At 72.4% G+C, this 97,556-nt stretch carries 70 protein-coding genes; 46 read left to right on the plus strand and 24 right to left on the minus strand.

Annotated elements, in window-relative coordinates:
- Positions 1-71: 71 nt before the first annotated feature.
- Entirely contained in the window at positions 72-626 is a 555-nt protein-coding gene (locus ACFW6B_RS16715) for a hypothetical protein (protein WP_386596540.1), read from the minus strand.
- Positions 627-1,380: 754 nt separating this feature from the next.
- Positions 1,381-2,244, minus strand: coding sequence for a LysR family transcriptional regulator (locus ACFW6B_RS16720; RefSeq protein ID WP_386596542.1), 864 nt, complete (start codon positions 2,242-2,244; stop codon positions 1,381-1,383).
- Positions 2,245-2,336: 92 nt separating this feature from the next.
- Here ACFW6B_RS16720 and ACFW6B_RS16725 point away from each other — a divergent pair, with 92 nt between their 5' ends.
- The 5 genes from ACFW6B_RS16725 (at position 2,337) to ACFW6B_RS16745 (ending at position 10,391) form a co-directional block, all read left to right on the plus strand.
- Positions 2,337-3,074: an SDR family NAD(P)-dependent oxidoreductase gene (locus tag ACFW6B_RS16725; protein ID WP_386596544.1), complete on the plus strand. Its 738-nt coding sequence runs from the start codon at positions 2,337-2,339 to the stop codon at positions 3,072-3,074.
- Between the two features lie 244 nt (positions 3,075-3,318).
- Positions 3,319-7,857, plus strand: coding sequence for an RHS repeat-associated core domain-containing protein (locus ACFW6B_RS16730; RefSeq protein WP_386596546.1), 4,539 nt, complete (start codon positions 3,319-3,321; stop codon positions 7,855-7,857).
- A gap of 13 nt (positions 7,858-7,870) precedes the next feature.
- On the plus strand, positions 7,871-8,614 hold the full coding sequence (locus ACFW6B_RS16735; RefSeq protein ID WP_386596548.1) for a hypothetical protein: 744 nt from the start codon (positions 7,871-7,873) through the stop codon (positions 8,612-8,614).
- 190 nt (positions 8,615-8,804) lie between these two features.
- On the plus strand, positions 8,805-9,941 hold the full coding sequence (locus ACFW6B_RS16740; protein ID WP_386596550.1) for an FAD-dependent oxidoreductase: 1,137 nt from the start codon (positions 8,805-8,807) through the stop codon (positions 9,939-9,941).
- A 126-nt stretch (positions 9,942-10,067) separates the two neighbouring features.
- Complete coding sequence (locus tag ACFW6B_RS16745) at positions 10,068-10,391, plus strand: hypothetical protein (RefSeq protein ID WP_386596552.1); 324 nt, start codon at positions 10,068-10,070, stop codon at positions 10,389-10,391.
- Positions 10,392-11,053: 662 nt separating this feature from the next.
- Here ACFW6B_RS16745 and ACFW6B_RS16750 read toward each other — a convergent pair.
- Entirely contained in the window at positions 11,054-12,712 is a 1,659-nt protein-coding gene (locus ACFW6B_RS16750; protein ID WP_386596554.1) for an acyl-CoA dehydrogenase family protein, read from the minus strand.
- A 347-nt stretch (positions 12,713-13,059) separates the two neighbouring features.
- The gene (locus ACFW6B_RS16755; protein ID WP_386596556.1) at positions 13,060-13,668 is read right to left on the minus strand and encodes a TetR/AcrR family transcriptional regulator; all 609 of its coding nucleotides are present in this window, start codon (positions 13,666-13,668) and stop codon (positions 13,060-13,062) included.
- Positions 13,669-14,024: 356 nt separating this feature from the next.
- Here ACFW6B_RS16755 and ACFW6B_RS16760 point away from each other — a divergent pair, with 356 nt between their 5' ends.
- The 4 genes from ACFW6B_RS16760 (at position 14,025) to ACFW6B_RS16775 (ending at position 19,668) form a co-directional block, all read left to right on the plus strand.
- Positions 14,025-16,316 (plus strand): tetratricopeptide repeat protein, encoded by a 2,292-nt coding sequence (locus ACFW6B_RS16760; protein WP_386596558.1) that lies wholly within the window; start codon positions 14,025-14,027, stop codon positions 16,314-16,316.
- A gap of 149 nt (positions 16,317-16,465) precedes the next feature.
- Positions 16,466-16,888: a YciI family protein gene (locus tag ACFW6B_RS16765; protein ID WP_386596560.1), complete on the plus strand. Its 423-nt coding sequence runs from the start codon at positions 16,466-16,468 to the stop codon at positions 16,886-16,888.
- Positions 16,881-18,026, plus strand: coding sequence for an RNA polymerase sigma factor (locus ACFW6B_RS16770; RefSeq protein WP_386596562.1), 1,146 nt, complete (start codon positions 16,881-16,883; stop codon positions 18,024-18,026). The genes ACFW6B_RS16765 and ACFW6B_RS16770 overlap by 8 nt, the downstream gene beginning before the upstream one ends.
- A 76-nt stretch (positions 18,027-18,102) precedes the next feature.
- Entirely contained in the window at positions 18,103-19,668 is a 1,566-nt protein-coding gene (locus ACFW6B_RS16775; protein ID WP_386596565.1) for a phytoene desaturase family protein, read from the plus strand.
- A 182-nt stretch (positions 19,669-19,850) separates the two neighbouring features.
- Here the strand turns inward: ACFW6B_RS16775 and ACFW6B_RS16780 are convergent, their stop codons facing one another.
- Complete coding sequence (locus ACFW6B_RS16780; RefSeq protein ID WP_386596567.1) at positions 19,851-21,656, minus strand: serine hydrolase; 1,806 nt, start codon at positions 21,654-21,656, stop codon at positions 19,851-19,853.
- Positions 21,657-21,828: 172 nt separating this feature from the next.
- Between ACFW6B_RS16780 and ACFW6B_RS16785 the strand changes: the two genes are divergently transcribed.
- The 3 genes from ACFW6B_RS16785 to ACFW6B_RS16795 all read left to right on the plus strand — a co-directional run bounded on the left by ACFW6B_RS16785 (position 21,829) and on the right by ACFW6B_RS16795 (position 26,116).
- The gene (locus ACFW6B_RS16785) at positions 21,829-22,941 is read left to right on the plus strand and encodes an NAD(P)H-dependent flavin oxidoreductase (protein WP_386596569.1); all 1,113 of its coding nucleotides are present in this window, start codon (positions 21,829-21,831) and stop codon (positions 22,939-22,941) included.
- On the plus strand, positions 22,938-24,488 hold the full coding sequence (locus ACFW6B_RS16790) for an acyl-CoA synthetase (RefSeq protein ID WP_386596571.1): 1,551 nt from the start codon (positions 22,938-22,940) through the stop codon (positions 24,486-24,488). Before ACFW6B_RS16785 ends, ACFW6B_RS16790 begins: the two co-directional genes overlap by 4 nt.
- A 128-nt stretch (positions 24,489-24,616) precedes the next feature.
- Positions 24,617-26,116: an acyl-CoA synthetase gene (locus tag ACFW6B_RS16795; RefSeq protein ID WP_386596573.1), complete on the plus strand. Its 1,500-nt coding sequence runs from the start codon at positions 24,617-24,619 to the stop codon at positions 26,114-26,116.
- Between the two features lie 50 nt (positions 26,117-26,166).
- On the opposite strand, the gene paaK is transcribed toward ACFW6B_RS16795, so the two are convergent.
- The 5 genes from paaK to ACFW6B_RS16820 form a co-directional block, all read right to left on the minus strand.
- A complete protein-coding gene (gene paaK / locus ACFW6B_RS16800; protein ID WP_386596575.1) occupies positions 26,167-27,498 on the minus strand; it encodes a phenylacetate--CoA ligase PaaK in 1,332 nt (443 codons plus the stop codon).
- Positions 27,499-27,616: 118 nt separating this feature from the next.
- The gene (locus ACFW6B_RS16805; protein ID WP_386596577.1) at positions 27,617-28,951 is read right to left on the minus strand and encodes an enolase C-terminal domain-like protein; all 1,335 of its coding nucleotides are present in this window, start codon (positions 28,949-28,951) and stop codon (positions 27,617-27,619) included.
- A 150-nt stretch (positions 28,952-29,101) separates the two neighbouring features.
- On the minus strand, positions 29,102-30,061 hold the full coding sequence (locus ACFW6B_RS16810) for a 5-dehydro-4-deoxyglucarate dehydratase (protein WP_386596579.1): 960 nt from the start codon (positions 30,059-30,061) through the stop codon (positions 29,102-29,104).
- A gap of 217 nt (positions 30,062-30,278) precedes the next feature.
- Positions 30,279-32,288 (minus strand): sulfatase, encoded by a 2,010-nt coding sequence (locus tag ACFW6B_RS16815; protein ID WP_386596792.1) that lies wholly within the window; start codon positions 32,286-32,288, stop codon positions 30,279-30,281.
- A gap of 485 nt (positions 32,289-32,773) precedes the next feature.
- Positions 32,774-34,429, minus strand: coding sequence for an acyl-CoA synthetase (locus ACFW6B_RS16820; protein WP_386596581.1), 1,656 nt, complete (start codon positions 34,427-34,429; stop codon positions 32,774-32,776).
- A gap of 197 nt (positions 34,430-34,626) precedes the next feature.
- Here ACFW6B_RS16820 and ACFW6B_RS16825 point away from each other — a divergent pair, with 197 nt between their 5' ends.
- The 7 genes from ACFW6B_RS16825 to ACFW6B_RS16855 all read left to right on the plus strand — a co-directional run bounded on the left by ACFW6B_RS16825 (position 34,627) and on the right by ACFW6B_RS16855 (position 42,719).
- Complete coding sequence (locus tag ACFW6B_RS16825; RefSeq protein WP_386596583.1) at positions 34,627-35,427, plus strand: crotonase/enoyl-CoA hydratase family protein; 801 nt, start codon at positions 34,627-34,629, stop codon at positions 35,425-35,427.
- 79 nt (positions 35,428-35,506) lie between these two features.
- Entirely contained in the window at positions 35,507-36,448 is a 942-nt protein-coding gene (locus ACFW6B_RS16830; RefSeq protein WP_386596585.1) for a Zn-ribbon domain-containing OB-fold protein, read from the plus strand.
- The gene (locus ACFW6B_RS16835; protein WP_386596587.1) at positions 36,449-37,504 is read left to right on the plus strand and encodes a thiolase domain-containing protein; all 1,056 of its coding nucleotides are present in this window, start codon (positions 36,449-36,451) and stop codon (positions 37,502-37,504) included.
- Positions 37,501-38,667 (plus strand): thiolase domain-containing protein, encoded by a 1,167-nt coding sequence (locus ACFW6B_RS16840; RefSeq protein ID WP_386596589.1) that lies wholly within the window; start codon positions 37,501-37,503, stop codon positions 38,665-38,667. The genes ACFW6B_RS16835 and ACFW6B_RS16840 overlap by 4 nt, the downstream gene beginning before the upstream one ends.
- Before the next feature lie 82 nt (positions 38,668-38,749).
- Positions 38,750-38,992: a DUF397 domain-containing protein gene (locus ACFW6B_RS16845; RefSeq protein WP_037615767.1), complete on the plus strand. Its 243-nt coding sequence runs from the start codon at positions 38,750-38,752 to the stop codon at positions 38,990-38,992.
- Positions 38,993-39,220: 228 nt separating this feature from the next.
- Positions 39,221-42,112: an ATP-binding protein gene (locus tag ACFW6B_RS16850; RefSeq protein WP_386596591.1), complete on the plus strand. Its 2,892-nt coding sequence runs from the start codon at positions 39,221-39,223 to the stop codon at positions 42,110-42,112.
- Positions 42,113-42,221: 109 nt separating this feature from the next.
- Positions 42,222-42,719 (plus strand): hypothetical protein, encoded by a 498-nt coding sequence (locus ACFW6B_RS16855; RefSeq protein WP_386596593.1) that lies wholly within the window; start codon positions 42,222-42,224, stop codon positions 42,717-42,719.
- A gap of 21 nt (positions 42,720-42,740) precedes the next feature.
- Here ACFW6B_RS16855 and ACFW6B_RS16860 read toward each other — a convergent pair whose 3' ends face one another.
- The 3 genes from ACFW6B_RS16860 to ACFW6B_RS16870 all read right to left on the minus strand — a co-directional run bounded on the left by ACFW6B_RS16860 (position 42,741) and on the right by ACFW6B_RS16870 (position 48,631).
- Positions 42,741-45,059 (minus strand): PAS domain S-box protein, encoded by a 2,319-nt coding sequence (locus ACFW6B_RS16860; protein WP_386596595.1) that lies wholly within the window; start codon positions 45,057-45,059, stop codon positions 42,741-42,743.
- A gap of 207 nt (positions 45,060-45,266) precedes the next feature.
- The gene (locus ACFW6B_RS16865; RefSeq protein ID WP_386596596.1) at positions 45,267-47,237 is read right to left on the minus strand and encodes an N-acetylmuramoyl-L-alanine amidase; all 1,971 of its coding nucleotides are present in this window, start codon (positions 47,235-47,237) and stop codon (positions 45,267-45,269) included.
- Positions 47,238-47,491: 254 nt separating this feature from the next.
- Complete coding sequence (locus ACFW6B_RS16870; protein ID WP_386596598.1) at positions 47,492-48,631, minus strand: aminoglycoside phosphotransferase family protein; 1,140 nt, start codon at positions 48,629-48,631, stop codon at positions 47,492-47,494.
- Between the two features lie 231 nt (positions 48,632-48,862).
- Between ACFW6B_RS16870 and ACFW6B_RS16875 the strand changes: the two genes are divergently transcribed.
- Positions 48,863-50,365, plus strand: a complete 1,503-nt coding sequence (locus ACFW6B_RS16875; protein ID WP_386596600.1) for a hypothetical protein — start codon at positions 48,863-48,865, stop codon at positions 50,363-50,365.
- Positions 50,366-50,492: 127 nt separating this feature from the next.
- Here the strand turns inward: ACFW6B_RS16875 and ACFW6B_RS16880 are convergent, their stop codons facing one another.
- On the minus strand, positions 50,493-51,959 hold the full coding sequence (locus ACFW6B_RS16880) for a PP2C family protein-serine/threonine phosphatase (RefSeq protein WP_386596602.1): 1,467 nt from the start codon (positions 51,957-51,959) through the stop codon (positions 50,493-50,495).
- 318 nt (positions 51,960-52,277) lie between these two features.
- Positions 52,278-53,291, minus strand: coding sequence for a Gfo/Idh/MocA family protein (locus ACFW6B_RS16885; RefSeq protein WP_386596604.1), 1,014 nt, complete (start codon positions 53,289-53,291; stop codon positions 52,278-52,280).
- A 202-nt stretch (positions 53,292-53,493) separates the two neighbouring features.
- Here ACFW6B_RS16885 and ACFW6B_RS16890 point away from each other — a divergent pair, with 202 nt between their 5' ends.
- Together ACFW6B_RS16890 and ACFW6B_RS16895 are read left to right on the plus strand one after the other, a co-directional pair.
- Entirely contained in the window at positions 53,494-54,909 is a 1,416-nt protein-coding gene (locus ACFW6B_RS16890) for a basic amino acid/polyamine antiporter (protein WP_386596606.1), read from the plus strand.
- 52 nt (positions 54,910-54,961) lie between these two features.
- Positions 54,962-56,224: an arginine deiminase gene (locus ACFW6B_RS16895; protein WP_386596609.1), complete on the plus strand. Its 1,263-nt coding sequence runs from the start codon at positions 54,962-54,964 to the stop codon at positions 56,222-56,224.
- Positions 56,225-56,234: 10 nt separating this feature from the next.
- Here the strand turns inward: ACFW6B_RS16895 and ACFW6B_RS16900 are convergent, their stop codons facing one another.
- Both ACFW6B_RS16900 and ACFW6B_RS16905 read right to left on the minus strand, forming a co-directional pair.
- Positions 56,235-57,803: an FMN-binding glutamate synthase family protein gene (locus ACFW6B_RS16900; RefSeq protein WP_386596611.1), complete on the minus strand. Its 1,569-nt coding sequence runs from the start codon at positions 57,801-57,803 to the stop codon at positions 56,235-56,237.
- A gap of 90 nt (positions 57,804-57,893) precedes the next feature.
- Positions 57,894-59,468: an alpha/beta hydrolase gene (locus ACFW6B_RS16905; RefSeq protein ID WP_386596613.1), complete on the minus strand. Its 1,575-nt coding sequence runs from the start codon at positions 59,466-59,468 to the stop codon at positions 57,894-57,896.
- A 264-nt stretch (positions 59,469-59,732) separates the two neighbouring features.
- On the opposite strand from ACFW6B_RS16905, the gene ACFW6B_RS16910 reads away from it, so the two are divergent.
- Both ACFW6B_RS16910 and ACFW6B_RS16915 read left to right on the plus strand, forming a co-directional pair.
- On the plus strand, positions 59,733-60,479 hold the full coding sequence (locus ACFW6B_RS16910) for a chaplin (protein ID WP_386596615.1): 747 nt from the start codon (positions 59,733-59,735) through the stop codon (positions 60,477-60,479).
- Positions 60,480-60,812: 333 nt separating this feature from the next.
- Positions 60,813-61,670 carry a GNAT family N-acetyltransferase gene (locus tag ACFW6B_RS16915; RefSeq protein WP_386596617.1) on the plus strand — a complete coding sequence of 286 codons (858 nt, stop codon included), beginning with the start codon at positions 60,813-60,815 and terminating at the stop codon, positions 61,668-61,670.
- Here the strand turns inward: ACFW6B_RS16915 and ACFW6B_RS16920 are convergent.
- The 3 genes from ACFW6B_RS16920 to ACFW6B_RS16930 form a co-directional block, all read right to left on the minus strand.
- Positions 61,653-62,408, minus strand: a complete 756-nt coding sequence (locus ACFW6B_RS16920; RefSeq protein ID WP_386596620.1) for a class I SAM-dependent methyltransferase — start codon at positions 62,406-62,408, stop codon at positions 61,653-61,655. The genes ACFW6B_RS16915 and ACFW6B_RS16920 overlap by 18 nt on opposite strands.
- Positions 62,392-66,831 carry an aminotransferase class I/II-fold pyridoxal phosphate-dependent enzyme gene (locus ACFW6B_RS16925; protein WP_386596794.1) on the minus strand — a complete coding sequence of 1,480 codons (4,440 nt, stop codon included), beginning with the start codon at positions 66,829-66,831 and terminating at the stop codon, positions 62,392-62,394. The genes ACFW6B_RS16920 and ACFW6B_RS16925 overlap by 17 nt, the downstream gene beginning before the upstream one ends.
- Before the next feature lie 187 nt (positions 66,832-67,018).
- Positions 67,019-67,768, minus strand: a complete 750-nt coding sequence (locus ACFW6B_RS16930; protein WP_386596622.1) for a TetR/AcrR family transcriptional regulator — start codon at positions 67,766-67,768, stop codon at positions 67,019-67,021.
- A 192-nt stretch (positions 67,769-67,960) separates the two neighbouring features.
- Between ACFW6B_RS16930 and ACFW6B_RS16935 the strand changes: the two genes are divergently transcribed.
- From ACFW6B_RS16935 to ACFW6B_RS16950, 4 genes are all read left to right on the plus strand, one after another.
- A complete protein-coding gene (locus ACFW6B_RS16935) occupies positions 67,961-69,232 on the plus strand; it encodes a glycosyltransferase (protein ID WP_386596624.1) in 1,272 nt (423 codons plus the stop codon).
- Positions 69,233-69,303: 71 nt separating this feature from the next.
- Positions 69,304-70,671 (plus strand): UDP-glucose dehydrogenase family protein, encoded by a 1,368-nt coding sequence (locus tag ACFW6B_RS16940; protein ID WP_386596626.1) that lies wholly within the window; start codon positions 69,304-69,306, stop codon positions 70,669-70,671.
- A gap of 14 nt (positions 70,672-70,685) precedes the next feature.
- Positions 70,686-71,663: a UDP-glucuronic acid decarboxylase family protein gene (locus ACFW6B_RS16945; RefSeq protein ID WP_386596628.1), complete on the plus strand. Its 978-nt coding sequence runs from the start codon at positions 70,686-70,688 to the stop codon at positions 71,661-71,663.
- 79 nt (positions 71,664-71,742) lie between these two features.
- Entirely contained in the window at positions 71,743-73,533 is a 1,791-nt protein-coding gene (locus ACFW6B_RS16950; RefSeq protein ID WP_386596630.1) for a glycoside hydrolase family 15 protein, read from the plus strand.
- Positions 73,534-73,635: 102 nt separating this feature from the next.
- Here ACFW6B_RS16950 and galE read toward each other — a convergent pair whose 3' ends face one another.
- Both galE and ACFW6B_RS16960 read right to left on the minus strand, forming a co-directional pair.
- Positions 73,636-74,691: a UDP-glucose 4-epimerase GalE gene (galE, locus tag ACFW6B_RS16955; protein WP_386596632.1), complete on the minus strand. Its 1,056-nt coding sequence runs from the start codon at positions 74,689-74,691 to the stop codon at positions 73,636-73,638.
- Between the two features lie 141 nt (positions 74,692-74,832).
- Positions 74,833-75,582, minus strand: a complete 750-nt coding sequence (locus ACFW6B_RS16960) for an MBL fold metallo-hydrolase (RefSeq protein ID WP_386596634.1) — start codon at positions 75,580-75,582, stop codon at positions 74,833-74,835.
- A 442-nt stretch (positions 75,583-76,024) separates the two neighbouring features.
- On the opposite strand from ACFW6B_RS16960, the gene fusA reads away from it, so the two are divergent.
- Positions 76,025-78,127 (plus strand): elongation factor G, encoded by a 2,103-nt coding sequence (gene fusA, locus ACFW6B_RS16965; RefSeq protein WP_386596636.1) that lies wholly within the window; start codon positions 76,025-76,027, stop codon positions 78,125-78,127.
- A gap of 90 nt (positions 78,128-78,217) precedes the next feature.
- Here fusA and ACFW6B_RS16970 read toward each other — a convergent pair whose 3' ends face one another.
- The gene (locus tag ACFW6B_RS16970; RefSeq protein ID WP_386596637.1) at positions 78,218-78,622 is read right to left on the minus strand and encodes a cupin domain-containing protein; all 405 of its coding nucleotides are present in this window, start codon (positions 78,620-78,622) and stop codon (positions 78,218-78,220) included.
- 214 nt (positions 78,623-78,836) lie between these two features.
- Between ACFW6B_RS16970 and ACFW6B_RS16975 the strand changes: the two genes are divergently transcribed.
- The 12 genes from ACFW6B_RS16975 (at position 78,837) to ACFW6B_RS17030 (ending at position 90,280) form a co-directional block, all read left to right on the plus strand.
- Entirely contained in the window at positions 78,837-79,427 is a 591-nt protein-coding gene (locus ACFW6B_RS16975) for a carboxymuconolactone decarboxylase family protein (protein WP_386596639.1), read from the plus strand.
- Between the two features lie 38 nt (positions 79,428-79,465).
- A complete protein-coding gene (locus ACFW6B_RS16980; RefSeq protein WP_386596640.1) occupies positions 79,466-81,001 on the plus strand; it encodes a sugar ABC transporter ATP-binding protein in 1,536 nt (511 codons plus the stop codon).
- A complete protein-coding gene (locus tag ACFW6B_RS16985) occupies positions 80,998-82,011 on the plus strand; it encodes an ABC transporter permease (RefSeq protein ID WP_386596642.1) in 1,014 nt (337 codons plus the stop codon). Before ACFW6B_RS16980 ends, ACFW6B_RS16985 begins: the two co-directional genes overlap by 4 nt.
- A 116-nt stretch (positions 82,012-82,127) precedes the next feature.
- Positions 82,128-83,093, plus strand: a complete 966-nt coding sequence (locus tag ACFW6B_RS16990; protein WP_386596644.1) for a sugar ABC transporter substrate-binding protein — start codon at positions 82,128-82,130, stop codon at positions 83,091-83,093.
- A gap of 126 nt (positions 83,094-83,219) precedes the next feature.
- Positions 83,220-84,131 (plus strand): LysR family transcriptional regulator, encoded by a 912-nt coding sequence (locus tag ACFW6B_RS16995; protein ID WP_386596646.1) that lies wholly within the window; start codon positions 83,220-83,222, stop codon positions 84,129-84,131.
- A 123-nt stretch (positions 84,132-84,254) separates the two neighbouring features.
- Positions 84,255-85,175: a VOC family protein gene (locus ACFW6B_RS17000; protein WP_386596648.1), complete on the plus strand. Its 921-nt coding sequence runs from the start codon at positions 84,255-84,257 to the stop codon at positions 85,173-85,175.
- A gap of 97 nt (positions 85,176-85,272) precedes the next feature.
- Positions 85,273-86,721 (plus strand): NAD-dependent succinate-semialdehyde dehydrogenase, encoded by a 1,449-nt coding sequence (locus tag ACFW6B_RS17005; RefSeq protein ID WP_386596650.1) that lies wholly within the window; start codon positions 85,273-85,275, stop codon positions 86,719-86,721.
- Positions 86,722-86,726: 5 nt separating this feature from the next.
- Positions 86,727-87,524 (plus strand): fumarylacetoacetate hydrolase family protein, encoded by a 798-nt coding sequence (locus tag ACFW6B_RS17010; RefSeq protein ID WP_386596652.1) that lies wholly within the window; start codon positions 86,727-86,729, stop codon positions 87,522-87,524.
- Positions 87,521-87,892 (plus strand): VOC family protein, encoded by a 372-nt coding sequence (locus ACFW6B_RS17015; RefSeq protein WP_386596653.1) that lies wholly within the window; start codon positions 87,521-87,523, stop codon positions 87,890-87,892. Before ACFW6B_RS17010 ends, ACFW6B_RS17015 begins: the two co-directional genes overlap by 4 nt.
- Positions 87,893-87,941: 49 nt before the next feature.
- On the plus strand, positions 87,942-88,724 hold the full coding sequence (locus ACFW6B_RS17020) for an alpha/beta fold hydrolase (protein WP_386596655.1): 783 nt from the start codon (positions 87,942-87,944) through the stop codon (positions 88,722-88,724).
- Positions 88,721-89,254, plus strand: a complete 534-nt coding sequence (locus ACFW6B_RS17025) for a heme-binding protein (protein ID WP_386596657.1) — start codon at positions 88,721-88,723, stop codon at positions 89,252-89,254. Before ACFW6B_RS17020 ends, ACFW6B_RS17025 begins: the two co-directional genes overlap by 4 nt.
- A gap of 3 nt (positions 89,255-89,257) precedes the next feature.
- A complete protein-coding gene (locus ACFW6B_RS17030) occupies positions 89,258-90,280 on the plus strand; it encodes a methionine synthase II (cobalamin-independent)-like protein (RefSeq protein ID WP_386596660.1) in 1,023 nt (340 codons plus the stop codon).
- Positions 90,281-90,401: 121 nt separating this feature from the next.
- Here the strand turns inward: ACFW6B_RS17030 and ACFW6B_RS17035 are convergent, their stop codons facing one another.
- The gene (locus tag ACFW6B_RS17035; protein WP_386596662.1) at positions 90,402-90,689 is read right to left on the minus strand and encodes a putative quinol monooxygenase; all 288 of its coding nucleotides are present in this window, start codon (positions 90,687-90,689) and stop codon (positions 90,402-90,404) included.
- Between the two features lie 229 nt (positions 90,690-90,918).
- Between ACFW6B_RS17035 and ACFW6B_RS17040 the strand changes: the two genes are divergently transcribed.
- From ACFW6B_RS17040 to ACFW6B_RS17060, 5 genes are all read left to right on the plus strand, one after another.
- A complete protein-coding gene (locus ACFW6B_RS17040; RefSeq protein WP_386596663.1) occupies positions 90,919-92,367 on the plus strand; it encodes an aldehyde dehydrogenase family protein in 1,449 nt (482 codons plus the stop codon).
- A 33-nt stretch (positions 92,368-92,400) separates the two neighbouring features.
- On the plus strand, positions 92,401-93,612 hold the full coding sequence (gene lhgO / locus ACFW6B_RS17045) for an L-2-hydroxyglutarate oxidase (RefSeq protein ID WP_386596665.1): 1,212 nt from the start codon (positions 92,401-92,403) through the stop codon (positions 93,610-93,612).
- Positions 93,613-93,749: 137 nt separating this feature from the next.
- Positions 93,750-94,610 carry an amidohydrolase family protein gene (locus ACFW6B_RS17050; protein ID WP_386596667.1) on the plus strand — a complete coding sequence of 287 codons (861 nt, stop codon included), beginning with the start codon at positions 93,750-93,752 and terminating at the stop codon, positions 94,608-94,610.
- 13 nt (positions 94,611-94,623) lie between these two features.
- Positions 94,624-96,357, plus strand: coding sequence for a thiamine pyrophosphate-dependent enzyme (locus tag ACFW6B_RS17055; RefSeq protein ID WP_386596669.1), 1,734 nt, complete (start codon positions 94,624-94,626; stop codon positions 96,355-96,357).
- Positions 96,358-96,376: 19 nt separating this feature from the next.
- Positions 96,377-97,450: an Ldh family oxidoreductase gene (locus ACFW6B_RS17060; RefSeq protein WP_386596671.1), complete on the plus strand. Its 1,074-nt coding sequence runs from the start codon at positions 96,377-96,379 to the stop codon at positions 97,448-97,450.
- Positions 97,451-97,556 lie beyond the last annotated feature (106 nt).

Consider the following 97,556-nt stretch of genomic DNA (forward strand, 5'->3'; position numbering starts at 1 on the left):
ATCACCGATCGCCTTCGAGAACGCCTTCCACCTCACACCAACTACGCTGACACCAGCCGCATAACCCGTGTTCAGGATCTGGGGTCAAGGCCCGTGTCGATCAGGCTCACTGCATGGTCGTGCCAACCAGCAACCACCGCATAGTTCCACCCGGCAACTAAGGCGACCTCGGCCGCAGCGGCGAACTTGACCTCGTCCTCAGGCTCGATCCGTGCTGAAGGCCGCACGTCGATGAGCCACGGCGTGTCATCGGTCAGCAGAAGATAGTCCGGGGTGTGCTGGACACTCCCGTTGGCGCTGTGGAACCGCAGACGGAACGGCTGAGCAAGAGCCTCCAGTAGAGATCCCGAGAAGTCCGATGCCAGAAGGAGGAGTTCCTCCTCGAAGCTCTCGAAGCCATGGTGACGGTCGGTACTGACCAGGTACCCAAGACCGGGACGATGCCACTGATCGGTACGCCAACTGAAGCGGCGCACAGGAACACTCGAGAGCACGTCGACTTGGTCCAGGTCCCTAACGGCACAGCCGACCAACGTCCGCCCGAAGCGCCACGCCGTAGTCCAACGGGCGGTCCAGTCCGGCGGCATGACCAGTTGACTGATGGCATCAGCTGAGATGGCATGCATTCGGGCGAGATCGTGCAATGTCGAGGTGTCCGACCAGGGGACAGTAGCGCTCGATGCGCCAACTGGTGCGTGATCGAGCAGCGGGGACTGGGGAGCCACGTCTCTGCCTTACATGCCGAGAGTGCGATGGAGAATACGAAGATCATCTTAAGGGTCTTCGGATCTCCGTCGTGCCCATCGCGCCGACTGCCAGCAGGGGCAATGCGGCATCCGTGTTGGAGGGCCTCAGGGAGACGGTTCGACGTGCTGTGTCCCTTTGACCGATCCGGCGAAAGGTGACTGTGCAACTGGGGGCGCCCAGGCCGGACATGCGGCGCCTTGCCGTAGTGGTCTGAGCGGGTCAGAGCGGCAGTTTCCGTGATGCGCTACAGCAGCAGCGTCGTTGACGACCAGGGAACCGGGGACCCGCCTTTGAGGGAATGATCCAGCGGCGCTCTGGGGAGGATCCGGGGTGACGTCGTGGTTGGGGATGTGCTGATGCAGGCAGCCGAGGAGGGAGGGGGCCTTCTTGCGGCGCAGGGTAGGAAGATCTGTGAATCTGTACCGATGTGCCAAGAATCCTCGGCAGAAAGCTCCCCACACTGCTGAAGCTGGTTGGCAAAAGTGCAGGTCAAAGCGATGCTCCGGAGACACCTAGCGGCTGTGGTCACAGCCCTTGTGACCACGGACGTCGGTTGTCACGTACCGAGGACGGTCGGCACCCGGATTCGGTGGGATCGAGTCCCGGGTGCCGACCGACGGGGGCAGGAGCCGGTCATAGCCGCGCGGCCGTGCGGATCAGGCCGGCCAGGGCGAGGGAGCGGCTGTGGGCGGGCCAGACGATGTGGGTCACGACGGGAGGCGCGTCGGTCAGGGGGACGGCCGTGTGCTCGGCCCACAGCCAGGAGCGGGCGGAGTCGGGGACGACCGCCACGGTGCGTCCGAGGGCGATCAGCTGGGCCAGTTGTGTCTGGTTGTGGATCTCGGGGCCCGGGCCGGGGGCGTAGGTGCCGTGGGTGGGCCAGCGGGCGAGCGGCAGATCGGGGACGTCCCTGACATCGGCCAGGGACAGGGTCTCGCGGGCGGCGAGGGGGTGCCCGGCAGGCAGGACGGCGACCTGTCCCTCGGTCGTCAGCGCCTCGCTGTCGAACCCGGCGAGGGAGTTCCACGGCGTGTGCATGAGTGCGACATCGGCGCGTCCGTCGCGCAGCAGCTCTTCCTGCTCGCAGATGCCGCACGGCAGCACCTCGATCTCGGCGCCGTCGGGCTCGGCCGCGTAGGCGTCGAGAAGTTTCCGCAGCAGTTCGTGGGACGCGGCGGCCTTCACCGCGAGGACCAGCCGACCGCGGGGGTCGCCGGGGCCGTCGGCGCCGCCGGCGCGCCGGGTGCGGCGAGCGGCGGCAGCGGTCGCGTCGAGGGCCGCCCGGCCCTCGTGCAACAGCACCTCTCCGGCGCCGGTCAGACGGACACCGCGGCGGTTGCGCTCCAGCAGGCAGACCCCGAGGCGCCGTTCGAGCTGCTGGATCGCCCGCGACAGCGGCGGCTGGGCCATGCCGAGGCGCTCGGCGGCACGCCCGAAGTGCAGTTCCTCGGCGACCGCCACGAAGTACCTCAACTCGCGGGTCTCCAGGGTCTCCACGGCCGCAGCATACGCGGTGATACCCGGCAGGTATGACAGGGCACCGTATCGGTGTTGGCCGCGCCACTCGTCCGCGAGCCAGCATCATCAGCATGAGCGAAACGAGGATCGCGCTGGTGACCGGCGCGAACAAGGGCATCGGGTACGAGATCGCGGCCGGGCTGGGCGGCCTCGGGTACCGCGTGGGCGTGGGAGCCCGCGACGCGGCCCGACGCGAAACCGCCGTCGGGAAGCTGCGCGCCGTCGGCGTGGACGCGTTCGGGGTACCGCTGGACGTGACGGACGACCGGAGCGTCACCGATGCCGCGAAACTGGTCGAACGGCTGGCCGGGCGCCTGGACGCCCTGGTCAACAACGCCGGCGTCTCGGGCGAGATGGGCCCGGGGTGGGTGCAGGACCCGACCGCGCTCGACCTGGAGGTGCTCCGCACGGTCGTGGACACCAACGGCATGGGTGTCGTCCGGGTCACCAACGCGATGCTGCCCCTGCTGCGGCGCTCGGCCTCGCCACGCGTCGTCAACGTCTCCAGCAGCGTCGGCTCCCTGACCCGGCAGGCGGACCCGGACATCGAGATCGGCCCGATCATGGCGGCCTACGCGCCGTCGAAGTCGTTCCTCAACGCCCTCACCGTGCAGTACGCCCGGCAGTTCGCCGGTACGAACATCCTGATCAACGCCGCCTGCCCGGGCCTGGTCGCGACCGACTTCACAGGCTTCCAAGGGCCCCGCACTCCTGAACAGGGCGCGGCGACGGCGATCCGGCTCGCCACGCTGCCCGACGGCGGTCCGACCGGTTCGTTCTTCGAGGACGACGGCGTCGTCCCCTGGTGATCACGAGCGCGCCGTGGATTCCGCGGAAACCGGATGCGCACGGTCACCTCGTCGGACGTTGCGAGCTCGGCCGGGGCCGTCACGCGTGTTTCCCATCGAACGTCAGTACCGAGTAACTTCGCACGTGCGTATGCGTGGTTGAGGGTGTCGGCGTGACGGGGGTTGCGTGGTGGCGGGGTATCGGCCGACGGATTGGCACGTACTGGACCTGGAGCGGGATCCGACGCCGGGGGATCCGGTTCGGGTGAAGTCGCTCGCCAGGAGTCTGCACGGCTTCGCCGATGACGTGCAGGACGTGTTGCGGTTGGTGAAGGGGATGGCGGAGGAAGACGCCGTCCTGACGATGGCGGGCAGGACCGCGGGGGTGTTCCGGGACGAGTTCTCCGGTGTGCCGAAGGATCTGAAGAAGCTGAAGAAGTCGTACGACCTGGCGGGTGACGCGCTGGCGGCGTACTGGCCGAAGCTGGAGCGTGCGCAGGCCCTCGCGGACAAGGCCCTGGCCGACGGTCGGGAGGCCCGGGCCGATCTGTCTTCCGCCAGGTCCCGTCTCTCGTCGGCCGAGTCGTGGGTCACCCACGCCAACAAGGAAGCCGACAAGTACAAGGACGACAAGGGCGCGGGCAAGGACGTGCCGAAGCCGGACGAGGCGAAGGTGCGCGCGGCGACGCGGGACGCGCAGAGCGCCAAGGCCGCGCACATGTCGGCCCAGTCGGACGTGACGTCGGCGCGGAGCGCGTTGGACGCGGCGAAGAAGATGGCCGCGGATGCCCGTCGGATGCGTGAGGAAGCGGCGGGTGAGGCGAAGCGCAAGATCGATGAGGCGTCCGACGCGGGGATCCGGAACCGCAAGTGGTACGAGGAGGTCGGGGACTGGTTCGTCGACAACTGGGACACCATCGTCACCGTCTGCAAAGTGGTCGTCGCCGTCCTGGGGATCATCGCGATGATCATCGGTGGGCCGATTCTCGGGACGATCGTGCTGATCGCCGCGCTGGTCGTCCTCGCGGACACCTTGAACAAGTACGCCAAGGGGCAGGCGTCGCTGTGGGACGTGGCGTTCGCCGCGCTGGACTGCATACCCGGCATGAAGGGCCTGACCACGCTCGGGGGTCTCGCCAAGGGACTCAGGTCGCTGGGCAAGCTGGGGCTCAAAGGCATGGTCAAGGGCCTGAAGACCGGACTGCGCAGGGGCGCGGACGACGCGGTGGCCGCCGGCAAGCCCGCCAAGGGCCGGTGCAAGAACGGCGACCCCGTCGACATGGTCTCCGGTGAGATGCTCATGACCCAGACGGACGTGCTCCTCCAGGGAGTGCTGCGTCTGGGTGTGGCGCGAACTCATGTGTCGACCTACCGCTGTGGGCGCTGGTTCGGGCCCTCGTGGGCATCCACGCTGGACCAGCGCCTGGAACTCGACGACGAGGGAGTGCTGTTCGCGACGGAGGACGGGATGATCCTGGTCTATCCCGTACCGGTCGGCGCGGACGCCGTCATGCCGGCGGAAGGCCCGCGGTGGCCCCTGGCCCGGGACCGCGAACGGCCGGGAGCCATGCACGTCACCGACCCGAGGACGGGTCTGACCCGTCACTTCGCCCCGGTCGGCCGGAACCAGAGGCACGACACCGCGTTCACGCTTCCGATATCGGCCCTCTCGGACCGCAACGGGAACCGTGTCGACTTCGACTACGACTCCTCCGGCACCCCGACCGCCATGCGGCACTCCGGCGGCTACCACGTGATCGTCGAGGCGGACGGCGCGCGCGTGACGGGGCTCGGGCTCCGCCGCTCCGACGGTGGGTCGACCCCCCTGGTGCGGTACGGCTACAAGGACGGACGCCTCACCGAGATCTACGACTCCAGCGGCCTGCCGTACAGGCTGACCTACGACGGCGACGACCGGATCACCTCCTGGACCGACCGCACCGGGGACTGGTACCGCTACGAGTACGACACCTCCGACCGGGTCGTCAGGGGCACCGGCGTGGACTCCGTGCTGAACTGCGTCATCGCCTATGACGAGGAGGAACGCACCACGCGGTACACCGACTCCCTCGGCCGCAGCACGACGTACCGCCACAACGAGCGGCTCCAGCTCGTCTCCACGACGAACGCCCTCGGCGAGTCGGTGACCGCCGAATGGGACCGGTTCGACCGCCTGGTCTCCCAGACCGACCCGCTCGGCGGGACCGTCCGCTACCGGCACGACGCCGCCGGCAACGTCACCGCCGTCGTCCGTCCCGACGGGACCTCGGCCGAGGCGACGTACGACGAACTGCACCGGCTGGTGCGGGCGGTCACCCCGGGCGGAGCGGTCTGGCGGAACGTCTACGAGGGCGCCGACCACGTCGCCACGATCGGCCCGACCGGTCTGGAGACCCGGTACGCCTACGACGAGCACGGCGGCCTGGTCGCCGCCACGGACCCGGCCGGCCGGACGAGCCGGGCCCGCTGCGACGGCGCGGGGCTGCCCGTGGAGTTCACCGACGTCCTGGGCGCGGTGACCACGATCGAACGCGACGACTTCGGCAGGGTGTCCGGCGTCACCGACCCGCTCGGCCGCACCACGCGCCTGGGCACGACGGTCGAGGGCCGGACCGTGTGGCGTCAGGGCCCCGACGGGCACCGGGAGACCTGGGAGTGGGACGCGGAGGGGAATCTGCTCGCCCAGACCGACCGGGCCGGACACGTCACCTCCTTCACGGTCGGACCCTTCGGCCAGGTCGCGGCGCGGACGACGAGCGACGGCACCACCCTCTCGTTCGGCTACGACACCGAGCTGAACCTGCTGAGCGTGACGGATCCGCACGAGCGGTCCTGGCGGTACACGTACGACGCGGCGAACCGGCTGATCGAGGAGAGCGACTTCACCGGCCGGACCCTCACCTACCGGCCGGACGCCATGGGCACGCTCGCGTCCCGGACCAACGGCGCCGGCGAGACGGTGGAGTTCGGCCGTGACGCACTCGGCCGGCTCACCGAGCTGCGGCACGACGGCCTCTCGATCCGCTACACCTACGACGCGGCCGGGCGTGTGGTGCGGGAGAGCGGTCCGGAGGTCACCGTCGAGCGGGAGTACGACGAGCTCGGCCTGCTGCTGTCCGAGACCGTCGACGGCAGGACCACCCGCTACGCGTACGACTCCCTGGGACGCCGAGTCCTGCGGCGCACCCCCACGGGCATCGAGTCCACCTGGACGTACGACGGCGCCGGTCGTCCCACCGCGCTCGACACCGACGGACACCGCATCACGTTCGGGTTCGACGCCTTGGGGCGGGAGACCGAGCGGGGGCTGCCCGGCGGCGTCACGCTCGGCCAGTCCTGGGACACCGCGGGCCGGCTCGGAACCCAGCACCTGGTGCGCGGTTCCGCGGGCACGCTCCTCCAGCGGCGTGAGTACACCTACCGGCCCGACGGCATCCCGACCGGCATCGAGGAGCTCACCGGGGGAGAGATGCGGTTCGGCCTCGATCCGCGCGGCCGCGTCACGACGGTCGACGGACGGGGCTGGACCGAGCGCTACCGGTACGACGAGGCGGGCAACGTCAGCCGCGCCACGCTCCCGGGGACGGACGACACCGACGCGGACCGCACCCACGCCGGCGGCCGGATCACGCACCGCGGCCGCACCCGGTACGAGCGGGACGGCGAGGGACGCGTCGTGCGCTCCGTGCTGCGCCTCCTCAACGGGCAGCGGCGGACGCAGACGTACACGTGGAACAGCCGCAACAGGCTGACCGGGACGACGACCCGGGACGGCGAGCGCTGGACGTACCTGTACGACTCCCTCGGGCGGCGCGTGGCGAAGCAGCGACTCGACGACGGGGGAGCCGTCGCCGACGAGATCCGCTTCTCCTGGGACGGTACGAGGCTCATCGAGCAGGTGACCCGCGCCGGCCGGGCCACGTCGTGGGACTACCGCCCGGGCGGCCACCAGCCGGTGGCCCAGCTCGACCGGCCCGGCGCCGACCTGGACGCGTGCTTCCACGCCGTCGTCACCGACCTGTCGGGCGCTCCGTCCGAACTGGTCTCCGCCGACGGCGAGGTGGCCCGGCAGCCCCGCACGACCCTGTGGGGCGAGCGGCTCCCCGAGCGGTTCCAGGGCGCCGGCACCGGGGAGGTCGAGTGCCTCCTGCGCTTCCCCGGCCAGTACGCCGACCGGGAGACCGGGTGGCACTACAACTACGAGCGCCACTACGACCCCGCGACGGCGCAGTACACCAGCCCGGACCCGCTCGGCCTGGCCGCCGGTCCCAACGACAGCGCCTACGTGCCCAATCCCTACCGGTGGACCGACCCGCTGGGCCTGTCCTGGCAGGACCCGAACAACGGCATGCGGTTCGGGCGGGACCCGGCCCTCCCCGAGGGCGAGCGCGAGTACACGCGCGACAATCAGTACCCTTCCGAATACCGGACGTCCACCCACGACTACATGGTCGAGAACTACACCGACGAGGGCCGGGCGCTCGGAGGAGTACCGCGTGACGCGAACGACGTGAGGATCCCGCGCGACCAGCTCACCTGGCGCAACGGCAACGACGAGCTGATCTGGGACCCGACCGCCGAGAACCCGAAGCCCTTCAACCGGACGGTGACCTACGAGCATCTGGACCCGGTGGTCCAGCACTGGAACCGCGAGGGACGCTTCAGCGACAGGGCGGCGCGCAACGGCTTCTACAACAACACGGATCATCTGGAACCGATGGACTGGAGCGAGAACTCACGCGGCGGCGGCCGTATGACGGACACCTACATCCAGGAAGTCGGCGAGGGCTACTCATGCACCTGATCGTGGAGGAATCATGGACATCCGTGCCGTAGTGAGCGGCTTCCGCAACGTGGAGCCGCTTCCCGGCCCGGCGGACGCCTGGCACTGGTCACCCGCTCCGGGGATCGACTTCGCGGGCGCCCTCTCCGCGGACGGCCGGCGGCTGCTCCAGCTCAGTGCCCGCAATTCGTACGACCAGGAACTGGCCGTCGCCACACTGGAGTTCGCGCGCGAGCACGAGGAGGACATCTTCGCGGGCCATCCCCATCTGGGCACGGCCGGCGGATTCGCGGCGCCCGGGGGAAGGCGGTTCGACGTGGTGGCGGGGGTGGGGCCGCAGGTGCACGGCTTCTACCGGGTCGAGAATCCCGACCTCACTCCGCACGTCCGCCTGACGTTTCCCGCCCATTCCTGCGAGTTCTCCGGGGACGAGACCCTCGAAGAGGCCGTCTCCCGGTACCGCATGCTCAAGATGAACAACTTCGACCGCGAGCCCCTCCCCTTTCTCAAGATGCGCTACGCCAACACGCGCACCCGGGGCCGGAGCGGCAACCCCGGACGCGGCCTGACCGAACCGAAGCGCCTGCTGGAGGAGCTTCGGCTGATGGAGGGCGGTGAGGGCAGCTTCGTCGAGTTCGAGAACCGTCACGGCAAGGTGTGGCGGGTCGAGTGGCACGGAGCGTGGTTCATCGCGGAATGGGAGACACCGGACGGCCGGCCCCGCGAGATCGGGGGCGACGACCTCCTGTCGTTCGCGCGGAGCCGGCTGACCGAGTAGGCCGGGCCGAATCCCCCGGGCCGTCGCTTCCCTTTCCCGCACACCGCTTCCTCGGACGTGCGCTCGCGCGGTTCGGCCGTGGTTCACTCGCAAAGCTGACGGCTCATGGAAAGCTGCAGGTCACACCGGAAAACCTCGGGGCGCCCGGTTGCCCGGCCGGTCCGGATCGTCCACCAAAGGATCGAGCGTCGTGTCTTCTCGTCGAGTCGTCGTCATCGGTGGCGGGGTCATGGGCTCGTCCGCCGCGTGGCGGCTTGCCGCCCGGGGTGACCGCGTCACCCTGCTGGAGCGCTTCCCGCCCGGCCACGACCGGGGCAGCTCGCACGGCACCTCGCGGATCTTCCGGCTGGCCTACGCAGACCCCTTCTACGTCGGTCTCGCCGTGCGGTCGCTGCCGCTGTGGCGACGGCTGGAGGAGGAGACGGGACGGCAGGTGCTCACCCTCACCGGAGCCGTCGACCACGGCCCGGCCGCCACGACCGGGGCACTGTACGAGGTGCTGACCGCCGCCGGACACCCTGCCGAGAGGCTGGCCCCGGAGGAGGTCGCCGAGCGCTGGCCGGGGCTGCGCGCCGACACCGGCGCGGTCTTCCACCCGGAGGCCGGACGCCTGCACGCCGACGAGGCGGTCACCGCCTTCCAGCAGGCGGCGCGGGCGCACGGCGCGGAGATCCGGCACGGCGTCCGGGTGACCGGGCTGTCGGTGCACGGCGACGCCGGGGTCCGGGTGGTCACGGACACGGAGGAGGAACTGCGCGCCGACGCGGTCGTGGTCGCGGTCGGCGGCTGGGCGCCTGCAATGCTGGGCGGCGGCACCGCTCCGCCGGTCGGCGGCGTACCGGCGCTGCGTGTCACCCAGGAGCAGCCCGCGCACTTCCCCGCGGCGGACGCGCTCGCCTGGCCCAGCTACATCCACCACCCGGGTGCCGCGCTGCCCGTGGACGGCCTCACCGCGGACGGGGTGTACGGACTCGGCAGCACCGACGGCGTCAAGGCGGGCTTCCACGGCGTCGGCCCGGTCGTCGACCCCGACCGGCGCGACCGCACCCCGGACGCCGCGGTCCTGAGGGAGCTGGCGGCGTACGCCGAGCGCTGGCTCCCCGGCGTGGACCACACCGCGCCCGAGGCCGTGACCTGCCTGTACACCACCACCCCCGACCACGACTTCGTCGTCGACCGGCAGGGCCCGGTCACCGTGCTGGGAGGGTTCTCCGGGCACGGCTTCAAGTTCGCGTCGGTCATCGGCGAGCTGGCGGCCGCGCTGGTACGCGGAGAGCCCGGACCGAGCCGGTTCGCGCTCGGACGCCCGCGTCCCACGAGCCGCTGAACCGTTCCCGAAGACGGGGCGCCCGGGCGGTGTCGGAGCCTTCGCCACCGAGGGGCGGCAAGCCCGGCCGGCCGCGGGAGAACGGCCACGTTCGGCGTCGGCATCCGCGAATTCTCCGGGGACGCCATGACGGACGAAGCGCAACAACACGCCGGGGGGCCTCTGCTGAACCTGGGCTGCCTGATGCTGCTGGTGGTGCTCGGCGGTCTGGCGACGATGCTGTACGGCCTGGGAGTGCTGGTCTTCGGCGACACCCCGGCCTCGTCCGCCGCCACCGTTCTTCTCGCGGGTCTGGCCCTCACGGTCCTGGGGTCGCCGGCCGACTCCGGGACTTCTTCCACCGCTTCTGTGAAATGGCCCGTTCCACCGGCCGTACGGGACATCGCCGCGGCCGCGCCTGCCGTCAGACGGCCGTGCCAGTCCGGGTTCGGCCGCGGCGAGCCGCCGTGAGAGCCACTTGCCGCTGCCGAGCCGGTGCCCGCCCGCCAGCGGGGCCGGTTCGGAGGCGCGCCGCAGCGGGTCGGCCACGATGTATGTCCGCTCCAACGGGTCGGCGCAGCCGCGAAGGTCGTCCAGGCCGTCGGTGAGCGCGTACCGCCGGTCTTCCAGTTCTGCCGCCGACGCGGGAGGAGGCCCCGCTGCCAGCCGTTCCCGGGATTCCGCCTGCAGTGCGGCTCCGAGCCCGTCGGCCTCGGTCCGGACGAACAGTTCCACCGGCCGGCCCTCGTGCACCAGGCTCTCCCGGAAGGGAGCGGGCGGGCCGGACAGCAGCACCACTATGTCCAGGTCGGAGGTGTGCGTGCGGCGGTGCGCCAGTACGCTGCCGGCCAGGAAGGCGGCCCGGGCCTCGGGGAAACGGTTCCGCACCAGGTCCCTGGCGATCTCCATGTGATCCGTCGCGCCAGTGTGGCGCTGTCCGCCGACACGGGGCACCACGCCCCGGCCGGGCAGGTACGGCCGGGGCGTGGTGCCCCGGACCGTCCCTCCGGTGGAGCGGGGCCGCACGCAGGCGTCGGCAGGCCGGCCCGGAGCCGAACCCCGGCTCCAGCGGCGGCGGTTGCCGGCTGGTGCCGTCGCGGGGCACGTACGGGACGCCCTGGCTCTCGCGGCCGTCAGACCGGAAGCCGTTCCAGCACCCCCGCGAAGTCCGTCCCCGGCGGCAGGGTTCCGAAGGCCAGGCCCCGGTCCCCGGCCAGCCGGGACGCACAGAAGGCGTCGGCCACCGCGGGCGGGGCGTGGCGGACGAGCAGGGACGCCTGGAGGACGAGCGCGGCCCGCTCGGCGACCCGGCGGGCGCGCAGGGGAGCGTCCTCGGTGAGGACGAGTTCGCCGCGCAACTCCCGCCAGGCGGCGTCCAGTCGGTGGTCGGCGCCGGTCGCCGCCCCGATCTCCGCGCGGAACGCCTCCAGCGATTCGGGCTCACGCGTGAGCGCGCGCAGCATGTCGAGGGCGCTGACGTTGCCGGAGCCCTCCCAGATGCTGTTGAGCGGGGCCTCGCGGTACAGCCGGGGCATGCCGGACGCCTCGTCGTAGCCGTTGCCGCCGAGGCATTCGAGGGCTTCGGCGACCGCGGCGGGCTGGCGCTTGCACACCCAGTACTTGCCGACGGCCGTGGCCAGGCGCAGGAAGGCGCGCTCCCGGCCGTCGCCGCGCTGGGCGCGGTCCGCGGCGCCGGCCAGCCGCAGGGCCAGGGTGGTGGCGGCCTCCGACTCCAGGGCCAGGTCGGCGAGGACGTTGCGCATGAGCGGCTGGTCGATCAGCCTGGCGCCGAACGCGGAGCGGTGGCGGGCGTGGTGGGCGGCCTGGGCGAGGGCCGCGCGGGTACCGGCGGCGGAGCCGAGCACGCAGTCCAGGCGGGTCATGGTCACCATCTCGATGATGGTGCGCACACCCTTGCCCTCGGTGCCGACGAGCCAGGCCACGGTGTCGTCGAACTCGGGCTCGCTGCTCGCGTTCGAGCGGTTGCCGAGCTTGTCCTTGAGCCGCTGGACGCGGAAGGTGTTGCGGCTTCCGTCGGGGAGCACGCGCGGGACCAGGAAGCAGGAGAGCCCGCCGGGCGCCTGCGCGAGGACGAGGAACAGGTCGTTCATCGGGGCGCTGGTGAACCACTTGTGGCCGCGCAGCCGCCAGGTGCCGTCGCCCCGCTCGACCGCGGTGGTGGTGTTGGCGCGTACGTCGCTGCCGCCCTGCTTCTCGGTCATGCCCATCCCGGCGAGCAGTCCGGGCTTCTCGGCAGGGGTCCGCAGTCCGGGCTCGTAGACGCGGCTGGTGAGCAGGGGCTCGTAGGTCTCGGCGAGCTCGGGGGAGTGGCGCAGGGCGGGGACCACCGCGTACGTCATGGAGACGGGGCACAGATGGCCGGGCTCCAGCATCGTGGCCAGCATGAAGCCCGCGGCCCGCGCGACATGGGCGCCGGGGCGCTCGTCGGCCCAGGCGGCACCCGCGAGGCCCGCGCTCACCGAGGCGTCCATCAGCGCGTGGTACGCGGGGTGGAACTCGACCTCGTCCACGCGATGGCCGTAGCGGTCGTGGGTGCGCAGTTCGGGCTCGTGGCGGTTGGCCTGGTCCGCCCAGGTCTGCGCCTCCGCGCCGGCGACGTACCGGCCGAAGCGGTGGAGCTCGTCGAGGTGCCAGGAGGCCCCCTCGCGGCTCACCCCCTCCAGCAGCACGGGGTCGGCCGCGGCGTCGTGACCTGTCAACGGCGGCGGCTGGTTGGTCACTTCGTGCGTCACGGCGGTGGGACGGCTGAGCGCCGTGGTGGTCACGGACATGCGGAACCTCCGGTGTGCGGGTCGGCGGGGAAGGGCGGGGAAGGCTGGAAGGCCGGGTATGCGGTGCCGGGGACCGCTCGTCGGTGCCGGCCCGGAACCGGACCCGGCCCCGGTGCCGTCCTCCGGCCGCCGGAGCGCGAAGCCCTAGGGCCTGTCGTCAAATTCCCGTCGTCGCCCGAAGGGCGGCCTCGCGGCGTCTGGTGCGTGCTCTCGGCGTGCCGGGCGGAAGTCCTCGTACTGGACGTACTGGGGCTTTCGCCCGGTGCGGCGAGTGGGGGTCCCCCCTGCTCGAAGAGCTAGGGGGAGTGCCAGGCGTCGCGAGGCAGGCGGGAATTTGACGACAGGTCCTAGGCCGCGGGAGCGCCCGCGCACCGCAGGGCCATGGCGGTGAGCTCCGCGAGGAGTTCGTCGGCGGTGTGCTCGGACGGGGCGCCGAGCGGGTCCACGAGAACCTCGCCGACCGCGCCGGTGAGCGCCGCGGCGGTGATCTCGCCGTTCTGGTCGGGCAGCAGGCCCTCCGCCATGCCCTGGCGCACCACCTCGGCGAACAACGCGCGGTAGCGGCGCCGGAATGCGAGGCGCTCGGCGCCCACCGCGGCCTCGGCCGGGGCGGCGAGCAGGGCGTACGCCAGCCCGCGGTTCTCCAGGGCCCGGCGCGCGAACACCTCGATGCCGCGGGCGAGCCGTTCGACGGGGTCGCCCTCGCCGCCCAGCACCTCGCCGAGCACCTCCACCTCGCGGCCCGCGGCGCGCCGGAACACCTCGACGGCGAGTGCCGCCTTGGACGGGAAGTGCTGGTACACCGAGCCGGCCGAGATCCCGGCGGAGTCGGCGACGGCGGTCACCGACGCCTGGGCCCAGCCCACCTCGGCGACGACCGAGGTGGCGCGGGCGACGAGGTGCTCCCTGGCCGCTTCGAGACGGCGGAGCTCGGAAGGGGTCTTGCGGTAGGCCATGGAAGAAGTGAACCATCATTCAGAGCTTCCGGCCAGAGCCCGTTCCTCCCGGCGCGCACGTCGTGGAGGCGGCGTGCGCGCCGGGAACGCGCGCTTCTCCCTGTCGTGGTGCGCCCACGCGCCGTACCGCGGGGAGCGCGCCGCCGTGATCCGGCGCCACGTGTCATGGGCACCACGGCGCGCTGTGTTCCCGCACGGCCGCGCCGGCACCTCCCGGCCGGAAACAATCTCCCGGACGTGTCACGGCTCGGCCCCGGCTCGCCTCCGACGCCGTACAAAGTCGGCAGATAGCTCGTCATACTGGACGAGGCCGGGGGCGGGCCCGGGGCCGAGCACGACGGGGGCGATCACACGAGATGGCGGAGAGCAGGCTGATCCAGGGCCGGTACCGGCTCCTCGATCCGATCGGGCGCGGCGGCATGGGCGAGGTGTGGCGGGCGCGGGACGAATCGCTGGGCCGCCAGGTGGCCGTCAAGTGCCTCAAGCCGCTCGGCCCGCACCACGACCCGTCCTTCACCCGCGTCCTGCGCGAGCGGTTCCGCCGCGAGGCCAGGGTGGCCGCGGCCCTCCAGCACCGCGGAGTGACCGTCGTCCACGACTTCGGCGAGTCCGACGGCGTGCTGTACCTGGTGATGGAACTGCTGGAAGGGCACAACCTCGGCCAGCTCCTGGAGGAGAACCGGCACCATCCGCTCGCGGTCGACGACGTCGTCGACATCGCCGACCAGGTGACCGCCGCGCTCGCCTACACCCACCGGCAGAGCGTCGTGCACCGCGACCTGAAGCCCGCGAACATCATGCGGCTGACCGACGGCACCGTGAAGATCTGCGACTTCGGCATCGCCCGCCTCGGCCACGACATCGGGTTCACCTCACGGCTCACCAGCACCGGCGTGGCGATGGGCACCCCGCACTACATGTCGCCGGAACAGATCAGCGGCGCGGAGGTCGACCAGCGCAGCGACCTCTACTCCTTCGGGTGCGTGCTCTACGAGATCGCCACCGGAGCCCCGCCGTTCGACCTCGGCGACTCCTGGGCCATCCTCGTCGGCCACCGCGACACCGTGCCCGAGCCGCCCCGCAGCCACCGGGCCGACCTCCCCGAGTACCTGGAGCGGATCATCCTCGACCTGCTCGCCAAACGGCCCGAGCAGCGCCCGCGGGACGCCGGCGAGATCGCCCGCCGCATCACCGCCGGGCGGACCGCGCCGCTGTACGTGCCGACCGTGGTCGCCCCGGCCCCGGCGCACCCAGGCTCCGGACGCCGGCCCGCGACGCCGGCGCCGACGCCGGCATTCCCGTCCGGACCCGGGCGGCCACCCTCCCGGACACCCGGGCTGCCGTCCTGGACCGAGGGCATGACCACCGGCCGCAAGGCCACCGGCACGGGGCGGCGCGGCACCCCTCCCGACGCGTCGGCGGGCCTCACCGGCGAGTGGACCGCCCGTCCCTCCACCGCCGTCCCGCCCCTCCCCGGCCACGGAGGGCGACCCGCTCCCACGGCGCAGGCGATCACCGCCCTGACCGGGCGGCACAACGCAGGGCTGAGCCTCGGACGGCTCGGCCGGTGGGCCGAGGCGGGCGAGGTCCACCGCTCGGTCGCCGCCGAACGGGAGAGGCTGCTCGGCCCCGACCATCCGGACACGCTCGCCAGCCGCTACGAGATCGGCTTCACCCTCAGCCGCACCGGACACCCCGGCGAAGCGCTCGGCGAGTACGCGCGTGTCGCCCAGACCAGAGAGCGGGTGCTCGGCGTCGACCACCCCGACACCCTGGCCGCCCGGCAGGAAATGGCCTACGTGCTGGGCCAGTTGGGCCGTCACCTCGAGGCGCACCAGGCATACACCTCGGTGCTCGCCGCCCGGGAGCGCGCGATGGGCCCCGACCATCCGGACACCCTGCGCTGCCGCCACAACCTCGCCTTCAACCTGAGCAGGCTCGGACGCCTGGAGGACTCGTACCGCATGGCGGCCGAAGTCGCCGCGGCCCGGGCCCGGGTGCTCGGTCCTGCCCACCCGGACACCCTCGTCACCCGCTACGAAGTCGCTTACGCGTTAGGCCAGTTGGGGCGCTGGGCCGAGGCGCTGCACACCTACCAGGAGGTGGCGGGCGCCCGTGCCCGGGCGCTCGGCCCCGACCACCCGGACACGCTCGCCGCGCGCTACGAGGTGGGCATCAGCCTCGGCAGACTCGGCCGCAGCGCACAGGCGCTGGAGCTGTACCGCGCGCTCGTCGGCGACCGCACCCGCGCACAGGGCGCCACCCATCCCGAGACCCTGCGCGCCCGGCACGGCCTCGGCGTCAACCTCGGCCGCCTGGGCCGCTGGGAAGAAGCCCTCGCCGAGTCCCGTGACGTGTGCGCCATCCGTGAGCGCTCCCTCGGCGCCGACCACCCCGACACCCTCGTCAGCCGCCGCGAGGTCGCCGTCGGGCTCGGCTGGCTCGGACGCTGGGCCGACGCCCTCACCGAGTACCGGCGCGTCGCCTCCGCCCGTGAGCGGGTGCTCGGCGTCGACCATCCCGACACCCTCGCCGGCCGCACCGACGAGGCCCACTGCCTGGAACAGCTCGGGCACGGACGGGAAGCGGCGGAGCTGTACCGCAGGGTGGCCGCCCTGCGGCAGCGGCGGGCGGCCCGGGGAGGCTGACCGCCGGGGCCGCCCGCCGTCCAGCGTTGTCCCGCGTTCCTCCACAGGGGCAGAAAAAATTTTCGCCGGTGATGTCGAGAACCCGTGGCCCGCTCCGTCCCGGAGGTGAACGCGACCAGAATGGCCGTATCAGTACGGAGGAGATCACGATGGCCAAGTACCTGCTTCTCAAGCACTACCGGGGCGCCCCGGCCGCGGTCAACGACGTGCCCATGGACCAGTGGAAGCCGGAGGAGATCTCGGCCCACGTGCAGTACATGAACGACTTCGCGGCCCGGCTGGAGAAGACCGGCGAGTTCGTCGACGGCCAGGCGCTCGCCCCCGAGGGACAGTGGGTCCGGTACGACGGTGAGGGGCGCCCGCCGGTCACCGACGGCCCGTTCGCCGAGACCAAGGACCTCATCGCCGGCTGGATGGTGATCGACGTCGACAGTCACGAGCGCGCCGTCGAGCTGGCCGGGGAGCTGTCGGCCGCCCCCGGGGCGGGCGGGAAGCCGATCCACGAATGGCTGGAGGTGCGCCCGTTCCTGACCGCACACCCCACCGTCACGGAGTGCCTCGGCCATGGATGAGGCCCTCCTCAGGAGCCTCACGCCCGGCGTGCTCACCGTCCTCGTCCGCCGCGGAGCCGACTTCGCGGCGGCCGAGGACGCCGTGCAGGAGGCTCTTGTCGAGGCGGTCCGCGCCTGGCCCGCCGACCCGCCGCGGGACCCCAGGGGCTGGCTGATCACCGTGGCCTGGCGCAAGTTCCTCGACGCGACCCGCGCGGATGCCGCCCGCCGCCGGCGCGAGGACCTCGTCGACGAGGAGCCCGCGGCCGGACCCGCGAGCGCGGTGGACGACACGCTCCAGCTCTACTTCCTGTGCGCCCACCCCTCGCTGACCCCGTCGTCCGCGGTCGCGCTCACCCTGCGCGCCGTCGGCGGGCTCACCACCCGCCAGATCGCCCGCGCCTACCTGGTGCCCGAGGCGACCATGGCACAGCGCATCAGCCGGGCCAAGCGCACCGTCTCCGGGGTCCGGCTCGACCGGCACGGTGACGTCGCCACCGTGCTGCGCGTCCTCTACCTGGTCTTCAACGAGGGCTACTCCGGCGACGTCGACCTCGTAGCCGAGGCCATCCGCCTCACCCGGCAGCTCGCCGCTCAGATCGACCACCCCGAGGTGGCGGGGCTGCTCGCCCTGATGCTCCTCCACCACGCCCGGCGTGCCGCCCGGACCGCGCCCGACGGCAGCCTGGTGCCGCTGGCCGAGCAGGACCGCGGCCTGTGGGACACCACGGCGATCACCGAGGGCGTCGCGATCCTCCAGGCGGCCCTCGCCCGCGACCGGCTGGGCGAGTTCCAGGCCCAGGCCGCCGTCGCCGCCCTCCACGCCGACGCCCCCACCGCCGAGGAGACCGACTGGACGCAGATCGTCGAGTGGTACGACGAACTCGTGCGGCTGACCGACAGCCCCGTCGTCCGCCTCAACCGCGCGGTGGCCGTCGGCGAGGCCGACGGGCCGCGCGTCGGCCTCGCCGCGCTCGCGGAACTGGACGACTCGCTGCCCCGCCACACCGCGGTGGCCGCGTACCTGCACGAGCGCGCCGGCGACCTGGCGAAGGCGGCACGGCTGTACGCGGAGGCGGCGCGCAAGGCGCCCGACCTGGCCGAGCGCGACCACCTGACCCGCAGGGCCGCCCGCCTCAACACCCGCCCGGACCGCTGACGGACCGGTCCGTACGGGTGCCGCCGCCTGCCGCGCACCCCTGGCCGACGTAGATCACCACGTGCTACGAAGAGGCATGCCTGTACACGAGGGACATGACGTCGTGATCGTCGGCGGAGGCCACAACGGACTGGTCGCCGCCGCCTATCTGGCGCGGGCCGGCCGGTCGGTGCTGGTGCTGGAACGCCTCGGGAACACCGGCGGCGCAGCCGTCTCCACCCGGCCCTTCACCGGGGTCGACGCACGGCTGTCGCGCTACTCGTACCTGGTCAGCCTGCTGCCCCGGAAGATCGTGCGGGACCTGGGCCTCGACTTCCGGGTCCGGGGCCGGACCGTCTCCTCGTACACGCCCGTGGAGCGCGACGGACGGCCCACCGGCCTGCTCGTCGGCGGCGGCGAGCGGCGCACCCGCGAGGCGTTCGCCCGGCTGACGGGGTCCGAGCGCGAGTACGGGGCGTGGCAGCGCTTCTACGGGATGACCGGCCGCGTCGCCCAGCGGGTGTTCCCGACGCTCACCGAACCGCTGCCCACCCGCGAGGAGCTGAGGGCGCGCGTCGACGACGAGGACGCCTGGCGGATCCTCTTCGAGGAGCCGGTCGGCAGGGCCGTCGAGGAGTACTTCGCCGACGACCTCGTGCGCGGTGTCGTCCTCACCGACGCGCTCATCGGCACCTTCGCCGACGCCCACGATCCCTCACTGCGGCAGAACCGCTGCTTCCTCTACCACGTGATCGGCGGCGGCACCGGAGCCTGGGACGTGCCCGTCGGCGGCATGGGCGCCCTCACCGACGCGATCACCGGCGCGGCGCGCGCGGCGGGCGCCGTGATCGAGACCGGCCACGAGGTGCTGCGGATCGACACGGACGGCCGGTCCGCCGAGATCACCTACCGGACGGCCGACGGCGAGGGCGTGGTCGCCGCCCGTCACGTCCTCGTGAACGCCTCGCCGCAGGAGCTCGCCCACCTCACGGGCGACGAGCCGCCGGCCCCGGCGGAGGGCGCGCAGCTCAAGGTGAACATGCTGCTCAAGCGGCTGCCGAGGCTCCGCGACACCGCCGTCGACCCGCGCGAGGCGTTCTCCGGGACCTTCCACATCGCGGAGGGGTACGAGCAGCTGGCGGCCGCCCACGCCCAGGCCGCGGCCGGTGAGCTGCCCGCGGCGCCGCCCTCCGAGATCTACTGCCACTCGCTCACCGATCCCAGCATCCTCGGCCGGGACCTGGCCGAGCGGGGCTACCAGACGCTCACGCTCTTCGGCCTCCACACGCCCGCCCGGCTCTTCGAGCGGGACAACGACGCCGTGCGCGAGGAACTGTTGAAGTCGACGCTGGCGCAGCTCGACGCGCACCTCGCCGAACCGCTCGCCGACTGTCTGGCCACCGACGCGGACGGAAGGCCCTGCATCGAGGCGAAGACCCCGCTCGACCTGGAGCGGGACCTGCGGCTGCCGGGCGGGAACATCTTCCACCGCGACCTCGCCTTCCCCTACGCCCAGGAGGGCACGGGCCGCTGGGGCGTGGAGACCCGGCACGCCAACGTGATGCTGTGCGGGGCGGGCGCGGTGCGCGGCGGCGGGGTGAGCGGGGTGCCGGGGCACAACGCCGCGAAGGCCGTACTGGAGTCCCTGGCAGGGGAGGGCTAGACCGAAGGCCGCCGTCAGGGCGCGCGCCCCTGCCGGGAGCGGGCGCGCCCTGTGCGTGGGGAAGCGCGTGCTCCCGCCGGGATCGGGCGCGCCCCCGGGAAAGCGGCCGTTCCCGGCAGGAGCGGGTGCATCCCGTCAGGGTCGGGCGCGCCCCGGCCCGGAGGGCACCCGCCACCCCGCGGTCAGTCCTCGGAGGCCACCCAGCCCTCCGCCGCGATCCGCCCGGCGTCCGCGGGTCTCGACCCGTCGAAGAGGACGCGGCCGCCCGACTCGACCCGCGGCGCGTCGACGTACGCGCCGCGGCCGACGTACAGCCGGTCGGTCGTGTACCGCCAGCGCAGGGTGAGCGCCGTGGCGCCCGGCAGGCCGGCGTCCAGCCGGTGCCAGGCGCGCCCCGACCACCCGGTGGCCGTTCCCGCCGGATGATCCAGCGGGTCCTCGGGCCGCCGCCGGGTCGTGAAGGGGACCGGCCGCCAGGTGGCGCCGTCGTCGGCGGACGACTCCAGGGACAGGACGTCCGACCCGGGTTCGGTGTCCCACCACAGCGCGCAGCGGAGCCGGGCGGGACCGGCGGTGGTGTCGAGGGCGGGCAGCGTCAGGGTCGCCGTTGTCGCGCTCGCCATCCCGGAGAACCAGGACGTACGGCCGTGCGCCGGACGCACCGCGACGGCCCGCGCGAGGTTGTTCCCGGCGGCGACCCGGGGAGCGGATCCGGATCGCCAGTTGCGCACCGGGTGGACGGAGTTGCCGAGGACCACCAGGAAGGAGTCGGTCGTCGGGTCCAGGACGAGCGAGGTGCCGGTGAAGCCGGTGTGCCCGGCGGTGCGCGGAGTCGCCAGCGCGCCCATGTACCAGTGCTGGTAGAGCTCGAACCCGAGGCCGTGCTCGTCGCCGGGGAAGGCGGTGTTGAAGTCGGTGAACATCAGGTCCACCGACTCGGGCCGCAGGACGCGCGCCTTGCCGTAGGCGCCGCCGTTCAGCAGCGTGCGCCCGAGGACGGCCAGGTCCCAGGCGCTGGAGAAGACCCCGGCGTGCCCGGCGACCCCGCCCAGGGAGTACGCGTTCTCGTCGTGGACCTCTCCCCACACGAGCCCGCGGTCCAGTCCCGACCACGGCGGCCGGGCGTCCTCGGTGGCGGCGATCAGCGGCTTCCAGGAGGCGGGCGGGTTGTAGCGGGTGCGGTCCATGCCGAGGGGACCGGTGACCTCTTCGCGCAGCAGGGTGTCGAGGGTCCGGCCGGTGATCCTCTCCAGGACGAGCTGGAGCGAGATCAGGTTCAGGTCGGAGTACAGGTACGCGGTGCCGGGCGGGGCGACGGGCTTCTCGTCCCAGAGGAGCTGGAGCTTCCCCTCGCGCGTCGGCGCCTTGTACAGCGGGATCCAGGAGCGGAAACCGGAGGTGTGGGTGAGCAGTTGACGGACGGTCACGTCCTGTTTGCCGCCGCCCGCGAACTCCGGGAGGTACGAGGCGACGGCGGCCTCCAGTTCCAGGGCGCCGCGTTCCAGCTGCTGCACCGCGAGGACGGAGGTGAACAGCTTGGACACGGAGGCGAGGTCGTAGACCGTGTCCCTGGACGCCGGGATCTGCCGCTCGGCGGGGAACTCCACGCCGGTGTCGGTCTTCTCGTCGTACGCCGCGTAGCGCACGGCCGCGCCGATGGGCTCGTGCAGGGCGACGGTGCCGCCCCGGCCGGCCAGCAGGACGGCCCCGGCGTACCAGGGGTGCCGGGGCGAGGGGTCGAGGAACGCCTGCGCGTCCGCGACGAGTCGGCGCAGGTGGCCGGCGAGCAGTCCGGCCTGCCGGGGCGTGCCGTGCCGCAGGGTCCGGTGGCCGTCCCCGGCGGAGGCCGCCGCCGGGCCCGCGGGGAAGGGGGCGAGGGCCACCGCACCGCCCGTCGCCAGTACGGCTCTGCCCCACTGACGGCGGGTCAGCCCGCCGCCGGCCCTGCCCTGTGTGCCTTTCGCGGAGTCCTTGACGCCTTCGGTCATCGGGAAGCCTCTCGCTCGCGTCGCCTGAAAGCATCTTTCCGGGTCTGCCGTGCCGGGTGAAACTTTCCCGTCAGGCGTGGGCGTGTCAACCCCGCCGGAGGGGCGGCGCGATATCTGACGGAGTATCAGAAAAGGCCTTCCCTCGTCCGGACGTCTGCGGCATCCTGCGCCCATGCAGACGGAGCTGAGCAAGGAACTGGGAGTCGAGCACGCCGTCTTCGGCTTCACGCCGTTTCCCGCCGTCGCCGCGGCCATCAGCCGCGCGGGCGGGTTCGGTGTGCTCGGCGCGGTCCGCTACACCGCTCCCGCCGACCTGGAGCGCGACCTCGACTGGATCGAGGCGAACGTCGACGGCAGGCCCTACGGCCTCGACGTCGTCATGCCCGCCAAGAAGGTCGAGGGCGTCAGCGAGGCCGACGTCGAGGCGATGATCCCCGAGGGGCACCGCCGGTTCGTCGAGGACACCCTCGCCAAGTACGGCGTCCCCGGACTCGCCGAGGGGGAGGCGTCCGGCTGGCGCATCACCGGCTGGATGGAACAGGTCGCCCGCGGCCAGCTCGACGTCGCCTTCGACTACCCGATCAAACTGCTGGCCAACGCGCTGGGTTCACCGCCCGCCGACGTCGTCCGGCGCGCCCACGAGAAGGGGGTGCTCGTCGCGGCCCTCGCGGGCAGCGCCCGGCACGCGCGCAAGCACGCCGAGGCCGGCATCGACATCGTCGTCGCCCAGGGCTACGAGGCGGGCGGACACACCGGGGAGATCGCCTCGATGGTGCTCACGCCCGAAGTCGTCGACGCGGTGGGCCCGTTGCCCGTCCTGGCGGCGGGCGGCATCGGCAGCGGACAGCAGGTGGCCGCCGCGCTGAGCCTCGGCGCCCAGGGAGTGTGGCTCGGATCGGTCTGGCTGACCGTGACGGAGGCCGACATGCACTCACCGGCCGTCACCCGCAAACTGCTCGCCGCCGGCTCCGGCGACACCGTCCGCTCCCGCGCCCTGACCGGCAAGCCCGCACGCCAGTTGCGCACCGAGTGGACCGACGCCTGGGACGACCCGGACGGCCCCGGCGCGCTCCCCATGCCGCTCCAGGGACTCCTGGTCGCCGACGCCGTCTCCCGCATCCAGAGGTACGAGGTGGAGCCGCTGCTCGGCACGCCGGTCGGGCAGATCGTCGGCCGGATGAACAGCGAACGCTCCGTCCAGGAGGTCTTCGACGACCTGACCCGGGGCTTCGAGCGCGCCGTCGACCGCATCAACCGCATCGCGGGCAGGGGAGAGCAGGCATGACCACAGCACCCAACGGTTTCTGGGCCCAGGCCACCGCCGATCCCGAGCGGGTCGTCCTGGTCACCCCGGACGGCGAGGAGTGGACCGCGGGGCGGCTGCACGCGGCGGCCAACGGCCTCGTCCACGGACTGCGCGCCGCCGGCCTCGAACGCGGCGACTCCTTCGCGGCCGTGCTGCCCAACGGCGTCGAGTTCCTCGTCTCCTACCTCGCCGCCTCGCAGGCGGGCCTCTACCTCGTCCCCGTCAACCACCACCTCGTCGGGCCCGAGATCGCCTGGATCGTCTCCGATTCGGGAGCCAAGGTCCTCATCGCCCACGAACGGTTCGCCGACGCGGCCCGGCACGCCGCCGACGAGGCGAAGCTCCCCCCGGCACGGCGGTACGCCGTCGGCGAGATCGAGGGCTTCAGGCCGTACGCCGGACTCCTCGACGGACAGCCCGCTTCCGCGCCCGCCGACCGCACCCTCGGCTGGGTCATGAACTACACCTCGGGCACCACCGGCCGCCCGCGCGGCATCAGGCGCCCGCTGCCCGGCAAGCTCCCCGAGGAGTCGTACCTCGGCGGCTTCCTCGCCATCTTCGGCATCAGGCCGTTCGACGACAACGTGCACCTCGTCTGCTCCCCGCTCTACCACACCGCCGTCCTCCAGTTCGCGGGCGCCTCCCTGCACATCGGCCACCGGCTGGTGCTGATGGACAAGTGGACGCCCGAGGAGATGCTGCGCGTCATCGACGCGCACCGGTGCACCCACACCCACATGGTGCCGACCCAGTTCCACCGGCTGCTGGCCCTCCCCGACGAGGTGAAGTCCCGCTACGACGTCACCTCCATGCGGCACGCCATCCACGGCGCCGCCCCCTGCCCCGACCACGTGAAGCGGGCCATGATCGCGTGGTGGGGCGAGTGCGTCGAGGAGTACTACGCGGCCAGCGAGGGCGGCGGCGCCTTCGCCACCGCCGAGGACTGGCTGAAGAAGCCCGGCACCGTCGGCAGGGCCTGGCCCATCAGCGAACTCGCCGTCTTCGACGACGACGGCGACCGGCTGCCGCCCGGTGAACTCGGCACCGTCTACATGAAGATGAGCACCGGCGGATTCTCGTACCACAAGGACGAGGGCAAGACCCGCAAGAACCGCATCGGCGACTTCTTCACCGTCGGGGACCTCGGTCTGCTCGACGAGGACGGCTATCTGTTCCTCCGCGACCGCAAGATCGACATGATCATCTCGGGCGGGGTCAACATCTACCCGGCCGAGATCGAGGCGGCGCTGCTCTCCCACCCCGCCGTCGCCGACGCGGCCGCCTTCGGCATCCCGCACGACGACTGGGGCGAGGAGGTCAAGGCCGTGGTGGAGCCCGCGCCGGGCCACGAGGCCGGACCGGCCCTCGCCGCGGACATCCTCACCCACTGCGAACGGCAGCTCGCCGGCTACAAGCGGCCCAAGAGCGTCGACTTCATCACGGCCATGCCCCGCGACCCCAACGGGAAGCTCTACAAACGACGGCTCCGCGACCCCTACTGGGAGGGCCGCGCCCGGACGATGTGAGACCGGCGGCGCGCGGTGCCCGGAGCGGACCCGGGCACCGCCGCACCGCGGACGTGCCCGTACGGCGCCCGTCCCGCCCGTGTGCGGTGACTTGACCTCCTCCTTCCCTGGACCGAGGATCATGTGACATGACGCCTGGACACGGCAGTACGGTCGACGGGGTGCTGCGGCGCAGTGCCCGGCGCACACCGGCGCGGCGCGCCGTCGACTACCGGGAGCGCTCCTGGACCTACGCGGAACTGGACGAGGCCGTCTCCCGCGCGGCGACCGTCCTCCTCGACGAGGGGCTGTCCCCCGGGGACCGCGTGGGCGCCTACGGCCACAACTCGGACGCCTATCTGATCGCCTTCCTCGCCTGCGCCCGGGCGGGACTGGTCCACGTGCCCGTGAACCAGAACCTGACCGGCGACGACCTCGCCTACATCGTCGGCCAGTCGGGAAGCGCCCTGGTCCTGACCGACCCCGACCTGGCGGACCGGCTCCCGGAAGACGTACGGACCCTGCCGCTGCGCGACGCCGACGGCTCGCTCCTCCTGCGGCTGGAGGCGGCACGCCCGTACGACGGTGAGGAGCCGCGCGGCGACACGCTCGTGCAGCTCCTCTACACCTCGGGCACCACGGCGCTGCCCAAGGGCGCGATGATGACGCACCGCGCCCTGGTGCACGAGTACCTGAGCGCGATCGCCGCGCTCGACCTGAGCGCCGGGGACCTGCCCGTGCACTCGCTGCCGCTCTACCACTCGGCGCAGATGCACGTGTTCCTGCTGCCCTACCTCGCGGTCGGCGCCTCGAACACGATCCTCGACGCGCCGGACGGGGACCGGATCCTCGACCTGATCGAGGCGGGCCGCGCGGACAGCCTGTTCGCCCCGCCCACGGTGTGGATCGGCCTGTCGAACCGCCCCGACTTCGACGGACGCGACCTGAGCGGCCTGCGCAAGGCGTACTACGGCGCGTCGGTCATGCCGGTCCCCGTCCTGGAGAGGCTGCGCGAACGGCTGCCGAAGCTGGCCTTCTACAACTGCTTCGGCCAGAGCGAGATCGGCCCGCTCGCCACCGTCCTCGCACCGGACGAGCACAAGGGCCGGATGGACTCGTGCGGACGCACGGTGCTGTTCGTGGACGCGCGGGTCGTCGACGAGGACGGCGAGGACGTGCCGGACGGGACACCGGGCGAAATCGTCTACCGCTCACCGCAGTTGTGCGAGGGCTACTGGGACAAGCCCGAGGAGACCGCCGAGGCGTTCCGCGACGGCTGGTTCCACTCGGGAGACCTCGCCGTGCGCGACGCCCACGGGTACTTCACCGTGGTGGACCGGGTGAAGGACGTCATCAACTCCGGCGGTGTCCTGGTCGCCTCGCGCCAGGTCGAGGACGTGCTGTACACCCACGAGTCGGTCGCCGAGGTGGCCGTCGTCGGGCTCCCCGACGAGCGCTGGATCGAGGCCGTCACCGCCGTCGTCGTGCCCCGGGGCGAGGTCGGCGAGGACGAACTGATCGCCCACGCACGCGAGAGGCTCGCCCACTTCAAGGCGCCCAAGCGGGTCCTGTTCGTGGACGAACTGCCGCGCAACGCCAGCGGGAAGATCCTCAAGCGGGAACTGCGGGACCGCTTCGGCCGGGCGTAGCGGACGGGGCCGCGGGGATGTCAGGTACCCCGCGGCCCCGCCCGCGTCGGTCAGGCGCGCGGGCGCAGGTCCACGATCCGCTTCAGCTTGCCCACCGACCGTTCCAGGGACTCCGGTTCGACGATCTCCACCGTGACCGAGACGCCGATCCCGTCCTTGACGCCCGCGGTGATCGCCCGCGCCGCGGCCTCGCGCGTCTCGGGGGTGGCACCGGCCCGGGCCTCCGCGCGTACGGTGAGGGCGTCGAGGCGGCCCTCGCGGGTCAGCCGGAGCTGGAAGTGCGGGGCCACGCCCGGTGTCCGCAGCACGATCTCCTCGATCTGCGTCGGGAAGAGATTGACCCCGCGCAGGATGACCATGTCGTCGCTGCGCCCGGTGATCTTCTCCATCCGGCGGAAGACCCGCGCCGTGCCGGGCAGCAGCCGCGTAAGGTCCCGGGTCCGGTAACGGACCACGGGCATGGCCTCCTTGGTGAGCGAGGTGAAGACGAGTTCGCCCTCCTCGCCGTCCGGCAGCACCTCGCCCGTGAAGGGGTCGACGACCTCCGGGTAGAAGTGGTCCTCCCAGACGTGCAGACCGTCCTTGGTCTCCACGCACTCCTGGGCGACACCGGGGCCGATGACCTCCGAGAGCCCGTATATGTCGACCGCGTCGATCGCGAACCGCTCCTCGATCTCGCGGCGCATCGCCTCGGTCCACGGCTCGGCCCCGAACACGCCGACCCGCAGCGAGGTGCTGCGCGGGTCCACGCCCTGGCGCTCGAACTCGTCGAGCAGGGTCAGCATGTACGAGGGGGTCACCATGATGATCTCGGGCTTCAGGTCCTGGATCAGCTGGACCTGACGTGCCGTCATGCCGCCGGACGCGGGGATCACCGTACAGCCGAGGCGTTCCGCCCCGTAGTGGGCGCCGAGCCCGCCCGTGAACAGCCCGTAGCCGTAGGCGATGTGGACCTTGTCGCCGGGCCGGCCGCCCGCCGCGCGGATCGAACGGGCCACCATGTCGGCCCACATGGACAGGTCGTTCTCCGTGTAGCCGACGACCGTGGGGCGGCCGGTCGTCCCGCTCGACGCGTGGATGCGCCGGATGCGGTCCTGCGGCACGGCGAACATCCCGTACGGGTAGTTCTCCCGCAGGTCCGCCTTCGTCGTGAAGGGGAACCGGGCCAGGTCGGCGAGCGAGCGGCAGTCGTCGGGGCGCAGCCCGGCCTTGTCGAAGGATTCCCGGTAGAAGGGGACGTTCTCGTACGCGTGGCGCAGCGAGGCGCGCAGCCGTTCCAGCTGGAGCGTCCGCAGTTCCCCGGTGTCCAGCCGCTCGCCCGTGTCGAGCAGGCCCTTCGAGTCCGTCGAGCCCGCCATCGCGCCCTCTCCCTCGCCGAGCATGTCATTCCGGACGACCGATCATTCGGTCGTCCTGTTCGAACAGTAATTCAGGTGCCCACCGTCGACGCAAGGGTTCAGCGGTGCTTTTCGCGGAGCGGGAACGGGGACGGTCCGCAGCTCAGCGCACCAGGGCGGGCCGTTTGGGGTCGAACTCCCATCCGGGAACCAGCCGGCGCATGGCGACGGCGTCGTCCCGGTCGCCGAGCGCCTCCTTCAGGTACAGCTCGTGCGCTGCCAGCAGCCGGTCCACGTCCAGCTCGACGCCGAGGCCGGGGGCGTCCGGCAGCGCGATCTCGCCGTCGACGATGCGCGGCGGGTCGACCGTGAGCCGCTCCAGGCCCTCCTGCCAGATCCAGTGGGTGTCGAGGGCGTTGTACGGGCCCGGCGCCGCGGCCCCGCAGTGGGTGACCATGGCGAGCGAGATGTCGAAGTGGTTGTTCGAGTGGCAGCCCCAGGTCAGGCCCATCGCGTTGCAGAGCTGGGCCACCCGCACCGAGCCCCGCATGGTCCAGAAGTGCGGGTCGGCCAGCGGGATCGAGACCGACTGGAGCGCCAGGGCGTGGGTGAGCTGCCGCCAGTCCGTGGCGATCATGTTGGTCGCCGTCGGCAGTCCCGTCGCCCGGCGGAACTCGGCCAGGACCTCCCGTCCCGAGTACCCGTCCTCGGCGCCGCAGGGGTCCTCGGCGTAGGCGAGCGTGCCGGTCAGGGGCCCGCACAGCTCGATCGCCTCCCGCAGCGACCACGCGCCGTTGGGATCGAGCGTGACGCGCGCCTCGGGGAAGCGGTCCTTGAGCGCGCGTACGGCCCGGACCTCCTCGGCGCCTTCCAGGACTCCGCCCTTGAGCTTGAAGTCCCGGAACCCGTACAGCTCGTGGGCGGCCTCGGCCTGCCGGACGATCGCGCCGGGTGTCAGCGCCTCCTCGTGCCGCAGGCGGTACCAGTCCACGTCCGCGTCGCGCTCGCGGACGTACGGCAGGTCCGTGCGGTCGGGGTCGCCGACGAAGAAGAGGTAGCCGAGCACCCGCACCCGGTCCCGCTGCCGCCCGTCCCCGAGGAGGGCGGCGACGGGCACGTCGAGGTGTTTGCCGAGCAGGTCGAGGAGGGCCGACTCGACGGCGGTGGCGGCGTGGACGGCCGTGCGCAGGTCGAAGGTCTGGGCGCCGCGGCCGCCCGCGTCGCGGTCGCCGAAACGGTTCCCGATCTCGCGCAGGACGCGCTGGTGGTCGCCCAGCTTCGAACCGAGGACGAGGGGTGCGGCCTCGCGCAGCGTCCGGGTGATCTTCTCCCCGCCCGGCACCTCGCCGAGCCCGGTCCGCCCCTCGGAGTCCTTGAGGACCACGACGTTGCGGGTGAACCAGGGTCCGTGGGCGCCCGACAGGTTCAGCTCCATGCAGTCCCGTCCGGCGACGGGGTAGACCGAGAACTCGGTGATCGTCGGTTGCCGGCTCTTCATCGGACTCCTTGTGTACGACCTGCACGGGGTGGGCGGGGGTGTGCGCGGTGGGCGGGGGCGGCCGGTCGCGGGGTGGCCCCGGGGCGGCGGCGACGGGCCGGGGAGCGGCCCGCCCCGGGCCCCGCGAGGCCGCCCCCCCCCGTGTACCCCTCAGGAGGGCCGGCGCACGGCGTCGGCCAGGGTCAGTCCGGTGTCGAGGATCCGCTCCAGGGCCGCCAGGTCGGCCGGTCCGGGATCGGTGAGCGGCGCGCGCACCGGGCCGACGGGAAGGCCTCGCAGCCGGGCGGCGGCCTTGACCAGGGACACGGCGTAGCCGGGCACCGTGTCGCGCAGCTCGACGAGCGGTACGTAGAAGTCGCGCAGCAGCGTGTGCACGGTCGCCTCGTCGTCGGCGCGCAGGGCGGTGAAGAACGCGTCGGCGATCTCGGGGGCGAAGGCGTGGACGGCCGACGAGTAGGCGGGGACGCCCACGGCGGCGTACGCGCGGGCCTGGATCTCGGCGGTGGCGGCCCCGTTGAAGAACAGGAAGCCGTCGGGGGCGGCGAGGGTGAGGCGCTGGAGCCGGTCGAGGTCGCCGTGCCCGTCCTTGAGCCCGATGACCCCGGGGATCGCCGCGACGGCCCGCAGCCCCTCGGGGGTGAACGTGACCGGGCCGCGCTGGTAGGCGACGAGCGGCAGCCGGGTGCCGGCGGCGATCCGGCGCAGCTGCTCGACCAGGCCCGCCTCGGGGGCCTCGACGAGGTAGTGGGGCAGTACGAGGAGGGCGTCCGCGCCGGCCTCCTCGGCGATCCGCGCGAACCGCAGCGCCTGCGCCCATCCGTAACCGGTGCCCGCGACCACGGGCATGCGGCCGTCCGCGATCTCGACGGCGGCGGTGACGACGGCGCGGTACTCGGCCTCGTCCAGCGCGCTGAACTCGCCGGTCCCGCAGGCGGGGAACACCGCGCCCGGCCCCGTGGCCAGCCGGGCGGCCAGATAGGTCCGGAAGGAGTCCGGGTCGAGGGCGCCGTCCACCGTGAAGCTCGTGAGCGGGAAGGACAGGACCCCGCTCGTCATACCGTCCCGCAGTCGCTGGGCCACGCCGTCCGGATCCGCGCCGAACCCTGCCATGAGCCTCACCCCGTATGCAGACGCTGTCTATGTATGAGAACTCAGGTTAGATTCATGAACCTCGGGGGTCAAGGTGCCACCCTGCCGAGGTGCGGTCCCCGACGTGCGGCACCCGGCTGTGCGGCCCTCGGCCCGGCCGGGGCGGTCGCCGACGCAGAACGGCGGGCCCGCAGCCGGGGAGGCTGCGGGCCCGCCGTGTCGTCGGCCGTGGGGCCGGTCAGCGCGTGGTCGTGGCCGCCGTGCCCGGATTCGGGCCGTACGCCGTCATGAAGCGGTCGCGGAACTTGTTCATCGGCCATTCCGGAGCGTCGGCCGCAGGCTTGAGGCCGTCCGTCCAGCCCCAGTCGGAGATGCGGTCCAGCACCTTCGGGTCGCGGGCGACGATGGTGACGGGCACGTCCCTGTTGGAGCTGTTCCCGGTGACCGTCGGGACGGGCTGGTGGTCGCCGAGGAAGACGAGGACGGTGTCGTCGTCGCCGTAGCGCTGGACCCACTGGGTCAGGCTGTCCAGCGAGTACTGGACGGCCTTGCGGTACTCGGTCCGCACGCGCTTCGAGCTCTTCCAGACCTCCGTGGGGTTGGTCCCCTCCTCCTTGATCTTGTAGAAGACCTTGCCGTCCCCGAGGTCGTCCCAGTCGATCATGTGGGCGATGGGGGACCAGGGGTTGTGGCTGGAGGCGAGGATGATCTCCGCCATGATCGGGTCGCGGTTCTTCTTCCCGTGCTCCAGCTTCTGGAAGGACTCCAGGCTGAACTGGTCCGGCACCGGCGTCCAGCTGAAGTACGGGCCCTGGTAGCCGAGGTGCGTCGAGTCGTAGATGTGGTCGAGGCCGAAGTACGTGCCCTCGGGCCAGGACTTGCGCACGCCCGGGACGATGCCGACCGTGCGCCAGGCGCCCGTCTTCTGGAAGTAGCTGGTGAGGGTCGCCCGGTCGCTGGTGGTCAGGGACCGGTACCGCTGCTGGTTCTTCACCCACGTACCGGACAGGAACGTCGAGTGGGCGAGCCAGCTCCCGGCGCCCGCCACGGGTGACTTGAGCCAGCCGCTGCGCGCCTGGAAGCCCGCCGACTCGAGCCTCGCACGGCCCTCCGCGAGCGTCGCGTCGACCTCGGGTCCCATCGACGGATCGTCGATGGCCACACGGCCGTAGCTCTCGATGAAGGTGAACATCACGTCCTTGCCGCGCAGTCCGGTCAGCAACTGGTCGGACGGGGTGTCGGCGAACGCGTCGGCGGCCATCTGCTTCTTGTAGACGTCGGCGTCGCCGAGGCCGTCGCGGACGTACTGCACACGGTTGGAGAGGAACTGGGAGAAGCCCTTGGTGGCGATCGTGACCCCGCCGGACTGCACGCCCAGGGTGAAGCAGACGACCCACGCGACGCCGAGGACGAGCGTGGAGCGCACGGCCCCGGTGCGGTGCCGGGCCAGCACGTCCGCCAGCCGCGTCATCGCGAGCACGCTCAGGGTGAGCACGGCGATGACCAGGACGATCGCCCCGACGATCGCCAGCAGCTCGCCCGAGCGCCCGAACGAGTCCTTCACCCAGTCCGCCCCGTCTCTCAGCAGGGCCCAGTCGAAGACCAGGTCGAACGGCCGGGCCAGGGTCTGGCGGAAGCCCATGTCGAGGCACTTCAGGATGGCGGACAGCCCGAGGAGCACTCCCAGGGCCCTGGCCGTGATCCGCCGTGCCCTGGAGGGCAGCGCGAGCAGGACGGCGGAGAGGTAGACCGCCTCGACCGGGAGGCGGAAGAACGCCTGGACGCTCATCCAGTCGAGGCGGTTGGGCACGATGAGGACGGTGACGACCAGCGCGCCGGCCAGGACGGTGGTGCCCACCCGCACGGCACGCGCGGTCCGGGGGTAGCGGCGCCGCCAGCCGAACCACCCGGGGCGGACGGCGGGGGCGGCGCTCGCGACGGGTCCGGCCTCGTCCCCGGCCGCGGACCCGGCGGGGTCCTGACCGGCGGCTTCGGAGGCGGCTTCGTCGGTCGCCGGCCGAGGATCGACGGGTTCCGCGTCGACGGGGTGCGGGGCGGCGGGCTCGCCGGTGGGCTCGTCGGCCGGGTGCGTGTCGGTGGAAACGGCGGTGGCCTCCGGGTCCGTCCCGGCAGGTCCGTCGGTGACCGGGCGCGCGTCGGCGGGTTCCGCGTCGGTCGCCGGGTCCGTCCCGGTGGGTTCGGCGTCGTCCGTCGGTTCCGTGTCGGTGGGTTCGACAGCGGTCACCAGGTCCGTGTCGGCGGGTTCGGTGTCGGTCGTCCGGTCCGTGTCGGTGGGCTCGTCGTCGGCCGCCGGGCGTGAGCCGGCGGGCTCGTGGCCGTCGGCGGGGTGCCGGCCGACGGGCTCACCGTCGGCGGGGTGGGGGACGGCGGGCCCGGCCGCGGCCTCACCGCGCTCTTCGCCGCCGTTCACCCCCTTTGTCCGCTCCTCGGTCCCGGCACTCGCGTGCGCGTCGGTCCGGTCGTCCGTCCCGGAGTCCTCGCGGGTCCCGTCCGCCGCCGTCGCGTCGGGGTCCGGACCCGTGTCGGCGTCCGGCAGTTGACGAGGAGGCGTGTGGTGCGACACCCGAAGTCCTTCCGTGCGTAACCCGGTGCTGGTGGACGGAGGCTGTTCCGTCATCCCCCATACGGCTGTCCGTCACCTCCGGTTCAAAGGAGGGAGGAGGCCGCGCACAGAGTACGTCGCCGGAATCACCCGGATGACACCGCCGACGGCTACCGGTCCGCCGCCACCGCCACCTCCCGCGCCCACCGGTAGTCGGCCTTGCCGCTCGGCGACCGCTGGACGGAGTCCGTGATCACCAGCTGGCGCGGGACCTTGTACCCGGCCAGCCGGGTGCGGCAGTGCGTCTGGATGTCGTCGAGCGACGGCCGCGGCGCGCCCTCCCGGAGCTGGACGACGGCCGCCACGTGACTGCCCCACTTCGGGTCGGGCACTCCGGCCACCAGGGCGTCGTACACGTCCGGGTGCGACTTCAGGGCCTGCTCGACCTCCTCGGGGTACACCTTCTCGCCGCCGGTGTTGATGCACTGCGAGCCGCGGCCGAGGACGACGACGACGCCCTCCTCGTCGACCGTGGCCATGTCGCCGAGGAGCACCCAGCGTTCGCCGTCCTTGCGGAAGAACGTCTCGGCGGTCTTCTCGGGGTCGTTGTAGTAGCCGAGGGGCACGTGGCCGCGCTGCGCGACCCGCCCCGGCTCGCCGGCCGCGACCGGCTCGTGCGTCACCGGGTCCACCACCCGCGTACGGGCGTTGACACGGATCCGGAAGCCGCGCCCGGGGCCGGAGTCGGCCGTCGCGGTGCCGTTGAAGCCGGACTCCGAGGAACCGAAGTTGTTGAGCAGCATCACGTTCGGGACGAGCGCCTGGAACTGTTCGCGCACGGTGTCCGACATGATCGCGCCGGACGAGGACACGCTGAACAGGGCGGAACAGTCCGTGCCCTTCAAGGGGCCGTTCAGCGCGTCGATCAGAGGCCGCAGCATCGCGTCGCCGACCAGCGACACGCTGGTCACCCTCTCCCTCTCGATCGTCCGCAGGACGTCCTCGGGCGAGAACCTGCGGTGCAGCACGACCCGTTGGCCGAAGTTGAAGGCGATGAACGCGGTGAGCGTCGAGGTGCCGTGCATCAGCGGGGGAGTGGGGAAGAAGGTGATCCCCGCGCCGCCGGCCGCGACGCGCTCGGCGAGCTCCTCGGGCCTCGTCACCGGATCGCCGGTCGGCGCGCCGCCGCCGAGCCCGGCGAAGAAGAGGTCCTCCTGCCGCCACATCACGCCCTTGGGCATCCCCGTCGTGCCGCCGGTGTAGATGATGAACTGGTCGTCCGCGGAGCGCGGGGCGAAGCCGCGCAGCGGTGAACCGGCGGCCTCGGCGTCCCCGAAGTCCACGGCGTCCGCCACGCCCCCGGCGCCCGCCGGGCCCTTCGCGTCCGCGGCGCCCGCCGTATGTGCGGCGGCGCCCACCCGCACGAGATGCCGCAGCCGCGGGGCCCGCGGCCGGGCGGCCGCCACCCGGCCGCCGAACTCCGCGTCGAAGACCAGCGCCACCAGGTCCGCGTCCTGGTACAGATAGGCCAGCTCGTCCTCCACGTAGCGGTAGTTGACGTTGACCGGCACGATCCGCGCCTTCAGGCAGGCCAGCACCGTCTGGAGGTACTCGACGCCGTTGTACAGATGGAGGCCGAGGTGCTCGCCGGGACGGATCCCGCTGTCGGTCAGATGGTGCGCGACACGGTTCGCGGCCGCGTCCAACTGCGCGTACGTCAGGCGGCGTTCCGCCCCCGTGCCCGGGTGGTCGAGGTAGACGAGGGCCTCGCGGTCCGGGACCACGTCGACGACCGACTCGAACAGGTCGGCAAGGTTGTACTCCACCGCTCCTCCTGACCGTGCACGTCCGTGGCCGTGTTCCCCCGGAGCGTGTCCGCCCCGGACCCGACGGTCATCAGAGCAAAGCCCGACCCAAGTGGGAAGGGTCCCCGCACAAGAAATCTGACTGACTGTCAGAAAACTCTTGTACTGGCTCGACGGCTCCTGCAACCTGTTCTCGCATCCGAGACGGGAGGACACCCATGGGTGGGACCGAACACCTCACCGTGCAGCGCGAAGGCGCCACACTGGTGCTCACGCTCAACAGGCCCGAGGCCAGGAACGCGCTCTCGCTGCCGATGCTCGTCGGCCTGTACGACGGCTGGGTCGAGGCCGACGCGGACGACACGGTCCGCTCGATCGTGCTCACCGGCGCAGGCGGTGCCTTCTGCGCCGGGATGGACCTCAAGGCGCTGGCGGGCAGGGGCATGGAGGGCGAGCAGTACCGGGACCGGCTCAAGGCCGACCCCGATCTGCACTGGAAGGCCATGCTGCGCCACCACCGCCCCCGCAAACCGGTGATCGCGGCCGTCGAGGGGCACTGCGTCGCGGGCGGCACCGAGATCCTCCAGGGCACCGACATCCGGGTCGCGGGCGCCTCCGCGACCTTCGGGCTCTTCGAGGTCAGGCGCGGACTCTTCCCGATCGGCGGTTCGACGGTGCGGCTGCAGCGCCAGATCCCGCGCACCCACGCCCTCGAAATGCTGCTCACGGGACGCCCCTACACCGCCCAGGAGGCCGCGGGCATCGGGCTGATCGGTCATGTGGTGCCCGACGGGACGGCACTGGAGAAGGCGCTCGCCGTCGCCGAGCAGGTCAACGCCTGCGGTCCGCTCGCCGTCGAGGCCGTCAAGGCGTCCGTGTACGAGACCGCCGAGCTGACCGAGACCGACGGCCTGGCCGCCGAACTGCGGCGCGGCTGGCCGGTGTTCGACACGGCCGACGCCAAGGAAGGATCCCGCGCCTTCGCCGAGAAGCGGCCGCCCGTCTACCGGCGCGCCTGACCCGCAAGCCCCGTCCCGGACGCGTCCCGTCCGCCCCGCGGACACGTCGCGTCCGGCCGCCGGAAGGAGAGATCCGCCGATGCCCGAAGTCCTCAAAGCCCCCCTCGTCGTCGAGTTCCCCTTCACCCGTTCGCTCGGACCCGTGCAGAGCGCCTTCCTCACGGGCCTGCGCGAACAGGTCGTCCTCGGCGTCAGGACCGCCGACGGACACACCCTCGTCCCGCCCGTCGAGTACGACCCCGTCACCGCCGAGGAACTGCGCGACCTCGTCGAGGTCGCCCCCACCGGCACCGTCACCACCTGGGCCTGGAACCACGAACCCCGCCGCGGCCAGCCCCTCGCCACCCCCTTCGCCTGGGTCCTGGTCAGGCTCGACGGCGCCGACACCGCCCTGCTGCACGCCCTCGACGCCCCCGGCCCCGACGCCGTGCGCACCGGCATGCGCGTGCGCGTCCGCTGGGCCGCCGAGCGCTCCGGTGCCATCACCGACATCGCCTGCTTCGAGCCGTACGACGGGGAACCGGGCGAACCCGCGGGCCACGACGGCCGGTTCGAGGACATGGTCACCGGGATCGTCGCCCCCGCGCGGCTCGACTACGTCTACTCCCCGGGCCGGGCCCAGACCGCCTACATCGCGGGCCTCGCCGAGCGGCGGACCGTCGGCGAACGCTGCCCCTCCTGCCGAAAGGTGTACGTCCCGTCCAGGGGTGCCTGTCCCACCTGCGGGGTGGCCACCTCCGAACGGGTCGAGGTCGGCCCCCGCGGCACCGTCACCACCTACTGCATCGTCAACATCAAGGCCAAGAACCTCGACATCGAAGTCCCGTACGTCTACGCGCACATCGCCCTCGACGGCGCGGACCTCGCGCTGCACGGCCGGATCGGCGGCATCCCCTACGACGAGGTCCGGATGGGCCTGCGCGTGGAACCCGTGTGGTCGAAGGACGGCCGCTACCCCGACCACTACCGGCCCACCGGGGAACCCGACGCGGACTACGAGACGTACAAGGAGATGCTGTAGATGCGGACCGTCAGGGACATCGCAGTCGTCGCCTTCGCGCAGAGCGACCACCGGCGCACCTCCGACGAGCTCTCCGAGGTGGAGATGCTCCTCCCGGTCCTGCACGAGGTCCAGGGCCGGACGGGCCTGAAGGCCGGTGACATCGGCTTCACCTGCTCCGGCTCCAGCGACTACCTCGCGGGCCGCGCCTTCTCCTTCACGATGGCGCTCGACGGAGTGGGTGCCTGGCCCCCGATCTCCGAGTCGCACGTCGAGACGGACGGCGCCTGGGCGCTGTACGAGGCCTGGACCAAACTGCTCACCGGCGACGCCGACACCGCGCTCGTCTACTCCTACGGCAAGTCCTCGCCCGGCTCCGTGCGCGACGTCCTGACACGGCAGCTGGACCCGTACTACCTGGCCCCGCTGTGGCCCGACTCGGTCGCCCTCGCCGCGCTCCAGGCCCGGGCGCTCATCGACGCGGGCGAGACCGACGAACGGGAGCTCGCCTCGGTCGCCGCCCGGAGCAGGGCCGACGCGACCGCCAACTCCCACGCCCAGCTGCGCGGTCCGGTGCCCCAGGGCGACTACCTCGTACGACCCCTGCGCACCGGTGACTGCCCGCCCGTCGGCGACGGCGCCGCCGCCGTGATCCTCGCGGCGGGGGACCGCGCCCGTGAGCTGTGCGAGCGGCCCGCCTGGATCCGGGGCATCGACCACCGCATCGAGGCACACTCCCTCGGGGTGCGCGACCTGACCGACTCGCCCTCCACCCGGCTGGCCGCCGAACGGGCCGGAGCCTTCGAAAGGCCGGTCGACACAGCCGAGTTGCACGCCCCCTTCAGCTCCCAGGAAGTCGTCCTGCGCAAGGCGCTGCGGCTCGACGACGGCGTGCGCGTCAACCCCTCGGGAGGAGCCCTCGCCGCCAACCCGGTCATGGCGGCGGGGCTCATCCGCATCGGCGAGGCCGCCGCGCGCGTCCACAGCGGGGAGTCCGACCGGGCGCTCGCCCACGCCACCTCCGGCCCCTGCCTCCAACAGAATCTGGTCGCCGTACTCGAAGGGGACGCCCGATGAGCAAGGAGCCCGTGGCCGTCGTAGGCATCGGCCAGACCAAGCACGTGGCGGCACGCCGGGACGTGTCCATCGCGGGACTCGTCCGCGAGGCCGCGCAACGCGCGCTGACCGACGCCGAGTTGACGTGGGCCGACATCGACGCCGTCGTCATCGGCAAGGCGCCCGACTTCTTCGAGGGCGTCATGATGCCCGAGCTGTACCTCGCGGACGCGCTCGGCGCGACCGGCAAACCGATGCTCCGGGTGCACACGGCGGGCTCCGTCGGCGGATCGACGGCCCTGGTCGCCGCCAACCTCGTCGCGGGCCGCGTCCACGGCACGGTCCTGACCCTCGCCTACGAAAAACAGTCCGAATCCAACGCCATGTGGGGCCTGTCCCTGCCGGTCCCCTTCCAACAGCCGCTGCTCGCCGGCGCGGGCGGCTTCTTCGCACCGCACGTGCGCGCCTACATGCGGCGCACCGGCGCACCCGACACCGTCGGCTCGCTCGTCGCCTACAAAGACCGCCGCAACGCCCTGAAGAACCCGTACGCGCACCTCCACGAGCACGACATCACCCTGGAGAAGGTCCAGGCCTCGCCCATGCTCTGGGACCCGATCCGCTACTCGGAGACCTGCCCCTCCAGCGACGGGGCCTGCGCGATGGTCCTCACCGACCGCGCGGGCGCGGCCCGTTCACCACGCCCGCCCGCCTGGATGCACGGCGGCGCGATGCGCAGCGAACCGACCCTCTTCGCCGGCAAGGACTTCGTCTCCCCGCAGGCCGGCAAGGACTGCGCCGCCGACGTGTACCGCCAGGCCGGCATCGCGGACCCCCGGCGCGACATCGACGCCGTCGAGATGTACGTCCCGTTCTCCTGGTACGAGCCCATGTGGCTGGAGAACCTCGGCTTCGCCGACGAGGGCGAGGGCTGGAAACTCACCGAGTCGGGCGTGACCGAACTGGAGGGCGACCTGCCCGTCAACATGTCGGGCGGCGTCCTCTCCACCAATCCGATCGGCGCCTCCGGCATGATCCGCTTCGCCGAGGCGGCCCTCCAGGTGCGCGGCCAGGCCGGAGAACACCAGGTCGACGGGGCTCGCAGGGTGCTCGGCCACGCCTACGGCGGCGGATCCCAGTTCTTCTCGATGTGGCTGGTCGGCGCCGCGCCGCCCGTCTCCTGAACCCCTCCCCCTCACATGGCCTGTGCGCGGCACGGACCGATCGCTAGGCTGGCCGCGGACGACGAACCGGGAGGAGCAGGACGTGGCCGAGAGCACCATCGAGCAGCACCCGCTCGCGGGCTGGGACAAGCCGGAGCTGGACCTCAGCAACGCCGACTGGCAGTCCAGCAGCCGAGGGCGCGGAGATGTCCAGATCGCCTTCGTCGAGGGCTTCATCGCGATGCGCAACAGTGGCCGCCCCCAGAGCCCTTCCCTGATCTTCACGCCCGCGGAATGGGGGGCGTTCGTATCGGGGGCCCGTGAAGGGGAGTTCGACCTGACCTGAACCGACGGCCGCCGGGCCCGCCCCGCCCCCTCCGGAGCGAGAGGGGCGGCGGTCCGGCCCCCGCACCCGCCCGGCCACCCCCGGGCCCCCGCCGCCGGGCGCGAGGTTCCGACCAGGAGCGACCGAACGGGCTGCCCCGCGGATGATCGGGGCGTACGCTGAGGTGCCTGAACGTCACGGTGCGCATCCGCTCCCCGCGCGGACGCGCGATCGTGGCAGGGGGTGATCATGGGGCAACGCAGCCTTCGCAGCCGTCGTACGCTCTTCGAGCGCGAGAGCGAACTCTCCGCCGCCGACGAGGCGTTGAGCGACCTCGTCGGTCTGCGCCGGGAACCCGGCGAGCCCCCGGGCCGCCCCCGCGGCGCGCTCCTGGCCTTCGCCGGACGCGCCGGGATCGGCAAGACGACCCTCCTCGGCGAGGTCCGCAGGCGCTCCGCCGCCAAGGGCTGCACCGTGCTGAGCGCGCGCGGCGGAGAACAGGAACAGCGCGTCGCCTTCCACGTCGCCCGACAGCTCCTGCAACCGCAGCTCGCCGGATACACCGAGGCCGAACTCCGCGCCTCCCTGGGGAGCTGGTACGCCATCGTCGGCCCCGCGCTCGGCCTGTGCGCGCCCTCCGAGGGCGCCCCGCCCGACCAGCAGGGCCTGCGCGCCGGACTCGACTGGGTGCTCACCCACCTCGCCGTCCAGCGCTCGCCCATGGTGCTCCTCCTGGACGACGCGCACTGGGCCGACGCCGAATCGCTGAGCTGGCTGGCCGCGTTCGCGCCCCGCGCCGAACAGCTCCCCCTGCTCCTCGTCGTCGCCTACCGGCCCGACGAACTCCCCGAACACGCCGAGGCGTTCAGAGGACTGCCCGGCCGCGCCGGACAGCGCCCCATCGGCCTCGAACCGCTCAGCGCCCCGGCCGTCGCCCGGCTCGTGCGGGAGGACCTCGGCACCCGGGCCGACGACGCGTTCTGCCGCGAGTGCTGGGCGGTCACCGCGGGCAACCCCTTCGAGACCGTCGAACTGACCGCCAAGGTCCGCGACCGCGGGCTCACCCCGACCGAGGACGGGGCGCACCTCCTGCGCGACCTCGCCGCCGCCGTCAAGGGCAACGGCATCGTCGCCCGCCTCGACCGCCTGGGCACCGCGACCGTCCGCTTCGCCTGGGCCTGCGCCGTCCTCGGCACCGAGATCCGCCCCTCGCTCGCCGCGGCCGTCGCGGGCCTCGGCACCGAGGAGGCCGCCGACGCGGCGGACGCCCTGCGCACCGCCCGCATCCTGACCGGTGCCGACCCCCTGGAATTCGTCCACCCGCTCATCGCCACCGCCGTCTACCGGGACATCCCCGGGAGCGTCCGCACCGCCCTGCACGGACAGGCCGCCTGGTGCGTGATCGACGAAGGCCTCGGCCCGGCCGCCGCCGCCCGCCACCTCATGGAGACCCACCCGGACGGCGACACCTGGATCGTCCAGCAACTGCGCGCCGCCGCCCGTGAGACCCAGCGCGCCGGAGCCCCCGACGCCGCCCGCCGCTACCTCGCGCGCGCCCTGCGCGAACCGCCGCCCCTCGGGGACCGCGCCGCCGTCCTGTACGAACTGGGCTGCGCCTCCCTGCTCACCGAGCCGGGAACCACGGTCAACCACCTGCGCGCCGCCCTCGAGGAACCGATCACCGACCCCGACCTGCGCCACAACATCGTCTACCGCCTGTCCCAGGTGCTCGCGCACAGCGACCGCCTCGCCGAGGCGTCCGAGACCCTCGCCCGCGAGATCCCGGTCACCGGCGACGCCCGGGTACGCCTGCGCATGCAGTCCGAGCAGTTCATGTGGGACGCCTTCCGCGCCGACGAACCCGACTCGCCCGCCCGCTCCCGCCGGCTGGCCCGCCTCGCCGACCGGCTCACCGGACACGACCTCACCGAGCGCTACGTGATCGGCCTGCGCGCCTGGGACGCCACCCTGCGCGGCGAACCCGCGCCCGTCGCCCTCCGGCACGCCGAGCGCGCCCTCGCCGGCGGCCTCGGCTGGGCCGAGGCCGACCGCGGCTTCGAGGTCCCCGTCCTGGTCGCCATGACCTTCATGTACGCCGACCGGCCCGGCCGCACCGAAGAACTCTTCGCCGCCGGGATCGCCGACTTCGAGTCCCAGGGCTGGCACGGCGCCCACCTGTCCTTCGGCTACACGATCCTCGGGTACGTCCGCTTCCGCCGCGGCCGTCTCGCCGAGGCCGAGGACTTCGTCCGCGCGGGCCTCAGGCTCGCCGAACGCGTCGGACCCGGCACCCCCGTCCACTGGTACGCGGTGGGCACCCTCATCCAGGTCCTGCTCGCCCGCGGCCAGGTCGAGGAGGCCGCGCGCACCGGCGAGGCCTACGCCTTCCACGCGCCCTTCCCGGCCGCCGTGACCTTCCCCGACGCCCAGACCGTGTACGGCGAACTCCTGCTCGCCCGAGGTCTCACCGAGGACGCCGCCGCCGAGCTCGCGTCCGCCGGCCGCCGCCTCGACCCGCGCGGCATGCGCAACCCCGCCTGGTGCCCCTGGCAGCTCCACCTCGCCCGCGCCGAGAGCCACGAAGCCCCGGAGCGCGCCGTGGCCACGGCCCTCGAAGCGGTGAACCGCGCCCGCCAGTACGGCGCGCCCTCCACGATCGGCCAGGCCCTGCGCGTCGCCGCCGAGGTCTCCCCGGGCCCGGACCGCGTCCGGCTCCTCGAAGAGTCCGTCGGTCACCTGGAGCGCTCCCCGGCCGGCTACGAACTGGCCTGCTCACTGGTCGCCCTGGGCACCGGGCTGCGCCGTGCCGGGCGCCCCAGGGAAGCCGCCGAGCACCTCTACCGCGGCCTCGACGCGGCGGTCCAGTGCGGTGCCGAGGGACTGATCGAGGACGCCCGTGACGAGCTGGCCTCGGCGGGACTGCGGCCGCGCCGCCTGCACAGCACCGAGACGGACGCCCTCACCGCCCGTGAGCGCACCGCCGCCGCGCTCACCGTGCGGGACCGGACCCCGGCCCAGATAGCCGAGGAACTGCACATCGACGAGCACGCCGTCACCCGGCTCCTGTCGGCGGTCTACCGCAAGGTCGGCACCGACCACAGGGGACTGGCGGCGGCACTGGGGGACCAGGCCATCTCCTGACGCGGACGGGTGCACACGGCGCGGCGGGCCCGGTGCGTACGGCGCCCGGGGCCCGTACGCACCGGCGTCCGTGGGGACCGGTACGCGCCCGTGCACGTACCATTGCGGCATGTCCTTCCTCCGCCGCCGCAACGCCACGCCCGCCGGGCCCGACTTCGATGTTCTGGCCATGGATCCGGGGGACTGGCCCGGCAATCTCGGCGCGGGCCTGCTGCCCGCCCCCGACGGGAGCTGCCAGGGCGTCTTCCTGCGCTACGACCTGTTCGGCGGACGCGGTCCCGCGATGATCATCGGCAATCTGCCCGAGGGCTCCCAGGCCCGGGACGTCGCCGAGGGCGAGGTCCCCTTCGAGGTGGCCCAGCTCCTCCTCGCGCTGGAGAACCACGAGGAGGTGACCGTCACCGGGACCGAGGACATGCCGGTGATGCAGGGCGACAACCTCATGATCGTGCGCCGGCTGAAGCTCTCCGAGACCCGTATCTCCTGCGTCCAGTTCGACCGCAGCGACAACGTCCTGGTGACCATCGCCGCCTGGGACCGGCCGATCACGGACGATCTGTACGCGCTCCTGAAGCCGCTCCCGGCGGAACTCTTCCAGCAGGGCTGAGGCCGAACACCCCGACAGGCGTCACAGCTTGAGGGTGAACCAGGTGGTCTTGCCCGCGTCGGTGGGGCGTACACCCCAGTTGTCGGCGAGCGTGCGGACCAGGATCAGCCCCCGTCCGGACTCCTCGTCCTCGCCGGCCGTCCGGGGCTGCGGCAGGTGCGGGCTGCGGTCGCTGATCTCCACGGTCAGGTCGGTCGCGGTGCGGCACAGGTGCAGACCGATGGGCCCCTGCGCGTGCTGCACGGCGTTGGTGAGGACCTCGGAGAGCAGGAGCCGGGCGTCGTCCGCGGCGGAAGCGCACTCCCAGGAGGTCAGCGCCTTGCTGAGGAAGGCGCGGCCCTCCGGGACCGACTCGGGCACCGCGGGCAGGTCGGTGTTCACGGTGGCCAGGGGACCGTCGGGGAGCCGGGTGAGCAGCAGCGTGACGTCGTCGTTGTGCCCGTCGGTGTCCGGCAGCAGGGCGGACAGCACGTGGTCGGCGGCGTCCTCCAGGTCGGGGGCGTCGGCGAACAGGTCCGCGAGGGTGGTGGTGAGCCGGGTGAGCTGGTCCTCGATGTCGCTGCCGGGCGTCTCGATGAGACCGTCGGTGTACAGCACGAGTGTCGCCCCGGGAGGGATCACCGAGGTCGCCTGCTCGTAGAGGATGCCGCCGACGCCGAGCGGCGCGTTCACCGGCGCGGGGAGCGGCCGGGCACCGGCGCCGGGGGTGGCCACCAGGGTCGGCAGATGCCCGGCCGAGCAGACCGTCACCTCGCCCGCGTCGGCGGAGACGACCAGATAGCAGCAGGTCACGAGCTGGTCGGGCACGTCCAGATCGCCGACGACGGCCTCCAGGGCCTGCATCAACTGGCGGGGCTGCATACCGGTCTTGGCCAGGGCGTGCGCGGCCGAGCGCAGTTGGCCCATCACCGCGGCGGCGTCCAGACCGCGGCCCATCACGTCGCCGATCAGCACCCCGACCCGGCCCGCTCCCAGCGGGATCAGGTCGAACCAGTCACCGCCCACGCCCGCTCCCTGCGTGGCGGGCCGGTAGCGGCTCGCCGTGTTCAGACCGGGGATGGCGGGCGGCGTTCCCATCAGGCTGCGCTGGAGGGTGAGGGCGATGTGCCGCTGCTGCTCGTACAGGAAGGTCAGTTCCGCCTCGGCCCTCTTGCGGTCGCTGATGTCCCGGACGATCGCGCACGCGCCGATCACCGTGCCGTCCGCGTCACGCGTCGGCCACAGCGTGATGTCCACGTCCAGCAGGGCGCCCGAGCGCGTCAGCCGCAGGGTCTCGAAGTGCTCGACCTTCTCACCGCTGCGCAGTCGGTCGAGGAGCAGGTCGATCTCGTCCCGCCGCTCCGCGGTGGCGAGCAGGGACACGTGCCTGCCCATCACCTCGGCCCGCGAGTAGCCGTACAGCCGCTGCGCCGCCACGTTCCAGTAGGTGATGTGGCCGTCCAGGGTCTTGGCGAGGATCGCGTCCTGCGAGGACTCCACGAGACCGGCCAGTTCGTTGATCCGCGCCTCGGCGCGCTTGCGCTCGCTGACGTCGCGGACGGCGGCGGAGACCAGGAGCCCGTCGGTGGTCTCCAGGGGGCTGAGGCTGATCTCCACGGGGAACTCGGTGCCGTTCTTGCGCAGTCCGTACAGTTCCAGTCCCGCGCCCATCGGACGGACCTGGCGGTTGTCCGCGTAGCCGTCGCGGTGCCGGTGGTGGTGGCCGCGGAAGCGGCCGGGCACGAGGAGCTCGACGGAGTGTCCGAGCAGTTCCTCGCGCCGGTAGCCGAAGAGGGCCTCGGTCTGGGCGTTGACGAGTTTGATGGCGCCGGTGTCGTCGACGATGACCATGGCGTCGGGTGCCGCCTCCAGCAGACCCCGAAACCTTTCCTCAGCCGCCTTGCGGTCGCTGACGTCGCGGACGGCGGCGGAGACCAGGAGCCCGTCGGTGGTCTCCAGGGGGCTGAGGCTGATCTCCACGGGGAACTCGGTGCCGTTCTTGCGCAGTCCGTACAGTTCCAGTCCCGCGCCCATCGGACGGACCTGGCGGTTGTCGGTGTACCCGTTGCGATGGAGGGTGTGGTGGGCGCGGAAGCGTTCCGGTACGAGGAGTTCCACGGGGTGGCCCAGCAGCTCTTCGCGGGTGTAGCCGAAGAGGGCTTCGGTCTGGGCGTTGACGAGTTTGATGGTGCCGGTGTCGTCGACGATGACCATGGCGTCGGGTGCCGCCTCCAGCAGGCCCCGGAACCTTTCCTCGGCCCCCGCCGGCGCGTCGTTGCGCGGTTGTCCACCGCACTCGCACCGCTGGGGGACCGCCGCGCCCGTCGGCCGCGCTGAAGTCTCTTTGACGAAGTTGCCCATGCCTGCCCCAGGGTGTGCCGTGTTCCGTGAACGGCCCATCAGAGCGTACGGAGAGCATGTGCGTGATTACATGTCGTTAACTGACCCGAGCGCGGCCGAACCTGTCCTGGACGGCGCTTTCCCTGGCCGGTTGCCGGTGCCATTGCCTTCGGCGATCCGGGCGCCGGGCCCGCTCCTCGCGGGCCCGGTCCCGAACCGCCGGACGGTCTACGGAAGCAGGTCCACGTCCGCGGCCCGGACGAACTGCACCCTGTGCCCGAACTGGATCTCGTAGTACATGTCCGTACCGATCACGACCCGGTGCGGCGTGGTGTCGAAGGTCGGCGAGTAGAAGTACTCGCCGGGCACCTTGTCGCCGGCCGCGTAGCGCTGGCCGGCGAGGATCTTGTAGGGCAGGGGCGAGACGGCCTGGACGGGCACGCCCGCCGGGTACGCCTCCTTCTCCGGGTACGCCCTGCCGTACACGGGGATCTCCGCCAGCCCCTCCTTGGGGGTCACGGCCGGACCCGACGCCCGCACCGCGGTCGGCTGCTTCTGCGGGTTCTTGAACCACGCCTTCTGGCCGAGGTACCAGATCGCCGTCCAGTCCCCGTCCCGTCCGGCGAGCGCGTACCGCTGTCCGGTGGAGGCGCGCGAGCCGACGTCGTTCACGCCGGTCGTCGAGGGGTCGCCCTTCGGGTACAGGCCGATGTCCTGGACCAGCGGCGCGGTCTCGTCCGGCTGGGAGTACAGGCGCACCTCGCTGGAGCCGTGCGCGGCGCAGGGCTCGCCCGCGGTGACGCAGCCCGTGTACACAGGCCGGTTCGCGTCGAAGTCGGGCAGGACGGTCACCAGGTCGCCGCCCTTCTTGGCCGAGGCGTGGAAGGGGTGGCCGAGGAGGGTGAAGTAGTGCCGCCAGTCCCAGTACGGGCCCGGGTCCGTGTGCATGCCCGGGATGGTGGCGGCCGTGGGGCCCGGCACGTTGTCGTGCCCGATGATGTGCTGCCGGTCCAGCGGGATGTCGTACTTCCGGGCGAGATACCGCACCAGGCGGGCGGAGGCCCGGTACATCTCCTCCGTGTACCAGGTGTCGGGCGCGGTCAGGAAGCCCTCGTGCTCCAGGCCGATCGACTTCGCGTTGACGTACCAGTTGCCCGCGTGCCAGGCCACGTCCTTGGCCTTCACGTGCTGGGCGACGTGTCCGTCGGTCGACCGCAGGGTGTACTGCCAGGACACATAGGTCGGGTCCTGGACGAGGTTCAGCACACCGTCCCAGGTGCCTTCCGTGTCGTGGATGACGATGTACTTGATGCTCTGCGAGGCGGGCCGGTCGCCGAGGTCGTGGTTGCCGTAGTCGCCCTCGCCGAACTCCTGGTACGGGGCGGGGATCCACTCGCAGGACACGGTGACCGGGCATTCCGTGCCGTCGGCGGAGGCCGGCCGCAGTCCCGCACGGCTCAGCTGCGCGGTGTCGGGGCTCAGCCCGGGCCGGGCGGCGAGCGTCACCCGCTGGCCGGTGTCCGTGGTGCGCCGCTCGCCGGCGCGCATCACGTCGTACACGTCGTCGGCGTAGGTCGCCGCGGTGGCGCTGTCGTCCGCTCCCGAGAAGCGCGCCACCGCTCCGTACCAGTCGGCGGGGTCCTCGCTCAGGGGCTCGCCGAGGTTCCGCTGCGCGGCGGCGAGGAGCGCGGCGCCGCCCGCGACGTTCGCCGCCGCGTCGGTGCGCAGCCGCTCGGCCGGCAGGCCGGTGAGGCCGGCGGCCTTCCTCAGGGTGGTGAGCCGGGCCGGGAGCCGGGAGTCCGCGGGCACCCGCGCCTTCGCCACGAGGGCGGGGCGCGAGCCGTCGCCGCGGGCGTCCTCCGTGCCGTCGCCGTGGTGCGGGGCCGCGGCGATCGCCGTACGGGCGTCGGTCAGGTGCATGGGGCCGTAGCCGCCGGTGACGCTCGGGGCACCGGCGTGCGTGTCCCAGCGGGATTGCAGATAGGAGACGGCGAGCAGCACGCCCGGCGGAACGTGGTACTCGGCGGCCGCGGCGGTGAAGGCCTGCTGCAGCCGGTCGGCGGGCGCCTGCCCGGCCGGGCTCGAAGGGGCCGCGCCGAGCAGCGGCAGCAGCAGTGCGGCGGAAGCGACGGCTCCCGCGGTCCTGCGCGCGCGTCTGTACCTGGCGGCGCCCTGAGGTTCGGTGGCGGACCCGTGCAATGCGGCCTCCTGGAACGGTGGGGGGTTCGAGAGCCGGACGCGTCAGCGTCGACGATCCTCCGACGGTCCGTCAATTATGTTCAGCAGGAGGCGTTTTACCAATGCAGACATGGGGGGAAGAGGGGTTTCGTGACGGTGGCCTCCCGGCCTGCGGGGCATCAGTGGTGTGGACCATTGCCCCGGACGGCGGGTCGTGCGTGAGGGAGGCCCGCGGTGTGCCCTGTGCCGGCGCCACCGCGGACCTCCGTCCCCCTTCAGCGAGTACCGACAGCCGCGCGCACGGCCCGGCGGGCCAGCTGGCAGTCGTCGTGCAGCCGCCTCAGCAGCAGCCGCTGTTCCTCGCCGGACGGCGCAGCAGCCGGGTGGGCGGGGCCCGCTGCCGCAGGGGCCGCGTCGTGCAGCGAACGCTGCACGGCCATTTCGTACGTACGGATCTCGCGGGTCAGGACGATCATCAGGTTCACCAGGAAGGCGTCCCGTGCCGCCGGGCCCGCCGACTGCGCGAGCTGGCTGATCTGACGGCGTGCCACGGGGGCGTCACCGAGGACCGCCCACAGCGTCGCCAGGTCGTAGCCCGGCAGGTACCAGCCCGCGTGCTCCCAGTCCACCAGCACTGGACCGGCCGGTGAGAGGAGCATGTTCGACAGGAGGGCGTCGCCGTGGCAGAACTGGCCCATGCCCTGGCGCCCGGACGTCGTCGCGATGCCGTGCACCAGTTTCTGCAGGTCGCCCATGTCCCGGTCGGTGAGCAGTCCCAGCTCGTGGAAGCGGGAGATCCGTTCGGCGTAGTCCAGCGGGGCGTTGAAGGTCCCGGCCGGCGGACGCCAGGCGTTCAGCCGGCAGACGGCGCTCAGCGCGGCGCGGATGTCCGCGCGGGGCGGGGCCTCGAGCGGGTGGCGCTGGAGCGCGGCCACCCGGCCCGGCATGCGCTCGATCACCAGTGTGCAGTTGTCCGGATCCGCCGCGATCAGCCGGGGCACCCGAACGGGCGGGCGGTGCCGGACGAACAGACGGTATGCAGCTATTTCGTGCCGGATCCGCTCGGCCCAGACGGGGGAGTGGTCCAGTAAGCACTTGGCCACGGCCGTGCTGCGTCCCGTCGTGCCGACGAGGAGTACGGAGCGTCCGCTGCGGCGCAGCACCTGGACCGGGGCGAACTCCGGACAGATCCGGTGCACCGACGCGATCGCCGTGCGCAGCTGGGCGCCCTGGGGGCCGGACAAGTCGATTCTCCCGCTGAGCGGTTGGGTGCCGAGCCCCGGCACGCGCCGCGTCCGGCCGGCACCGAGAACGGGGGCCGCCTGACGCGCGGGGTCGAGGTAAGGGCCGCTGCCCACCGGGCGGGGGTGCAACGACCGGGGCGGAGCGGACACGGAGGACGATGCTGTGTACATGGGCGAAACAGATCCCTTCGTGTGCCTGCGAGTTGCCGCGCTGCCCGCCCCGGCCGCCTGGTTCATCCTGGGGAATGTCCCTGGCAACCGGGTCGGGGTGGCGCGTTCCTACCTGACACCCGACGCCCACTGGCACACCATCTGGCGCACCCTGGCGAACCCTGGCGAATAGTCGCTCAGCAACTGACAGGCGGTTACTGTCGAAATCAGCCGAGAACCTGGGGGCTTGACGTGAACGGACAACCCAACACTCGTCTGTCGGACCTGTTCGGCCTGGCCGGCTGGTCCAAGGGAGAACTCGCGAGGCTGGTCAACCGGCAGGCGGCGGCCATGGGCCACCCCCAGCTGGCGACCGACACCTCGCGGGTGCGGCGGTGGATCGACATGGGAGAGATCCCGCGCGATCCGGTGCCGCGGGTGCTGGCGGCCCTGTTCACCGAGCGTCTCGGCCGTGTCGTGACCATCGAGGACCTCGGTCTGGTCAGGCGCGGGCGTACGGGGAAACGGCAAGGCGCCGCCGGGAATGCGGAACATCCCGACGGAGTGCCGTGGGCGCCCGAGCGGACAGCCGCGGTCCTCACCGAATTCACGGGAATGGACCTCATGCTCAACCGACGCGGCTTGGTGGGCGCGGGTGCCGCGCTCGCCGCGGGATCAGCACTCAGCACTGCCATGCACGACTGGCTGCACACCGATCCGGCCCTGACGGCCGACGCTCCGACGTTCCAAGACCCCCTGCACGCCGACCCCGCCGGGTTCGACCGCTACGAGGCCGCCCCCATCGGGTCGCAGGAGATCGAGGAACTGGAGCGCTCCGTCGAGGTGTTCCGGGCCTGGGACGCGGCCCGCGGCGGCGGGCTGCAACGCAAGGCCGTGGTGGGCCAGCTCAACGAGGTGGGAGGCATGCTCTCCTACCGGCACCCCGACCATCTCCAGCGGCGCCTGTGGGGCGTCGCCGCCAACCTCGCCGTCCTCGCGGGCTGGATGTCGCACGACGTCGGCCTGGAACCCACGGCCCAGAAGTACTTCGTCATCGCCGCCCACGCGGCACGGGAGGGCGGCGACCGGCCGCGCGCGGGGGAGGCGCTCTCCCGGGCGGCCCGTCAGATGGTGCACCTGGGCCGGCCCGACGACGCGCTCGACCTGATGAAGCTCGCCAAGTCCGGTTCCGGTGACGAGGTACTGCCCCGCACCCGGGCGATGCTGCACACCATCGAGGCCTGGGCGCAGGCGTCCATGGGCAGGGGCCAGGCCATGCGGCGCACCCTGGGCGTGGCGGAGGACCTGTTCGCCTCCGACCGCGGCGACGTCCCGCCGCCGAGCTGGATGCAGCTGTTCGACGAGGCCGACATGCACGGCATGCAGGCGCTCGCCTACCGCACGCTCGCCGAGCACGAGCCGGCCGCCGCGGCGACCGCGCAGCGGCACGCCAAGGAGGCGCTGAAACTGCGGGAGTCGGGACGGGACCGGTCGAAGATCTTCGACCACATCTCGCTGGCGTCGGCCTGCTTCATCGCCGACGACCCCGAACAGGCCGACCGCTACGCGCGACTGGCCCTGACGTCGATGGGCGCCAACTCCTCCCATCGCACCTGGGACCGGCTGCGCGAGATGTACCGCCTCACCGGGCAGTACGCCGGCTATCCGAAGATCAGCGACCTGCGTGAGGAGATCAAACTCGCGCTGCCGAGGGGGTCGCTCAAGCCCAGGCGCGGTGACAGCACGCGCGTCTAGAGCGTGCCGCTCCCGCGTCCGGAGCGCCCCGGTCCAAGGGGAGGACGCAGGTCCTGGCCGTCCCCCTCGTCCGATCCGGTGCCTCGGGGCTCCGGCGTTTCCGGCATTCCCGTCGTCCTCGGCGGCGTCACGATCCGATCCGGGCGATCAGCACGCAGGCGTCGTCCTCGCGCTCGGTCGCACCGAACTCCTCGACAACCATCCGAATGCAGTCCTGGGCCGTACGGGCCTCGCCGAAGCGTGGGGCCAGGTCGAGCAGCCTCCGGACGTCCCCCGCTCCTCGCCGGCCCTCGGCCTCCTCCGGGTGCGGGGCCCCTGACCACCGGGGAACCAGTCCCTCGGTGTGCAGGAGCAGCAGGTCGCCCGCGCGGAGGGTTTCCTCGGCCTGCCCGTAGACGGCGCCGGAGGTGGCTCCCAGCAGGACGCCTTCCGGCGCGGTCAGCGCACGCCCCGTCCCGTCGCGGTAGAGCAGCGGGGCGGGGTGTCCCGCCTGCGCCCAGTTCAGGGTGCGGGTCGCCGGGAGGTAGCGGCAGCAGACGGCGCTGCCCAGGGCGGGCTGGACGGTGGAGTCGAGCAACTGATTGAGCCAGGAGAGGAGTTGACCGGGCCGGGTGCCCGTCACGGCCATGCCGCGCAGCGCGCCGAGCAGCATCGCCATGCCGGACGTCACGGTGACCCCGTGGCCGGTGAGGTCGCCGACGCTCAACAGGGTTTCCCCGTCCGGGAGTTCGAGGGCGTCGTACCAGTTGCCGCCGATCAGCGCGCTGGTCGACGACGGCAGGTAGTGAGCCGCCACGTCCAGGGCGCCGGGGCCCTGGCGGGGGAGGCGCAGGGAGCCGCGCCAGGGCGGCAGCACGGCCTCCTGGAGTTCGACGGCGAGCCGGTGCTCGGTCTGTGCGACGTGCCGTCGGCGCTGGAGGGATTCCCGGGTCTCGCCCACCGTCCGCTGGGTGCGGCGCAGTTCGCTGACGTCGCGCAGCACGGCCCACATCGAGGCGGTGCCGCCGTCGGCGCCGAGCACGGGCTCACCCATCATGTGCACGGTCCGCACGTCGCCGTCGGGGCGCACGATGCGGAACTCGCCGTCGATGGGCTTGGCGTCGATGAGGCAGTCGGTGACCATCGCCGTCAGCGTCGGCCGGTCCTCGTCGAGGACCAGTGAGGGCAGTTCGTCGAGGGTGAGCGGGGGAGCGGCGGCGTCGCGGCCCAGGATCCGGTAGAGCTCGCCGGACCAACTGGCCTCGTCCGTCAGCAGGTTCCACTCGGCGCTGCCGACCCGGCTCAGCAGCGAGCCGCGCGGGGGGTCGGCCGGCACGGTGCGGGCGTCGGAGGCGGTCCCGGGCGGGACGGGGAGCTCCGTCGGCCCGTCCCGCAGCTGGGCCAGGTGCGTGTCCAGGTCGCTCAGCTGGTGCAGCGCCAGATCGCACAGCGCGCGCTGCCAGCGCCCCTCCGCGTCCTCCTCGTCGGCGGGCGCCTCACGCCGCACCGCGTCCACCTCGCCGCGAAGGCGCCGCGTCTGCGAGATGAGCGCGTCGACCGTGCCGCGGCCGGGCGGCTGGGCGGCGGGGCGGTCCGCGGAGAGGTGGGGTGGCATGACGTACTCCGATGCGGGGACGGTACGACCTGGGCGGCGGAAGGACCGTTACGACTGTTGCACAGCCCGCGACGCACTGTAAGTGATTTGGCAACACCCGATACGGTCATGCTTCTGGCATATGCCGCAGTCCTCCCGGAGTGGGTGACCAGCCCTGATGCGGTAGTCGCTTTTCTGGGCCAAGTCGTAGGCGACGTACGTGACTTGAGGGTCACAGGTGGTCCCGCGCAAGGCTTTCATTCTGCTGTTCGAAGGGCGTTTGTGCGAGTGTCCGGCGCGTGTTTCGGGGCGGGCGCGCGAAGTCCGTCGGCGGGCCGGTCAGGCGTAGAGGTCCGGGCGCGGGACGAGTTCGACGGCCACCCGGCCGCCGCTCTCCAGCGCCCGGACCCCCGCCTCGGCGACGGCGGACGCCGCGTACCCGTCCCAGACCCCGGGACCGGTGACCCGGCCGGCCCGGGTGGCGTCCACCCACGCCTGCACCTCGCGGTCGTAGGCGTCGGCGAAACGGACGAGATAGTCCTGCGCCACCTCCTCGTGCCGGCCGCCCGCCGTCGTCACGGCCACGGAGCGTCCGTCCCCGATCCGCGCGCTCCCCGCCTCGCACACCGCCTCGCACGCCACCTGGTAGCCGAACCCGCAGTTCACGAAGACCTCGACGTCGACCAGGGCGCCCCCGGCCGTCTCGAACAGCACGAACTGGGGGTCGACGAGCCCCTCGGGCGCGGCCGCGGACGACCGGGGGCGCAGCACGGTCACCGCCGTGAGCTCCTGCCCCAGCAGCCAGCGCGCCGCGTCGATCTCGTGCGACACGGAACTGTTGACCAGCATCGCCGAGGTGAAGTCGGGCGGCGAGGAGACGTTGCGGTGCGTGCAGTGCAGCATGAGCGGGCGGCCCAGCCGGCCGCTGTCCAGCAGGGACTTGAGGCGCAGGTACTCGGCGTCGTACCGGCGCATGAACCCGACCTGTGCCAGCCGCCGGCCGAGCCGCACCTCCGCCTCCATCACCCGCAGCGCCCCGGCGGACTCCGGGACCAGCGGCTTCTCGCACAGCACCGGCAGGCCCCGGGCGAAGGCCGCGAGCAGGGCCTCCTCGTGCGCGGGGCCGGGGGAGGCGATCAGGACGGCCTCCACGCCGGGCGCGTCGAGCGCGGCTGCCGCCTCGGCATGGACCGGCACGTCGTCCATGCCCGCCACCGCCTCCTCGGCGCGGCCGGTGTCGGGATCCGCCACGGCGGCGACCCTGGCGCCGTTCACCACCCGGTCCAGGCGGCGTACATGGTCGGCTCCCATGTGTCCGGCACCCAGGACCGCCACGCCCAACAGCTTGCTCACGCGGTGCACACCTCTCCGACGACTGCCCGGGCCGCTCCGGCCCGGTGCCCCGATTGTCGGCCGCGGAGATCGGTGACGCACCACCCCGGCGCCGTTCTCCTGTGCGCATTCCGGGCAATTGGTTGTTAATGTCGCTCAGGTCGTCGAATGACGTTGCCCGCATCGTGGTCGAGCACGACGATGCCCTCCCCGCAGGACACCCATGACGCAGGTCGACACCGAACCCGAGGCGGCACCGGCCGCCAAGCTGACCCTGGTCACGCTCTCCATGATGGTCGTCGGCTCCATGGTCGGCGCCGGAGTGTTCTCCCTCCCCCGGAGGTTCGCCGAGGAGACGGGTGTCGCGGGCGCGCTCGTCGCCTGGGCCGTCGCCGGCACCGGCATGCTGATGCTCGCCTTCGTCTTCCAGCGGCTCGCCGTCAGCAGGCCGGACCTGGACGCGGGTGTCTACGCCTATGCCAAGGCGGGCTTCGGCGAATACCTCGGGTTCTTCTCGGCCTTCGGCTACTGGGCCAGCGCCTGCGTGGGCAACGTGACCTACTGGGTGCTCATCATGTCGACGATCGGGGCCGTCGCGCCCGCGCTCGGCGACGGGGACACCGTCCTCGCGGTCGTGCTCTCCTCGGTCGGCCTGTGGGCCTTCTTCTTCCTCATCCGGCGCGGGGTGAAGGAGGCGGCGGCCATCAACCGGATCGTCACCGTGGCCAAGGTCGTCCCGATCCTCGTCTTCGTCGTACTGGCGCTCTTCTACCTGAAGCCCCACGTCTTCGCGGAGAACTGGAGCGGCGCCGCCTACGGTTCACTGTTCGAGCAGGTCAAGGGCACCATGCTGGCCACCGTCTTCGTGTTCCTCGGCGTCGAGGGGGCGAGCGTGTACTCCCGGCACGCCAGGCGCCGCGAGGACGTCGGCCGGGCCACCGTCCTCGGCTTCCTCAGCGTGTTCGCCGTCTTCGCCTCGGTCACGATCGTGTCGTACGGGCTGCTGCCCATGGAGGAGATCGCCGAGCTCAGACAGCCGTCGATGGCCGGAGTCCTGGAGAGCGCGGTCGGCAACTGGGGCGAGGTCTTCGTCAGTGTCGGCCTCATCGTCTCGGTGCTCGGCGCGTACCTCGCCTGGACCCTGATGGCGGCCGAAGTCCTGTTCGTCGCGGCCAAGGACGAGGACATGCCCCGCTTCCTGGCCCGCTCCACACGGGCCGACGTGCCGGCCCCCGCGCTGCTGCTGAGCACCCTGCTCACCCAGACGGTCCTGGTCGTGACCCTCTTCTCGGACGACGCCTTCAACTTCGCGCTCGACCTGACCAGCGCCCTGACGCTGATCCCGTTCCTGCTGGCGGCAGCCTTCGCCCTGAAGATCGCCCGGCACCGGTTCGGCGGCGATCTCGTCGTCGCATCCCTCGCCACGATCTACACCGCCTTCCTGCTGTACGCGGCCGGACCGAAGTACATCCTCGTCTCCTTCATCGTCTACGCGCCCGCCACCGTGCTGTTCGTGATGGCGCGCCGGGAACAGGGCAGGACGCTGTTCTCGCCCCGTGAACTGGTCATCCTCGTCGTCTCGGTCGCCGGCGCCGTCACGGGGGTCGTCGCCCTGGCGCTGGGCTGGATCAGTCTGTGACCCGTCGGCCTCCGTCCCGGAGACAGGGCCCCGCCCCGGAGAAAGGCACACCGTGACCAGTCAGGACACCACGAGCCGTCCGACGTACGGCGTCCACTCCGAGGTCGGCAGACTGCGCAAGGTCCTGGTCTGCGCACCGGGCCTCGCCCACCGCAGGCTCACCCCGACCAACGCCGACGACCTGCTCTTCGACGACGTGATGTGGGTGGAGAACGCCCAGCGCGACCACGCCGACTTCGTCGACAAACTGCGCGGGCGCGGGGTGGAGGTCGTGGAGCTGCACGACCTGCTCGCGCAGACCATGGCCCTGCCCGTGGCGAAGGACTGGCTCCTCGACCGGAAGATCACCGCGAACGAGGTCGGACTCGGACTCGTCGACGGCACGCGGGCCTTCCTGGAGACCCTCGAACCCGCCGCCCTCGCCGAGTACCTGATCGGCGGACTCTCCACGGCCGACCTGCCCGACGAGTTCCGCGCCGGCTACCTCTCCCTGGCCCGCGAGTCGACCGGCGTACGCGAATACCTCATGCCGCCGCTGCCCAACACCCTCTACACCCGCGACACCACGTGCTGGCTCTACGAGGGCCTGACCCTCAACCCGCTCTACTGGCCGGCCCGGCACGACGAGACGCTCCTGATGAAGGCCGTCTACTCCTTCCACCCGGACTTCACGGGCTCCAGGGTGTGGTGGGGCGACCCCGAACTCTCCTGGGGCCAGGCCACGTTCGAGGGCGGCGACATCATGCCGGTCGGAGGCGGCGTCGTCCTCATGGGCATGAGCGAGCGCACCTCCCGGCAGGCCATCAGCCAGGTCGCCGCCGCCCTGTTCCAGGCCGGGGCGGCCGAGCGCGTCGTGGTCGCGGGCATGCCGAAACTGCGCTCCGCGATGCACCTCGACACCGTCTTCACCTTCGCCGACCGCGACCTCGTCACCCTGTATCCGGCCATCATGGACTCGGTGCACACGTTCTCCCTGCGGCCGAGCGACAAGGCACCCGGTGTCGAACTCACCGACGAGGGCTCACGCGCGTTCACCGACGTCGTCGCCGAGGCGCTGGGACTGCCCGAACTGCGGATCGTCGAGACCGGCGGCGACGTGTACGCCTCCGAACGCCAGCAGTGGGACAGCGGCAACAACGCCGTCGCCCTGGAGCCCGGCGTGGTGTTCACCTACGACCGCAACACCCAGACCAACACCCTGCTGCGCGAGGCCGGCGTCGAGGTCATCACCATCGTCGGGTCCGAACTGGGGCGAGGACGCGGCGGCGGCCACTGCATGACCTGCCCCATCGTGCGGGACCCCGTCGCCTTCTGACGTCCCCGGCTCAGAAGGCGTCCGGATCGGCTGCCGCCCAGTCCGCCGCCCAGGACGAGGGCGGCTCGGCGAGCAGCACCCCGGGCGCCAGCCACTCGTAGAGCTCCGCGTACGACCTCACCGTCACCGGCCCGACGCGCCGCAGCAGCCGGTGCGGGGTGAGTTCGCCGGGCTCCCGCACGCCCATCGCCGCCATGATCCGGCTCGCGCTGCGCACGGTGGCCCGCTGGTAGCGCCGCACCCGCTCGGCCTTGTCGGCCACGTCCAGCGCGCGGACCCGGCGCGGATCCTGGGTCGCCACACCGGTCGGACAGGTGTTCGTGTGGCACCGCAGGGCCTGGACGCAGCCGACGGCCAGCATCATCGCGCGGGCCGCGTTGGTGTAGTCGGCACCCTGGAGCAGGCGCTTGACGATGTCCGAGCCGGTGGCGACCCTGCCGCTCGCACCGATCCGGACCCGGTCGCGCAGCCCGGTGCCGACCAGCGCGTTGTGCACCGTGACCAGCCCCTCGGTCAGCGGCGTGCCGAGGGCCGCCGCGAACTCCGGGGCCGCCGCCCCCGTACCGCCCTCCGAGCCGTCCACGACGATGAAGTCGGGGGTCACCCCCTCGGCGAGCATCGCCTTGCAGACGGCCAGGAACTGCCGCCGCGAGCCGACGCACAGCTTGAGGCCCGTCGGCTTGCCGCCCGCCAGCTCCCGCATCCGCGCGACGAACCGCACCAGTTCCCTCGGGGTCGAGAACACCCGGTGGAACGGAGGCGACACGACGGTCACCCCCTCGGGCACACCGCGCGCCCGCGCGATCTCCGCGTTCACCTTCACCCCGGGCAGCACCCCGCCGGACCCCGCCCCCGCCCCCTGGGAGAGCTTCAGCGACACGCACCTCACCTCGGGCAGGGCGGCCTTGTCCGCGAACTCCCTTGCCTCGAAGTCCCCTTCGGGAGTACGGCACCCGAAGTACCCCGTGCCGATCTCCCAGACGAGGTCACCGCCGCCGCGCAGATGGTGGTCCGACAGACCGCCCTCGCCGGTGTCGTGCGCGAACCCCCCGAGCGCCGCACCCCTGTTGAGCGCCAGCACGGCGTTCGGCGACAGGGCTCCGAAACTCATCGCGGAGACGTTCAGGAGGGCCATGTCGTAGGGCTTGGTGCAGTCGGGGCCGCCCACCCGGACGACGGGCGGCTCGTCCGGCGCCTCGACGGGACGCATCGACGGCTCCAGGAACTCGTGACCGTCCGCGTACACATCACGCGCCGTGCCGAACGGCTCCTCCGCCCCGCCGCCCCCGGCCCGCTCGTACACGACGGCCCGGACCGTCCGGTCGAAGGGACGCCCGCCGGTGTCGCGTCCGTCGGCGTACCGCCGGCGTCCCCGGAGCACGGTCTCCGGCGGGAAGCACAGACGGCCGAGCAGCGGATAGTTGCGCCGCACGGAGTGACGGCGCTGCGCCAGGTCCCCGGCGCCGAGCGCGGTCAGCGCCAGCAGCGGGCCCGCCGCGCACCACCACCACGCCGAGACCGCGCCCGCCAGGAGCAGCGCCCCGGCCGCGCCGAGGGCGATGAGCAGCAGTGGGAGCATCCGGCGCACACCCCGAGTCAAACCCATGGGGCGAAGGCCGCCGGCCGGGACACACGCGCGGGCCGCGACGCTCACCCTGTGGGACGCCGGTCAGTAGCCGTCCGTGTCCTCCGGTCCGCAGGAACTGCCGTCGGCCGGCAGGGCCCCGTACAGCAGGAAGTCGTCGACCTTGCGGTGCACGCACTTCGAGGACGCGTACCCGGTGTGCCCCTCGCCCCTGTTGTCGAGCACCACGGCGGAGGGACCGAGACGCCTGGCGGTCTCCACGGTCCAGCGGTAGGGGGTGGCCGGGTCGCCGCGGGTGCCGACCAGCAGCATCTTCGGGGCGGGTACGTCACGGACCTTCTCGCGTATGTAGTCGGTGCCCTTCGGACGGCCGTAGCACATCAGCACCTGGGCGAGCCGGTACCGGCCGAAGACCGGCGAAGCCTCCTGGTAGGCGGCACGCAGTCCGGCGACCTGCCGGGCCACCTCCTCGGCACCGGGCCGGTCGGGGTCGTCGGCGCAGTTGACGGCCATCAGGGCGGCGGGAAGGTTGTCGAGGGGGACGTCCTCCACGTCGACGAGGCCGCCGTCCTGCCGCGGCCGCTGTCTGACGGGTGTGGAGGTGGCGGGCAGGGAGGCGCCGCCGTAGAGCTGGGCGAGTCCGCGGGGGTCGCCGTCCTGGACCAGCAGGGCGAGGGACTGTTCGAGGACGGGCCACATCTCCCTGCTGTAGAGCGCCTGGCCGATCGCCCCCACCAGGTCCTGCCCGGAGAACTCCTGGCCGAAGGCCGACGTCACCGGACTCTCGTCGAGCGACCGGACGAGCCGGCCCATCCGCTCGCCGGCGCTGCGCCGGTCCTGTCCGAACGGGCAGGCCATGTTCTTCGCGCACCAGGCGATGAAGCCGTCGAGTGCGGTCTGCTGTCCCGCCGCGCCCGCGCGGCCCTGCTCGGTGATCGGCTCGGTGAGGGTGTCGACCCCGTCGAGCACCATCCGTCCCGTCCTCCCGGGGAACTGGGCCGCGTACACCGCGCCCAGCCGCGTGCCGTACGAGAACCCGAGGTAGTTGAGCTTCTTGTCACCGAGCGCCTGGCGTATCACGTCCATGTCGCGGGCGGCGTCGACCGTGCCGATGTGGGGCAGGACGGCCCCCGAGTGCGCGGCGCAGGCGTCGGCGGCCTTCTCGACCGCCTTGAGCGCCGCCTGCACGTCGGTGTCGGCCGCCGCGGTCCCGAAGATCTCGTTCATACCGTCGCCGCAGCTCACGGGCGAGGAGCGGCCGACGCCGCGGGGGTCGAAGGTCACCACGTCGTAGCCGTCGGTCAGGCCCATGAAGTCCTTGCCGTCCGCGGCGAGCCCGGGAACGCCCGCGCCCCCCGGACCGCCGAAGTTCAGCAGTACCGACCCGCGTGAACGGCCCGTCGCCCGGTAGCGGGCCAGCGCCAGGTCGAGCGTGTCGCCGCCCGGCCTCGCGTAGTCCAGGGGCACGGTGACCTTGCCGCACTGCAGGTCCTCGGGCATGCCCTCGCCCTCGCAGGCCGCCCACGTGACCTTCTGGTCGTAGAAGCGGGACAGGGCGGGCCTCGCGTCGTCGGCCGCCGCCGGCAGGCCCGCCGCCAGCAGGGTCAGCGTCGCCGTGGCGGCTCCCACGAGCGCGAAGCGTCGGTGCACGGACAGCATGCCTGCCTCCAGGGTCGCCTGCGGTGGACCGGCGATACCTCCCGGATCACGATAGACGCGGCCTTCGGGGCACGCCTCCGGGCGGGCGGAACCGCCCGTCGTCCCCCGCCCGTGCCGGTGTCCCTCGTACGGGGCGCTCCGGCCGTTCGAAAGAGGGGCCGCTCGAAGGGGTGAAAGGCAGATAAGCCATAACTCGGATGGTCCTCGGGCGTTCTTGGCAATGTGGGCGAGCGCCCACGTGGTTGTCAGGAAGGCAGTGAACGAATGAAACGGGTGACCCGAAACGGTTTGATCGCCGCGGCCGCCGCCTCGGGCGCGCTGGCCGCGGTCGTGCCGGCGCACGCCGACTCCGCTGCTGACGGGGCGGCGTCAGGCTCGCCCGGCCTGGTCTCCGGCAACACCGTCCAGCTTCCCGTGCACGTTCCCGTGAACCTGTGCGGGAACACGGTGAACGTGGTCGGGCTGCTCAACCCCGCCGCGGGCAACCGCTGCGCCAACGAGGGCGCCGGAGGCGGCGCGACCGTGACCGGCGGAGGCCGGCACGGGGGAGCCGGAACGCACGCGGGGCCCGCAGGCCGTGGCACCACGGCCGACGGGGACAGCCGGGGCGGCGGGGGCGCGGTCGCGCACGGTCGGGAAAAGGACTCGCCGGGTGTGCTCTCGGGCAACGGCCTGCAGCTTCCGGTGGACCTCCCGGTCAACGTCAGCGGGAACTCCGTGACGGCGGTCGGCCTCGGCAACCCGGCCGTCGGGAACGAGTCGGTCAACGACTCGGGAACCGAGCCCGTGCGGGAGCACCACGCCGTGAAACCCGCCCCCGAGCCGTCGGCCCCGCCCGCGGAGGTCCCCGCCGCCGAGGTCCCGGAGCAGGTCCCGGACAGGAGCGGGGCCGTGGCCACCCTCGCCCACACGGGTGCGGACGCCGCGATGCCCGCCGTCGCGGCGAGCGCGGCGATGCTGATCGGCGGCGCCGTCCTGTTCCGCCGGTTCCGGCCCGCCGCGGTGCGCTGACCCGCGGCGGTCATGGACGGGGGGCTCCATCGGACGGGTGACCGATGGAGCCTCCTCCACGCCCCTCCTCGGTGTCCGCTCTCCCCGTCCGCCCTCCCTCCCGCCCGGTACCCCGGGCGGACGGTGACCGCGCCGAACCGGGCGGGCGTCCACCGGCCCCACGGCGACGGCCCCACGGCGACGGCGCCGTGCGTGCCGAAGTGGCCGAATCCCTTCCGGCGCGCGGCGCCCGTCGCTGCGATCGGCACGGAGATCGGCGAGGATGCTGCGCGAGCGACCGGCCGGCGCACCGCGAGCCGGCGCCCACCCGACCCGTACGCATTGGAGTGCCCCATGACCTCTCCGGGACCCGTCGGCCTCGTCGTCGGCCAGGCCACGCTCGACGACTGGAAGACCGTCGGCGGCTGGGCGGCGGACGAGGGATGGAACCCCGGCCTGTCCGACAGCGTGAGCTTCTTCGCGCAGGATCCCGACGGTTTCTTCATCGGGCGCGTCGACGGCGAGCCGGTCTCGGCCGTCTCGGTGGTCAACTACAGCGCCGACTACGCCTTCCTCGGCTTCTATCTCGTACGCCCCGACCTGCGCGGCCGCGGATACGGTCTCGCCACCTGGGAGGCCGCCCTCGCCCACGCGGGCGGCCGGACCGTCGGCCTCGACGGCGTGGTCGCGCAGCAGGACAACTACCGCAAGTCCGGGTTCGAACTCGCCTACCGGACCGCCCGGTTCACCGGTGTGGCCCCCGTGGGGGAGGAGCCGTCGGGCGTACGGGCGGCCACTTCGGCGGACCGCGCGGACGTCACGGCGTACGACAGTGCCTGCTGCCCGGCCGACCGGCCGGTGTTCCTGGAGTCGTGGCTGTCCGCCCCCGGCCACCGCACCTTCGTACGGCACACCGGCGAGGGCCGGCTGAGCGGGTACGCCGTGATCCGTCCGGCGCGTGACTCCCTGCGGATCGGTCCCCTCTTCGCCGACACCGCCGACGACGCCCGCGCCCTGTTCTCCGCGCTCGCCGCCGACGCGGGCGGCAGGACGATCGCCGTCGACGTGCCCCGGGCGAACACGGCGGCCGTCGCGCTGGCCGAGGAGCTGGGCCTCGCCCCCTCCTTCGAGACGGCCCGCATGTACACCGGTCCGGTCAGGGAGTTCGCGGGCGGACGCGTGTACGGGGTGACGTCACTGGAACTCGGCTGAGCCGGTACGGGCCGCCGCCACCCCGGTGAGCAGGACCATCCCGGAGTCCCCGTAGTCCGGCAGGGTCGGGTCCGACGGGATGCGGCCGACCGAGAGCCGGTCGGTGAGAGGGGTGAACACCTCGGTGATCACCTCCGTGTCCACCGGACAGCCGGGCCAGCGGGACTCGGCGCCGATCCGGTAGGTCGGCATGTTCTCCATGAAGGCGGCGACCAGGTGCCCGCCCGGTACCGCGCACCGGACGAACCAGCGGCAGAACTCCTTGAACTCCTCGAAGTCCTCGGTGGCGCCCTCGGCCACGAAGTGCATGGAGGCGAGGTCGTAGCTCCCCGGTTCGACGGACCTCAGGTCGCCGTGCACCAGCCGCACCGCGGACAGCGACCCCTCCAGGGTCTCGGGCACGTCCGGGTTGAGGCTGCGGCACAACGCGTGGAACGGCAGCCAGCTCTCCTCCGGCGTCCCGTTCAACTGCCGCTCCAGATAGGCGGCGTTGGAGGCCCCCGCCTCCACGGCGTCTATCCGGCGGCTCGCGGCGGACGCGAGGATCAGCGGATAGAGGTTGGGGCCGGCGCCGACCTCCACGGACCGGCCGACGCTGCCCGGCGCGAAGGCGCGGTAGAACGCGCAGTGGTGGGCGATGACCGCCGCGTCCGAGGGGTGCAGCTCGCGGTAGTTCTCCGCCAGATAGTCCTCGACGGGCCAGCTGTCCCAGTCCACGTCGTCATTGAGAACCGGCATCGCCGACTCCGTTCCTCGGCCGCAGCCGGTAGCGCTCGGTGAGCCGGGTGAGCGCGTCGTTGAGCCGTTCGACGTCCTCGTCGGAGTTGAGCGCGGTGAGCTGGACCCGGAAACCGACCCGGTCGCGCGGTACGAGGGGGTAGGCCGCCAGGGTCACGTAGATGCCGTTGTCCCACAGGAACCCGCCGACCGCGTCCAGGTCGTCGGCGTCGGCCAGGGGTATCTCGATGATGGGCAGACGGTCCGTGTTGAGCGTGCCCACCCCCAGTTCCTCCAGGTGGTCGAGCACCCTGCCGGTCTTGCGGTACAGATCGGCCCGGATGGCGTCCCCGCGTCTGTCGTTGGCGTCGAGGCCGGCCAGCGCCGTGGCGAGGGAGGCGGTGGGCGACGGACCCGAGTAGAGGTAGGGGGCGGCGGCGGTCTTGAGGCGGTCCTTGAGCGAGCTCGGAAGCGCCACGAAGGCCAGCAGCGACGAGTACGCCTTGGAGAACCCGCCGACGAGGACGATCCCCTCGTACGACTCTCCCGTGTGCCGCACGACGCTGTTGCCGCGGTTCCCGTACGGACACGACTCGTGCGGGCCGCGCTCCCCGATGACGCCGAAGCCGTGCGCGTCGTCGACGTACATCAGGGCGTTCCGGGGACGGCACACCTCGGCCAGTCCCGGCAGGTCGGGGATGTTCCCGCTCATGCTGTTCACGCCGTCCAGACAGACGAGCCGGGGCAGGCCGGCGGGAACCCCGTCCAGCATGGCGGCCAGTTCGTCGGGGCGTTCGGCGTGGAACCGGTGCAGCGTCGCGCCCTGTCCACGGGCTCCCACGCATCCGTCGAACACGGTCCGGTGCGCCGTGGCCTCGACGAAGACGTGGCCCTCGCCCGCCAGGGCGGGGATCACCGAGGAGTGGATCAGGGTGGCGGTGGGGAGCAGCAGCGTGTCCGGGGCGCCGAGCAGGTCGGCGAGCCGCTCCTCGATGTCCGGGTACAGCTTCGGACTGCCGATCAGCCGGGACCAGCTCGGATGGGTGCCCCAGCGGCGCACGGCCGGCTCGATCGCCTGGATGATCTCCGGATCGCAGTCGAAGCCGAGGTAGTTGCAGGAGGCGAAGTCGATCATCCAGTGGTCGCCGCTGCGGATGTGCCGGCCGAGCACCTCGTCCAGCACGGCGTCGCTCATGGGGTTGGTCTGCCGCAGGTGTTCCAGGTCGCGCCAGCGCCTGGAGCGGCGTGTGCCCTCCGTCTGGGGGCCGCCCGTCCGCCCGCTCCCGGTCCGCGCGTCCTGCGTCCGCGCGTCCGGTGTCCGTGCGCCCTGTGTCCTCGTGCCGTTCGTCCGCTCGCCGCCGGTCCCCGCCGTCCCGGGCGGGGCGGCCGGCTCCTCGCGCGGTTCGGCGGCCGCCGGCTCCGTGGGTTCCATTTCGTGCCTCGCTTCCGCCGTCCTGGCGGCGGACCGTGCCGGGGTGCGAACCCCGTCGGGCCGCCGCAGCAGAAGCTCGCTCTGCTGCAGCGTCATCGGCCGGGCGAAGAGGAAACCCTGTCCGAACCGGCATCCCATGCCGGCCAGGAGATCCCGCTGCACCTGGTCCTCGATCCCCTCGGCGATCACCTGGATGCCCAGGGTGTCGGCCAGACCGACGATCCCCTCGACGAGCGCGACCTGCCGGGTGTCCAGCGCGATGTCGTCGATGAACGTCTTGTCGATCTTCAGTACGTCGACGGGGAAGTCCCGCAGGTACCGCAGCGACGAGTAGCCGCTGCCGAAGTCGTCGACGGCTATGTGCACCCCGAGGTCCTTGAGCGAGTACAGCACCGCCTGGATCTGCGCGTCCCGGCGCATCAGCACCGTCTCGGTGAGCTCCAGCTGCAGCGAGCCGGGGGCGAGCCCCGGCGTCTCCAGCGCCTTGCGCACCTCGCCCAGGAACCCGCTGTCGCGGAACTGGCGGGCGGAGACGTTCACGCTCACGTACGGCGGGTCCGCCCCGTCGGCCGTCCGCTGGAGCCCGGCGATGTCGGTGGTGGCGTGCGTCAGGACCCACGCGCCCAGCGGTGTGATGTGCCCCGTCTCCTCGGCGAGGGCGATGAACTGGTCCGGCGGGACCGGCTCGTGCTGCGGATGCGGCCAGCGGGCCAGCGCCTCGAAGCCGACGACCTCGCCCGCGGCGATGTCGACGACGGGCTGGTAGCGCAGGGCGAACTCGGACCGGGCCACCGCACCGTCCAGCCGTGCCTGCAGGTCGTGCCGCTCCACCATCCGCACCCGGAGCCGAGGCAGGAACCTGCGCCACTGCCGCTTGCCCGCCGCCTTGGCCGCGTAGAGGGCCAGATCGGCGTGGCCGAGGAGTTCCTCGGCGTCCGTGCTGTCCCGGGCGGTGGCCACGCCGACGCTCGCGGACACGCTCACCGAGCCCTCGGGCAGGGTGAACGGCCTGCTCAGCGCCTGGATCACCTGGGCCGCCAGGAGTTCGGCGTCCAGCGGCTTCTTCGCGTCCTCCATCAGCACCGCGAACTCGTCGCCCCCGAGCCTGGCCGCGGTGTCCGTGCGGCGCAGGGCACCCGAGAGCCGTTCGCCGACGGCGGCCAGCAGATGGTCGCCGGTGGAGTGCCCCATGGTGTCGTTGACCATCTTGAAGTCGTCGAGGTCGATGAAGAGCAGGCAGGTGAGCGTCGTCCCGCGGCGGCTGCGCAGCAGGGCGCGCTCGATCCGCTCCAGGAGCAGGGTCCGGTTGGGCAGACCGGTCAGCGGATCGTGGAACGCCCGCTCCGTCAGCTCGTGCTCCAGGCGCCGCTGCTCGGTCACGTCCCGCAGGGTGATGACCAGACCGGAGACCGTGGGGTCCTCGCGCAGGTCGCTGCAGCGCACCTCGACCTCGATGCGGTTGCCGTCGCGCAGCACCCACCAGTGGTCGTGGGTCTCGGGGGATCCGCCGTTGCGCAGCGCGGCGAGTCCCCTGACCACCCGTGCCCGGTCGCTGGAGTCCACGAGTTCGGGCAGCGGCGCCCCGGTCAGCTCGGCCTGGCCGAAGACGGCCCGCGCGGACGGGCTCGCGTACCGGACGGTGTTGTCGTCCTCGACGATCAGGATGACGTCCGAGGCGTTGCGCACCAGCGTGCGGAAGTACGCCTCGCTCTCCTTGCGGATGATCTCCTGGCGCAGCGCGATGCGTTCCACGGCCAGGCCGGCGTGCGAGGCCAGGATCTCCAGCGAGCTCTGGATCTCGCGGAGCTGCTGCTCGGGGCCCGCCGCCATCAGCACGCCCGGAAGCTCTCCGGTCGGCTCGTCGGGCGGGATCATGGGGCACACCAGGGTGGTCGGCAGACCGTCGAGCCGGCCCGCGATGTCCGCCCCGAGTTCCTCGGTGGGCACCAGGTGCGTGCGACGGGTCGCCATCCCGCTCGCGTACTCGGCCGACAGGACGAGACTGCGGTGCGCCACCTTGGGCCCGAACAGCGTGCTGACCGTGGTGTCGCACGCCCGCGCCACGTCCTGCGGCCGGACCGCCGAGACGAGGGACGTGGCCGCCGTGCGCAGCGCCAGCTCGCGCGCCACGGCGCTGCGGTGGGCCGCGACCATCCCGGAGAGCCGGAGGATCACCAGGAGGAAGAGCGCGGCGGAGAAGACCGCGATCACGGCGGCGTCCTGCGCGTGCCTTTCGTGTCCCTCGTACAGCAGGATCGCGGGCGCCACCAGGGTGGCCGCGGCGAGCAGGAACAGCCGCCGACGCGTGGGCCGCAGGGACTCCCGCCGCACCACGGGCCGGGTCAGTTCCACCATCGAGGGATGCAGTCCGGCGAGTCCCCAGGCGGTGTAGAACACGATCCAGCCGGAGTCCAGCAGGGTTCCGGTCTGCCACAGGTCGTTGAGCTGGAGGATCCCGTACGCGATGTCGAAGGTGAGCAGCGTCGCGGTTCCCAGTACGAGGAGCTGGACGGAGCGGATGCGGCCGGAGCCGCCGCTCGCGGCCAGCAGGCGGGCCAGCATCGCGAGGACGAGGACGTCGCCGATCGGGTAGGCGATGCTGATGGCGCGCTGCTGCCACGTCAGGCCCGGCACGTGGGCGAGCGGCTGCACCAGGAAGACCCAGACCGGCAGGGCGAGCCCCAGGGCGAAGATCAGCGCGTCGAGCAGGCTCGGCAGGTCGTGACCGGGCCAGCGGTAGCGGACGAGCCCGTAGAGACCGGCGGCGAACAGCGGATAGGTGGCGAGGTAGCAGGCGTCCGCGACGGAGGGGAACGGATTGTTGATGGCGAAGTACGACTCCATCACGTTGTACGAGGTGTCGCCCGCGGAGAAGGCCAGCAGCCCGGCGGCCAGCAGGAACCACGGCCAGCGGTGGTTCGGGCGGTTGACGACGATTCCGGTGATCACGGCGGCGACGCCGCCGAGTCCGATGACGGCCCACAGCGGGGTCCGGGTCGAGGGAACGGCCATGTAGACGACGGTGGTCGCCGCCACCAGGAGGGCGTACACACCGAGGCGCCGTGGCCGCAGGAAGCCGCCTGTGAGGCGAAGTGCCCGCAGCAAGCCGAACCGCCTCCCTACGTCGGACGGCACGGGACTGTTCGCCGGGTTCCGGGGCATTGTCGATCGTAGGCACGGGGGAGTGACGGGTGCATCTTCAGTCCTGTACGAAGCGGTCCAGCAAGGCGTCCAGGCCGGCGTCCAGGCCGTCCGGGCCGCCCCGCTCGGCGAGGGTCTCGGCGATCTCGCGGAGCCGGGGGAGTTCCTGGGGCGGCATGCGGTGCAGCCCCAGCCTGAAGGCGGGTTCCTCCTCGTCGGGGTTGTCGACCATGGCGCGCAGTTCCCCGGAGAGGTAGCCGAGGACCCAGCCGGTGAAGGCGCGGAAGACGGCCGCGGACCGGGTGAGGTCGAGCCCCGCGTCCTGGAGCAGCGCGAGCACCCGCTCGTACTCCCTGAGCACGGGCAGAGGTCTGCGGGCCAGTGGAACGGCGAGCATGCGGGTGGCGAGCAGCGGCACCACCTGGGGATGGGCGAGGCAGACCTCGTACATCGCCCGTGCGATCCGGTGGAGTTCCCCGCGCCACGCGGCCGGGCCGGTCTGCGCGGTGACCTCCGGCGCGGGACCGGCGGACAGACGTTCGCCCAGTTCGAGGTAGAGGGCCTCGACCAGTCCGTCCAGCAGGGCGTCCTTGCCCCGCGCGTAGCGGTACAGCGCCATGGCCTCGACGCCGAGCCGCGCGCCGAGCCGGCGCATGCTCAGCGCCGAGAGGCCTTCCTCGTCCACCAGTTCCAGGGCGGCGGCGAGGACGAGTTCCCGGTTCAGCCGGCCGTAGTGGCCCCGGTCGCTGGCGCGTCGCGCCGGCTCGGCGGCCTCGCCGCCCTTGTCCCGCATCCGTTCCCTGACCATGTCCTGCCTCCGTGTGAACCGCTCGAAAATCCCGCTCCCGTCGACTTTATGCACTGACAAGTTCCAAGTGTACGTATACGGCGTATGTGAAGCGAATGTCCGGGATTGACCGGAACGGTTCCGGGGTTCATGATGTACGTATACGTCGTAAATTTACGTATTTACGCAGGTGTCCATCGGTGGTGATCGTTGATGCTGTACGGGACCCTCGCCCCCAGCCCGGGGCAGCCGGACGGCACGGCCGCGAGCAGGACCGCCACGCCGCCGCGCGTGGCGCCCGCCGAGGCACTTCCCCCGGCGCCGGTCCTGCCGCGCATCAAGGTCCTGCACGTCGTCACCCGCTTCCGGGCGGGCGCCGGGGACGACACCCCGCTGGCGGCCGAGGGCACGGACCCCGACCGCTACGAGGTGTGGGTCGCCGGAGTGCCGTCCGGTGACCTGTGGGAGCCGGCGCGGGCCGCTGGCGTGCGCACCCTGGAGACACCGGGGTTCCGGCACGCCCTGGGCCCCGCCGACGTGCTCGTCCTGGGGCGGCTCGTGCGGCTCATCCGCCGCGAGCGGTTCACGCTCGTGCACACCCACGCGGCGAAGGGCCGGTCCCTCGGCCGGGTCGCCGCACGGCTGTGCCGGACCTCCGTGGTGGTGCACACCGTCCACGGACCGAGCTTCCACCCGTACACGGCTCGCCCCGGGCGCACGGCGTACCGCGGTCTGGGGCGCGTGACGCGGAGGCTGGCCCGCCGGCTCCTCGCGCCGGCCCCGCGCGGGGCCGGCGCGGCCGGGGAGCGTCCGGCGCCGCCGGACCGCGCGCGGGCGATGCCCTCCGCCGCACGGCCGGCCGGCGTCCCCGGGGAGTTCGACCCGGCCGCCCGCGCCCTGCTCGGCGTCTCCCGGAAGACGGCACTCGTCGGCACCGTCGGCGGCGTCGACACCCGCGAGGCCCCCCTCGCCTTCGTCCGCATGGCGGCCGCGGTCCGGGCGCACCACCCGGACACCGCGTTCGTCGTGATCGGGGACGGCCCGCCGGCGGGGGAGGTGCGCAGGCTCGCCGCGGACCTGGACGTCGAGGTGACCGTCACCGGACGGCGTCCGGACACCGGCAGGCTCGTGGCCGGACTGGACGTCTTCGTGACCACCTCCCTGCGCGAGGGGGCGGGACGGGCGCTCACCGAGGCCCTGACCGCCGCCCGGCCCGTCGTCGCGACGGCCGTGCACGGGGTGCCCGACCTGGTGGAGCACGGAGCCACGGGACTGCTCGTGGCACCGGCCGACCCGGGAGGCGCCGCGCGCGCGGTCGGCTGGCTCCTCGACCATCCGCGCGAGGCCGCGGAGATGGGCCGCAAGGCCGGCCGCAGGGTCCGCGCCGCGCTCGCGCCCGAGGGCGGACGCGGGGCCGCCGGCGTCCGCCGCCGGCCGGGCCGGCCCGCAGCCGGGCGCGTCCCGGGGGTCGCGCCCGGCTCCTGATCCCCCGACACACGAAAACCCACCCGCTGTGGCGGCCACGGGCCGACCACACGCCGACCACGGAGAACGACATGCGTCTGACAGTCATCGGCACCGGATACGTCGGCGCGGTGCACGCCGCCTGCATGGCCGACATCGGGCACGAGGTGCTCGGCGTCGACGTCGACGAGGACAGGATCGCCGCCCTGACCGCGGGCACGCCCCCGTTCTTCGAACCCGGCCTGTCGGAGACGCTCATGAGAGCCGTGGACTCCGGCCGGCTGCGCTTCACCACCTCGACGGCCGAGGCCGCCCGCTTCGCCGACACGCACTTCGTCTGCGTCGGCACACCCCAGCGCCCCGACACGGGCGCCGCCGACCTGCGCCACGTCGAGGCGGCCGTCGACGGGCTGGCACCCGGACTCCGCGACAGCGGTCGCGAACAGGCCCTGGTCGTCGGCAAGTCCACCGTGCCGGTCGGCACCGCGGCCCGCCTCGCCGAACGGCTGCGCGCCACCGCCCCACGGGCCGAGGTGGCCTGGAACCCGGAGTTCCTGCGCGAGGGCCACGCCGTCCAGGACACCCTGGGACCCGAACGCATCGTGGTCGGCACCAGGACGGGCGGCGGCACGAACGGCACCGGGAACGGCGCCGGATGGGCCGAGGCGCGGCTCAGAGAGGTCTACGCGCCGCTCCTGGAAGCGGGCACCCCCTTCATCGCCACCGACACGGCCACCGCCGAACTGGTCAAGGTCGCCTCCAACTCCTTCCTCGCCACGAAGATCTCCTTCGTCAACGCCATGGCCGAGATCTGCGAGGCCACCGGGGCCGACGTGCTCACCCTGGCCGAGGCGATGGGCCGGGACTCCCGTATAGGGCCCCGCTTCCTTTCCCCGGGACTCGGTTTCGGCGGCAGCTGTCTGCCCAAGGACATCCGGGCCTTCGCCACCCGCGGCGAGGAACTGGGGCTCGGCGGCTCCGTCGCCTTCCTGCGCCAGGTCGACGAGATCAACACCCGGCAGCGCCTGCGCACCGTCGACCTCGCCGGGAGCCTCCTGGGAGGTTCCTTCGCGGGCCGGAGCGTCGCGGTGCTCGGCGCCGCCTTCAAGCCCGGCAGCGACGACGTCCGTGACTCGCCCGCGCTCGTGGTCGCCGACGAGATCCGCCGCCGCGGAGCACAGGTCCGCGTGCACGACCCCGAGGCCGTCGACAACGCCCGGCTGGCCTACCCGGCGCTCCAGTTCGCCCTGGACGTGACCAAGGCATGCGAGCGGGCCGACGTCGTCCTGCACCTCACCGAGTGGCCCCAGTACCGGGACCTGGACCCCGTCGCGCTCGCGACGACGGTGCGTTCCCCGGTCCTGGTGGACGCGCGGAACACCCTGGACCCGGTCCGGTGGCGCTCGGCGGGATGGGCGCTGCACGCGCTCGGCCGTCCGGCGCCGGCCCCGCTGACCTGAGGGAGGAGAGACCCATGCGTGTCGTCGTGTCAGGCGGAAGCGGTTTCGTGGGATCGCATCTCTGCGAGGCCCTGCTGAACAGGGGTGACAGCGTCTGCTGTCTGGACAACCTCTCCTCGGGCAGACCGGTCAACATCGCCGCGTTCCGGCACGACCCCCGGTTCACCTTCGAGGCCCGGGACGTCACCGAGCCGTTCGGCGTCGCGGGGGACGTGGACGCCGTGGTGCACCTCGCGAGCCTCGCGTCGCCCGTCGACTACCAGCGCTTCCCGCTGGAGACACTGGCCGCGGGCAGCAGGGGGACGGAGAACATGCTGCGGCTCGCCGACCGCAACTCGGCCCGGTTCGTCCTGGCGTCCACCAGCGAGGTCTACGGCGATCCCAAGGTGCATCCGCAGGACGAGGCGTACTGGGGACACGTCAATCCCGTCGGACCCCGCAGCGTCTACGACGAGGCCAAGCGCTACGCCGAGGCCCTGTCCATGGCGTACCGCCGGACCCGGGCGGTCGACGTGGGAATCGTCCGCATCTTCAACACCTACGGCCCCCGCATGCGTTCGTACGACGGCCGGGTGGTGTCCAGCTTCATCCGGCAGGCGCTGCGCGGCGAGCCCCTGACCCTCTTCGGGGACGGCAGCCAGACCCGGAGCTTCTGCTACGTCGACGACCTGGTCCGGGGTCTGATCGCCATGATCGATTCGCACCGGCCGGGGCCGTTCAACCTCGGGAACCCCAACGAGCGGACCGTGCGGGAGCTCGCGGAGCTCGTCCTCGCGATCACCGGATCGCGCAGCGGACTGCGCTTCCTCCCCCTGCCGGCCGACGATCCGGTCCGCCGGCGCCCCGTCGTCTCGCGCGCCCGCGAAGCGCTCGGATGGTACCCGCGGGTGTCCCTGGAGGACGGGCTGCGGCACACCGCCGACTGGTTCGCGGCGCAGTCGAGGGGATCCCTGCGGCCGTCGGGACAGACCCCCGTGGGACGGCCGTCCTGAGAGGGGCCGGGATGCGAACTCCCTTGTCACGGACGTACCCTGAAAAGGCGGCAATGCACACGGCAGCGTGACTCCGATCATGAACGCACCCATCGAGGACTACGCCCTCATCAGCGATCTGGAAACCGCTGCCATGGTCGGCAGGGACGGTTCCATCGACTGGCTGTGTCTGCCCCGGTTCGACTCACCGGCCTGTCTGGCCGCGATCCTGGGGACCGAGGACAACGGCTTCTGGCGGATCGCGCCGGCCTCACGGGCGGCGCGCGCCCCCTGCGCCGGCCGCGCCTACCGGCCGGACACCCTCGTCCTCGAGTCCCGCTGGGAGACGCCCACGGGCGCCGTGCGGGTCGTCGACTTCATGCCGCCGCGCAGCCAACTGCCCTGCGTCGTCCGCATGGTGGAAGGCCTCTCGGGCTCGGTGGAGATGCGCAGCGAGCTACGGCTGCGCTTCCACCAGGGCAGGGTGGTGCCGTGGATCCAGCCCGGTGACGCCTGCACGGTCGCGGTCGCCGGGCCGGACGCCGTCTGGCTGAACACCGAAGGCCTGGAGGCGGCACCCGGCGGCGGGACCTCCACCGTCCACGACTTCACCGTCCTGGCCGGGCGCAGGACGACCCTGACGTTCGTGTGGGCGCCCTCGTACGTGCCGGAGCCGCCCGCCCCGCTGTCCGTCCCGGCGGAGACCGTGCTCAAGGAGACCTGCGACTTCTGGCGGCGCTGGGCCGCCCAGTGCCACTACCAAGGGCCCTGGCGCGACGCCGTGGTGCGGTCCCTGATCACGCTCAAGGCGCTCACGTACGCGCCCACCGGGGGCATCGTTGCGGCCCCGACGACCTCGCTGCCCGGCTGCATCGGCGGCGAACGCAACTGGGACCACCGCTTCTGCTGGCTGCGTGATTCCGCGCTGACGCTGTCCTGCCTGCTGCGCGGCGGCTACCGCGAGGAGGCCACGGCGTGGCTGGGCTGGCTGGTGCGGGCGGTCGCGGGACAGCCGGCCGACCTCCAGACCGTGTACGGCGTCGGCGGACAGCGCCTGCTGCGGGAGACGGAGGCGCCGTGGCTGCCGGGCTACGAGGGCTCGCGGCCGGTCCGCTTCGGGAACTCGGCCATGAGCCAGTTCCAGCTCGACGTGTACGGCGAGGTGCTCGACGCGCTCCTGCTGTCGCTGCGGGCGGGCATCCCCATGCCGCGCCACGTGTGGAGCCTGGTGGAGGCCATGATGGGCCAGCTCCGCCGTCACTGGCGCGAGCCCGACCAGGGGCTGTGGCAGGTGCGCGGCCCGGCGCGGCAGTTCGTGCACTCCAAGGTGATGGTCTGGGTGGCGGCGGACCGCGCGCTGCGGATGGGCGAGCTGCTCGGCAGGAACGGCTCCTCGGACGTCTGGCGGGCTCTGCGGGACGAGGTGCGCCGGGAGGTGTGCCGGGAGGGATGGGACGCGGGACGGGGTTCCTTCGTCCAGTCCTACGGCTCGTCGTCGCTGGACGCCTCGGCGCTGCTGATCCCCCGGCTGGGTTTCCTGCCCGCCGGGGACGAGAGGGTGCGCGGGACCGTGCGGGCGATGCGGGAGCTGAGCCACGGCGGGTTCGTGCGGCGGTACGCGCCGAACGGGCGGGGCGTGCACGGCGTGGACGGGATGCCCGGCGGCGAGGGCGCGTTCGTGGCGTGCTCCCTCTGGTACGCCGACGCGCTCGCCGCGACCGGACACCGGGAGGAGGCGACGGAGGTGTTCGAACGGGTGCTGGAGATCCGCAACGACCTCGGCCTGCTCTCGGAGCAGTGGGACCCCGACGCCGGCCGCCAGCTGGGCAACGCGCCGCAGGCGTCCAGCCACATCGCACTGGTGGAGACGGCGTTCCTGCTGTCGGAGTGACCGCTGCCGGAGCGACCGGGGTGAGGGGCGCGGCGCTGTCGGATGCCGGGCCGGAACCGGGGGCGGAGCGTGAGCCCGGGCCGGAACCGGGGCGGGTGGGTTTCAGCCCTTGCCGGAAGAACGCCGGGCGGACCCGGCGTAGCCGTTGGGGTTGAGCCGCTGGAACCGCCACGCGTCCCGGCACATGTCGGAGAGGTCCCGCGAAGGGTGCCAGCCCCAGGCGCGCGCCACGGCCGAGGCGTCCGCCACGAGCTCGGCGACATCGCCGGGCCGGCGCGGGACCATCTCGTACGGCACGGGCCTGCCGCACTCCGCGGAGAAGGCGGAGATCACGTCGAGGACCGAACTGCCCTTGCCTATGCCGAGGTTGTACACACGCATGCCCCGCTCGTCGGCGAGGTGGTCGAGGGCGACGCGATGGGCCTCGACGGTGTCCATGACGTGCAGATAGTCACGGATCGCCGTCCCGTCCGCCGTCGGGTAGTCGTCGCCGAAGACCCGGAGGCGTTCCTGCCGCCCGACGGCCACCTGGGCCAGGTTCGGCAGCAGGTTCTCCGGGGAGTCACCGGGGTCCTCGCCGAGGAGCCCGCTGGGGTGGGCGCCCGCCGGGTTGAAGTACCGCAGGCACAGCACGGTGTACTCGGGGTGGCGCCGGCAGACGTCGGCCAGGATCTGCTCGCAGACGGCCTTGGAGGCCGCGTACGGATTCGTCGGCCGGGCCGGCGTCGACTCGTCGAGCGGTCCGCGGCCGGCGTCGCCGTACACGGAGCAGGACGAGGAGAAGACGAGCTGGCGCACACCGTGCTCGTGCATGGCGTTCAGCAGCGCGGTCGTTCCGCCGACGTTGGTGTCGTAGTACTCGATGGGCATCCGTGTCGACGTGCCGACGGCCTTGTGCGCGGCGAAGTGCACGACGGCGTCGACGGAGTGGCGGTCGAAGACGGCCGACAGGGCGCGCCGGTCACGGATGTCCAGCTCGTAGACGGTGCCGAGGAAACGGCCCGCGATGCGTTCCACGCGGGCGAAGACCTGTGGACTGCTGTTGGAATAGTCGTCGACCACGATCAACTCGTAACCGTGGTCGAGGAGTTCGACGCAGGCGTGACTACCGATGAATCCTGCGCCGCCCGTGACGAGAATGGTCGAGGGGGCGCTCATGTGCCCGGCTCCTTCGTGTGCGCGGGCGGCGGTCGGGGCGACCGGCGGACTGACTACGTATGTTTACGACGTATATGTACAACTCTGCCCCTGTCTGTCCCGTGCGTCAAGCGGCGGCGCCCCCGTCGCCGCCGGGCCTCCTCAGCCGGCCAGCTCCCGTGCCCGCCGGGCGGCCTCGCGGACCGGGCCGCGGTGCACGGGGCCGTGCCCGGGCAGCAGCACGTCGGCGTCGAGGGCCTCGATCCTTCCGAGCGAGTCGAGCGCTCCGGCGCGCTCGGTGTCGAACATCCTGGGCAGGAGCTGGGGGCCCCGTATCCGTGAGGTGGGGTGGCCGCTCACCAGGGCGTCACCGGAGATCAGCACCCCGGCCTCCGGCAGGTGGTAGACGCAGTGGCCTGGCGTGTGGCCCGGCGTGTGCACCGGCACGGGCCGCCCCGGCAGGTCGAGCGGACCCGTGTGCGGGAACGCCTCGGGCTTCGTCATGGCCACGTCCGCCGTGCCGCCGGAGCGGATGGCGTGCACCGCCCAGGGCAGTACGCCGGGGCGCCAGGCCTGCCGCGCGACCTGTCCGATGCTCACCTGGTGGAGGAAGTCGCGGCGCGCGTGCGGCACCTCGGTCTCGTGCAGCCGGACCGGCGTGCCGTAGGTGCGGTTCAGGAACTCGGCGGAGCCGAGGTGGTCGCTGTGCGCGTGGGTGATGAGCACGGCGGTCACCGCCTCGGGCGCGTGGCCGAGGGTCCTCAGCGACGCCAGGAGCTTCTCGCGGTCCCCGGGGTACCCCGTGTCGATCAGGGTGACGGAATCGCCCTCTGACAGCACCACCCAGTTCGTGTTGCTGCCGTGCACCAGGTGGACTCCGGGCGCTGCTTCGACGATCGTTTCCTCGTTCATGACCATCCTGACGTCGGACGACGGGTTGATGCCCAGAGGGCTCTGACAGGGCGAAAGGTATCGCGAGCGCGTGCCCGGCACGGAAAACCCGGTGCCGGTGCCGGGCCCGGTTGCCTAGACTCGCCGGGACATCGCACACCACCGCTCCGGTGCCGTGTGTGCCGTGACGAACGAGGGGAGCCGGGCCGTGCGTTACCGCACCGCTGTCGTCGTCCCCCCGTCACAGTACGAGGTGATCCTCGTGTCCTCGAGGGCCCGGTACCGGCTGCGCGGCCGGAACCGGACACCCGCGACGACCTCCTGACCTCCGCCCGCACGGCGGCGACCGCACGCCCGGTCGCCGTGCGCCGTGCCCGCCCGGGGTCCACCACCGTCTGGGACCAGACGTGTCGTCCGGGAATCGCGCCGACCCGTTTCCGGATCGTCCGAAAGGCCCTGGGCCATGCGTACCGACCTGCACCGCCACCTCACCGACCCCGTCACCGGCCCCCTCGCCGCCGTCCGCAACCTGGGCATCCTCGCCCACGTCGACGCGGGGAAGACCACCGTGACCGAACGGATCCTCTACCTCACCGGCACCATCCACAAACGGGGCGAGGTCCACGACGGCACCACCGTCACCGACTTCGACCCGCAGGAGCGCGACCGCGGCATCACCATCTTCGCCGCGGCCGTCACCTGCGCCTGGGACGGTCACCGCGTCAACCTGCTCGACACCCCGGGCCACGTCGACTTCTCCGACGAGGTGGAGCGCTCGCTCCGCGTCCTCGACGGCGCCGTCGCGGTGTTCGACGCCGTGGCGGGCGTCGAGCCGCAGAGCGAGTCGGTGTGGCGGCGGGCCGACCGGCACGGCGTCCCGCGGATCGCCTTCGTGAACAAGATGGACCGCGCGGGCGCCGACCTGGACACCGCCGTCGACTCGATCCGCGAACGGCTGCATCCGGCGCCCCTGGTCGTCCAGTTGCCGATCGGCACCGAGGACGCCTTCACCGGCGTGGTCGATCTGCTGCGGATGCGCGCGCTGGTGTGGGCCGACGGCGCCGACTCGGCCGAGGAGATCCCCGTGCCGCAGGACCTGTCGGAGGAGGCACGGCGCAGGCGGCGGCTTCTGGAGGAAGCGGTGGCCGAACTCCACCCGGTGGCCCTGGAGGAGTTCTGCGAGCGCTCCACGCTCTCGGCGGGGACGCTGTCGTCCGCGCTGCGCGACCTGACCCGTACCGGCGAGGGCGTGGTGGTGCTGTGCGGCTCGGCCTACCGCAACCGCGGTGTCGAACCGCTGCTGGACGCCATGGTGGCCTACCTGCCCTCGCCGCTCGACGTGCCCGCCGTGCGCGGTACGCACGACGGCGCCGGGCAGGAGCGGGTCGCCGACCCCCGAGCGCCGTTCGCGGCACTGGTGTTCAAGGTGAACGCCACCGCGACCGGACGGATGACGTACCTGCGCGTCTACGCGGGCACGGTGGAGAAGGGAGGGACGGTGCTGGACGCGGCCACGGGACGCACCGAGCGGATAGCCCGCATCCTGCGCGTACGGGCCGACCGCCACACGGAACTGGAGCGCGCGGTGGCCGGTGACATCGTCGCCGTGATCGGGCCGAAGTCCGCCCGGGCCGGAGCGACCCTGTGCGCCCCCGGGGCGCCACTGCTCCTCGAACCGCCGGCCGTCGCCGACCCGGTGGTGTCCGTGGCGGTCGAGGCACGCAGGAACACCGAGACCGACCGGCTGGTGTCGGCGCTGGCGCGGCTGGCCGAGGAGGACCCCTCGCTGGTCGTCCGCACCGACCCCGAGACCGGGCAGACGGTGCTGTCGGGCATGGGAGAACTGCATCTGGAGGTGGCGGTGGAGAAGATCAGGCGCGCCCAGGGGCTCGACGTCGCCGTCGGGCGGCCGAGGGTGTCCTACCGCGAGACGGTGGCCCGCGGGGTGTCGGGTCTGGTGTACCGGCACGTCAAACAGGACGGCGGCGCAGGTCAGTTCGCCCATGTCGTCCTGGACGTGGAGCCGCTGGGGACCGGCCCCGGCGGTGACGGGGGAGCGGTGACGGGCTTCGAGTTCCGCTCGGCGGTCGTCGGCGGCCGGGTGCCGCAGGAGTACGTCCGTGCCGTGGAGGCGGGCTGCCGGGACGCGCTCGCGGAGGGCCCCCTCGGCGGCCACCCGGTGACCGGGCTGCGCGTCACCCTCACCGACGGGGCGACCCACGTGAAGGACTCCTCGGAGACGGCGTTCCGCGCGGCCGGCCGGTTCGGGCTGCGTGAGGCGCTGCGCGCCAGTGCCGTGGTCCTGCTGGAACCGGTGGCCGAGGTCACCGTCACCGTGCCCGGGGAAGCCGTGGGCGGGGTGCTCGGCGACCTCGCGGCCCGGCGCGGCAGGGTCTCGGGCTCGCTCGTCCGCGGGGGCACGTCGGTGGTCACCGCCACCGTGCCGCTGGCCGAACTCTTCGGCTACGCGACCCGGTTGCGCAGCCGGACCCAGGGCCGGGGCACCTTCACCACCCGCCCCGCGGGCCTCGCCCCGGCCCCCGCCCAAGGGGCGCCCGCCCGGTGACCCTGCGCGGCCCCGCTCCTGACGACGGCCCCGCCCCGACGGGGGCGGGGCCGTCCTCGCGTCGGCCCGTCCGGTCCTCCCGGCCCGTCCTCAGCCCATCCGGTCCTCGTCCGAGAGGTGCTCGACCGTCTTCCCGGTCGCGGTGAAGGTGCGTGTGACATGGCCCGAGGAGTAGACCCACAGGATGCGCAGCGGGCGGTCGCCGACGTTCCTGAACAGATGGGGAACGGGGGAGGGGACATAGGTGGTGTCGAACCGCCGCAGCCTCGTCGCCTCGCCGTCGACGACCACCTCCGCCTCGCCCTCCAGGACCGTCACGTGCTCGTCGCAGTTGTGCGAGTGCAAGGGCGCCCCGGAGCCGGCCGGGTACACGCTCATCCCGCTGGTGATCCGGTTCTCCCCGCCCGCCGAGCCGGTGGTGACGAGCGGCGTCGTCACGACGGCGCCGCCCCGGTCGAGCGGGGGCACGGACGCGGCTTCGATGATCGTTGTCATCCGGGGTTCCTCTCCCGTCGGCGGTGATGCGTCGACCGACGTTAGGCCGCGTCCCCGTGAACGGGTGCCGTCCGGCGTGCAGTTTTACCTTGCGTTCCGGGAAGGGTGAGCTTCCCGGACCCGGCTGTACCGTCGGCTGGCATCGCACGGCATCCCCTTACGTGCCGGACATACGCCGGACACACGCCGGACAGCAAAGGCAGGTGGCAGCCACATGAGGCTCCCCGTTCTGACCGATGAGGACATGGAACCGCGCCAGCGGGAACTGGCCGCCCGCATCGCCGGCCGGCGCGGTGCGGTCCGCGGTCCCTTCCGGGTCTGGCTGCACAGCCCGGAGATGTGCGAGCGCGCCGAATCCCTCGGCGCCTTCGCCAGGTTCGACTGCAGCCTGCCCGAACACCTGCGTGAACTGGCCCTGTTGATGGCCGCCCGGAACTGGGACGCGCAGTACTCATGGAACGCGCACGTCGACCGGGCGATCGAGGCGGGTGTCCCCGAGGCCGCGGTCGAGGCCGTCGCCGAGAAGCGGGAAGCCCTCTTCGACGACGAGGCCGACCACGCCTTCTACCGGTTCTGCCGGGAGGTCCTCGACGAGCACTTCGTCCGCGACGAGACCTTCGCCCGGGCGCTCCGCCACTTCGGCCCCAGGGGCCTGGTGGACACGATCGGCGCGCTCGGGAACTTCACCATGCTCGGGATGTGCCTGAACACCTTCCAGGTGGACCTCCAGGCCGACCGCGAGCCCCCCTTCCCCGACATCCGCGGTCACGGGCGCATCGGCCACGACGAGGGACCGCGGCCGTGACCGCGCTCGCGGACCGGGACGCGCGAGGAGGCGCCGCCGTGACCCCGAGGACTCCGACGACGACGCCCGAGGGCGCCGGGACCGCCCGCGAACCCGTGCTCCGCGTCCGCGGTGTCACCAAGACCTTCGGCGGCGCCGCCGCGCTCACGGACGTCGACCTCGACCTCTACCCCGGCGAGGTCCACGCGCTGATGGGCATGAACGGCGCCGGCAAGTCGACCCTGGTGCAGATCCTCTCCGGGGTGCACCGGGCGGACTCCGGCACCGTCGAGGTCGACGGACACGCCCAGGACGGTCTGACCGTACGCAGGGCGCGACGGCTCGGCATCGCCTCGGTCCCCCAGCGCCGCGAACTGGCGATGGGCCTGACCGTCGCGGAGAACGTCATGCTGGGCGACCTGCCCGCCCGGCGCGGCGCGGTGCGCTGGAGGACGCTCAGGTCCGAGGCCGCGCGAGCCCTTTCCGGACTCGGCATCGACATCGACGTGGAGCGGACCGCGGGTTCGCTGAGCGTCGCCGAGCAGACCATGGTCGAGGTGGCGCGCGAGGTGCGCCGCGGCGGCCGGATCCTGGTCCTCGACGAGCCGACCGCCTGCCTGAGCGCGGAAGCCGCCCGGCAGATCAGGGAGTTGGTGCGCACCCTGCGCGACGAGGGCGTCGCCGTCGTCTACATCTCGCACTACATCGACGAGGTGATGGCGGTCGCGGACCGGCTCACCGTGCTCCGCGACGGAGCCGTGGTGCGCAGCGCGCCCGCCGCCGAACTCGGCCCGGACTCGCTGGTCCGGTCCATGGTGGGCCGCGACGTCGTCTCGCGGCGTGCCGAACGTCCCGCCCCCAAGGACGAGATCGGTCTCGCGGTCCGCGCTCTCGGCGACGGCCGGGCCGTCAGGGGCCTCGACGTCGAGGTGCGCAAGGGCGAGGTCGTCGCGGTGCTCGGACCGGCCGGTGACGCGCAGTCCCGCCTCTTCGACCTGCTCTCCGGCCGGCGCCGCCCCGACGCCGGCGAACTCCTCGTCGACGGCGCCCCGGTGCCGTTCGGCAGGGTGCGCGCCTCGCTGGCCGGAGGTCTGCGCTGCGTCACGGGCGACCGGCGCGCGCTCGGACTCGTCCCGGGGATGTCCCTGGACGAGAACCTGATGCTCGCCGGTGACCGCTTCGCCCGCAGGCGGCTGCACCGCCGGGGCGAACTCGCCCGTCGCGCCCGGCCGTTGAGGCGCAGCTACGGAGTCGTCTCGCTCGCGGGCAATCCGCCGGTGAGCGCCCTGTCCGGCGGGAACCAGCAGAAGGTGCTGCTCGCCAAGTGGCTGCAGACCGAGCCGGTCGCCTGCTTCCTCGAAGACCCCACGAACGGCGTGGACATCGCCGCCATGGCCGACATCCACACCCTGATCGACGACCTCGCCTCGCGCGGCACGGCCGTGCTGCTCGCGTCCTCGTCCGCCGAGGAGGTCATGCGGCTCGCCGACCGGGTGATCGTCGTCAGCGCGGGCCGCCCGGTCGCCGAGCACGACATCACGGCCATCACCCGCGACGAACTCGTCGCCACAGCACTCGGAGGTCAGCCCCAGTGAGCGTCAAGACACTCCCCGATGCCCCGGGGGCCACCGACCCGCACGGCCGGAGGCGGCCGGGGAGCCGGCTCGGTGCCCTGCGCCGCACCCCGCACGCCGGCCTGACGGCCGTCCTGGCCGTCGTGGTGGTCGCCACCGTGCTGCGGACCGACGCGTTCGCCACCGACACCAACGTGATCAACATCCTGCGGCAGGTGAGCGTCACCGCCGTGATCGCCGCGGGCCTGACCCTGCTCATGACCGCGGGCGGCATGGACTTCTCCATGGGCAGCAACGTCTCCGTCACGACCGCGCTCGGGGCGCAGCTCCTGTCGCACGGCCGTTCCACCGTCCTCACCGTGGCCGTCACGATCGTGCTCGCCACGGTGATCGGCCTGGTGAACGGGCTCGTCGTGACGTTCACGAACGTCGCCCCGTTCGTCGTCACCCTGGCCACGGCCACCCTGCTCGACGGCGTCGCGCTCCTGGTGCTCGACAGCGTCAGCGTCTCCATCGGCACCAGGATGTTCCCGCTGGGCAACGACAAGTTCCTCGGCATCCCCTATCTGCTGCTCCTCGCGGTCCTGGTCCTCGTGGCGACGGCCCTGGTCATGCGGTTCACCGTGTTCGGCCGCGACGCCTACGCCATCGGCGGCAACGAGCACGTCGCCCGGCTCAGCGGCATCGACGTCACCGCGCGCAAGCTCACGCTGTACGCCCTCACCGGGGCCCTGTCCGGTCTGGCCGGCCTGATGCTGCTGTCCCGGCTCGGCTCCAGCAGCCCCGGCACGGGCGGTCTCTCCCTCCAGCTCACCGCCGTGGCCGCGGTGGTCATCGGCGGTACTTCGCTGGCCGGCGGCCACGGCACCGTGGCCGGTACCGTGCTCGGCGTCGTACTCCTCGGTGTCGTGGCCAACGCGCTGAACCTGCTCCAGGTCTCCAGCAATTACCAGCCGGTCTCCGTCGGCGGGGTCCTGCTCGTCGCGGCCGTGGCCAACGAGTTCCACAAGACCCGGTCCGCCCGGAACTGAGAACACCGGCCCGCGCACGTCACCACCTCCCGCGTTCCGCGGGCGCTTCCGAACTCCTCCCCGCTCTCCGCGGGCGATCACCCCTGCCCCCGGCCCGTCAAGAAAGGCGTACGACCATGAGACTCTCCGTCCGTTCCCGCCGCGCACTGCTCGCCGCGGCCGCAGGCACCACCCTGGTGCTGAGCGGCTGCGCGGAGAACGACGACACCGGTTCGGGCGGGGCGAGTTCCGGTGCCGTCACCCTCGGATTCGTCAACGGCGCCGACACCGCGTTCCACACGTGTCTGCAGAAGGCCGTCGAGCAGACGGCGAAGTCGGAAGGGGTCGGGCTCTACACGGCCAACTCCCACCAGAACGCCGGAACCGAACTGTCCAACATCGAGGACATGATCTCCCGCAAGGTCAGCGCGCTGATCGTGCAGACCGTCAACGTCGACTCGCTCGACGGCGACATCGCCAAGGCCAAGGCCTCCGGCATTCCGATCTACCTGACCTCGGTCGCCCCCGGCAGCGCGAACGACATTCTCGGCGCGGCCGTCGTCGACCTCCAGAAGGCGGGCGCCCTGGACGCCGACTGGGTCGGCGAGGACGCCGCGGGCAGGAACGTGAAGGTCGGTGTGGTCGCGGGCGCGCCGGGCGCGGCCTCCGACCTGCTCGTGGGCGGCTTCACCAACGAACTGCCCTCCACCGCGAAGGTCGTCGCGAACCAGCCCGGCATGTTCAACCCGGTCAAGGCGCAGGAGGTCGCCGAGAACATGATCCAGGCCCACCCCGACCTGGACTACGCCTTCGTCGCCAACGAGGAGATGGGATTCGCCGTCCGCAAGGCCTTCGACGCGGCCGGCGCCGAGGACGTCAGGATCGTGACCGTCAACGGCACCGACGAGGGGCTGGCCGCGGTGAAGGACGGCCGGTTCTCCGCCACCGTGGCCAACTCGGCCATGGTCATCGGCCGGACGGCGGTGGAGAACACCGTCGAACTGCTGGGCGAAGAAAAGGTTGACAAGATTGCCAACATTCCTCTTCTCTTGGTCACCAAGGACAACCTGGCCAAGGCCCCGCAGTACTGCCCCGCCTCGTAACCGGTGCGACGAAGGCCCGCGTCGCAGTGAGCCCTGCCCCGGCGAAGGAAGTACCGCCCGCACACCCGACACCGGCACCGCCGCCGGGGCCCACCCCCCGGCAGCCGTGGGCCTCCGGAGGAAAACATGGACCGCCTGCTCCTCATGCACAGCTTCGTCACCGTCGCCCAGGTGGGCAGCTTCAACGGCGCCGCCAGGAAACTGGGCTCCTCCGGCTCCCTGGTGTCGCGCCACGTCGCCGAACTGGAACGGCAGGTCGGCGTCAGACTGGTCAACCGCACGGCCCGCTCCGTCAGCCTCACCGAACCCGGACAGCGCTACGCCGACTTCGCCGCGCGCATCCTGGACGAGATCGAGGCCGAGGACGCGGGGATAGCCCGGCTGCACGACCGCGCCGAGGGCACGCTCAGCATCATCTGCCCCAAATGGATCGGGAGCCTGGATCTCGGCGACGCGATAGCCGCCTTCTCCGCCTCCCATCCGAAGATCCAGGTCCGTTTCGAACTCGGCGGCATGTCCGACCGGACCTACGATTTCCTCGACGGCGGATTCGACGTCGCCTTCCACACCCGGGACCTCAGGGACTCCAGCGTCCGCCTCAAGAAGATCGCCTCGTTGCCGTTCGTCCTGTGCGCCTCGGAGGAATACCTCGAACGCGGCGGCCCGCTCACCGAACCGAACGGGATCGCCGCGCACGAGTGCCTCGTACACGTCAACGACCCGGTCTGGCGGATCGGCCACGGCCACGCCTCCACCCTGCACAAGATCCGCAACGTCGCCTTCTCGTCGAACTCCTACATCGCCCTGCAGAAGGCCGCCGTGCACGGGCGCGGCATCGCCCTGCTGCCCCAGCGGCCGGCGTACGACGACCTCGTCTCGGGTGCCCTCCAGGTCCTGCTGCCCGAACTCACGGTCCCCGACCGCCCCCTGTACGCGATCTACGGTCCCGGACAGGGCACTCCGCGCAAGGTCAGCGTGTTCCTGGATTTCCTCACCGCGTGGTTCTCCCGGAATCCCATTCCGGCGATCCGTTCCTAGGAACCTTCCGCACGGAATTCACCGGCCGCAAGAAACGATTGCGCATTCCGTAGAACCCGGACCGTTGAGCCCGCTGCCGCCCGAAACCTACGCTCACCGGGCGACCCGCGAAACGAGGAACCCATGGGAATCCAGAGAATCGAATCGATCACCTACGGCATCGACGACCTCGGCGAATGCGTCCGGTTCTTCGACGACTTCGGACTCTTCCTCCTGGAACGGACCGACGAGCACGCCGTGTTCGGGACCCGCACCGGCCAGACCCTCCACCTCGACACCGCACCGGATGCTCCGCTCCCGCCCCCGGTGGAGGACGGGCCCACCCTGCGGGAAGTGGTCTGGGGCGTCGACACCCCCCGGGAGCTGGAGCGCCTGGTCGCCGCGGCCGGCCGTGACCGCCCGGTCCGGCAGGACGCCGCGGGCGTGTTCCACACCGTGGACGAGACGGGCTTCGGGGCCGCCCTGACCCTGGCCCGGCCACGTCCCGCCGACGTCACCCCCCGGCCCGCCAACGCGCTCGGCAGCGTCACCCGCTGGAACACCGCGCTGGAGCCGATCACCCGCGTACACCCGCTGCGCATGTGCCATGTGGCGCTCAACATCCCCAAGGAGGGCCGCGAGGAGGCCGTCGCGTTCTACGTGGACCGCCTCGGCTTCCGGCCCACCGACGTCGTCGAGCCCATGGGTGTCTTCATGAGGGCCCCGGGCGACGACGACCAGCACACCCTGCTGCTCTGCCACCGCCCCGACAAGGCCGGCGTCAACCACGTCGCCTACGAGGTCCCCGGCTTCGACGACGTCGTCGAGGGCGGCAACCACATGATCGACCGGGGCTGGCGCGAGGCCCGCAGGCTCGGCCGCCACACGGTCGGCTCCAACGTCTTCCGCTTCGTGCACGCCCCCTGCGGCGGACGCGTCGAGTACGCGGCCGACATGGACCGGGTCGACGACTCCTACGAGACCCGCGTCCACACCACCACCCCGCCCCACCACATCTGGGCCCTGCGCACCAACCGCGACCAGCGGGACGCCCCCGCCTCCTGACCCGCGCCGCCAGCCCCGTCGCCCCAGCCCCGCCGCCCCGGCCTCCCCGCCGCGGGCTCCCACCGTCACGTCCGCCGGCCTGAGAGGGCTCCCACCCATGACCACCGACCACGGCTATCCCGCCGTCCGCCTGCACATAGCCGGTCAATGGTGCCCGGGCGGCACCGGCCGCCCCGCCCCGATCGTCAACCCGGCCACCGAAGAGGTGATCGGAGAGGTCCCCCTCGCCACCACCGCCGACCTGGACCGCGCTCTCGACGCCGCCGCGCGGGGATTCCGGACCTGGCGCGACACCCCCGTCGCCCGGCGCACCGCCATCCTGCACACCGCCGCCGACCTGCTCACCGAGCGGGCCGCCGAGGTCGGCCGGATCATGACCCTCGAACAGGGCAAACCCCTCGCCGAGGCGACCGGGGAGGCCCGGCGCGTCGCGGACACCCTGCGCTGGCACGCCGACGACGCCCGCCGCGCCTACGGCCGCATCATCCCCTCCGCCCCCGGCACCCTGCTGTCCGTGCGCCGCGAACCGATCGGCCCCGTCGCCGCGTTCGTCCCCTGGAACTTCCCGGCCGGCGGACCCATGCGCAAGATCTCCTCCGCCCTCGCCGCGGGCTGCTCCATCGTCGTCAAGGCGTCCGAGGAGACCCCGGCCACGGCCGCCGCCCTGGTCGGCTGCTTCGTGGACGCCGGACTGCCGGACGGCGTCCTCAACCTCGTCTTCGGCGAACCGGCCGAGGTGTCGGCCCACTTGATCGCCTCCCCGGTCGTCCGTCTCGTCGCCTTCACCGGCTCGGTCCCCGTGGGCAAACTGCTGGCCGCCGCCGCGGGCGAGGTCATGAAACCGTCCCTGATGGAACTGGGCGGCCACGCCCCCGTGATCGTGTGCGCGGACGCCGACCCCGCCCGCGCCGCCCGCCGCGCCGCCCGGGCCAAGTTCGCCAACGCCGGCCAGGTCTGCACCTCGCCGAGCCGCTTCCTCGTCCACGAGAGCCTCGTCGACGACTTCACCGCCGAGTTCGTGAAGGCGGCCGAGGCGGTCGTCGTCGGCGACGGCCTGGCCGAGGGCACCACCATGGGACCCCTCGCCAACGAACGCAGGCTCCGCGCGATGGAGCGGCTGACCGCCGACGCCGTACGCCGTGGCGCCACGCTCCGCACCGGCGGCGAACGCCTGGACCGCGCCGGTTACTTCTTCGCCCCGACCGTCCTCACCGACGTGCCCCCGGACGCGGACCTGATGCGCGAGGAACCCTTCGGGCCGCTCGCGCCCGTCACCGCGTTCAGCGGCCTCGACGACGCGCTGCGCACCGCGAACGAACTGCCCTACGGCCTCGCCGCGTACGCCTTCACCGAGTCCGCGGCCACCGCCGAACACCTGGTGCGTGAGCTGGAGGCGGGCATCCTCTCGGTCAACCACTGCGGCGGCTCGGTCCCCGAGGCACCCTCGGGCGGCGTCAAGGAGAGCGGCTACGGCAGGGAGGGCGGACCCGAGGCCCTCGACGCCTACCTGGTCACCAAGCGCGTCTCCCACCTCCTGGCGGGCTGACCGCCATGAAATACGCCCGGGTGTCGGCCGGCGGCCGAGCGGTGTGGGGCCGCGTGGGGGAGGAGGACGTCGAGCTGCTGTCCGGGTCCCCCCTGGAGGCCGTCGACCGGCAGGCGCCGGACGGTCCCGGTCCCACCGTCATCGGCACCGTCCCCCGGGCCGAGGCCGTCTGGCTGCCGGCCGTCGTGCCACCCGTGTTCTACGCCGTCGGCCTCAACTACCCCCGGCACATCGCGCACTGCGGGGCCGAGTTCCCGGTGCGCCCCGAAGTCGGCTACCGGGCCAACAGCGCGCTGACCGGACACGGTTCGCCCATCGTCAAACCGGCGGGGCTGACGGGCCGGTTCGAGGCCGAGCCCGAACTCGTCGCCGTCATCGGCCGCACCCTGCGGCACGCCACGTACGAACAGGCCCGTGCCGCGGTCTTCGGCTGGACGATCGGCAACGACGTCAGCGCCCGCGACTGGCAGCACCGGGACCGCACGTTCTGGCGCAGCAAGAACAGCGACACCTTCAAACCGATGGGTCCCTGGATCGAGACCGATGTCGACGCGCTCGCGCAGACGACCACACTGCGGGTCAACGGCGAGGTCCGGGCCGCGTTCCCGACCGGCGACATGGTCTTCGACCCCTACGACTACCTCGTCGAGATCACCCGGCACATCACCGTGCACCCCGGAGACGTGCTGTGGATGGGCGCCGAGTCGACCTGCCGGATCGAACCCGGGGACACCGTCGACATCGAGATCAGCGGCATCGGCGTGCTCTCCAACCCCGTACACCAGGAAGGGAATTCCGTATGAGCAAGGCACCCCGCTACATCCACCACGTCAACTTCCCCACCACCGACCCCGACCGCACCGCCGAGTGGTACACGAAGGTCTTCGGGATGAAGCGCATCATGCCCAAATCCAACACCCGGGTCGTCCTGATGACCCGCGGCAACTTCGACCTCCACTTCACCCCGGTCGAAGAGATGGAGCGCATGGCGCCCTACCACTTCGCCGTCGAGGTCGACGACTGGGACGAGTTCCTCGCCCATCTGAAGGAACTGGGCATCCGGCACACCCGCCCCGTCGAACGCCCCGAGAACCAGTCCAAGTTCTGCTACATCCACGACCCCGACCACACCATGATCGAGCTGGTCTTCCACGGCAGGCGCCCCGACTGAGCGCGCGGCCCGGAGTCCCTTTCCCCCGTACCTCTAGGAGTTCCCTTCCATGCCCCTCGCCGACTCCGACGGCACCTCCGTCTACTACGAGCGCCACGGCAGCGGTCCGGCGATCCTCTTCGTGCACGGCAGCGGCGGCAACCACGCCGCCTGGTGGCAGCAAGTGGCCGCACTGCGCGACGAGTTCACCGTCGTCACCATGGACCTGCGCGGTTTCGGCAAGTCCGACTCCGCCATGCCGGAGTTCGACGGCCAGGACTTCCCCGGTGACGTCCTCGCCGTCCTGGACACCGAGGACCTCACCGACGTGATGCTGGTGGGACAGTCCATCGGCTCGGTGGCCGCCCTGCGCGCCGGCCTGCTGCGCCCCGACCGGGTCGGGGCCGTCGTCCTCGGCCACTCCCTCGGCGGCATCAGCCACCCCGAACTGCGCGAACTGGCCGCCGTCGACCGCGCCGAGGCCGTCAAGCTCCCCGTCGTCGACCGGCTGCTCACCCGGCGCTTCCAGGAGGAGCACGCCGACCGCACCTTCCTCTTCCAGCAGATGGGCACCTTCAACGTCGCCAGGATGGCCGACCTGCGCAACCTCGACACCGACGGGCCCTCGCTGCGGGACATCGAGGAATCCGGCGTCGAGATCGCCTTCCTCCTCGGCGAGATGGACGCGGTGCTCAGCGTGAAGACCGTGACCCGCGCCCACGAACTGCTCCCGGGCTCCCGCCTGGAGATCGTCCCCGACGCCCCGCACTCCATGTACTGGGAGACGCCGGGCCCCTACAACCAGGCCGTCGCACACCTGCGCCGCACGCTCGGACGGAAGGAAACCGCATGAGCAGCCTCACCCTCGACGCCGCGGAGGAGATCACCGCCGCCGCCCTGGAGCGGGCCCGGGCGCTCGGGAAGGCGGTCAGCGTCGCCGTGGTGGACGCGGGCGGCTTCGTCGTCAGCGTCCGCCGCTGCGACGGCGCCCGCCCCCTCACCCCGGACATCGCCCGCGCCAAGGCGTACACCGCGGCCGTGATGCAGCGTCCCGGGAAGATGCTGAAGAAGTGGCAGGAGAGCCAGCCGGTGTTCTTCGCCCAGCTCTCCCAGCTGCCGGGCGCGGCCCTGCCCATCATGGCCACCGAGGGCAGCGTCACCGTCAAGCGGGACGGCGAGATCATCGGCGGACTCGGCATCGCGGGCGGCACCGCGGAGGAGGACCAGCGGGTGGCCGACGAGGTCCTCGCCTCCCTCGGCTACGAACTGGAGTTCGCCGCCTGGGGCGTCGCGGGCCCGGCGGCCGGTGATCACGAGAAGACACCCGGTGCCGAGAACACCGTGAACGAGCAGAACGCCGAGCAGACCGAGAAGGGTGCCTGAGCCATGGCGGACACGTTCAACTACCGCATCGACCACCACGGCAGCCTGGTCCGCCCGGCCGGCCTCGCGCACCCGGGCGACGACCCCGCGGCACTGGACGAAGCGGTCAGGGAGGCCGTGGCCCTCCAGCGCAAGGTGCGCTCCACCGTCGTCACGGACGGCGGCTTCCCGTACGAGGACTTCCGCGGCGGCGTCCTCGGCGCCGTGTCGGGCTTCCGCCGCACGGGGGAGACCGGGCCCGACGGTCTCGTCCGCTGGGTGGCCGAGTCCCTGCCCAAGGCCGACGGCCCACTGGCGGCCGACCGGGCGGCGCGGCTCACCGAACTCACGGCGATCGCGGCCAAGGTGTCCCTGCCCTCCCCGGCCTACCTCGCCGCCACCACCTTCGACCCCGCACTCGCGGCCTCCGGCGGTCCCGCCTCGGCCCGTGAACTCGGCGAGGCCCTGGCGGAGATCGTCCACGCGGAGATCGAACTCCTCGTCTCGCGCGGCGTCCGGCTGATCCAGCTCGACAACCCTTTGCTGCTGGGCCACTTGGCGGCAGGCCAGGACGCTCCCGGCGCACTGTCCTTCGAGGACGTGCTCGCCGTGGAGGCCCGGGCGGCGCGCCTGGACGAGCGCCCCGAGGGCGTGCGGATCGGTGTCTGTCCCGGCCGGCGGGCACCGGACGCGGTGGACCGGGCCAGGGCCGAGCGGCTGTACGGCGCTGTCCCCGCCGACCGCTGGATCCTCCCGTACGACCGGGGCACGGCCGCCGAACTCGACCTGCTCAAGGCACTGCCGGAGGACCGGGACGTGTGCCTCGGGGTCGTGGACGCGACCACCCCCGAACCGGAGGAGATCGACACGGCGCTGGCCCGCATCGACGCCGCCGCCGGGATCAAGGACATCGAGGACATGGCCCTCTCACCGTCCCGCGGCTTCGCCGACGTGGCGGCGCGGTCGCTCCTCGGCGCCGAGGACCAGCGCCGCAAACTGGTCCTCGTGGAGACGCTCGCCCGGTACTGCTGGGGCAACGAGTTCTGACCCGGTGTCCGCCGCCGGCCGGGAGGCGCGGGGGGCTTCCCGGCCGGCGGATCCACAGGACCGGGGACCGGGGCCTTGCGGCCGGCAGGTCCGGAACCTCCGGGGCCTGCCGGCCGGCGGCTCACAGCACCTCGGCGAACGTCACCGTGCGTTCCGTCAGCAGCGGCAGGACGACGCCCACGACGAACTCCGTGAAGTGGTCCGTCTCCCGGTGCGCCTCGAAGCCCGCGCGGTCCGTGTACCGCTCGTAGAGCACGAACGAGCCCGGCCGGTCCACCTCGGCGTGCACCTCGTAGGCGAGGTTCGCCGGCTCGGTGGGAGTGAGTTCGCGCATCCTCAGCAGCGCGGCGCGCACGGTGTCCGCGTCGGCGGGCGCGCAGCGGTAGTGGGCGACGACGGCGAATGCCATGTGTTTCCTCCGGGGGAGCAGGGGCGTCGAGCCCACCGATTCCAGCACGAACCCCCTGATGGACGACCCGTGCGGCACGCAAGCAATGTGTGCCGCCACAGGTCTGGCCGACCGGGCCCCCGCTCGTGTGTTGTCGGTGCGACCCCGGCCCGGCCCGCTCGTCGGTCTCCCGGGCCGGCCCACCCGTTGACCGCGGCCCGCACCGCGGCGGACGAGAGAAGTGATCCTGATGCGAACCCTGGAAACCCTCATCGGCGGGGAGTGGGTGGCGACCGGCGCGTGGATCGACGTCCACGACCCCGCCGATCTGCGCGCCCCCGTCGCCCGCGTTCCCGCGCTGAGCGCCGCCGACGTCGCCGACGCCTACGACCACGCCGAACGCGGCTTCGCGGTCTGGAGGCGCACCAGCCCCTTCGAGCGCGCCCGGATCATGGCGGACGCGGCCCGGCTGCTGCGCGAGCGCGTGGCACGGATCGCCGAGGATCTCAGTACGGAGATGGGCAAGACCCGCGCCGAGGCGACCGGCGAGACCGTCAAGGCCGCCGACTTCCTGGAGTACTACGCGGGCCTCGCCCGCCAGGGCTACGGCACGCTGGTGCACGACGTACGCCCGGACACCCGCACGCACCACCAGCGCGAGCCGCTCGGGGTCGTCCTCGCGATCACTCCCTGGAACGATCCGCTGATCACCCCGGCCCGCAAGCTCGCCCCCTGCCTCGCGGCGGGCGACGCGGCGGTCCTCAAACCGGCCACCGACACCCCGGGGGCCGCCCTGCACCTCGCCCGCGCCCTGCACGACGCGGGCCTGCCCGCAGGTGTCCTGAACGTGGTCACCGGCCGCGGCGCGGAGATCTCCGAGGCGCTGCTGCGCGACCCGCGCCTCGCCGCCGTCACCTTCACCGGAAGCAACGAGGTCGGTGAGGGACTGAGGGCCGCGCTCGCCCACACCAATGTCCGCTTCCAGGGCGAACTCGGCGGCAAGAACGCCACCGTGGTCCTCGCCGACGCCGACCTGCCCGCCGCCGCCAGGGCCGTGGCCGCCGCCGGTTTCGCCCAGGCCGGACAGCGGTGCACGGCCACCAGCAGGGTGATCGTCGAGCGGCCCGTGTACGAGGAGTTCACCGCGCTGCTGCTCGCCGAGACCGCCGCGCTGCGCGTCGGGCCGGGGCTCGCCTCCGGCACCACGATGGGACCGCTGGCCGGCGCACGGCAGCGGGACGCTGTCCTCGCGGACATCGAGCGCGCGGTCAAGCAGGGCGCGACGGTCCTCGTCGGCGGCGACCGGCCCGCGGACGAGGCGCTGAGCCACGGCTGTTACGTCAACCCGACCGTGCTCGGCGACGTGGCCCCGGACCTCGACATCTGGCGCGAGGAGGTGTTCGGACCGGTCGTCGCGCTGTGCACGGTGGACTCCTTCGACGAGGCGGTCGAGGCGGTCAACGACTCGGTCTTCGGCCTCGCCGCCGCCGTGTTCACCCAGGACCTGGGCGCCGCCCACCGGTTCGCGGACGAGGTGGAGTGCGGCCAGATCGCGGTGAACGCCACCACTTCCGGCTGGGACGTGCACCACCCGTTCGGAGGCTTCCGCGACTCCGGATCGCCGTTCAAGGAGCAGGGCGAGGAAGGGCTGCGCTTCTACACCCGGGTCAAGACCGTCGCCGTCCACTTCGGTGCCTGACGGGGCCGTGGACGACGAGAGGAGGAGATGAGGATGGCTGACGAGACGGTCGCCGTCGTCGGCGCCGGCATCGTGGGGCTCGCCACGGCTCGCGAGATCGCCCTGCGCCGGCCCGGTACGCGGGTCGTGGTCGTGGACAAGGAGGACGAGGTCGCCGTCCACCAGACCGGCCACAACTCGGGCGTGGTGCACGCCGGCATCTACTACAGGCCCGGCAGCCTCAAGGCCCGCCTGTGCACCAAGGGCATGGCGATGATCCGGGAGTACTGCCGGGACAGGCACCTGCCCTACGAGGAGTGCGGCAAGCTCGTCGTCGCCGTCACGGACGACGAGGTGCCGCGTCTTCAGGCCCTGTACGCCAAGTCCCTGGAGAACGAGGTGCCGGGCCTGCGCCGGGTCGGCGCGGGCGAGATCCACGAGATCGAGCCGTACGCGGTGGGCCGGGCGGCCCTGCACTCCCCGCGCACCGCCGTCACCGACTACACCGCGATCGCCCGGTCGTTCGCCCGGGACGTCGTGGACTTCGGCGGCGAGGTGCGGCTCGGCTTCCAGGTCACCCGCGTCACCCGCCTCACCGGCGGCGGCATCGAGGTCGCCTCCGGTGACGAGACCCTGCGGGCCGACCGGCTCGTGCTCTGCGCGGGGCTCCAGAGCGACAGCGTCGCGCGGCTCGCCGACGACGGGGACGAGCCGCGCATCGTCCCCTTCCGCGGCGAGTACATGACCGTCGCGCCGAGCAGGGCGCACCTGGTCCGCGGCCTCATCTACCCCGTGCCCGACCCCCGTTACCCCTTCCTCGGCGTGCACTTCACCCGCCGCGTGAACGGCGAGGTCGAGGTCGGCCCCAACGCCGTCCTCGCCCTGGCCCGCGAGGGCTACCGCCGCTCCGACATCGACGTCCGCGAACTCGCCCGCATCGCCCGCTTCCCCGGCATGTGGCGCCTGGCCGGGCGGCACTGGCGCACCGGCGTCAAGGAGATGCGCGGCTCCCTGTCGGTGGACGCCTACATGAAGGCCGCACGCGCGTACGTACCCGCCCTCCACGCCGCCGACGTGGTGCGCGGCGGAGCCGGCGTCCGCGCCCAGGCGCTGGGCCGGGACGGCTCGCTGGTGGACGACTTCGTGATCCACCGGGCCGGTGGTGTCACCGCCGTGCGCAACGCGCCCTCGCCCGCCGCAACCTCCTCGATGGCGATCGCGGAACACATCGCCGACACCGTCCTCGGCGACGCCCGCGCAACCTGAACACGCCCCGTACGCAGGGCACTTCCGCGCAAGAACTGCTTGCGCTCCCAGCGCTCGGCAAAGACCTCCTGCCGACCTAGCGTTCCATCCGCACCACCCCGGCACCCCCTCCCCTCCGCAGAGAAACGGCAGATGACATGTTCGTTGTCGACACCCAGATCCACATCTGGAAGGAAGAGACCCCGGACCGCCCCTGGGTCCCCGGCGCACGGGAGCGCATCCGCCTCAACGGACACCGCGAGGACCCGTTCTCCTACGAGGAGGCCCTCGAGTTGATGGACGAGGCGGGCGTCAACCGGGCGCTGATCCTGCCCCCGTCGTGGGAGGGCAACCGCATTGACTACGCCCTGGAGGCCTGCGAGGCCCACCCGGACCGCTTCGGCATCATGGCCCGCGTCCCGCAGGACGACGCCGTCGAGGGCACCGCGATGCTGAAGGACTTCGCGCAGAACCCGTACGTCAAGGGGACCCGGCTCACCTTCCACCGCCCGCAGGACCGCAACTGGATGATCGACGGCACCAACGACTGGTACTGGCCGGTCGCCGAGGAACTCGGCATCCCCACCATGGTTCACGCCCCGATCTGGAAGCGCGAGCTCGGCGAGATCGCCGCCAAGCACCCAGGTCTGAAGATCATCATCGACCACATGGGCATCATGGCCCGCTGCGTGGACGATGCGATCGGCTACTGGGTCCAGGAGACCGCCGACCTGGCCGTCCACCCGAACATCTACGTCAAGGTCTCGGCGCTGCCCGGCTACTCGACGCAGCCCTTCCCGAACAAGAACATCGAGAAGTACGTGCGCGAGATGGTCGACAAGCTGGGCCCCCAGCGGTGCTTCTACGGCACCGACATCACCCGTCTGCTCGGCCACGGCATCACCTACACCGACACCATCGAACAGTTCACCCAGCACTGGGACTTCACGCCCGAGGAACTGGAGTGGATCCTCGGCCGGGGCATCTCCGAGGTCCTCGACTGGCCGATCGAAGGCTGAGGGCGCACCGGAGATGACGGACACCGAGAACACACCTGGTGCCGGCCGCAAGGACGGCGGTGAAGCGCTCGTGTCGGCCTTCGACGCGGTCGGCGCCGACTACGTCTTCTGCTCGTCGGGATCGGAATGGGCCCCGGTCTGGGAGTCGCTGGCCCGGCGCCACCGCGACGGCGAGAGAGCCCCCCGGTATCTGGACCTCACCCACGAGACGGTCGCGGTCGGCATGGCCACCGGCTACGGCCTCCTCGCCCGCCGCCCGCAGGCCGTGCTCCTGCACGCGGCCCCCGGCCTGCTCCAGGGCTCCATGGCCGTCCACGGCGCCCTGCTCGCGGGCGTTCCCATGGTGGTCGCCTCCTCGGAGTCGACCACCTACGGCGACGGACCCGGACCGGACCCCGGCGGCCAGTGGTACCGCAACCTGTCCGTCGTGGGCGGACCGCACGGCATCGCCCGGCCGTTCACGAAGTGGTCCAACGAGGCCGCCGGGGTGCACATCCTGCCGTCCATGGTCACACGGGCGGCCGAGCTGGCCCGGCGGGCGCCGGCCGGACCGGCCTACCTCGACATCCCGCTGGAGATCCTGCTGGAGGAGTGGGACGGCCGCGAGGCCAAGCCGGTCGTCCCGCCGGGTTCGACCCACAGCTCGCCCGAAGAGGTCGACGCCGTCGCCGAGTTGATCCGCGAGGCGGACGTCCCCGTGATCGTCACCGAGACGGCGGGCCGTGAGGCGGGCGGTTTCGAGGCGCTGGTCGCCTTCGCCGAGGCATGGAACATCCCGGTCGTCGAACCCGACTCGGCGGTGTGCGGCAACTTCCCACGCACCCACCCCCTGCACGCGGGCTCGGACATCGGGCCCTGGATGGACGAGGCCGACCTCATCCTCCTCGTCAATTGCCGTGCCCCCTTCTACCCTCCGTCGCGCCGTCCGTCCAAGGCGCGGATCGTGGTCGTCGACGAGGTCCCCCAACGTCCGCACATCGCCTACCAAGTGCTCTTCGCCGACCAGTATCTGGAAGGAAACGTCACCAACACCCTGCGCCAGCTCGCCAAGCGGGCGCACGTACGGCCCCCGGACGCCGAGGCCACGGCCGCCGGCACCGTGCGCCGCGCGGAGCACGAGCGACGGCACGCGGACGAACAGGCCGCCGTCGCCGCCGCCGAGGCGAGGGCGGCTCGGTCCGAGGGCATCGACCCCGTGCACGTCGCCGCCACCCTGCGCGGGCTCCTGGAAGGCCAGGACGCGATCGTGGTCGACGAGACGATCACACACAGCCGCGTCGTCAGACGCCACACGCGGACGGCCGCCCCCGACTCGTACTTCTACGTCCAGGGCGGACTCGGCCAGGGCATCGCGGTCGCGCTCGGCGTCAAACTCGCCGCACCGGAGAGGCCCGTGGTCCTCACGATCGGCGACGGCGCCTTCGCGTACAACCCCGTCATCCCGTCGTACGACGCCGCGAACGCCTACGGTCTGCCGCTGCTGATCGTGGTCTTCAACAACCGTGTCTACAAGTCGATGAACCTCAACCACCGCAGGTTCTATCCCGAGGGCGCCGCGGCCGAGACCGGCGAGTGGCTGGGCACCGACCTGCACCGGCTGCCCCGGCTCGCCGCCTTCGCCGAGCCGTTCGGCATGCACACCGAGACCGTCGACGCGCCGGACGCGCTCGCCCCCGCCCTGGAGCGCGCGCTCAAGGCTGTGGCGGAGGGCACCACCGCCGTCGTCGACGTCCTCGTCACCCGCTGATCCAGGAGGCACCGCCACCATGACCGACACGCCGACATCCCGGCCGGGCAGGGTACTCGTCCCTGCCGAGGAACTCCGCGGCCTTGCCGCCGCGCTCCTGGAGAAGGGCGGCCTTCGCCCCGAACACGCCCGCACCACCGCGGAGGTGTTCGTCTGGGCCGCGCTGCGCGGCATCGACTCCCACGGCACCGCGCGCGTCCCCGCCTATCTGGAACTGCTCGCCAAGGGGGTGGCCAACGCCCGTCCCGAGATCACCGTCGAGTCGGGCGCGGCGGGCGTCGCCGTCCTCGACGCCGACCGCGCGCCGGGACCGGTGGCCCTCACCGCGGCGGCCGAGGAGGCCGTCACCCGCGCCAGGACGAGCGGGGTCGCGGCCGTCGGAGTGCGCCGCACCGTGCACACCGGCGCCATCGGCTACTACGTGTCGAAGATCGCCGAACAGGGCCTGATCGGCATCGCGTTCGTCGCCGGCATGCCCAACATGGGCTACACCGGGGTCAAGGGCGCGGCCGTCGCGACCAGCCCGCTCGCCGTCGCCGTGCCGGCGGACAGGCACGCCCCGCTGCTCCTGGACATGGCCACCGCCACCATCGCCCTGGGCCGGATCCGGCAGGCCAGGGCGAACGGCACCCCGCTGCCCGAGGGCGCCGCCGCCACCGCGGACGGCACCCCCACCACCGACCCGGAGAAGGCCGTCATGCCGCTGCCGCTGGGCGGTGCCAAGGGGTCCGGCATGTCGCTCGCCTTCGAGCTGCTGACCAGCGTGCTCGTCGGCGCGCCCATCTTCGCCGCCTTCCACTCCGACGACCCCGGGGGCCGCGAGCACCGCCAGAACGCCCTGCTCGTCGCCATCGACCCGGCGGCCTTCGGAGACGCCGACGCCTTCACCGACGCCGTCGACGCGACGCTCGCCACGCTGAAGGCGCTGACCCCGGCGGACGGCGCGCCGGGCGTGTTCTACCCGGGGGAGCGCAGCGCCTCGCTCGCGGCGGCGCGCGCGGCGGAGGGGGTGCCGGTCGCGGCCAAGGTGTGGCGCGAACTGGCCGAGAGCGCGGCCGGGTTCGGCGTCACCGTGCCCGAGGTCCGGGGGTAGGTCCCGACGTCCCCACCCCCGAGCGGCCCGGTTCCCCGCCCGCCGGACACAGCCAGGAGCCGCACACGTATAAAAAAAACAAACTACCCAGCCCCAAACAATTTTA

The organism is Streptomyces sp. NPDC058751 (genome assembly GCF_042746485.1).
Taxonomy (GTDB): domain Bacteria; phylum Actinomycetota; class Actinomycetes; order Streptomycetales; family Streptomycetaceae; genus Streptomyces.

What these genes read in the sequence shown, in the direction of transcription:
- ACFW6B_RS16715 (WP_386596540.1), bottom strand. Translation starts at nt 626, where the DNA reads ATGCATGCCATCTCAGCTGATGCCATCAGTCAACTGGTCATGCCGCCG.
- ACFW6B_RS16725 (WP_386596544.1), top strand. Translation starts at nt 2,337, where the DNA reads ATGAGCGAAACGAGGATCGCGCTGGTGACCGGCGCGAACAAGGGCATC.
- ACFW6B_RS16735 (WP_386596548.1), top strand. Translation starts at nt 7,871, where the DNA reads ATGGACATCCGTGCCGTAGTGAGCGGCTTCCGCAACGTGGAGCCGCTT.
- ACFW6B_RS16745 (WP_386596552.1), top strand. Translation starts at nt 10,068, where the DNA reads ATGACGGACGAAGCGCAACAACACGCCGGGGGGCCTCTGCTGAACCTG.
- ACFW6B_RS16750 (WP_386596554.1), bottom strand. Translation starts at nt 12,712, where the DNA reads ATGTCCGTGACCACCACGGCGCTCAGCCGTCCCACCGCCGTGACGCAC.
- ACFW6B_RS16755 (WP_386596556.1), bottom strand. Translation starts at nt 13,668, where the DNA reads ATGGCCTACCGCAAGACCCCTTCCGAGCTCCGCCGTCTCGAAGCGGCC.
- ACFW6B_RS16760 (WP_386596558.1), top strand. Translation starts at nt 14,025, where the DNA reads ATGGCGGAGAGCAGGCTGATCCAGGGCCGGTACCGGCTCCTCGATCCG.
- ACFW6B_RS16765 (WP_386596560.1), top strand. Translation starts at nt 16,466, where the DNA reads ATGGCCAAGTACCTGCTTCTCAAGCACTACCGGGGCGCCCCGGCCGCG.
- ACFW6B_RS16770 (WP_386596562.1), top strand. Translation starts at nt 16,881, where the DNA reads ATGGATGAGGCCCTCCTCAGGAGCCTCACGCCCGGCGTGCTCACCGTC.
- ACFW6B_RS16775 (WP_386596565.1), top strand. Translation starts at nt 18,103, where the DNA reads ATGCCTGTACACGAGGGACATGACGTCGTGATCGTCGGCGGAGGCCAC.
- ACFW6B_RS16780 (WP_386596567.1), bottom strand. Translation starts at nt 21,656, where the DNA reads ATGACCGAAGGCGTCAAGGACTCCGCGAAAGGCACACAGGGCAGGGCC.
- ACFW6B_RS16785 (WP_386596569.1), top strand. Translation starts at nt 21,829, where the DNA reads ATGCAGACGGAGCTGAGCAAGGAACTGGGAGTCGAGCACGCCGTCTTC.
- ACFW6B_RS16790 (WP_386596571.1), top strand. Translation starts at nt 22,938, where the DNA reads ATGACCACAGCACCCAACGGTTTCTGGGCCCAGGCCACCGCCGATCCC.
- ACFW6B_RS16795 (WP_386596573.1), top strand. Translation starts at nt 24,617, where the DNA reads ATGACGCCTGGACACGGCAGTACGGTCGACGGGGTGCTGCGGCGCAGT.
- paaK (WP_386596575.1), bottom strand. Translation starts at nt 27,498, where the DNA reads ATGCTCGGCGAGGGAGAGGGCGCGATGGCGGGCTCGACGGACTCGAAG.
- ACFW6B_RS16805 (WP_386596577.1), bottom strand. Translation starts at nt 28,951, where the DNA reads ATGAAGAGCCGGCAACCGACGATCACCGAGTTCTCGGTCTACCCCGTC.
- ACFW6B_RS16810 (WP_386596579.1), bottom strand. Translation starts at nt 30,061, where the DNA reads ATGGCAGGGTTCGGCGCGGATCCGGACGGCGTGGCCCAGCGACTGCGG.
- ACFW6B_RS16825 (WP_386596583.1), top strand. Translation starts at nt 34,627, where the DNA reads ATGGGTGGGACCGAACACCTCACCGTGCAGCGCGAAGGCGCCACACTG.
- ACFW6B_RS16830 (WP_386596585.1), top strand. Translation starts at nt 35,507, where the DNA reads ATGCCCGAAGTCCTCAAAGCCCCCCTCGTCGTCGAGTTCCCCTTCACC.
- ACFW6B_RS16835 (WP_386596587.1), top strand. Translation starts at nt 36,449, where the DNA reads ATGCGGACCGTCAGGGACATCGCAGTCGTCGCCTTCGCGCAGAGCGAC.
- ACFW6B_RS16840 (WP_386596589.1), top strand. Translation starts at nt 37,501, where the DNA reads ATGAGCAAGGAGCCCGTGGCCGTCGTAGGCATCGGCCAGACCAAGCAC.
- ACFW6B_RS16850 (WP_386596591.1), top strand. Translation starts at nt 39,221, where the DNA reads ATGGGGCAACGCAGCCTTCGCAGCCGTCGTACGCTCTTCGAGCGCGAG.
- ACFW6B_RS16855 (WP_386596593.1), top strand. Translation starts at nt 42,222, where the DNA reads ATGTCCTTCCTCCGCCGCCGCAACGCCACGCCCGCCGGGCCCGACTTC.
- ACFW6B_RS16860 (WP_386596595.1), bottom strand. Translation starts at nt 45,059, where the DNA reads ATGGGCAACTTCGTCAAAGAGACTTCAGCGCGGCCGACGGGCGCGGCG.
- ACFW6B_RS16870 (WP_386596598.1), bottom strand. Translation starts at nt 48,631, where the DNA reads ATGTACACAGCATCGTCCTCCGTGTCCGCTCCGCCCCGGTCGTTGCAC.
- ACFW6B_RS16880 (WP_386596602.1), bottom strand. Translation starts at nt 51,959, where the DNA reads ATGCCACCCCACCTCTCCGCGGACCGCCCCGCCGCCCAGCCGCCCGGC.
- ACFW6B_RS16890 (WP_386596606.1), top strand. Translation starts at nt 53,494, where the DNA reads ATGACGCAGGTCGACACCGAACCCGAGGCGGCACCGGCCGCCAAGCTG.
- ACFW6B_RS16900 (WP_386596611.1), bottom strand. Translation starts at nt 57,803, where the DNA reads ATGCTCCCACTGCTGCTCATCGCCCTCGGCGCGGCCGGGGCGCTGCTC.
- ACFW6B_RS16905 (WP_386596613.1), bottom strand. Translation starts at nt 59,468, where the DNA reads ATGCTGTCCGTGCACCGACGCTTCGCGCTCGTGGGAGCCGCCACGGCG.
- ACFW6B_RS16910 (WP_386596615.1), top strand. Translation starts at nt 59,733, where the DNA reads ATGAAACGGGTGACCCGAAACGGTTTGATCGCCGCGGCCGCCGCCTCG.
- ACFW6B_RS16915 (WP_386596617.1), top strand. Translation starts at nt 60,813, where the DNA reads ATGACCTCTCCGGGACCCGTCGGCCTCGTCGTCGGCCAGGCCACGCTC.
- ACFW6B_RS16920 (WP_386596620.1), bottom strand. Translation starts at nt 62,408, where the DNA reads ATGCCGGTTCTCAATGACGACGTGGACTGGGACAGCTGGCCCGTCGAG.
- ACFW6B_RS16925 (WP_386596794.1), bottom strand. Translation starts at nt 66,831, where the DNA reads ATGGCCGTTCCCTCGACCCGGACCCCGCTGTGGGCCGTCATCGGACTC.
- ACFW6B_RS16930 (WP_386596622.1), bottom strand. Translation starts at nt 67,768, where the DNA reads ATGGTCAGGGAACGGATGCGGGACAAGGGCGGCGAGGCCGCCGAGCCG.
- ACFW6B_RS16935 (WP_386596624.1), top strand. Translation starts at nt 67,961, where the DNA reads ATGCTGTACGGGACCCTCGCCCCCAGCCCGGGGCAGCCGGACGGCACG.
- ACFW6B_RS16940 (WP_386596626.1), top strand. Translation starts at nt 69,304, where the DNA reads ATGCGTCTGACAGTCATCGGCACCGGATACGTCGGCGCGGTGCACGCC.
- ACFW6B_RS16945 (WP_386596628.1), top strand. Translation starts at nt 70,686, where the DNA reads ATGCGTGTCGTCGTGTCAGGCGGAAGCGGTTTCGTGGGATCGCATCTC.
- ACFW6B_RS16950 (WP_386596630.1), top strand. Translation starts at nt 71,743, where the DNA reads ATGAACGCACCCATCGAGGACTACGCCCTCATCAGCGATCTGGAAACC.
- galE (WP_386596632.1), bottom strand. Translation starts at nt 74,691, where the DNA reads ATGAGCGCCCCCTCGACCATTCTCGTCACGGGCGGCGCAGGATTCATC.
- ACFW6B_RS16960 (WP_386596634.1), bottom strand. Translation starts at nt 75,582, where the DNA reads ATGAACGAGGAAACGATCGTCGAAGCAGCGCCCGGAGTCCACCTGGTG.
- fusA (WP_386596636.1), top strand. Translation starts at nt 76,025, where the DNA reads ATGCGTACCGACCTGCACCGCCACCTCACCGACCCCGTCACCGGCCCC.
- ACFW6B_RS16970 (WP_386596637.1), bottom strand. Translation starts at nt 78,622, where the DNA reads ATGACAACGATCATCGAAGCCGCGTCCGTGCCCCCGCTCGACCGGGGC.
- ACFW6B_RS16975 (WP_386596639.1), top strand. Translation starts at nt 78,837, where the DNA reads ATGAGGCTCCCCGTTCTGACCGATGAGGACATGGAACCGCGCCAGCGG.
- ACFW6B_RS16990 (WP_386596644.1), top strand. Translation starts at nt 82,128, where the DNA reads ATGAGACTCTCCGTCCGTTCCCGCCGCGCACTGCTCGCCGCGGCCGCA.
- ACFW6B_RS16995 (WP_386596646.1), top strand. Translation starts at nt 83,220, where the DNA reads ATGGACCGCCTGCTCCTCATGCACAGCTTCGTCACCGTCGCCCAGGTG.
- ACFW6B_RS17000 (WP_386596648.1), top strand. Translation starts at nt 84,255, where the DNA reads ATGGGAATCCAGAGAATCGAATCGATCACCTACGGCATCGACGACCTC.
- ACFW6B_RS17005 (WP_386596650.1), top strand. Translation starts at nt 85,273, where the DNA reads ATGACCACCGACCACGGCTATCCCGCCGTCCGCCTGCACATAGCCGGT.
- ACFW6B_RS17010 (WP_386596652.1), top strand. Translation starts at nt 86,727, where the DNA reads ATGAAATACGCCCGGGTGTCGGCCGGCGGCCGAGCGGTGTGGGGCCGC.
- ACFW6B_RS17015 (WP_386596653.1), top strand. Translation starts at nt 87,521, where the DNA reads ATGAGCAAGGCACCCCGCTACATCCACCACGTCAACTTCCCCACCACC.
- ACFW6B_RS17020 (WP_386596655.1), top strand. Translation starts at nt 87,942, where the DNA reads ATGCCCCTCGCCGACTCCGACGGCACCTCCGTCTACTACGAGCGCCAC.
- ACFW6B_RS17025 (WP_386596657.1), top strand. Translation starts at nt 88,721, where the DNA reads ATGAGCAGCCTCACCCTCGACGCCGCGGAGGAGATCACCGCCGCCGCC.
- ACFW6B_RS17030 (WP_386596660.1), top strand. Translation starts at nt 89,258, where the DNA reads ATGGCGGACACGTTCAACTACCGCATCGACCACCACGGCAGCCTGGTC.
- ACFW6B_RS17035 (WP_386596662.1), bottom strand. Translation starts at nt 90,689, where the DNA reads ATGGCATTCGCCGTCGTCGCCCACTACCGCTGCGCGCCCGCCGACGCG.
- ACFW6B_RS17040 (WP_386596663.1), top strand. Translation starts at nt 90,919, where the DNA reads ATGCGAACCCTGGAAACCCTCATCGGCGGGGAGTGGGTGGCGACCGGC.
- lhgO (WP_386596665.1), top strand. Translation starts at nt 92,401, where the DNA reads ATGGCTGACGAGACGGTCGCCGTCGTCGGCGCCGGCATCGTGGGGCTC.
- ACFW6B_RS17050 (WP_386596667.1), top strand. Translation starts at nt 93,750, where the DNA reads ATGTTCGTTGTCGACACCCAGATCCACATCTGGAAGGAAGAGACCCCG.
- ACFW6B_RS17055 (WP_386596669.1), top strand. Translation starts at nt 94,624, where the DNA reads ATGACGGACACCGAGAACACACCTGGTGCCGGCCGCAAGGACGGCGGT.
- ACFW6B_RS17060 (WP_386596671.1), top strand. Translation starts at nt 96,377, where the DNA reads ATGACCGACACGCCGACATCCCGGCCGGGCAGGGTACTCGTCCCTGCC.